This window comes from Streptomyces sp. NPDC005955 (assembly GCF_042871255.1).
Taxonomy (GTDB): Bacteria; Actinomycetota; Actinomycetes; order Streptomycetales; family Streptomycetaceae; genus Streptomyces.
Window position 1 is genome coordinate 142,338 of sequence record NZ_JBIAIF010000010.1, and the last position, 115,343, is coordinate 257,680.

98 protein-coding genes, 3 tRNA genes and 1 pseudogene (1 of these 102 only partly in view) are annotated in these 115,343 nt (G+C 72.2%); 45 read left to right on the plus strand and 57 right to left on the minus strand.

The features are described from left to right. Positions 1–54 precede the first annotated feature (54 nt). A complete protein-coding gene (locus tag ACFYOU_RS23450; RefSeq protein WP_391308185.1) occupies positions 55–813 on the plus strand; it encodes a tellurium resistance protein in 759 nt (252 codons plus the stop codon). 24 nt (positions 814–837) lie between these two features. Here the strand turns inward: ACFYOU_RS23450 and ACFYOU_RS23455 are convergent, their stop codons facing one another. The 5 genes from ACFYOU_RS23455 to ACFYOU_RS23475 form a co-directional block, all read right to left on the minus strand. After that, positions 838–1,866 (minus strand): serine hydrolase, encoded by a 1,029-nt coding sequence (locus ACFYOU_RS23455; RefSeq protein WP_391308186.1) that lies wholly within the window; start codon positions 1,864–1,866, stop codon positions 838–840. Then, the gene (locus ACFYOU_RS23460) at positions 1,863–2,807 is read right to left on the minus strand and encodes a DUF6895 family protein (protein ID WP_391308188.1); all 945 of its coding nucleotides are present in this window, start codon (positions 2,805–2,807) and stop codon (positions 1,863–1,865) included. Before ACFYOU_RS23460 ends, ACFYOU_RS23455 begins: the two co-directional genes overlap by 4 nt. After that, positions 2,804–3,556, minus strand: a complete 753-nt coding sequence (locus tag ACFYOU_RS23465) for a hypothetical protein (RefSeq protein ID WP_391308190.1) — start codon at positions 3,554–3,556, stop codon at positions 2,804–2,806. Before ACFYOU_RS23465 ends, ACFYOU_RS23460 begins: the two co-directional genes overlap by 4 nt. A gap of 597 nt (positions 3,557–4,153) precedes the next feature. Then, a complete protein-coding gene (locus ACFYOU_RS23470) occupies positions 4,154–5,110 on the minus strand; it encodes a pirin family protein (protein WP_389763929.1) in 957 nt (318 codons plus the stop codon). Between the two features lie 679 nt (positions 5,111–5,789). Next, the gene (locus tag ACFYOU_RS23475; protein ID WP_391308192.1) at positions 5,790–6,923 is read right to left on the minus strand and encodes a glycosyltransferase; all 1,134 of its coding nucleotides are present in this window, start codon (positions 6,921–6,923) and stop codon (positions 5,790–5,792) included. Positions 6,924–7,088: 165 nt separating this feature from the next. Here ACFYOU_RS23475 and ACFYOU_RS23480 point away from each other — a divergent pair, with 165 nt between their 5' ends. Together ACFYOU_RS23480 and ACFYOU_RS23485 are read left to right on the plus strand one after the other, a co-directional pair. Continuing rightward, a complete protein-coding gene (locus ACFYOU_RS23480; RefSeq protein WP_391308193.1) occupies positions 7,089–8,354 on the plus strand; it encodes a histidine kinase in 1,266 nt (421 codons plus the stop codon). A 105-nt stretch (positions 8,355–8,459) separates the two neighbouring features. After that, positions 8,460–9,230: a response regulator gene (locus ACFYOU_RS23485; RefSeq protein ID WP_391308194.1), complete on the plus strand. Its 771-nt coding sequence runs from the start codon at positions 8,460–8,462 to the stop codon at positions 9,228–9,230. Here the strand turns inward: ACFYOU_RS23485 and ACFYOU_RS23490 are convergent. Further along, positions 9,227–9,592 (minus strand): PH domain-containing protein, encoded by a 366-nt coding sequence (locus ACFYOU_RS23490; RefSeq protein WP_385489069.1) that lies wholly within the window; start codon positions 9,590–9,592, stop codon positions 9,227–9,229. The genes ACFYOU_RS23485 and ACFYOU_RS23490 overlap by 4 nt on opposite strands. 231 nt (positions 9,593–9,823) lie before the next feature. On the opposite strand from ACFYOU_RS23490, the gene ACFYOU_RS23495 reads away from it, so the two are divergent. The 3 genes from ACFYOU_RS23495 to ACFYOU_RS23505 all read left to right on the plus strand — a co-directional run bounded on the left by ACFYOU_RS23495 (position 9,824) and on the right by ACFYOU_RS23505 (position 13,528). Further along, positions 9,824–10,663, plus strand: a complete 840-nt coding sequence (locus ACFYOU_RS23495; protein ID WP_391308196.1) for a CAP domain-containing protein — start codon at positions 9,824–9,826, stop codon at positions 10,661–10,663. 133 nt (positions 10,664–10,796) lie between these two features. Beyond that, positions 10,797–13,070, plus strand: coding sequence for an MMPL family transporter (locus ACFYOU_RS23500; protein WP_391308197.1), 2,274 nt, complete (start codon positions 10,797–10,799; stop codon positions 13,068–13,070). A gap of 47 nt (positions 13,071–13,117) precedes the next feature. Next, positions 13,118–13,528 carry a hypothetical protein gene (locus ACFYOU_RS23505; RefSeq protein WP_391308198.1) on the plus strand — a complete coding sequence of 137 codons (411 nt, stop codon included), beginning with the start codon at positions 13,118–13,120 and terminating at the stop codon, positions 13,526–13,528. Between the two features lie 11 nt (positions 13,529–13,539). Here ACFYOU_RS23505 and ACFYOU_RS23510 read toward each other — a convergent pair whose 3' ends face one another. After that, positions 13,540–14,298, minus strand: coding sequence for an ABC transporter permease (locus ACFYOU_RS23510; RefSeq protein ID WP_391308200.1), 759 nt, complete (start codon positions 14,296–14,298; stop codon positions 13,540–13,542). Continuing rightward, positions 14,295–15,218 carry an ATP-binding cassette domain-containing protein gene (locus tag ACFYOU_RS23515; protein ID WP_391308202.1) on the minus strand — a complete coding sequence of 308 codons (924 nt, stop codon included), beginning with the start codon at positions 15,216–15,218 and terminating at the stop codon, positions 14,295–14,297. The genes ACFYOU_RS23510 and ACFYOU_RS23515 overlap by 4 nt, the downstream gene beginning before the upstream one ends. A gap of 159 nt (positions 15,219–15,377) precedes the next feature. Between ACFYOU_RS23515 and ACFYOU_RS23520 the strand changes: the two genes are divergently transcribed. Then, entirely contained in the window at positions 15,378–16,142 is a 765-nt protein-coding gene (locus ACFYOU_RS23520) for a TetR/AcrR family transcriptional regulator C-terminal domain-containing protein (RefSeq protein ID WP_391308204.1), read from the plus strand. A 35-nt stretch (positions 16,143–16,177) separates the two neighbouring features. On the opposite strand, the gene ACFYOU_RS23525 is transcribed toward ACFYOU_RS23520, so the two are convergent. Next, positions 16,178–16,993 (minus strand): nitrilase-related carbon-nitrogen hydrolase, encoded by an 816-nt coding sequence (locus tag ACFYOU_RS23525; RefSeq protein ID WP_391308206.1) that lies wholly within the window; start codon positions 16,991–16,993, stop codon positions 16,178–16,180. A gap of 237 nt (positions 16,994–17,230) precedes the next feature. On the opposite strand from ACFYOU_RS23525, the gene ACFYOU_RS23530 reads away from it, so the two are divergent. Continuing rightward, a complete protein-coding gene (locus ACFYOU_RS23530; RefSeq protein ID WP_391308207.1) occupies positions 17,231–18,055 on the plus strand; it encodes a maleylpyruvate isomerase family mycothiol-dependent enzyme in 825 nt (274 codons plus the stop codon). A 108-nt stretch (positions 18,056–18,163) separates the two neighbouring features. Continuing rightward, entirely contained in the window at positions 18,164–18,661 is a 498-nt protein-coding gene (locus tag ACFYOU_RS23535) for an N-acetyltransferase (RefSeq protein WP_391308209.1), read from the plus strand. An 18-nt stretch (positions 18,662–18,679) separates the two neighbouring features. Here the strand turns inward: ACFYOU_RS23535 and ACFYOU_RS23540 are convergent, their stop codons facing one another. Together ACFYOU_RS23540 and ACFYOU_RS23545 are read right to left on the minus strand one after the other, a co-directional pair. Then, positions 18,680–20,005 carry an MFS transporter gene (locus ACFYOU_RS23540; protein ID WP_391308215.1) on the minus strand — a complete coding sequence of 442 codons (1,326 nt, stop codon included), beginning with the start codon at positions 20,003–20,005 and terminating at the stop codon, positions 18,680–18,682. Beyond that, positions 20,002–20,694, minus strand: a complete 693-nt coding sequence (locus tag ACFYOU_RS23545) for a GntR family transcriptional regulator (RefSeq protein WP_389763959.1) — start codon at positions 20,692–20,694, stop codon at positions 20,002–20,004. Before ACFYOU_RS23545 ends, ACFYOU_RS23540 begins: the two co-directional genes overlap by 4 nt. Before the next feature lie 281 nt (positions 20,695–20,975). Here ACFYOU_RS23545 and ACFYOU_RS23550 point away from each other — a divergent pair, with 281 nt between their 5' ends. Then, positions 20,976–21,866, plus strand: coding sequence for a D-alanyl-D-alanine carboxypeptidase family protein (locus tag ACFYOU_RS23550; RefSeq protein ID WP_389763961.1), 891 nt, complete (start codon positions 20,976–20,978; stop codon positions 21,864–21,866). A 111-nt stretch (positions 21,867–21,977) separates the two neighbouring features. Here the strand turns inward: ACFYOU_RS23550 and ACFYOU_RS23555 are convergent, their stop codons facing one another. From ACFYOU_RS23555 to pdhA (ACFYOU_RS23565), 3 genes are read right to left on the minus strand one after another with little or no spacing between them, the layout of a single operon-like run. Then, on the minus strand, positions 21,978–23,513 hold the full coding sequence (locus ACFYOU_RS23555) for a 2-oxo acid dehydrogenase subunit E2 (RefSeq protein ID WP_391308216.1): 1,536 nt from the start codon (positions 23,511–23,513) through the stop codon (positions 21,978–21,980). Positions 23,514–23,524: 11 nt separating this feature from the next. Then, complete coding sequence (locus ACFYOU_RS23560) at positions 23,525–24,505, minus strand: transketolase C-terminal domain-containing protein (RefSeq protein WP_391308218.1); 981 nt, start codon at positions 24,503–24,505, stop codon at positions 23,525–23,527. Positions 24,506–24,507: 2 nt separating this feature from the next. Beyond that, complete coding sequence (pdhA, locus tag ACFYOU_RS23565) at positions 24,508–25,677, minus strand: pyruvate dehydrogenase (acetyl-transferring) E1 component subunit alpha (RefSeq protein ID WP_385489115.1); 1,170 nt, start codon at positions 25,675–25,677, stop codon at positions 24,508–24,510. Between the two features lie 337 nt (positions 25,678–26,014). Between pdhA (ACFYOU_RS23565) and ACFYOU_RS23570 the strand changes: the two genes are divergently transcribed. Together ACFYOU_RS23570 and ACFYOU_RS23575 are read left to right on the plus strand one after the other, a co-directional pair. After that, on the plus strand, positions 26,015–26,686 hold the full coding sequence (locus tag ACFYOU_RS23570; RefSeq protein WP_391308220.1) for a response regulator: 672 nt from the start codon (positions 26,015–26,017) through the stop codon (positions 26,684–26,686). A gap of 153 nt (positions 26,687–26,839) precedes the next feature. Then, positions 26,840–27,277 (plus strand): pyridoxamine 5'-phosphate oxidase family protein, encoded by a 438-nt coding sequence (locus ACFYOU_RS23575; protein WP_389764150.1) that lies wholly within the window; start codon positions 26,840–26,842, stop codon positions 27,275–27,277. Positions 27,278–27,444: 167 nt separating this feature from the next. Here ACFYOU_RS23575 and ACFYOU_RS23580 read toward each other — a convergent pair whose 3' ends face one another. After that, positions 27,445–29,199, minus strand: a complete 1,755-nt coding sequence (locus ACFYOU_RS23580; protein WP_391308222.1) for a protein kinase — start codon at positions 29,197–29,199, stop codon at positions 27,445–27,447. 324 nt (positions 29,200–29,523) lie between these two features. On the opposite strand from ACFYOU_RS23580, the gene ACFYOU_RS23585 reads away from it, so the two are divergent. Beyond that, positions 29,524–31,173 (plus strand): protein kinase, encoded by a 1,650-nt coding sequence (locus ACFYOU_RS23585; protein WP_391308224.1) that lies wholly within the window; start codon positions 29,524–29,526, stop codon positions 31,171–31,173. Positions 31,174–31,190: 17 nt separating this feature from the next. Here the strand turns inward: ACFYOU_RS23585 and ACFYOU_RS23590 are convergent, their stop codons facing one another. From ACFYOU_RS23590 to pdhA (ACFYOU_RS23640), 11 genes are all read right to left on the minus strand, one after another. Beyond that, a complete protein-coding gene (locus tag ACFYOU_RS23590; RefSeq protein ID WP_391308225.1) occupies positions 31,191–33,287 on the minus strand; it encodes an MMPL family transporter in 2,097 nt (698 codons plus the stop codon). Positions 33,288–33,526: 239 nt separating this feature from the next. Further along, on the minus strand, positions 33,527–34,780 hold the full coding sequence (locus ACFYOU_RS23595) for an FAD-dependent oxidoreductase (RefSeq protein WP_391308227.1): 1,254 nt from the start codon (positions 34,778–34,780) through the stop codon (positions 33,527–33,529). Positions 34,781–35,141: 361 nt separating this feature from the next. After that, on the minus strand, positions 35,142–35,675 hold the full coding sequence (locus ACFYOU_RS23600; RefSeq protein ID WP_385489130.1) for a bacterial proteasome activator family protein: 534 nt from the start codon (positions 35,673–35,675) through the stop codon (positions 35,142–35,144). Positions 35,676–35,820: 145 nt separating this feature from the next. Beyond that, positions 35,821–36,639, minus strand: a complete 819-nt coding sequence (locus ACFYOU_RS23605) for a hypothetical protein (protein WP_391308229.1) — start codon at positions 36,637–36,639, stop codon at positions 35,821–35,823. 109 nt (positions 36,640–36,748) lie between these two features. Next, positions 36,749–37,726, minus strand: coding sequence for a zinc-binding dehydrogenase (locus ACFYOU_RS23610; protein ID WP_391308231.1), 978 nt, complete (start codon positions 37,724–37,726; stop codon positions 36,749–36,751). A gap of 9 nt (positions 37,727–37,735) precedes the next feature. Next, complete coding sequence (locus ACFYOU_RS23615; protein WP_389763979.1) at positions 37,736–38,818, minus strand: potassium channel family protein; 1,083 nt, start codon at positions 38,816–38,818, stop codon at positions 37,736–37,738. After that, entirely contained in the window at positions 38,806–40,287 is a 1,482-nt protein-coding gene (locus tag ACFYOU_RS23620) for a molybdopterin-binding protein (RefSeq protein ID WP_391308233.1), read from the minus strand. Before ACFYOU_RS23620 ends, ACFYOU_RS23615 begins: the two co-directional genes overlap by 13 nt. Then, positions 40,284–41,228, minus strand: coding sequence for an NTP transferase domain-containing protein (locus ACFYOU_RS23625; protein ID WP_391308234.1), 945 nt, complete (start codon positions 41,226–41,228; stop codon positions 40,284–40,286). Before ACFYOU_RS23625 ends, ACFYOU_RS23620 begins: the two co-directional genes overlap by 4 nt. A gap of 58 nt (positions 41,229–41,286) precedes the next feature. Then, on the minus strand, positions 41,287–42,837 hold the full coding sequence (locus ACFYOU_RS23630; RefSeq protein ID WP_391308235.1) for a 2-oxo acid dehydrogenase subunit E2: 1,551 nt from the start codon (positions 42,835–42,837) through the stop codon (positions 41,287–41,289). After that, positions 42,837–43,844: a transketolase C-terminal domain-containing protein gene (locus tag ACFYOU_RS23635; protein WP_391308236.1), complete on the minus strand. Its 1,008-nt coding sequence runs from the start codon at positions 43,842–43,844 to the stop codon at positions 42,837–42,839. Before ACFYOU_RS23635 ends, ACFYOU_RS23630 begins: the two co-directional genes overlap by 1 nt. Then, positions 43,841–45,049 (minus strand): pyruvate dehydrogenase (acetyl-transferring) E1 component subunit alpha, encoded by a 1,209-nt coding sequence (gene pdhA, locus ACFYOU_RS23640; protein ID WP_391308360.1) that lies wholly within the window; start codon positions 45,047–45,049, stop codon positions 43,841–43,843. The genes ACFYOU_RS23635 and pdhA (ACFYOU_RS23640) overlap by 4 nt, the downstream gene beginning before the upstream one ends. A 210-nt stretch (positions 45,050–45,259) precedes the next feature. Between pdhA (ACFYOU_RS23640) and ACFYOU_RS23645 the strand changes: the two genes are divergently transcribed. After that, positions 45,260–45,805, plus strand: coding sequence for an Lrp/AsnC family transcriptional regulator (locus tag ACFYOU_RS23645; RefSeq protein WP_389763991.1), 546 nt, complete (start codon positions 45,260–45,262; stop codon positions 45,803–45,805). 14 nt (positions 45,806–45,819) lie between these two features. Here ACFYOU_RS23645 and ACFYOU_RS23650 read toward each other — a convergent pair whose 3' ends face one another. Together ACFYOU_RS23650 and ACFYOU_RS23655 are read right to left on the minus strand one after the other, a co-directional pair. Beyond that, positions 45,820–46,410 carry a TetR/AcrR family transcriptional regulator gene (locus ACFYOU_RS23650; protein ID WP_389763993.1) on the minus strand — a complete coding sequence of 197 codons (591 nt, stop codon included), beginning with the start codon at positions 46,408–46,410 and terminating at the stop codon, positions 45,820–45,822. Beyond that, positions 46,407–47,921 carry a 3-hydroxyacyl-CoA dehydrogenase gene (locus tag ACFYOU_RS23655; RefSeq protein WP_389763996.1) on the minus strand — a complete coding sequence of 505 codons (1,515 nt, stop codon included), beginning with the start codon at positions 47,919–47,921 and terminating at the stop codon, positions 46,407–46,409. Before ACFYOU_RS23655 ends, ACFYOU_RS23650 begins: the two co-directional genes overlap by 4 nt. Before the next feature lie 146 nt (positions 47,922–48,067). On the opposite strand from ACFYOU_RS23655, the gene paaN reads away from it, so the two are divergent. Further along, positions 48,068–49,759 carry a phenylacetic acid degradation protein PaaN gene (gene paaN / locus ACFYOU_RS23660; protein WP_391308239.1) on the plus strand — a complete coding sequence of 564 codons (1,692 nt, stop codon included), beginning with the start codon at positions 48,068–48,070 and terminating at the stop codon, positions 49,757–49,759. Between the two features lie 31 nt (positions 49,760–49,790). On the opposite strand, the gene ACFYOU_RS23665 is transcribed toward paaN, so the two are convergent. From ACFYOU_RS23665 to ACFYOU_RS23675, 3 genes are all read right to left on the minus strand, one after another. Beyond that, positions 49,791–50,582: a TrmH family RNA methyltransferase gene (locus ACFYOU_RS23665; protein ID WP_391308241.1), complete on the minus strand. Its 792-nt coding sequence runs from the start codon at positions 50,580–50,582 to the stop codon at positions 49,791–49,793. A 105-nt stretch (positions 50,583–50,687) separates the two neighbouring features. Then, positions 50,688–52,076, minus strand: a complete 1,389-nt coding sequence (locus ACFYOU_RS23670; RefSeq protein ID WP_391308243.1) for an HTTM domain-containing protein — start codon at positions 52,074–52,076, stop codon at positions 50,688–50,690. Next, positions 52,073–53,065: a DUF5819 family protein gene (locus tag ACFYOU_RS23675; RefSeq protein WP_391308245.1), complete on the minus strand. Its 993-nt coding sequence runs from the start codon at positions 53,063–53,065 to the stop codon at positions 52,073–52,075. Before ACFYOU_RS23675 ends, ACFYOU_RS23670 begins: the two co-directional genes overlap by 4 nt. 877 nt (positions 53,066–53,942) lie before the next feature. Here ACFYOU_RS23675 and paaA point away from each other — a divergent pair. Genes paaA through ACFYOU_RS23700 form a run of 5 tightly spaced genes read left to right on the plus strand, consistent with a single transcriptional unit; the run spans position 53,943 to position 57,703 of the window. Next, positions 53,943–54,956 (plus strand): 1,2-phenylacetyl-CoA epoxidase subunit PaaA, encoded by a 1,014-nt coding sequence (gene paaA, locus ACFYOU_RS23680; RefSeq protein WP_391308246.1) that lies wholly within the window; start codon positions 53,943–53,945, stop codon positions 54,954–54,956. Continuing rightward, on the plus strand, positions 54,953–55,267 hold the full coding sequence (gene paaB / locus ACFYOU_RS23685) for a 1,2-phenylacetyl-CoA epoxidase subunit PaaB (protein ID WP_391308248.1): 315 nt from the start codon (positions 54,953–54,955) through the stop codon (positions 55,265–55,267). Before paaA ends, paaB begins: the two co-directional genes overlap by 4 nt. Next, positions 55,264–56,070, plus strand: coding sequence for a 1,2-phenylacetyl-CoA epoxidase subunit PaaC (gene paaC, locus ACFYOU_RS23690; RefSeq protein WP_391308250.1), 807 nt, complete (start codon positions 55,264–55,266; stop codon positions 56,068–56,070). Before paaB ends, paaC begins: the two co-directional genes overlap by 4 nt. After that, a complete protein-coding gene (gene paaD / locus ACFYOU_RS23695; RefSeq protein WP_391308252.1) occupies positions 56,064–56,648 on the plus strand; it encodes a 1,2-phenylacetyl-CoA epoxidase subunit PaaD in 585 nt (194 codons plus the stop codon). The genes paaC and paaD overlap by 7 nt, the downstream gene beginning before the upstream one ends. After that, entirely contained in the window at positions 56,648–57,703 is a 1,056-nt protein-coding gene (locus ACFYOU_RS23700) for a 2Fe-2S iron-sulfur cluster-binding protein (protein WP_391308254.1), read from the plus strand. Before paaD ends, ACFYOU_RS23700 begins: the two co-directional genes overlap by 1 nt. A gap of 71 nt (positions 57,704–57,774) precedes the next feature. Here the strand turns inward: ACFYOU_RS23700 and ACFYOU_RS23705 are convergent, their stop codons facing one another. The 4 genes and pseudogenes from ACFYOU_RS23705 to ACFYOU_RS23720 all read right to left on the minus strand — a co-directional run bounded on the left by ACFYOU_RS23705 (position 57,775) and on the right by ACFYOU_RS23720 (position 61,309). Further along, positions 57,775–58,104 carry a rhodanese-like domain-containing protein gene (locus ACFYOU_RS23705; protein ID WP_391308362.1) on the minus strand — a complete coding sequence of 110 codons (330 nt, stop codon included), beginning with the start codon at positions 58,102–58,104 and terminating at the stop codon, positions 57,775–57,777. Between the two features lie 253 nt (positions 58,105–58,357). Beyond that, positions 58,358–59,224 (minus strand): annotated as a pseudogene (locus tag ACFYOU_RS23710) (hypothetical protein); the annotation flags it as partial. 103 nt (positions 59,225–59,327) lie between these two features. Then, positions 59,328–60,791 (minus strand): DUF2252 family protein, encoded by a 1,464-nt coding sequence (locus ACFYOU_RS23715; RefSeq protein ID WP_391308364.1) that lies wholly within the window; start codon positions 60,789–60,791, stop codon positions 59,328–59,330. Between the two features lie 185 nt (positions 60,792–60,976). Then, entirely contained in the window at positions 60,977–61,309 is a 333-nt protein-coding gene (locus ACFYOU_RS23720; RefSeq protein ID WP_389764155.1) for a winged helix-turn-helix transcriptional regulator, read from the minus strand. A 324-nt stretch (positions 61,310–61,633) separates the two neighbouring features. On the opposite strand from ACFYOU_RS23720, the gene ACFYOU_RS23725 reads away from it, so the two are divergent. Further along, positions 61,634–62,293, plus strand: coding sequence for an NAD(P)H-dependent oxidoreductase (locus tag ACFYOU_RS23725; protein WP_391308256.1), 660 nt, complete (start codon positions 61,634–61,636; stop codon positions 62,291–62,293). A gap of 117 nt (positions 62,294–62,410) precedes the next feature. Here the strand turns inward: ACFYOU_RS23725 and ACFYOU_RS23730 are convergent, their stop codons facing one another. Continuing rightward, positions 62,411–63,409, minus strand: coding sequence for a hypothetical protein (locus tag ACFYOU_RS23730; RefSeq protein ID WP_391308258.1), 999 nt, complete (start codon positions 63,407–63,409; stop codon positions 62,411–62,413). 216 nt (positions 63,410–63,625) lie between these two features. On the opposite strand from ACFYOU_RS23730, the gene ACFYOU_RS23735 reads away from it, so the two are divergent. Further along, positions 63,626–65,884, plus strand: a complete 2,259-nt coding sequence (locus ACFYOU_RS23735; RefSeq protein ID WP_391308260.1) for a heavy metal translocating P-type ATPase — start codon at positions 63,626–63,628, stop codon at positions 65,882–65,884. Between the two features lie 282 nt (positions 65,885–66,166). Beyond that, positions 66,167–67,609: an MFS transporter gene (locus ACFYOU_RS23740; protein ID WP_391308262.1), complete on the plus strand. Its 1,443-nt coding sequence runs from the start codon at positions 66,167–66,169 to the stop codon at positions 67,607–67,609. A gap of 100 nt (positions 67,610–67,709) precedes the next feature. Here ACFYOU_RS23740 and ACFYOU_RS23745 read toward each other — a convergent pair whose 3' ends face one another. Further along, entirely contained in the window at positions 67,710–68,420 is a 711-nt protein-coding gene (locus tag ACFYOU_RS23745; RefSeq protein WP_391308263.1) for a WHG domain-containing protein, read from the minus strand. Positions 68,421–68,723: 303 nt separating this feature from the next. Here ACFYOU_RS23745 and ACFYOU_RS23750 point away from each other — a divergent pair, with 303 nt between their 5' ends. Next, on the plus strand, positions 68,724–69,056 hold the full coding sequence (locus tag ACFYOU_RS23750) for a nuclear transport factor 2 family protein (protein ID WP_391308265.1): 333 nt from the start codon (positions 68,724–68,726) through the stop codon (positions 69,054–69,056). A 94-nt stretch (positions 69,057–69,150) separates the two neighbouring features. After that, the gene (locus ACFYOU_RS23755) at positions 69,151–70,050 is read left to right on the plus strand and encodes an NAD(P)-binding domain-containing protein (protein WP_391308267.1); all 900 of its coding nucleotides are present in this window, start codon (positions 69,151–69,153) and stop codon (positions 70,048–70,050) included. Positions 70,051–70,269: 219 nt separating this feature from the next. Here the strand turns inward: ACFYOU_RS23755 and ACFYOU_RS23760 are convergent. Next, positions 70,270–70,353, minus strand: a tRNA-Leu gene (locus ACFYOU_RS23760). 755 nt (positions 70,354–71,108) lie between these two features. Between ACFYOU_RS23760 and ACFYOU_RS23765 the strand changes: the two genes are divergently transcribed. From ACFYOU_RS23765 to pknB, 6 genes are all read left to right on the plus strand, one after another. Then, positions 71,109–71,960, plus strand: coding sequence for an FhaA domain-containing protein (locus ACFYOU_RS23765; protein ID WP_391308269.1), 852 nt, complete (start codon positions 71,109–71,111; stop codon positions 71,958–71,960). A 10-nt stretch (positions 71,961–71,970) separates the two neighbouring features. Then, entirely contained in the window at positions 71,971–72,483 is a 513-nt protein-coding gene (locus tag ACFYOU_RS23770) for an FHA domain-containing protein (protein ID WP_385489205.1), read from the plus strand. 128 nt (positions 72,484–72,611) lie between these two features. Then, a complete protein-coding gene (locus tag ACFYOU_RS23775) occupies positions 72,612–74,210 on the plus strand; it encodes a Stp1/IreP family PP2C-type Ser/Thr phosphatase (protein WP_391308271.1) in 1,599 nt (532 codons plus the stop codon). 26 nt (positions 74,211–74,236) lie between these two features. After that, positions 74,237–75,664: an FtsW/RodA/SpoVE family cell cycle protein gene (locus ACFYOU_RS23780; RefSeq protein WP_385489210.1), complete on the plus strand. Its 1,428-nt coding sequence runs from the start codon at positions 74,237–74,239 to the stop codon at positions 75,662–75,664. Continuing rightward, a complete protein-coding gene (locus ACFYOU_RS23785) occupies positions 75,661–77,130 on the plus strand; it encodes a penicillin-binding transpeptidase domain-containing protein (RefSeq protein ID WP_391308273.1) in 1,470 nt (489 codons plus the stop codon). Before ACFYOU_RS23780 ends, ACFYOU_RS23785 begins: the two co-directional genes overlap by 4 nt. Before the next feature lie 169 nt (positions 77,131–77,299). After that, positions 77,300–79,387, plus strand: coding sequence for a Stk1 family PASTA domain-containing Ser/Thr kinase (gene pknB / locus ACFYOU_RS23790; protein ID WP_391308274.1), 2,088 nt, complete (start codon positions 77,300–77,302; stop codon positions 79,385–79,387). An 88-nt stretch (positions 79,388–79,475) separates the two neighbouring features. Here the strand turns inward: pknB and ACFYOU_RS23795 are convergent, their stop codons facing one another. The 5 genes from ACFYOU_RS23795 to ACFYOU_RS23815 form a co-directional block, all read right to left on the minus strand. Next, positions 79,476–80,246, minus strand: coding sequence for a class E sortase (locus ACFYOU_RS23795; protein ID WP_389764040.1), 771 nt, complete (start codon positions 80,244–80,246; stop codon positions 79,476–79,478). Positions 80,247–80,275: 29 nt separating this feature from the next. Further along, positions 80,276–81,916, minus strand: a complete 1,641-nt coding sequence (locus ACFYOU_RS23800) for a class E sortase (RefSeq protein ID WP_391308275.1) — start codon at positions 81,914–81,916, stop codon at positions 80,276–80,278. Continuing rightward, on the minus strand, positions 81,913–82,551 hold the full coding sequence (locus ACFYOU_RS23805; protein ID WP_385489221.1) for an aminodeoxychorismate/anthranilate synthase component II: 639 nt from the start codon (positions 82,549–82,551) through the stop codon (positions 81,913–81,915). The genes ACFYOU_RS23800 and ACFYOU_RS23805 overlap by 4 nt, the downstream gene beginning before the upstream one ends. Further along, positions 82,548–82,724, minus strand: coding sequence for a hypothetical protein (locus ACFYOU_RS23810; protein WP_387001902.1), 177 nt, complete (start codon positions 82,722–82,724; stop codon positions 82,548–82,550). The genes ACFYOU_RS23805 and ACFYOU_RS23810 overlap by 4 nt, the downstream gene beginning before the upstream one ends. Positions 82,725–82,979: 255 nt before the next feature. Next, entirely contained in the window at positions 82,980–83,762 is a 783-nt protein-coding gene (locus ACFYOU_RS23815) for a DUF881 domain-containing protein (protein WP_389764044.1), read from the minus strand. 154 nt (positions 83,763–83,916) lie between these two features. Between ACFYOU_RS23815 and crgA the strand changes: the two genes are divergently transcribed. Further along, positions 83,917–84,171 (plus strand): cell division protein CrgA, encoded by a 255-nt coding sequence (gene crgA / locus ACFYOU_RS23820; protein WP_385489228.1) that lies wholly within the window; start codon positions 83,917–83,919, stop codon positions 84,169–84,171. Between the two features lie 356 nt (positions 84,172–84,527). Here the strand turns inward: crgA and ACFYOU_RS23825 are convergent, their stop codons facing one another. Further along, a complete protein-coding gene (locus tag ACFYOU_RS23825; protein WP_389764046.1) occupies positions 84,528–85,427 on the minus strand; it encodes a rhomboid family intramembrane serine protease in 900 nt (299 codons plus the stop codon). A 210-nt stretch (positions 85,428–85,637) separates the two neighbouring features. After that, positions 85,638–86,165, minus strand: a complete 528-nt coding sequence (locus ACFYOU_RS23830; protein ID WP_387001906.1) for a peptidylprolyl isomerase — start codon at positions 86,163–86,165, stop codon at positions 85,638–85,640. Positions 86,166–86,427: 262 nt separating this feature from the next. Here ACFYOU_RS23830 and ACFYOU_RS23835 point away from each other — a divergent pair, with 262 nt between their 5' ends. Both ACFYOU_RS23835 and ACFYOU_RS23840 read left to right on the plus strand, forming a co-directional pair. Next, complete coding sequence (locus ACFYOU_RS23835) at positions 86,428–87,144, plus strand: DUF5324 family protein (protein WP_391308367.1); 717 nt, start codon at positions 86,428–86,430, stop codon at positions 87,142–87,144. Between the two features lie 254 nt (positions 87,145–87,398). Next, a complete protein-coding gene (locus ACFYOU_RS23840; protein WP_391308279.1) occupies positions 87,399–88,808 on the plus strand; it encodes an aminotransferase class I/II-fold pyridoxal phosphate-dependent enzyme in 1,410 nt (469 codons plus the stop codon). Between the two features lie 58 nt (positions 88,809–88,866). Here the strand turns inward: ACFYOU_RS23840 and ACFYOU_RS23845 are convergent. Next, positions 88,867–88,939, minus strand: a tRNA-Ala gene (locus ACFYOU_RS23845). Between the two features lie 176 nt (positions 88,940–89,115). On the opposite strand from ACFYOU_RS23845, the gene ACFYOU_RS23850 reads away from it, so the two are divergent. After that, complete coding sequence (locus tag ACFYOU_RS23850) at positions 89,116–89,664, plus strand: helix-turn-helix domain-containing protein (protein WP_385489296.1); 549 nt, start codon at positions 89,116–89,118, stop codon at positions 89,662–89,664. Positions 89,665–89,709: 45 nt separating this feature from the next. Beyond that, positions 89,710–91,446 (plus strand): protein kinase, encoded by a 1,737-nt coding sequence (locus ACFYOU_RS23855; RefSeq protein ID WP_391308281.1) that lies wholly within the window; start codon positions 89,710–89,712, stop codon positions 91,444–91,446. Positions 91,447–91,528: 82 nt separating this feature from the next. Here ACFYOU_RS23855 and ACFYOU_RS23860 read toward each other — a convergent pair whose 3' ends face one another. Then, positions 91,529–92,893: a hypothetical protein gene (locus tag ACFYOU_RS23860; RefSeq protein ID WP_391308282.1), complete on the minus strand. Its 1,365-nt coding sequence runs from the start codon at positions 92,891–92,893 to the stop codon at positions 91,529–91,531. Between the two features lie 222 nt (positions 92,894–93,115). After that, on the minus strand, positions 93,116–93,244 hold the full coding sequence (locus ACFYOU_RS23865; RefSeq protein WP_003999697.1) for a DLW-39 family protein: 129 nt from the start codon (positions 93,242–93,244) through the stop codon (positions 93,116–93,118). A 329-nt stretch (positions 93,245–93,573) separates the two neighbouring features. Between ACFYOU_RS23865 and ACFYOU_RS23870 the strand changes: the two genes are divergently transcribed. Further along, on the plus strand, positions 93,574–94,137 hold the full coding sequence (locus ACFYOU_RS23870; protein WP_391308283.1) for a DUF6344 domain-containing protein: 564 nt from the start codon (positions 93,574–93,576) through the stop codon (positions 94,135–94,137). 764 nt (positions 94,138–94,901) lie between these two features. On the opposite strand, the gene ACFYOU_RS23875 is transcribed toward ACFYOU_RS23870, so the two are convergent. The 9 genes from ACFYOU_RS23875 to dnaA form a co-directional block, all read right to left on the minus strand. Continuing rightward, positions 94,902–94,975: transfer RNA gene (locus tag ACFYOU_RS23875), tRNA-Ile, on the minus strand. A 116-nt stretch (positions 94,976–95,091) separates the two neighbouring features. Then, positions 95,092–95,817 (minus strand): DUF3566 domain-containing protein, encoded by a 726-nt coding sequence (locus ACFYOU_RS23880; RefSeq protein ID WP_389764088.1) that lies wholly within the window; start codon positions 95,815–95,817, stop codon positions 95,092–95,094. A 17-nt stretch (positions 95,818–95,834) separates the two neighbouring features. Continuing rightward, entirely contained in the window at positions 95,835–98,453 is a 2,619-nt protein-coding gene (gene gyrA, locus ACFYOU_RS23885; RefSeq protein WP_391308286.1) for a DNA gyrase subunit A, read from the minus strand. Between the two features lie 42 nt (positions 98,454–98,495). Further along, positions 98,496–100,616, minus strand: coding sequence for a DNA topoisomerase (ATP-hydrolyzing) subunit B (gene gyrB, locus ACFYOU_RS23890; RefSeq protein ID WP_391308288.1), 2,121 nt, complete (start codon positions 100,614–100,616; stop codon positions 98,496–98,498). Positions 100,617–101,307: 691 nt separating this feature from the next. After that, positions 101,308–101,946 carry a DUF721 domain-containing protein gene (locus ACFYOU_RS23895; RefSeq protein WP_389764163.1) on the minus strand — a complete coding sequence of 213 codons (639 nt, stop codon included), beginning with the start codon at positions 101,944–101,946 and terminating at the stop codon, positions 101,308–101,310. Between the two features lie 5 nt (positions 101,947–101,951). Continuing rightward, positions 101,952–103,073, minus strand: a complete 1,122-nt coding sequence (gene recF / locus ACFYOU_RS23900; RefSeq protein WP_391308290.1) for a DNA replication/repair protein RecF — start codon at positions 103,071–103,073, stop codon at positions 101,952–101,954. Between the two features lie 107 nt (positions 103,074–103,180). Then, positions 103,181–104,056, minus strand: coding sequence for a phosphogluconate dehydrogenase (NAD(+)-dependent, decarboxylating) (gene gnd, locus ACFYOU_RS23905; protein ID WP_387010288.1), 876 nt, complete (start codon positions 104,054–104,056; stop codon positions 103,181–103,183). 248 nt (positions 104,057–104,304) lie between these two features. Next, positions 104,305–105,435, minus strand: a complete 1,131-nt coding sequence (dnaN, locus tag ACFYOU_RS23910; protein ID WP_389764098.1) for a DNA polymerase III subunit beta — start codon at positions 105,433–105,435, stop codon at positions 104,305–104,307. 1,478 nt (positions 105,436–106,913) lie between these two features. Beyond that, positions 106,914–108,974: a chromosomal replication initiator protein DnaA gene (gene dnaA, locus ACFYOU_RS23915; RefSeq protein WP_391308293.1), complete on the minus strand. Its 2,061-nt coding sequence runs from the start codon at positions 108,972–108,974 to the stop codon at positions 106,914–106,916. Positions 108,975–109,421: 447 nt separating this feature from the next. Between dnaA and rpmH the strand changes: the two genes are divergently transcribed. From rpmH to ACFYOU_RS23955, 8 genes are all read left to right on the plus strand, one after another. Continuing rightward, entirely contained in the window at positions 109,422–109,559 is a 138-nt protein-coding gene (gene rpmH, locus ACFYOU_RS23920; protein ID WP_003949374.1) for a 50S ribosomal protein L34, read from the plus strand. A 21-nt stretch (positions 109,560–109,580) separates the two neighbouring features. Then, the gene (gene rnpA / locus ACFYOU_RS23925; protein ID WP_389764101.1) at positions 109,581–109,952 is read left to right on the plus strand and encodes a ribonuclease P protein component; all 372 of its coding nucleotides are present in this window, start codon (positions 109,581–109,583) and stop codon (positions 109,950–109,952) included. Beyond that, positions 109,949–110,305: a membrane protein insertion efficiency factor YidD gene (yidD, locus tag ACFYOU_RS23930; RefSeq protein ID WP_385489330.1), complete on the plus strand. Its 357-nt coding sequence runs from the start codon at positions 109,949–109,951 to the stop codon at positions 110,303–110,305. Before rnpA ends, yidD begins: the two co-directional genes overlap by 4 nt. A gap of 3 nt (positions 110,306–110,308) precedes the next feature. Then, the gene (gene yidC / locus ACFYOU_RS23935; RefSeq protein WP_391308296.1) at positions 110,309–111,583 is read left to right on the plus strand and encodes a membrane protein insertase YidC; all 1,275 of its coding nucleotides are present in this window, start codon (positions 110,309–110,311) and stop codon (positions 111,581–111,583) included. A 15-nt stretch (positions 111,584–111,598) separates the two neighbouring features. Then, positions 111,599–112,105, plus strand: a complete 507-nt coding sequence (locus ACFYOU_RS23940) for a protein jag (RefSeq protein ID WP_387010296.1) — start codon at positions 111,599–111,601, stop codon at positions 112,103–112,105. A gap of 105 nt (positions 112,106–112,210) precedes the next feature. After that, positions 112,211–112,927: a 16S rRNA (guanine(527)-N(7))-methyltransferase RsmG gene (rsmG, locus tag ACFYOU_RS23945; protein WP_387010298.1), complete on the plus strand. Its 717-nt coding sequence runs from the start codon at positions 112,211–112,213 to the stop codon at positions 112,925–112,927. 407 nt (positions 112,928–113,334) lie between these two features. Then, positions 113,335–114,411, plus strand: coding sequence for a ParA family protein (locus ACFYOU_RS23950; protein WP_389764165.1), 1,077 nt, complete (start codon positions 113,335–113,337; stop codon positions 114,409–114,411). Further along, positions 114,408–115,343 carry the 5' portion of a ParB/RepB/Spo0J family partition protein gene (locus ACFYOU_RS23955; protein ID WP_391308298.1) on the plus strand. Its footprint extends 150 nt past the window's final position, so 936 of the gene's 1,086 nt are visible here — the first part of the coding sequence; the start codon lies at positions 114,408–114,410; the stop codon falls past the right edge of the window. Before ACFYOU_RS23950 ends, ACFYOU_RS23955 begins: the two co-directional genes overlap by 4 nt.

The window sequence follows — 115,343 nt, forward strand, 5'->3', positions numbered from 1 at the left end:
GGGCATATGATCCGGCTTGTTTCCAAGGGAGTTGGGGACCGCAGAGGGGGCCCGATGCACACCAGTGAACACCGTCCCGGGGACGACCGAAGACGTCAGGTGATCGATCTGCGCGGGCCCACCGCGCCCACTGCGCCCACCGCGCCCGCCCCGGCTCCGTCCCGGCAGGAGGAGCGTCCCCGCCCCCCGACCCGGTTGCGCGCACCGGAACCGGGTGCGCGGGAGCCCGGTGCGCCGGAGCCGCTGGTGCTGTCCGCCGCGCGACCGCAGACCCGGATCGGCGGGCGGGGCGTCCTCCAGGCCAACCTCAACTGGCGGCCCGGGGTGGACGCCGACCTGGACCTCGGTTGTCTGGTCGCCTGCCGGGAGGGCGACGGCACGGCGGTCCAGGCGCTCGGCGACGCGTACGGGTCCCTCACCGCATGGCCGTACGTCAGCCTCGACCAGGACGACCGCACCGGTGCCAGTTCCGACGGCGAGACCCTGCGCGTCAGCCTGGACCACGCCCACCTCTTCGAACGGCTGCTGCTCTACGTGTACGTGTACGAGGGCGCCGTCGACTTCCGCAGTCTGGGTGCCGCGGTGACGGTGTCCGCTCCGGGTCAGCAGGACGTCCGGATCGACCTCGACGATTCACCGACCGGGGCGACCGCGTGTGCGATCGCCCTGGTCCGTCCGGCCGTCGACGGTTTGTCCCTGCGCCGGGAGGTGCGGTGGTTCCGTCCGGCGCCGGAGCTGTGGATCCACCAACAGATCGACGCGGCCTACGGGTTCGGCTTCGAATGGGTGTACGCGACGAAGGGCGAACGCTGAGGCGGACGTCCCGCGCGGGGCGGTTCAGGACGTTGCGGGATCCCGGGCCTCCCATGCGCACAGGGTCCCGTACGCGGACTGCACGAAGGGGGCGAGGGGCGTGGGCGCGGTGTTCGCGAGGGCGGCGAGCGCGGTGCCGGAGCGGGGGAGGAAACCCACGAAGGCGGTGAACCCCCGGGTGCCACCGGAGTGGTGCAGGAGCGGGCGACCCTGCCGGGGTCGGAGGTTCCAGACCAGACAGAGGCGGTTGTCGGTGCGGGGGAGCACCAGCCGCGGGCGCTGCACGTCGGCGAGGGCGGCGCGCAGGCTCGGGGGCGCCGCGCTGGCCGCGGGGTCGAGCAGGGCCGTCAGCGTGGTGAGCAGGTCCCGGGCGCTGGAGCGCAGGGCGCCGGCGGCGGGCAGGCCGGGGATGCGCCAGGCCGGCCGGGGCTTCCCGTGCCAGTGCCCCCGCGCCTGGGGACGGTGGGGGTCGCAGTCGGAGTCCGCGAGGCCCAGCGGGGTCAGGACCCGTTCGGCCAGCAGTGCGGGGTAGCCGGCCGCGTCCCCGTCGTCGCGACCACCGGCGGCCCGGACCAGTGCGTGCCCGAGGAGCCCGGCCCCGAAGTTGGAGTAGCGCACCCGGGCGCCGGGCCGGTGGTGCAGCCGGGTGCGGGCGAGCGAATCCATCAGGTCGGTGGTGGTGAAGTCGGCGTACGGGTTGCTGAACCAGGCGCGCCGGGCCGAGCCGGTGAGCAGGCCCGGGGGCAGCCGGGGCAGCCCGGAGGTGTGGGTGGCCAGGTGCAGCAAGGTGATCGGGGGGCATGGCACCCGACGGGGCAGATAGCGGCTGACGGGGTCGTCGTAGCGGACCTCGCGTCGGGCGGCGAGCTCCGCGAGCAGCAGCGCGGTGAACGTCTTGGTGACCGAGCCGGTCTCGAAGCGGGTCTCCGGCGTGCTCCCCCGGGTCAGCAACAGGCGCTCGTCGCCGTGTCCGGCCGCCACGGCCACCGCTGTCGCGCCCTTGGCGGCGTGGAGCAGTGGCCGTAGCCGGGCGTCGAGGAGCGGGTCGGTCACCGGGCGCCCGCCCGGTCCCCGACGGCCCGGTCCCCCGCGGCCCGGGCGAGGGCGACGGAGCCGGCCACCGCGGTGACGACGACGGTGTGTTGGTGGTCCGCGAAGCGCAGCGCCGGATCCTCGTCGACGGGGTCGCCGTCGCGGGGCACGAAGCCGTCCTCCTGTTGGAGGTCGGCGAGCATCTGCCAGTCCTCGGGGTTGCAGTAGGGATCGTCCAGGCTGGCGCCGACGATGAGGAGTTCGCCCACCAGGTCCCACTGGGCGACCTCGCGCCAGATGTCGATCCACACCGGTAGCCAGGTGCGCAGGTACTCGGTGATCTGCGGGGACAGGCCCTGGGGGCGGCTGCCCCAGTCGGTGAGGTGGAAGACGGTGTGGGTGACCGCGTAACCGGTGATCCAGTTGATGGCCCACGGTTCGGGCAGGGCGCCGAGCCAGGTGTCGCGGGTGAGCGCGGCCCAGTCGTCCCGGCGGTCCAGGCCCACGACCCGGGCGGCGTTCGCGACCGCGAGCTTGCGGTTGGGCACGTGTTCGATGCCCTCGACCGAACGCAATCCGGTGAGGTGGGTGAGCAGCCGGTGCAGGTCCGCGTGACGGTATCCGCAGCGGGCGAAGGTCGCGTAGGTCTCCAGCGGGTCGGTCATCAGGACGTGTTGGAGCTGGCGTTCGTACAACATGTCGCCCTGCCGGAACTGGTCCCAACAGAAGTCCAACAGGCTCTGGGCCGCCACCAGTTGACCCGGCCCGGCGACCCCGTCGCGGAGGATGACGGAGGCGGCGAGCGCGGTCTCGCTGAGGGGTTTGTAGACGCTGTCGGGTTCGGCGAGCGTCTCCGTGCCGCCCTGGGGGAACGCGCCGTGGGCACGGTTCGCGTGCAGCCAGGACAGGCCCCGGTCGGCCATGCTCCGGGCCGCCACGGCCACGGACTCGGGAACCGTCATCTGCGTACCGCCTCCGGGTCCTGCGGGTGCTGGGGGAGCTGGCCTTCGAGCAGGTGCCGGGCGACCGCGAGGTCGACCGCGGCGCGGGGGCCCGTTCCGCCCAGGATCCGTACGTGCTCCGTCGTCGTCACCGGGTCGAGCGGCAGTGCGACGCCCTCGTGGTGGAGCCAGGCGAGCCAACGGATGAGCCGGACGGCGGTGGAGTAGTCGCGGCGCAGCAACGAACGGGTGACGCCGCGGGACAGGGACAGCGCCGCACCGCGGGCCGCCTCGTGCACCGGGCCGTCGAGACCGGGGGTGGCGAGCGAGGCGAGCTGCGCCATCCGTACGGACCACTGCTGCCAGTCGCCGGTGTCGGTGAGGGCGTCGGCCGCGGTGGGGGGCGGGGCGTCCGTGCCGGGGGCGCGCTCCCCGCCGAAGCGGGTCAGGAGCTGCCCGGTCGCCCAGTCGCGCCAGGCGACGACGCCACCGTCGCCGGGGGCCGGGGAGCCGACGACCGACGCCGGGAAGGCGTCGAACGACTGGGCCACGGCGGCGGCGTCCTCCGTGTGGAAGGGAACGCCGGTGAGCACGTGCGGGGTGAAGGCGTCCGCGCCGATGACCCGGATGGCGGCGAGAGCGGCCAACGCATCGGGAGCGGTGTGGAAATGGCGGGCGATGAACGCCGTGTCCTCGGCGCCGCGAAGGGCGCTGAGGACACGGGTGGCGAGTTCGTCTGCCGCCGCAGCGAAGTTCGCCCGAGAGCTCACTTACTCTTCGGCTCCCTCGGCTCCTTGGGGGACAGGAGCAGGGCGAGCAGCAGAAGACCGAGGGACTCCGGCGCGTAGATGGGAGCGCCGCTGACCGTGGTCTCCGGCTCCAGCATCAGTGTTCCTACGGCCGTTGCCTCAGTAGAGGTAGCGACGATGCGAATGTCCTTCTGAGCGAGCATCAGTGCCTCCTTTGGTAGAGACGTATCACCACTTATGTGGCGATGCTGCTAATGAGGCTAGCCGTTCATACAAGACTTAGAGCGGCGAAGTTCTGATATTCACCCGAAAGGCGGCGTGTCCTGGATGTCCGGCATCGGGGCGGCCGGGGCGGTGAAATCGGTGCGGAACTCGGCGGTGAACTCGGCGGTGAACTCGGCGGTGAACTCGGCAGGAACTCGGTGTCGGCTACCGCGTCTTGCCCCCGGGTGACCCCGCGCCGGAGGAGTGCGGAGGGCCGCCGGGACGAGGCGCTCGTGCAGGGTCCGGCTGCACGCGGTGCGGGCGCCCGCGCGGGTGGACGTCGAACGGCCCCGTCCGGCTGGGGGGCCGGACGGGGCCGTGGACTTGCGGGCGGACGGGGCGGACGCCCCGGGGTCACATGCCGTGGACCGCCGGGATCGTGCCGAGCCGACCCTTCTGGAAGTCCTCGAACGCCTGCTGGAGCTCTTCGCGGGTGTTCATGACGAAGGGACCGTAGTGGGCCATCGGCTCGCGCAGCGGCCGTCCGCCGAGGAGGACGACCTCCAGGTCCGGAGTGTGGGCGTCCTGCGACTCGTCCGCGCGGACGGTGATCGACGAGCCGTTGCCGAAGACCGCGGTCTGGCCGAGGTGGATCGGGCGACGGTCCGTGCCCACGGTGCCGCGCCCGGCGAGGACGTACGCCAGGGCGTTGAAGTCCTGCCGCCAGGGCAGGGTGACCTCCGCGCCGGGGCGTACGGTCGCGTGGACCATCGTGATCGGCGTGTGGGTGATGCCGGGACCCTCGTGTCCGTCCAGCTCACCGGCGATCACCCGGAGCAGCGCACCGCCGTCGGGCGTGGTGAGCAACTGGATCTCTCCACCGCGGATGTCCTGGTAGCGGGGGTCCTTCATCTTGTCGGCGGCGGGCAGGTTGACCCACAGCTGGAGACCGTGGAACAGGCCGCCGGACATCACCAGCTGCTCCGGCGGGGCCTCGATGTGCAGCAGGCCGGAACCCGCCGTCATCCACTGGGTGTCACCGTTGGTGATGGTCCCGCCACCGCCGTTGGAGTCCTGGTGGATGAAGGTGCCGTCGATGATGTAGGTGACGGTTTCAAAGCCGCGGTGGGGGTGCCAGGGCGTTCCCTTCGGCTCACCCGGCGCATAGTCGACCTCGCCCATCTGGTCCATCATGATGAACGGGTCCAGGTACTTGTAGTTGATCCCGGCGAAGGCCCGGCGGACCGGGAATCCCTCGCCCTCGAAGCCGGTCGGAGCGGTGCTCACGGCCAGCACCGGACGCGCGTCGGCGTCCTTCGGTGCAGCCACGCGGGGCAGGGTCAGCGGGTTCTCAACGGTCACAGCGGGCATGGTGGGGACCTCCTCGTGATCCGAGTTTAGTTGAATGTAGAACTTTCTGCCACTGGAAAGCATTCCCCTGCACCACCGGGCCGACCCACCCGACCCCGAAAGACGGAAACGTCCCCGCCACGCGCTTGGATTCTCCAAGTACTGCTGCTGGGCGAGGCCGGTCCCATCGAGGCGGGACCGGCCGGCGCGGGACCGGTCCGCCGCGGCGAGGGGCGGTCCCGCCGTGGCTGGTTTCGGTCCCGCCGTGGCGCGGCCGGGCCCACCGCCAAGCAGGTCGGCCCCGCCCTGGCACGGGACCAACCCCACCGGTGCACGGGTCGGGCACGTCGCAGCGCGGGATCAGCCCCGACCGGCGAACGGGTCAACCACACCGCAACGCGGAATCAGCCCCCGCCGCCGAACGGGGTCGGTCCCGCCGTGGCGCGGGTCGGTGCCGCCGCGGCTGGCTTCGGTCCCGCCGTGGCGCGGCCGGGCCCACCGCCAAGGGGGGTAAGGGGGTCAGCCCCCATGCCGGGCCCACCGCCAGGGGGGCACCCCCTCCCCCCTTCCCCCCTCCCCTCCCCACCCCCACGCGGGACCAGCCGCACCGCTGAACAGGTCACCCCCACCCGGCGAGGCCGGCACACCGCCGAGCAGAGTCGGCCGCGCTCCGGCACGGGGCCACCCCATCGCCGTACGGTCAGCCCCGGCGCGACGGCTCCAGCAAGCCGCGCAGCACCTCGTACGAGTGGTCCCAGTTCCACTCGGCCCGGACCCACGCGCGCCCCTTCGCCCCCATGTCGGACGCGAGCCGGCCGTCCCGCAGCAGCCGGATCAGACGGTCGCCCACCGCCGCCACCGACCGGCCGTCGACCACGTAGCCCGTCTCCCCGTCGCGCACGGTGTCCGGGGCGCCACCGGAGTCACCCGCGACGACCGGCAACCCGGACGCGGCGGCCTCCAGGTAGACGATGCCCAGCCCCTCCACCTCCAGCCCCCGTCTGCGGGTACGGCACGGCATGGCGAAGACGTCGGCGGCCGCGTAGTACCCGGGCAGTTCGCCGTGCGGGTGGCCGCCCGCGAAGACCACGCCGTCCGCCACCCCTTCCGTCTCCGCGAGTCTTCGCAGCTCCGCTTCGTGGGGGCCGTCCCCGACCAGCAGCAGCACCGCGTCCGGGATCACCCGGCGTACCCACGGCAACGCCCGGACCAAGGTGTCCTGCCCCTTGCGGGGCACCAACCGGGAGGCGCACAGGATCACCGGGCGACGACCGAGGCCGTACCGCGCCCGAGCCGGGGTGCCGTCCAGCCCGGGCCGGAAGACCGCCGTATCGACACCGGGGACCAGCCGCTCCACCCGGGCGCCGGGCGGCAGCGCCGCCGCTATCGGGCGGCCGGTTGCGGGGCCCAGCACGGTGACCACGTCGGTATGCGTGCCTATGCGGTGCAGCAGGCCGCGAGTACCGGGCGTCCGTGCCCACCAGACCTCGTGGCCGTGGGTGGTCGCGACCGCCGTCCGCACCCCTGCCTCCCGCCGCAGCCGCCGCGCCATGAGGCCGAGCGGGGCCGCCGCACCGAACCAGACCCGGTCGCAGCCGTGGCGGCGCGCCAACCGCACCGCCTTCGTCGTCGCCGCCGGGGTGGGCAGGAGGGTGCGGGCCCGGGTCCGCACGACCGGGTACGGGAGCGCGGCGTCGTGCGCGGCGGCACCGGGTTCCGCCGAGGTCAGGACGACGACCCCGTCGGCGGGGAAGCGGTCCGCGAGGGCGCCGACGAAGGTCTCGATGCCGCCCTGCCGGGGCGGGAAGTCGTTGGTGACGATCAGCGTGCGCATGCAGGTCTCCTGAGGTGGGGGGACTCGGGCACGCAGTCCGTTCGGCGCCCGTCGACGACGAGAGTAGGAACGGGAAGGCCGGCGGGGCGTCATACGACGGTGCCAACCCGCACCTCACACCACGGGTTGATGTGGTCTCGCTCCTGCCGTCCGTACGGTGAGCGCATGGGCGTTGCACCGATCCTCCGCACCGCCCGGCTGCGCTCGTGGGCTGGTTGGACTGGCACGTCCGCCTACTACAGCGCCACCGGGTGGGTCCTCACCTGCCTCGCGGTACTGGAGCTGATCTGGATACCGGCCGCCTCGCTCTGGGCGGACGTGGGGGTGTTGGTGTCCGCGGTGTCCCTGGTGTGGAGGCGCGTGTGCCCGCCCATCGGGTTCCTCACGGTCGCCGCGGGGCTCGTCGCCTTCGCCGCCGACTACAGCTTCTACCTGGTCACGATCGTCAGCGGGCTGTGCGGCGTCTACACCCTCGCCCGGAACCGGGTGCAGCACCCGGCGGTCCTGGTGCTGGGCGGACTGCTCGGTGCCGTGGCCGTGAACCTGGTGCACATAGCGACCTGGCCGCCCATCGACGGTGTGGTGGTCCCCGCCATCGGAGAGCGCGCCTCGCTCGGGCTGTTCGCGGAGGCGTTCATCCTGACGGTCGTGGTCATCGGCGCGGTCGCGATGGGGGACGCGGTCCGGGCCCGGGACGAGACCCGGCGGGAGCGCGCCCGGTCGCAGGCCCGGCTGATAGCGATGGAGAGACGGGAGGCGGCGGCGGAGGAACGGGCGGCCATCGCCCGCGAACTGCACGACATCGTCGCCCACTCGGTGTCGATGATCGCCGTCCAGGCGGAGAGTGCCACGTACACGACGCCGGGCCTGACGGCCGAGGCCCGCGAGGGCTTCCAACAGATAGCCGGGAACGCCCGTGCCTCGATGGACGAACTACGGCGACTGCTCGGGGTGTTGCGCACCCCTGGCGAGCCGGGCGAGGTGCTGACCGCTCCGCAGCCCACCTTGGAGCACCTGCCCGCGCTGCTGGAACAGCACCGTGCGGTGGGTGGGCGGGCGGAGTTGACGGTCATCGGGGAGCGAGTCGCCCTGCCCGCCGTCTGGGAACTGTCCGCTTACCGCATCGCCCAGGAGGCCCTGACCAATGCCCGCAAGCACGCGCCGGGCGCCCGTACGCTGGTGGAGGTCGACTACGGCACGGACCGACTGCTGGTGGTGCGGGTCCGGGACGACGGGCCCGGCGCGGCGCGGGCCTCACCCGACCCGCCCGATCAGCCCGACCCGCCCGGCTCCCCCGTCCCGCCCGGCCCGTGCGGTGACGGACACGGACTCAACGGCATGAGGGAGCGCGCCGCCCTGGTCGGAGGACGCCTCACCGCCGGAGCAGGACCGGCCGGGGGCTTCACCGTGGTCGCGGAACTCCCGTGGTGAACGGCACCCCCTCGGCGACCTGCGGCCAGCAAGAGGAGACGGGTGGCGGGTGACGGTGATGGGCGGCGACCGGAGGCGACCAGTGGCGGAAAGGAGATGCGGAGCATGAGGGGCAGTGGCGGTACGGACGGGGTGATCCGGACGGTCGTCGCGGACGACCAGTCGGTGGTGCGGACCGGATTCGTCAATCTGCTGTCGACGCAGGACGACATCGAGGTCGTCGGCGAGGCGGAGGACGGGGTGCAGGCGGTGCGGGTCACCGCACGGACGCGCCCCGACCTGGTCCTGCTGGACATCAGGATGCCGCACATGAACGGCATAGAGGCGGCCCGCGAGATCCTCGCCGACCCGGTCGACGCCCCCAAGGTGCTGATGCTGACGACGTTCGGCCTCGACGAGTACGTGTACGACGCGTTGGCCGCCGGTGCGGGCGGGTTCCTGCTCAAGGACGCGACGTTCCCCGAACTCCTGCACGCCGTACGGGTCGTGGCGGCCGGGGACGCCCTGCTGTCACCGGAGATCACCAAACGGCTGATCGGCGACTTCGTGAGCAGCCGGGCGGGTGTGCGGCCGGTGCGCCGCGTCGAAGGGCTCACCACGCGCGAGGCGGAGGTGCTGATGCTGATCGCCCGGGGCCTGTCGAACGCCGAGATCGCCGTCCGGCTCACCATCACCGACCACACCGTGAAGACCCATATCAACCGGCTGTTCGCCAAGTTGGGGCTGCGGGACCGGGCTCAGGCCGTGATCACGGCCTATGAGTGGGGGATGGTGCGCCCGGGTGATCCGGACGAGGCGGGAGGGGGTGACGTCCGCCTCCCGGACGGTCCGGTGTCCGTCCGGGAGGTGGGCAGTCGCGTCGGGCGGATCGCTTAGCGCGCCACGAACTGCGTGAGGATCGCCTGGACCTCGTAGATGTCGACGCCCTTGGTGAACGTCTTCTGGATCGGCACGGAGTTGCCGGAGACCCAGAGCTTCAGCTCGGCGTCGAGATCGAAGGTGCCGGCGGTCTCGACCGCGAAGTGCGTGATGCTCCGGTACGGAATGCTGTGGTACTCGGTCTTCTTGCCGGTGATGCCCTGCTTGTCGACCAGGATGAGCCGGCGGTCGGTGAAGAGGATCGAGTCCCGGACCAACTGGTAGGCCGCGTGGACCTGCTCGCCGTGTCCCAACAGCTTGGCGTAGTCCTGCGCCGCCTGGTTCGGGTCGATCGTGTGCGCGTTTCCGAACAGTGCCATGACCTGCCCCCCATGTGAGTTTCGTACGAATTTACGACTGTACACGTGAGGTCATGTCGCCGACGAGCAAGGTCGCACGTGCGGGGAGCAGTCCACACGAACGGGGTCTTCCCCGGGGCGAAGGCGGGCGTCCCCTGTCCCACTTCTGTTATACGGAAGGGGAGTTCGGGCCTCTCGGGGCGCCGGACCGGTTCACCCGGAGCAGCCGGGCCGCCCACCCTGAGGACCACCGTGTACGACGAGCCACCCACACCGACCGGAGCCATCACGCGAACCGGGAAGCGGCGCCCGGTCCGCGGCAGACGGGCGTGGGGCGCGCTCGCCGTGGTCGTCACGCTGAGCACGGCGACGGTGGGCGCGGGCAGCCCCGCCCCGTCCCCGTCCGCAGCAACCGCCCCGACCCCGGCAACCGCCGCAGCCCCGTCGCCAGCAACCGCCCCCGCCCCACCGACCGCCGGGGCGCCCGCCGTCTCCGGAGCCCCCGCGCCCGGGGGAACACCGGACGCCCCGACGGCCACCGAGCCCCCCACCACCGAGCCGGCCCCCGACCCGGCCCGGCCCCCCGCACCGGAACCCACCGCGAAGCCCGCACCGGAACCCGCACCGCGCGAACGCCCCGCACCCCAGCAGCCCGCACCCCAGCAGCCCGCGCCGGCCCCGGTCGCCGCCGGATCGGGTGGCCTGATCGCCCAGGTCACCGCACTGGTCAACGCCCAGCGGGTCCGGGTGGGTTGCCGTCCCGTCACCGTCGACCCCCGGCTGAACCGGGCGGCGGCCCGACACAGCCAGGACATGGGCCTGCGGGGGTACTTCGGTCACGCCTCGCCGGAGGGACGCAGCGTGGGGGACCGGGTCACCGCCGCGGGGTACGCCTGGTCCGTCGTCGGGGAGAACGTGGCCGCCGGACCGCGGACCGCACGCGCGGCGATGGACGGATGGATGGCCAGCCCCGGGCACCGCGCCAACATCCTCCACTGCCCCTTCACCCACATGGGTCTCGGCGTCGACCGGGCCGCCGAAGCCGCCGACGGGCCGCACTGGACGCAGGTGTTCGCCAGACCCGAGAAGTGACGCGAGGAGTGACCCGAGAAGTGACGCGAGAGGTGACGCGAGGAGTGACGCGAGGAGCTGGCCGCGGCGCGCGGCGTCACCCGTATCGACGGGCCGGCGTGCGGGGAGCAGCCCCAGGTGTTCGACTCGGGGCATGGCAGCCACGGGCGTTCCGCACGCGGACCGGCCCGGACTCCTGAGGCGGGTCGGGGAGTTCTGCGCCCGGCACGCGATCGCGGTACTGGTCCTCTGGCTGGCGGCGCTCGCCGGACTCCAGGTGCTGCACCACGCGTACGGCGGCACGTACTCGGACGACTTCTCGCTGCCGGGCACCCAGTCGCAGCACGGTCTCGACGTGCTGAAGGAGCACGATCCGGCCGCCGGGGGCTACAGCGCCCAGGTCGTCCTGAACGACACCGCGCGCCCCCTCTCCTCGGTCAGCGACGAGGTGGGCCGGGCCGTGGCCTCGCTCCAGGGGCTCCCGGACGTCCTGTCCGCACAGAACCCGCTCACCGCTCCCCCGACCCCGTCCGGGCAGCCGGACGTCGGTCCGCTCTCCGCCGACGGGCGCACGGCCTACATCACCGTCCGGTTCAGCGTCCAGCCGTCCACCCTGGGCGAGGACTACCTGCACGGGGTGGACGACGCGGTGCAGCCGCTCCGCTCCGCGGGCGTCGACGTCGAGTACGGCGGGCCGCTGGGCGAACTGGCCCGCCCGGAGCCCAACGACCGGCTCAGCGAGGTCATCGGCTTCGCCGTGGCGATCGTCGTGCTGCTGATCGGCTTCGGCAGCGTCGTCGCGGCCCTCCTCCCCCTGGTCACCGCGCTGATCAGCGTGATCTGCGGGCTGGCGCTGCTCGCCCTGCTGGCCGCCGCGTCCACGTTCGCCACGGTCTCGCCGACCCTCGCCACGATGATCGGGCTGGGCGTCGGCATCGACTACGCCCTGTTCCTGGTCACCCGGCACCGCCAGGGGTTGATGGACGGGCGGGACCCGGTGGCCGCCGCCGGCGGGGCCGCCGCCACCAGCGGGCACGCGGTCCTGCTCTCCGGCTGCACGGTGATCATCGCGCTGTCCGGGCTGTGGGTGTCGGGCATCGCGTTCATCGGCAAGCTGGGGCTCGCCGCGGCGGTCACCGTGGTCACCGCGGTGCTGGGCGCGCTCACCCTCGTACCGGCGCTGCTCGGGCTGGTCGGACGGCACATCGACCGGTTGCGGGTGCGTACCCCCGTGGCCGAGACGGACGCCGAGCCGGGGGCGGAGGTCGCCGGGGCCTGGCACCGTTACGCCCTGCGCGTGGAGCGGCGCCCCTGGTGGTACACGGGTGCGGGCGTCGCGGTCCTCGCGGTGCTGTCCGTACCGGTGTTCTCCCTGCAACTGGGGCACATCGGTGACGGTGCCGACCCGAAGTCGTTCACCGACCGGCGGGCCTTCGACCTGATGTCGTCGGCGTTCGGTCCCGGCTCCAACGGCCCGTTGACCCTCGTCATCGACCAGTCCTCCGTACCGCAGGCGGACCGGGCGGCGCTCGCCACCGAGGCGCAACGGGCGCTCACCGGGGTGCCCGACACCGCGTTCGTCACCCCGTTGAAGGCCACCTCCGACGGGGACGTCCTGGTCGGCACCGCGTACTCGGTGGCCGCCCCGCAGGACGAGCGGACCACCCACCTGGTCAACCGGCTCCGCGACGACGTGCTGCCCGAGGCCGTGTCCGGCACCGAGGCGCACGGGTACGTCACGGGGACGACCGCCGCGCAGGTCGACTTCCTGGACATCGTCTCCGCCCGGCTGCCGTGGATCATCGCCGCCGTGGTCGGGCTGGCGTTCCTCGTCATCCTGGTGGTCTTCCGGGGCGTCCTCGTCGCGTTGAAGGCGGCCGTGCTCAACGTGCTGTCCATCGCCGCCTCGTACGGGGTGGTCGTCGCCGTGTTCCAGTGGGGGTGGGGCGGTCCGGCGCTCGGGGTGTCGGGGACGGTGCCCATCGAGAGTTACGTGCCGATGATGATGTTCGCCATCGTCTTCGGTCTGAGCATGGACTACGAGATCTTCCTGCTGTCCCGCATCCACGAGGCGTGGCTACGGACCGGTGACCCCGGGGCGAGCGTCGCGCACGCGCTGGAGATCACCGCACGGGTCATCACCTGCGCCGCGTTGATCATGGTCAGTGTCTTCGCCGCGTTCGTGATCTCCGACAACATCGTGGTGAAGATGCTGGGGCTCGGCCTCGCGGTGAGCGTGCTCATCGACGCGACCGTGGTGCGGCTGCTGCTGGTGCCCGCGGTGATGACGTTGCTGGGGCGCTCCGCGTGGTGGACGCCCCGGTGGCTCGACCGGATCATGCCCAGGCTCCATGCGGAGGGCGAGGCGCCCGTCGCCGCGCACCCGCCCGTTCCCCCGCCCCCGGGTGGTTCCGCGGACGGGAAGTGAGTACGACCGCTCAGGCGCACGACCCGCGCACCCGGTTCGCTTGACCCATGCCCGCTCACCACCCTGCGCACCACCCCGCCCCGGCCGCGGCCCCCGCCACCGTCCGCCGTGTCACCGGCCCCCACGACGGGCCGGACCCGCACGCCTGGGTCGCCCCGCTGATCGGGACGGTGCTCCTCCTCCCGGTGGCCGCCGTGATCGCCGGGATGGCGCTGCTGACCCAACTCGGCTGCATCTCCTGCGACACCGCGGAGTTCGCCCGCTTCGAGGAGTCCTACACCTTCGCGGTCGTGCTCTGCGGGGCGGTGCTCGCGGGCGCCGGGGCGCTGCTGGTGTGGTCCTGGGTCCTGCCGGGCCGCCGCCTCCTGCGCCGGCGCCGCGTCGTCCTGGCGATCGGCGCCCCGGTACTGGCCGCGACCTGCTACCCCCTGTTCACGGCGCTGGTCGCGTGGCCGTGAGGGCGCGCGGGTCAACGGGTGCGGTGGCGGAACAGCGGCAGGGACAGGGCCAGCGACAGCAGGGTGACCGCGGCGCACCAGGCCAGGGCGATCCACGGGGTGTCACCCGCGGCCCGGCCCAGGAGCAGGTCGCGCACCGACTCGATCAGCGGGGTCAGCGGCTGGTGCTCCGCGAAGCCGTGCAGCCAGGCGGGCATCGTCTCGATCCGGACGAACGCGCTCGACGGGTACGGGAGGAACATCATCAGGAACGTGAGGCCGCTCGCCGCCTCGGGAGTGCGGGCGAGCAGCCCGAGCGCCGCGGCGAGCCAGGAGATCGCGACGATCCAGGCGGCGACCAGGCCGAGCGCGGCGAGGTGGCCGGCCGGCCCGGCCGAGGGTCGGAAGCCGATGGCCAGCGCCACGCCCAGCACCAGGACGGTGGAGACGAGGTTGCGGGCCACCGAGGCGGTGACGTGCCCGGCGAGCACCGGGACGGCGCCGATGTCCGCGGCCCGGAACCGGTCGATGATCCCGTTCTTCATGTCCTCGGCCACCGACACGGCGGTGGAGCCGGCGCCGAAGCCCGCGCACAGCAGGATCGTTCCCGGCACCACGTAGGTCACGTAGTCGGTGCCCGTGTCGATCGACCCGCCGAAGAAGTAGACGAAGATCAGCATCATCAGTACCGGCAGCGCCAGGCCGGTCACCAGCGCGTCCGGGCTGCGCCGGCTGATCCGCAGGCTGCGGCCCGCCATGGTGCGGGCCGTGGTGAACGGTGCGGCGGTCATCGTGGGACTCCCGTCAGGGCGAGGAAGACGTCGTCGAGGGTGGCGGTGCGCAGGGCGAACCGGGCGACCGCCGTGCCGTCCGGGTCGACCGCGTCGAGCAACCCGCGCACGTGCCCCGCGGTGCCGTCGGTGGCCAGTCCGATGACGAGCCGGTCCGGGTCGCGGTGGTGGCCGTCACCGGGGAGCCGGGCGAGCAGCCGCTCGTAGGCGGCGCGCGAGACGAGGGTGAGGTCCAGCCGGTGGTCGGCCACCTGTTCCTTCAGCGCGGCGACGGTTCCCCCGGCGACGATGCGGCCCCCGTCCAACACGCTGACGCGGTCGGCCAGGACGTCCGCCTCCTCCAAGTACTGCGTGGTCAGCAGGACGGTGGTGCCGTCGGCGCGCAGTTCGCGGACGACCTCCCACAGGTCCCGTCGGCTGCGGGGGTCCAGGCCGGTGGTCGGTTCGTCGAGGAAGAGGACGGTGGGCCGGGAGACCAGGCCGGCGGCGAGGTCGAGGCGGCGGCGCATCCCGCCGGAGTACTCGCCGGCGGTGCGCCCGGCGGCGTGCGCGAGGTCGAAGCGGTCGAGGAGTTCGTCGGCGCGGGTGCGGGCGGCGCGGGCGCCGAGTCCGGCGAGTCGTCCCATCATCCGCAGGGTCTCGGCGCCGGTCTGGAGGTCGTCGACGGCCGCGAACTGTCCGGTGAGGCTGATCCGGGCGCGGACGGCGGACCGTTCGGCGGCAATGTCGTGTCCGGCGACGCGGGCGGTGCCGGAGTCGGCGGCGGTGAGGGTGGCGAGGATCCGCACCGCGGTGGTCTTGCCGGCGCCGTTGGGGCCGAGCAGCGCGTGCACGGTGCCCGGCGGAACGTCGAGGTGGAGACCGTCCAGGACCCGTAGTTCGCCGTAGGACTTGATGAGGGCGGTGGCGTGAACGCCCATGGCTTCCCCTTCCCCGTGATCGGCGCACCCCACGTGCGAAACGTGCGGCTCTTCTGCGCATGCCGCTCTTCTGCGTATGCCATACGCTCTATTGCGTAAGTAATACACAGAACTAGGATGGGGGTCAACCGCCCACCGGCAGCAGGGAGAGCAACAGCGATGTCGGAGCCGGAAACGGGGCTCCCCGCCAGCCTGGAAATGGCCTGGGGCCTACGGGAACGTCCCGCCAAGGGGCCGCGGCCCGGACTGGGACTCGATCGCATCGTCAACGCCGCCATCGCCCTCGCCGCCCGCGAGGGGATCGAAGCCGTCTCGATGGGGCGGGTCGCCAAGGAGCTCGGCGCCTCCACGATGTCCCTGTACCGGTACGTCGCCGCCAAGGACGAGCTGTACCTCCTGATGGCCGACGCGGGCGTGGGCACTCCGCCGCCCGTCCCCGAGGGCACGACCGGTTGGCGCGCGCTCCTGACCGCCTGGACGTACGCCCAGCGCGAGGTGCTGCACCGCAACACCTGGCTCCTGCGCCTCCCGATCGCCAGCCCGCCCGCCGCCCCGCACCAAGTCGCCTGGATGGAACGCGGCCTCGCCGCACTGGAGTCCACCGGCCTGGACGGCGCGGAGCAACTGGGCATCATGACCCTGATCTACGGGTACGTCCGCACCGACGCCACGATCGTCGCCGACCACCGCGACGCGATCGCCCGTAGCGGGGCCACCCCCGAACAGGTCCTCGCCCGGTACGCGCACACCCTGCGGCGCTTCACCGACCCCGAACGACAGCCCGCGATCACCCGGTTGCTCGACGCGGGCGTCTTCACCGGGGTGGACGAGGACCCGGACGCCGATTTCCGGTTCGGCCTCGACCGCATCCTCGACGGCCTCGACCTCCTGATCGCCCGGCGCACGAACGCACCCGACGCCTGACCCGCACGGGCCCGCCGCGGTGCTAAGGCGCCGCCCTACTGGGGGAGGACGCCGAGGCGACGGTCCTTCAGGGCCGGGAACTCCGCACGGACCGTCGCGACCTGACCCGGGTCGAAGTCGACGGTGAGCACCGCCTCCTGAGCGTCCGGCAGCTCACCGAGCACCTCGCCCCAGGGGTCGAAGACCGCGGAGTGACCGGCCTGCGCCACCCCTGCGTGCTCCCCGGCGGAACCGCAGGCCAGGACGAAGCTCTGGTTCTCCACCGCACGCGCCCGCGCCAGCAGCGACCAGTGGGCGCGCCGGCGTTCGGGCCAGCCGGCGGGGATGACCAGCGCGTCGGCGCCCCGGTCGACCAGGCCCCGGAACAACTCGGGGAACCGCAGGTCGTAGCAGGTGGCGAGGCCCAGGGTCAGCCCGGGCAGGGCCACCGTGACGAGTTCTTCGCCGGCGCCCATGAGCACCGCCTCGCCCCGGTCGAAGCCGAACCGGTGGATCTTGCGGTAGCTCGCGGCGAGGGAACCGTCGGGCGCGAAGACGAGCGAGGTGTTGTACAGCGTGCCGTCCGGGTCGCGTTCGGGGATCGAGCCGGCGTGCAGCCAGACCCCGGCGTCGCTCGCCGCCTTGGCCATCGCCTCGTGCGTGGGGCCCTGAAGCGGCTCGGCAGCCGCGTCGAAGGACGGGAAGGAGAACGCACCGACCGTCCACAGTTCGGGGAGGACCACCAGGTCCACGGGGTCCGCCCGCTCCCCGCGGCGCCCGCCCTGTTCGCGCACGAGCGCGGCGACCCGCTCGCGACGTTCGTCGATCGACTCTGCGTCGTCCGGACCGGTCTGGATGAGTGAGGCGCGCACACTACCACCGCCTTGGCGTCGGAGCCGTTGACACGGCCTACGATCGTCACACGAAAGCACTGCCGGGGTGCCCGCAACCAGCGTACTGTGCCTTTCCGGGGAGCCCCCGGACCCCCGACCGTGCCCGAGCCCGTACCACCCCGTACAGCCTGTACATGCCGTACAGCCGCACCACCGGAAGCACCGCCCGTCCCGCCACAGCAGCCCGCCGCACGCACCAACCGCCCGAGGGGTCTCGTGAGTCTCCATCCCAGCCTTCAGAACTACGCCGACGCCTGGACGCACTCCGTGGAAGCGATCGCGGAGTTGGTGCAGCCGCTCGTGGAAGGGGAGTGGAACAGAGCGACCCCCTGCCCCGGCTGGTCGGTGCGGGACATCGTCTCCCATGTCATCGGGCTGGACTGCGAGATGCTCGGCGACCCCCGTCCCATCCACACCCTGCCCCGCGACCTGTACCACGTACAGACCGAGCACCAGCGGTACATGGAGATGCAGGTCGACGTCCGACGCCACCACACGGGCCCGGAGATGACGTCGGAGCTGGAGTACACCGTCATCCGGCGCAACCGGCAGATCCGCAACGAGAACCGGCAGCCGGACGCGAAGATCCGGGGCCTGCTGGGCGCCGAGGAGACCCTGGAGTTCGCGATGCGCAGGCGCGCGTTCGACATCTGGGTCCACGAGCAGGACCTCCGGGTCGCCCTCAACCAGCCGGGCAACCTGGACTCGCCGGGCGCACAGCTCGCCCGGGACGTGATGCTGGAGGCGCTGCCGAAGGTCGTCGCCCGGGACGCCGGCGCCCCGCCCGGTACCGCGGTCGTCGTCGACGTGCACGGCCCGGTCGAGTTCCTGCGGACGGTCCGGGTCGACGCGGAGGGCCGGGGTTCCGTGGACGGCGCGCCCTCGCTGGGCCCGCTGGTGACGTTGAGCACCGACTGGGAGACGTACGGCCGGCTCGCCTGCGGTCGGATCACCCCGGAGTCCGCCCGCGACCGGATCAAGACCGAGGGCGACCAGGAGTTCGCGGCGGCCATCCTGCGCAACTTCGCGATCACTCCCTGACGGACGCACGGGCCCGGGTGCGGTACGGGCCCGGGTGCGCCCCCGACCGACCGGATTCCCGCCCGTGACCTGGGCGTTCCCGCGTCGAGCGGTTGTACCCTCGGCCCCGTGAGCTGGCTCCCCGAAGACTTCGTCCACCCCGTCCACGTGCCCGTGCCCGACACCTCGCTGCACCTGCGGCCGATCCGGGAGGCGGACACGCCCCTCGACTACCCCGCCGTGATGGGCTCCCGGGCGCGCCTGTGGGAGGTCTTCGGCCCGGCCTGGTCCTGGCCGAAGGAGTCGATGACCTACGAGGAGGACCGCATCGACCTGCTGCGGCACGAGCAGGAGATCGCCGCGCACCAGTCGTTCAACTACGCGCTGTGGGACGCCGCGGAGACCGCGCTCCTCGGCTGCGTCTACATCGATCCGCCCGAGCGCACCGGCTCCGACGTGGACGTCGCCTGGTGGGTGGTGGACGAGCTCGTCGGCAGCGGGGCGGAGCGGGCGCTCGACGCGCTGGTGCCGCAGTGGATCGACGCCGACTGGCCCTTCCGACAGCCCCGCTACCCGGGCCGTGACCTCAGCTGGCAGGACTGGCTGGCGCTGCCGCGCGTGCCCTGAACCGACCGCGGGGTGCGGCTACGCCGGGACGTGCACGGTGGTGATCCGGCTGGCGACCAGCCGTTCGCGTTCCCGGCGGGCCGTCCGACGGCGCAACCGGGCGATCTGCGCGACCCCCAGGGCCTGCACCACGAACACCGCCGAGAACGCGATCCGGTACTCCCCGCCGGTCAGGTCCAGCAGCACGCCCACCGCGAACAGCGTGGCCATCGACGACACGAAGCCGCCCATGTTGACGATCCCGGAGGCCGTGCCCTGTCGTTCGGGCGGATTCGCGGGGCGGGCGAAGTCGAAGCCGATCAGCGAGGCCGGGCCGCAGGCCCCGAGCACCACGCACAGGGTGACCAGCAGCGCGAAGGGTGCCCGACCGCCGGGCCAGGCCAGGGTCAGCGCCCACATCGCGCAGGTGAGGCCGACCGTGCCGAGCACCAGGGGCAGCCGGGCCGCGTGGTGCCGGGCGATGACCTGCCCGTAGACGAGGCCCACCGCCATGTTGGACACCACCACCAGGGTGAGCAGGTCGCCGGCCGTGTCCGGGGCGAGTCCCTGCGCCCGCACCAGGAACGGCAGCCCCCACAGCAGCAGGAACACCATCGCCGGGAACTGTCCGGTGAAGTGCACCCACAGACCGAGCCGGGTACCGGGCTCGCGCCAGGCCGCGCCCAGTTGGCGCCGGACGGACACCGGTGTGCGGTCGGGCGGCGTGGCTCCGTCCCCGGGGCCCGCGGCGGAGACGGTACGGGGTCGGGCCGGCTGGTCCTTCAGGAACAGCAACAGGACGAGGACGACCACCCCGGCCAGCGAGCTGCCCGCGAACGCAGCGGTCCAGCCGACGCCGTGCAGCAGCCGTGCGACCAGCAGCGTGGACACCAGGTTGCCCGCCATCCCGGCGAACCCGGCGAGCTGGGCCATGAGCGGTGCGCGCCGGGCCGGGAACCAGTGGGCGCCGAGCCGCAGCACGCTGATGAACGTCATCGCGTCGCCGCAGCCGAGCAGCGCGCGGGCGGCGAGGGCCGTCCCGTAGGAGGGGGCGAGCGCGAAGCCCAGTTGCCCCGCCGTGAACAGGACGGCCCCGAGTATCAGCACCCGCTGGGTGCCGAACCGGTCGACGAGCAGCCCGACGGGTATCTGCATGCCCGCGTAGACGAGGAGTTGGAGGATCGAGAACGCGGACAGCGCGGAGGCACTGATCCCGAAGCGTTCGGTGGCGTCGAGGCCCGCGACCCCCAGCGACGTGCGGAAGATGACGGCGACGAAGTAGACGGACACGCCGATCGACCAGATGGAGACGGCCCGACAACCACCGGGCGGGTCCCCGGCCGCAGCGGCCGAACCGCCGCTCACCGGACCTCTCCCCGGGCGAGGTCGGCGACCCGGCCGATGTGCCGGTGCACGACGTCCGCGGCCCGCTCGGCGTCCCCGGCGGCGAGCGCGTCGAGGATCTCCTCGTGCTCGGCGAGGGCCCTGGCGATCCGGTCGGGGTGGGCGTGCATCATGGCGACGCCCATGCGCAGCTGACGGTCACGGAGCTGTTCGTAGAGGCGGGACAGGATCTCGTTGCCCGCGCTGCGGACGATCTCGACGTGGAAGTGGCGGTCGGTGACGGCCGCTTCGGCGTAGCGGCCGGCCGCCGCGTGCACCTGCTGCTCCGCCAGGAGTTCGGCGAGCCGGGCGAGCAGGGCGGGCGGCGCGGGGACGGCCTTGCGGACGGCGTGCTCCTCCACGAGGAGCCGGGTTTCGACGACATCGGCGATCTCCTGCGCGGAGACGGGCCGCACCAGGGCTCCCTTCTTCGGGTAGAGCCTGATCAGTCCTTCGACCTCCAGCCGCAGCAGGGCCTCCCGCACGGGCGTGCGCGAGACGCCGACCGCCTCGGCCAACTCGCCCTCGGTGAGCAGGGTCCCGCCCTCGTAGCGGCGGTCCAGGACGCCCTGCTTGACGTGTTGGTAGACGCGGTCGGCGGCGGGCGGCCTTTTGACGGGGGCGCCGCCCGTCGTCGTGGTGGTCACGGGCGGCGCGGCGGAGGCAGGCATGTGCACAGGTTAGATACAACACGTACACAGGGGGAGGGGCGTCCGGGATGCGGACGAGGGCGGGTGTCGGTCGACCGACCCCCTCACCCCTCTCCGACCACAGGGAGAAACATTCGGTCATTTGACGACAAAGAGACTTCCAGAAGATTTTTCGTGGGACACGGGGGATTATTTGCCTTTTTCCTGCATCCTTGCGCGCCACACAAGAGTCTTGACCCAGTGTGGCGTTTTTGCGCCGCTACTCACGCAGGGGATTTCCAGGGGTATTTGGAGCATTCGACTTGAATACATGCATCAAGGGCATTCGTCGTGCCTCGGCCGTCACCGCGACGCTCACCGCGGGGGCACTGCTGACGGGCGGGGTGACCGCCACGCAGGCCCAGGCCGCACCGGTCCCGTCCGTCACGGCGAAGGGCGGCTTCGTGATGGACGACCGCACGGGCCGCACCCTTTTCAACAAGACCGCGGACACCAGGCGCAACACCGGGTCCACCACCAAGATCATGACCGCCAAGGTGGTGCTGTCGCAGCGCAATCTGAACCTGAACTCCAAGGTGACGATCCAGAAGGCGTACAGCGACTACATCGTGTCCCGCACCGCGTCCTCCGCACGGTTGATCGTCGGCGACAAGGTGACGGTCCGTCAGTTGCTCTACGGGCTGATGCTGCCGTCCGGTTGTGACGCCGCGTACGCGCTGGCGGACAAGTTCGGCAAGGGCTCCACCCGGGCCGCGCGCGTGAAGTCGTTCATCGGCAAGATGAACTCCACCGCGCGCAGCCTCGGGATGCGGAACACCAAGTTCGACTCGTTCGACGGCATCGGCAACGGCAACAACTACTCGACGCCGCGCGACCTGACGAAGCTCGCGAGCAACGTGATGAAGAACTCGACCTTCCGCACGATCGTGAAGACCAAGTCCACGAAGCAGCGGGTCACCACCCGCAACGGCGGTTACCGGAACATGCCGTGGACCAACAGCAACAAGCTGCTCGGCACCTACTCCGGAGCCATCGGGGTCAAGACCGGTTCCGGCCCGGAGGCCAAGTACTGCCTGGTCTTCGCCGCGACCCGGAACGGCAAGACCGTGATCGGGACGATCCTGACGTCCTCCTCGGACGTCAACCGGCTCAAGGACGCGAAGAAGTTGATGGACTACGGCTTCCGACGCTGACGTGGTCTTACGGGCATCCCACGACGGACCTAGACGGGCCCGTCCACCACCGGTTCGTTCCGGTGGCGGACGGGCCTTCGTCGTGTGCGCTCGTGCCGCGCCGACCCGCGGTCAGGACCAGACGATGAGGCGCTTGGGGTCCTCCAGGACCGCGGCCACGTCGGCCAGGACCTTGGAGCCGAGCTCCCCGTCGACCAGGCGGTGGTCGAAGGAGAGGGCGAGCGTGGTGACCTGACGCGGCTTCACCTTGCCCTTGTGGACCCACGGCCGGAGCTTGATCGCCCCCATGGCGAGGATCGCGGACTCCCCCGGATTCAGGATCGGGGTACCCGTGTCCACGCCGAAGACCCCGACGTTGGTGAGGGTCACGGTGCCGTCCTGCATCGCCGCGGGCGAGGTCTTGCCCTCCCGGGCGGTGGACACCAGGTCCGCCAGGGCCGCGGCGAGTTCGGGCAGCGTCTTGGCGTGCGCGTCCCTGATGTTGGGGACGAGCAGGCCGCGCGGGGTCGCGGCGGCGATGCCCAGGTTCACGTAGTGCTTGCGCACGATCTCCTGGTTGGCCTCGTCCCAGGCCGCGTTGACCTCGGGGTTGCGCTTGATCGCGACGAGCAGCGCCCGGGCGACCAGCAGCAGCGGGTTGATCCGCAGCCCCGTGAGTCCGTAGCGGTCGGCGTCCCGCTTCAGCTCGTCCACGAGCTTCATGGTGCGCGTCACGTCCACCGTCACGAACTCGGTGACGTGCGGGGCGGTGAACGCCGAGGCGACCATGGCCTGCGCGGTCGCCTTGCGGACGCCCTTGACCGGGATGCGCGTCTCGCGCCCGGTGACCGGGGCGGCGGTCTCCGGGGCGGTGGTCTCCGGGGCGGTGGTCTCCGGGGCGGCCGTCTCCGGGGCGGTGGTGGTGGCTGCCGGGACCGCCGGGGTCGCCGCGGGACGGGGCTCGGGGGTGGCCGCCGCGTGGACGTCCTCCCGGGTGACGATCCCGCCCGGGCCGGTGGGCGTGACGCCCGCCAGGTCCACCCCGAGGTCCTTGGCCAGCTTGCGGACCGGCGGCTTGGCGAGCGGCCTGGCCCCGTTCGCCGCGGGCGCGGCCGGTTCGGCGGGCGGCGCGGCGGGCGCGGTGGCGCTCGCGGCGGGTGCGGGTGCGGGCGCGGCCGGCGGTTCGGCCACCGGGGCGGGCTCGCCCTTGCGGGGCCGGCGCCGGGTGGAGCTCTCCGCCACCCCGTACCCCACGAGCACCGGCTGACGGCCCCGGGGCTCCTCGGCCCCAGCGCCCCCAGTTGTCTCGGCGGTCTCGGACGCCCCAGCGGTCGCCGGAGCAGGTGCGTCCGCTTCGACCGGGGCCGAAGCGGGGGCGGGGGTGGGAGCAGGGGCGGGAGCGGTGCCGCCGCCCACGTCCACGGTGATGATCACCTCGCCCACGTCCACGGTGGTCCCCGCCGGATGGCGCAGCTCCGCCACCACCCCGTCGTAGGGGATCGGCAGCTCGACCGCCGCCTTGGCGGTCTCCACCTCGCACACCACCTGGCCGTCGGTGACGGTGTCACCGACCTTCACGTACCAGGTGAGGATCTCCGCCTCGGTGAGGCCCTCGCCCACATCGGGCATCCTGAATTCGCGTACGGACACCTGCGTCATGGTCGTCACGTCCTCCTCCCTCAGTACGCCAGCGAACGGTCAACGGCGTCGAGCACCCGGTCGAGACCCGGTAGGTACTCCTCCTCCAACCGCGCCGGGGGGTACGGCACGTAGTAGCCGCCGACCCGCAGGACGGGTGCCTCCAGGTAGTAGAAGGACCGCTCGGTGATCCGCGCGGCGATCTCCGCTCCCGTGCCGAGGAACACCGGTGCCTCGTGCACCACGACCAGTCGTCGGGTCTTCTCCACCGACTGCTGCACCGTGTCGAAGTCGATCGGTGAGAGGGAGCGCAGGTCGAGGACCTCCAGGGAGCGCCCCTCCTCCTCGGCGGCGGCCGCGGCCTCCAGACAGACCTTCACCATCGGGCCGTACGCGGCGAGCGTGAGGTCGGTGCCCGGCCGGGCGACGGTCGCGCGGTGCAGGGGGCCGGGAATGGCCTCGGGGTCGACCTCGCCCTTGTCCCAGTAGCGCCGCTTGGGCTCGAAGAAGATCACCGGGTCATCGCTCTGGATGGCCTGCTGGAGCATCCAGTACGCATCGGAGGAGTTCGAGGGGGAGACCACCTTCAGCCCCGCCACGTGCGCGAACAGGGCCTCCGGGGACTCCGAGTGGTGCTCGACCGCGCCGATCCCGCCGCCGTAGGGGATGCGGATCACGACGGGAAGTTTGATCTTGCCGAGGGCCCGGGCGTGCATCTTGGCGAGCTGGGTGACGATCTGGTCGTAGGCGGGGAAGACGAACCCGTCGAACTGGATCTCCACCACCGGGCGGTACCCGCGCAGGGCCAGGCCGATCGCGGTGCCGACGATGCCGGACTCGGCCAGCGGGGTGTCGATCACCCGTTCCTCGCCGAAGTCCTTCTGGAGACCGTCGGTGACCCGGAAGACCCCGCCGAGCTTGCCGACGTCCTCGCCCATGACCAGGACCTTCGGGTCCTCGTCGAGCGCCCGGCGCAGGGACTCGTTGATCGCCTTGGCGATCGGCAGCTTCTGTACGGCCATGGCTACTTGTCCTCCCCGTCCGCGAACGACGCCTGGTAGGCGGCGAACTGCGCCCGCTCCTCGTCGACGAGCGCGTGCCCGTCCGCGTACGCGTTCTCGAAGATGGTCAGCGGGTCCGGGTCGGGCATCGCCCGCACCACCTCGCGCACCCGCTTGCCCAACGCCTCGCTCTCCGCTTCCAGTTCCGCGAAGAACGACTCGTTCGTGTGGGTTTGCGCCTCCAGATGGGTGCGCAGGCGGGCGATCGGGTCCTTCGCTTCCCAGGCCACCCGCTCGTCGTCGTGGCGGTAGCGGGTGGGGTCGTCGGAGGTGGTGTGCGCGCCCATCCGGTAGGTGAACGCCTCGACCAGGGTCGGCCCCTCGCCGCGGCGGGCCCGGTCCAACGCCCAGCGGGTGACGGCGAGGCAGGCGAGGACGTCGTTCCCGTCGACCCGCACGCCGGGGAAGCCGTAGCCCTGGGCCCGCTGGTACAGCGGCACCCGGGTCTGGCGCTCGGTGGGCTCGGAGATCGCCCACTGGTTGTTCTGGCAGAAGAACACGACGGGCGCGTTGGACACCGCGGCGAACGTGAACGCCTCGGCCACGTCGCCCTGGCTGGAGGCGCCGTCACCGAAGTACGCGATCACCGCCGAGTCCGCACCGTCCTTGGCGATGCCCATGGCGTAGCCGGTGGCGTGCAGCGTCTGCGAGCCGATGACGATCGTGTACAGGTGGAAGTTGTTGGTGGTGGGGTCCCAGCCGCCGTTGTTGACGCCCCGGAACATGCCCAGCAGCAGCGTCGGGTCCACCCCGCGGGTCCAGGCGACGCCGTGTTCGCGGTACGTGGGGAAGACGTAGTCGTCGGGTCGGGTGGCCCGGCCGGAGCCGATCTGTGCGGCCTCCTGACCGAGCAGCGAGGCCCACAGGCCCAGCTCGCCCTGCCGCTGGAGGGAGGTGGCCTCGGCGTCGAAACGGCGGGTCAGGACCATGTCGCGGTACAGCCCGCGCAGGTCCTCGGGGGTGACGTCCTCGACGTACGCGGCGTACTCGGCGACCGCCTTGGTGGGCTTGACCCGCTTGCCCTCGGGGGTCAGAAGCTGAACCAGGTCGGGCTGCGCGCCCGACGTCCTCTTGGCGGCGGCGCGCTTGCGCGGCCCCCGTGCGACAGTGCTGACAGTGCTGTCCGCGGTCACGTACTGCTCCTCCGTCGGTCCGGCCACCCGGGTTCGCCGGGAGGGCCAGTGCGGTCGCCCGTCCCCGAGCAACCGCGCACGGGGTGGGTGCGCTCCGCCGGGAAAAGGCGTGACAGGTGCCCCGGCGGGTGCCCTGCACCTAGCACGTTACCCAGTGTCGCGCCTCGCCGCGAAACCCTTCTGACCTGCAATTTTCCTTGGATTTCCAAGTAAATCGCGCCGGTCGGGAACTCTCGCTGGTCAGGGCGCCGCGTCGGGTGGACAGGGGGGCCGGAACAGGCGAACCGTAACCCGGGGGCCCACGGCGGGGGAAGAGATCGTGTGTGAGACTGGCAGCGTGCGAGAAGAGGGAAAGATAACGGTGTTCCTTCTTGACGATCACGAGGTGGTCCGGCGGGGCGTCCACGAGATGCTGACCGTCGAGGACGACATCGAGGTCGTCGGGGAGGCGGGTACGGCGGCCGAGGCCCTGGCGCGCATCCCCGCGGTCCGCCCGGACGTGGCGGTGCTCGACGTCCGGTTGCCCGACGGCAGCGGCGTCGAGGTCTGTCGGGAGATCCGCTCCCGGGACGAGTCGGTCAAGTGCCTGATGCTGACGTCCTTCGCGGACGACGAGGCCCTCTTCGACGCGATCATGGCCGGCGCCTCCGGGTACGTCCTGAAGGCGATCCGGGGCAACGAGCTGCTGGCGGCGGTGCGGGACGTGGCCGCCGGGAAGTCCCTGCTGGACCCCGTCGCCACCGCCCGGGTGCTGGAGCGGCTACGGGACGGGGGCCGCAAGGGCTCGGGCCGGGACGGGGACGAGAAGCTCGCCTCGCTGACCGACCAGGAGCGCCGCATCCTCGACCTGATCGGCGAGGGGCTCACCAACCGGGTCATCGGCGAGCGCCTGCACCTCGCCGAGAAGACCATCAAGAACTACGTCTCCAGCCTGCTGTCCAAGCTGGGCATGGAGCGCCGGTCCCAGGCAGCCGCCTACGTGGCCCGGCTGGACGCCCGCAAGGGCTGATCCACCCCATCGAGTGAACGCCCACGCGACCGTTCGGAGCACCTCGTCCCCGTACGGCCTCCTTCGACGGCATTCGGGACCTTGGTCCCGAGCAGCAGGGGCGGGTTTCCCTGGCGTCCGCGGCACGGATGGTCGACATTGAGCCCTATGCCCATGTCCCCGTCGCCGTCCGCGCCCCCGGGCCGCACCTGCGCCGAGCAGCGCGCCTTCGCCCTGCTCGCCGGTACCGATCACGGTCGGGTGGCCACGAGCATGCGGGCGCTCCCGTTCCTCGCGGCGGCCCGGCACATCCTGGTCGACGGCCGGCTGCTGCTGCGCATGCACCGCGGGTACGGCTACCACCGGGCGTGCATCGGCAGCGTGGTCGCCTACGGGGCGGACAACCTCGGCACGTGTGAGCCGGGGGCGGCCGAGTGGTCGGTCCAGTTGGTCGGGCTGTGCGAGGCGGTGCTGCCCGGTCCCGCGGAGCTGCTGCTGTTCGGGCCCGCCCCGCGCGGGGTGGACGGCGAGCCCTACGATCCGGTGTACCTCCGGATCGAGCCGCAGTTCGTCACGCTGCACGAGTCCGACCCTGCGGGCCCGGCCGTCTGACGCTCGTCCGTCTGCTGCGGGTCCGTCGTGGCCGCCCGCGCAGTTCCCCGCGCCCCCAAGGGGGCACCCCGGTCGGGCCCCGTCAGGGGCGCGGGGAACTGCGCGAGCAACCCCCGCGGACCCGCAGCCGACCGACGACAGCAGCCGCCCCCGCCAGGGGGGAGAAGCTACTGCTGCGGGGGGTCACCCCCGCCACCATCCGCCGCGCCGCCCCCGGCCCCCGCCCCGCCACCCGCGGCGTCACCGGAGCCGCCCGCCGCGTCGCCGCCACCGTTCGCGGCGTCGCCGCCCCCATTGGCAGCGCCCCCGTTGTCGGCACCGCCCTCGTTGCCACCGGTCACCGGAGCGGTGTTGCCGCCCGTGGGCTGGCCGCCGTTGCCCTGCGACTGCCCGCCGGTGGGCTGCTGGCTGGTGGTGGCCGGCGGCTGGGTGGCCGGCTGCGAAGCCTGGCCGGTGGGCCGCTGCGAGAACGACTGCTTGCCGCCGGTGCCGCCCGGCTGCTGCTGCCGCGGCGGGTTGTAGGTGCCGTTGCCGCTGCTGCTGCCACTGCCGCTGCTGGTGCCGTTGCCCCAGTTGTTGGACTGGGTGGGCGAGCTCTCCGTCTCCGGCTTCTTGCTCGGCTTGTCCGTCTTCTGCGACTGGGACGTCGAGGGCTTGTTCTCCGTCTTCTGTCCGTCGCCAGTGTCGTTGCCCATGCCCCGCACGGCCAGGGCGACGCCCACGACCACGGCGACCACGGCGAGCACGGCCAGCAGCCACAGCTTGTTCTTGCGCCCGCCCCCGTTGCCGTCGTGGTCGTAGCCCTGGTCGTAGCTGCCGTAACCGCCGTAGCCCCCGTCGTCACCGGGCGGGCGCAGCATGGGCTGCGGGATCTGCGTGGTGCCGGATTCGGGGTGCGGCAGGGCGGTGGTCCCGGCCATGCCCATCGCGGGCGTGTGGGCGGCGTCGTGACCGGTGACCGGCCCGGTGTTCCAGGTGCCGGTGTGGCTGCCCTGCTCGTACAGCATCTGGATGCCGTACTGGATCAGGCCACGCATCTCCTCGGCGGTCTGGAAGCGGTCGTCGGGGTCCTTGGCGAGGGCCCGCATGACCAGGCCGTCCAGCTCCGGGGGGACTCCGTCGGAGACCTCCGACGGGGGCACCGGGATGTCCTGGACGTGCTGGTAGACCACGGACAGCGGGGTCTCGCCGGTGAACGGCGGGCGCAGCGCGAGGAGTTCGTAGAGCAGACAGCCCGTCGCGTACAGGTCGGAGCGGTGGTCGACGGCCTTGCCGAGGGCCTGCTCGGGGGACAGGTACTGCGGGGTGCCCATGACCATGCCGGTCTGGGTCATGGTCGACTGCGCGCCGTGCAGGGCGCGCGCGATGCCGAAGTCCATCACCTTGACGGCACCGTTGTGGGTGATGATGACGTTGGCGGGCTTGATGTCACGGTGCACGATGCCGTGCTGGTGCGAGTAGGCGAGGGCTTCCAGCACGCCCGAGACGATGATCAGTGCCTGCTCGGGCCCGGGGGCCTCGGCGTTGATCAACAGGTCGCGGATCGTGCGGCCTTCGACGATCTCCATGACGATGTACGGCACCGTCTGGTGGCCGACCTGGTCCTCGCCCGAGTCGTACACGGCGACGACCGAGTGGTGGTTGAGCCCGGCGACCGACTGTGCCTCGCGGGTGAACCGGGCCTTGGACACCGGGTCCTCGGCGAGGTCCGCGCGCAGCAGCTTCACGGCGACGGTCCTGCCCAGTCGGACGTCCTCGGCCGCGAACACCTCGGCCATACCGCCCCGGCCCAGCCGGTGGGTGAGCCGGTACCGGCCGTCCCCGACCAGTCCGCCGTTGCCCCAGTTCTCCGGCGCGTCACCCATGCCGCCGCCAGATGCCTCGGGGTCGGACGGGCCCTGGGCGCGCTGCGTCTGTGCCATCAGTCCTCGCCGTCGTTTCTGCCCGCGTACGTGCGGTGGTTGTTACGGTCTCCGCCTGCCAACGCTACAGCCTTCGACGACCCCCACGGTCCGAGATGGACCGGCCATCAAACCCGTACCGTCGCGTTCGGGGCAAATCCTGTGTCCGGGTGCCCACAGGGGCGGTAACGCTTCCGCGACGCTTCATTCGCGTACGGTCACGGAACGGGCACCGAACTTGACGTGTCAGTGACCTCCGGCAGACTTGGCCGGAATAGCACGATCGATCACCGAACGCGGGAGCCGGGCGACAGTCAGCGACCGCGCCGATGGGGGACGCAGACCATGAGCCAGGACCGCGCGCAGGGTCACTACGCAGGGCGTTCGGTCGGCGGTGGACGCTACCAGCTGCGGGACCTGCTCGGCGAGGGCGGCATGGCCTCCGTCCACCTGGCCTACGACTCGGTGCTCGACCGTCAGGTCGCGGTCAAGACCCTGCACACCGAGCTCGGGCGCGAGCCCGCGTTCCGGGAGCGGTTCCGGCGCGAGGCGCAGTCCGTGGCCAAGCTCACCCACACCAACATCGTGTCGGTCTACGACACCGGTGAGGACGAGCTGAACGGCAGCACCACCCCGTACATCGTCATGGAGTACGTCGAGGGCCGGCCGCTCGGTTCGTTGTTGGAGGCGGACGTCAAGCAGTTCGGCGCGATGTCCACGGACGACGCGCTGAAGATCACCGCCGATGTGCTGGCGGCGCTGGAGATCAGCCACGAAATGGGGCTGGTCCACCGGGACATCAAGCCCGGCAACGTCATGATGACCAAGCGCGGCGTCACCAAGGTCATGGACTTCGGCATCGCCCGGGCCATGCAGTCCGGGGTCACGTCGATGACGCAGACCGGCATGGTCGTGGGCACCCCGCAGTACCTCTCGCCGGAACAGGCCCTCGGCCGCGGCGTCGACGCGCGCTCCGACCTGTACTCCGTCGGCATCATGCTGTTCCAGTTGGTCACCGGGCGGCTGCCGTTCGAGGCAGATTCGGCGCTGGCCATCGCGTACGCGCACGTCCAGGAGAACGCGGTCGCCCCGTCGAGCATCAACCGGTCGGTGCCCCCGGCGGTGGACGCGCTGGTGGCGCGGGCCCTGCGGAAGAACCCGAACGAGCGCTTCCCCAGCGCCGAGGCGATGCGCGACGAGTGCCTGCGGGTCGCCCAGTCGCTCCAGCAGGTCGCGCCCAGCATCGTGCCGGGGGCGCCGACCGCGAGCGGGGCGGGCGTCGGCTCGGCCGTCTTCCCGCCGGTGGACCGGTCCGCGGCGCCCGCGCCGGGGCCCGTGCAGTCGCCGTACCAGCCGGGTCCCTACGGTCCGCCCACGCCGTCCCCCGCGCAGCCGGCGCAGCCGCATCGCGCCGGACCGGGGTACGGCTATCCGCAGCAGGGGTACGGGACCCCGGCGCCGGGCCCGGCCGTCGGGTACGGGGTGACGCAGCAGGCGCCGGCCCCGTACGCCGTGGGGCCGCAGCAGGGTTCCCGGGGGCCGGGCGGCAAGCGCAAGCGCAACACCGTGGCGGTCGTGGTGGGGGTCTTCCTCGCCCTCGGCGTCCTCGGCGGCATCATCAACTCCTTCGGCGGCAACGGCGAGGACGAGCCGGACGCCGGGTCCAGCCCGGCCGCGTCCGCGCCGAAGGTCGCCGAGGGGTACCGCGGTCCGGACACCACGAAGGCCATCGAGGCCACGGAGTGCAGCGAGCCCGAGACGTCGTACACCGACGAGGGCAAGGTCGAGATGCCGAACTTCGTGATGAAGCACATCGACTCGGTGAAGAAGTGCCTCCAGGCCGGCGGGTGGCGCTTCGACACCACCGACGTCAACGAGAACACGTACGGTGACGGGGCCGTGATGAAGCAGTTCCCGCAGGCGGGCACCGACTTCGACCCCGACAACCCGCCGACCGTCCAGCTCGACGTCTCCACCGGCAACCCCGCGCAGTAGGGTCCCGGACCCGTACGTCAGGAGTCCCGTCCGGCCGGGCGCCGGCTCAACACCCCCGGCCACCAGGACGCGGGGCCGATGTCCCGCACCAGTGCGGGGACGAGCAACGAGCGCACCACCAAGGTGTCGAGCAGCACCCCGAAGGCCACGATGAAGGCGATCTGGACGAGGAAGGCGAGCGGGATCACCCCGAGCGCGGCGAACGTCGCCGCCAGCACCACCCCCGCGGAGGTGATCACTCCGCCGGTCGCGACGAGCCCCCGCAGAACTCCCGCGCGCACCCCGTGGCGCAGGGACTCCTCCCGTACCCGGGACATCAGGAAGATGTTGTAGTCCACGCCGAGCGCCACCAGGAACACGAAACCGTAGAGCGGTACGGACGAGTCGGTCCCGGCGAATCCCCAGACGTGCTCGAAGACCAGGGCCGAGACACCGAGGGTGGCCAGGAAGTTCAGTGCCACGGTGGACACCAACAGGAGCGGCATCACCAACGAGCGCAACAGCCCCATCAGGATGATCAAGATGATGACCAGGACGACGGGAACGATGACCGTGCGGTCCCGTTCCGCGGTGACCTGGGTGTCGTACTGCTGAGCCGTGTAGCCGCCCACGAGCGCCGCCGCGTCGGGCACGGCGTGCAGCGACGTGCGCAGCCGGGCCACCGTGTCCTTCGCCGCATCGCTGTCCGCCGCGTCCTGGAGGGTGACGTCGATGCGCACCCGACCGTCGACGACGAGCGGCGGACCACCGCCGGGGCGCCCCGACTCCGTCACCGCCGCGACGGAGGCCACCCCTCGGGTACGGCCCGCCGCCGCCACCACCTGCTCGGCCCGGTCCGCGGCGGCGATGACGACCGCCGGATTGCCCGACCCGCCCGGGAAGTGCCGGGCGAGCGTGCGCTGCGCGGAGACGGACGGCGCGTCCTTGACGAAGATCTCGTCCAGCGGCACCCCCTTCGACGTGAGCGCGGGCGCGAAGGCCGCGCAGGCCAACAGGCCCACCAGCGAGAGGGACCACACCCGGCGGGGCGCCCGGTCGACCAAGGCGGCCACCCGGGGCCATATCCCCGACGGGCTCGCGGCCGACTCCGCCGAAGGGGGCGCGGCCGGCCAGTACGCGGCCCGACCGAGCAGCACCAGCACCGCCGGGAGGAAGGTCAGGGCGCTCAGCACCGCACAGACGATCCCGATGGCGCCGACGGGTCCGAGCGCGCGGTTGTTGGTGAGGTCGCTCAGCAGCAACGCCAACAGCCCCAGCGCGACCGTGGCCGCACTCGCGACGATCGCCCCCGTGGACTGCCGCAGCGCGGCCCGCACGGCAAGGAACCGGTCCGTCGTGCGGGCGAGTTCCTCGCGGTAGCGCGCGGTCAACAACAGGGCGTAGTCCGTCGCCGCACCGATCACCAGGATCGACAGGATGCCCTGGACCTGACCGTCCACCCGCACCACCCCGCGATCGGCGAGGAAGTACACCACGGCGCACGCCAGACCCAGCGCGAACACCGACCCGATGATGATGACCAGCGGCAGCAGCACGCTCCGGTACACCAACAACAAGATCACCAGCACCGCCGCGAGGGCCACCCCCAGCAACAGCCCGTCGATCCCGGCGAAGGCGTCCGACAGGTCCGCCTGCGCAGCGGCCGGCCCCGCCAACTCCACCGTGGCACCGGGCACGCCCCCGGCGGCCTTCCGCACCCGGTCGAGGGTGCTCTCCAGCCCGTCTCCGAGGTCGGGGCCGAGTTGCACGATCCCCTGGAGCGCCCGACCGTCGCGCGAGGGCAGTGCGGGGGAGGGCCGCCCCTGCACACCGGGCACGCCGGCGACGGAGGCCAACGCCCGGGTGGCCGCGGCGCGCTGCGCCCCGTCGAAGCGACCACCGTCGTCGGCGGTCCACACCACGATGGCGGGCACCGTCTCCCGCTGCTGGAAGTCCCGCTGCTCCGTGATGACCCGCGTCGACTCCGCACTCCGCGGCAGGAAGGCGGCCTGGTCGTTGGTGGCGACCTCACCCAGCTTCCCCGCGAAGGGGCCCAGCCCGCCGCCGATCGCGAGCCAGGCGAGGAGCAGGGCCACGGGGACCAGCCAACGGGCCCTGCGCGGTGTGGTGGACATGCGTGCTCCGAGTGATCACGTTCACTTGCCTCGAAGACCGCCCGGGTCCTGGAGAGAGAACCGAATCCGTCCGGGCCGAGGGGTCCCCGGCCGGTCTGCATCACCGCATGGCGTCGAACCATCCGATGATCGGGATTCCCGCGGTGCCGTCTTTCCGGATGCACCGGGCGTCACCCTAGTTCAGGAGGAACAGGCACTCCCGGGCGGGTGAGGTCAGGCGGTCCTGGGCGGGTGAGGCGTCAGGTCGAGGACGCGAGGTCCCGGAGCACGGTCCGCGCCGCCCTGGCGCCCGAGGCCAGCGCACCCTGCACCGAGCCGGTGGCCCGGTGGTCGCCGCAGACGTAACGCCCCGGACCCGCCCTCGCCGTACGGCCGAGCGGCTGCGGAGGCGGCATGGCGGGCAGCGCATCGGGGACCGTGCGTACGGTCAAGAGCTCCCAGCCGTCGGTTGCGGTGCCGTAGACCTCGGCCAGTGCCGCCCTCAGGAGGGCTTCGCGCCCCGGCTCGTCGGTGCCGAGCGCGGAGGTCGCGATCAGATGACGGCCGGCGGGCGCGTACCCCGGCTGGACCTCGCTCAGGACGCAGGTGTTGAGGAACCGGCGCCCGGAGTCGATCAACAGGGTCGGCTCGCGCAACGGAGAGCGGCCGTCCGTGGCGTGGTAGTAGGTCGTGACCACGCGCGAGGCCGGTACCGCGAGCCCGGGGAGCAGCGTGGCGGCCGCTCCGGGACCGGTCGCCACCACCACGGCGGGCGCGGTGATCTCCTGCCCCAACGCGAGCAGCACTCCGTCGTCGGTGAGCCGCTCCACCGGACGGTCCCACGACAGCACCTCGGCCGGGAGCCCCGCCGCGAGCTGGGCGGGCACGGCACCGATGCCCCGGGCGGGAAGACAGAGCGTGCCCCGCACCATGCTGCGCCACACCAGATGGAAGAAGCGGCTGGAGGTCTCCAACTCGTCCTCCAGGAACACGCCCGACAGGAAGGGCCGGAAGAACCGCTCGACGAACTCCTCGGAGAAGCCCGCCGCCGAGAGCGCGGTCCTGGTGGTGCGGTCCTCGGCGCGCTTGACCGGCTGGACCGGTCCGAGGGCGTCCCGTGTCGTGAGCATCCCCAGCGCCAGGAGGTCCCGCGCGGAACCGAGGCGCCCGGGGCGGAGGTCCCCGAGCCGGTGGGGTGCACGGGTGGGATCGGTGAAGCGGAGGCGGCCCCGCTCGGTGTGCACCAACACCCCCGCGGTGAAGGGCCGCAGTTGCAGGGCGCGCAGGGTCAGCCGCCGTTTCACCTGGGGGTAGGACGTGTTGAACACCTGGAAGCCGCGGTCGATGACGAATCCCCGGTGCCGGTCGGACCGCATCCGACCGCCCACGCCGTCCGACGCCTCCACCACCCGGACCCTCAGCCCGGCCCGCAGCAGGTCCCCCGCGCACGCCAGCCCGGCGAGCCCCGCGCCGACCACCACCGCGTCGGGGGGCGCTTCGTTCGTCGCAGCCATGGATCGCCGCTCTTCCTCCGAGCCGCTGCGCGGTCACGTCCGGGCTCGGCCCTCGTCATGGATTCGTCCTCTCCGCTCCTTCCCGCGGGCGGCGGTCCATGGATGCGGAAGGGCGAGGTTCCTCCGAAGGCGCTCGGTGCCGGTGGCAGGTGGCGCAGGGGCGGTGCCAGGTGGCTCAGGGCCGGGGGCACGTGGCTCAGGGCCGGGGGGAAGGTGGCGGGCCCGCCCCGCACGCGCACCCGCCGCTTCGCAGCACGATGCCCCACCGAGCCGACGCTCGGCGGGGCATCACGGGGGCGGGGCGGGCCGACAGCCCCCACACGGGGCGTGCCGGCCCCGTCGTCGCACGTCGCGACCGGGCCTACAGGTACGGGCCGCCCGTCCGGCCGCCCGGGTGGCCGTGGTCCTCGTCGCCGCCGACGCCCGGCGGCAGGGCCCGCCGCATCTGTTCGAGCTGGGCGCGGGCCGCCATCTGCTGGGCGAACAGCGTGGTCTGGATGCCGTGGAACAGGCCCTCCAGCCAACCGACCAACTGGGCCTGGGCGATCCGCAGCTCCGCGTCGCTCGGCGTCGCCTCGTCCGTGAAGGGCAGCGAAAGCCGCTCCAGCTCGTCCACCAGCTCCGGGGCGAGCCCGTCCTCCAGCTCCTTCACGGAGCTGGCGTGGATCTCCTTGAGGCGCTGCCGGCTCGCGTCGTCGAGGGGGGCGGCCCGCACCTCTTCGAGGAGCTGCTTGATCATGCTGCCGATGCGCATGACCTTGGCCGGCTGCTCCACCATCTCCGTCACCGGCACCTCGCGGGAGTCCTCGTCCCCGCCGCCGAGAGCCATTCCGTCCTGGCCCACGACCAGGACCTGGGGGCTCTCCGGCGACCGTTCGTTCCTCGGCATCTCCATGGGCTCATTGTCGCGCACCGGAGCACCCGTCGGAGTGGTACCCCGTGGATCGTGATCGTTCCGTCCGTCGGGGCCGGGCGGGCCACCGCCGGACGGGGGGCGCCGCGCACCGTGCCGGCCCCCCGTCCGGCGGTCACGGTCGCCGTCAGGACCGCCGCAGCCGCCAGCCCAGGTATCCGAGGCCCAGCCCCATCAGCAGCAGCCCGCTGCCCAGGGAGAGGACCTCGGAGGCCGGCCCGTGCGCAGGGGTGGGCGGGACCTGCGGCGCGTCGTCCATGGCCCGGCCGGCGGCCTCGCCGACCTCGGAGTCCGCCTCGGAGTCCGCTCCGGGGTCGGCCGCCCCGGGGTCCGCCCCGAAGTCGGGGTCCCCACGGCCGTCCACCGGTCCGTCGTGGAGTCCGTCCGGCCGCCACGACGGACCGGTGGACGGGGTGGGCACCGCGCGCGGGGCCCGCCGGGGCGGCTCGTCCTCGGGCCGACCGGGGCGGGGGCGCCCCTCCCCGTGGCGGCTACCGGCGCGGGACTCCTCCGGGGCGGGGGCCCGGGTGCGGGAGGGGGCCGCGGCGGGGCTCCCGGCCGCGGGTGGGGAAGCGTGCGCCGGGCCGGGGTGGCCGCCGGGGCCGGTGCGCGTGCCGGCCGGTGCACCGTCGGAGCGCCCGCCCGGCGTCGGCACGGCGGGTGTCCCGGCGGGATCGCGCGGGGCCGGGTCGCGGGGTGCCGGATCGCGCGGGGGCGGCTGGTCCGGGGGCCGCACCGGACGCGGACGGTCCTCGCCACCGCCGGCGCCCTCCGGGGCGGGGCTCTGGGCCCGGGAGGGGCCGGCGGCACCACCGGTCGGCGCCGCGGATCCGAAGGAGGGGGCGGGGGGTGCCAGTGCGCGCGCCGGACCGGAGCCCACCGGCCCCAGGAACAGCGCCGTCAGGACCGCGACGGTCCCGCCGAACGCACCCAGCCACGCAGCCACAGCGACCGCCCTCCGGACAGAGCCATCCCCGCGGCCCACCCTCACACGGGCCCGCGGCGCCGGCACCCCGGAAGGGTCCGTCCGGGGCGCGCCCGGCCGCAGCGCGCGGTCAGACGGTGAGCAGCACCTTGCCGATGTTGTCGCCGTCCTCCAGCACCCGGTGCGCCGCCGCGGCGTCCCGCATCGGCAGGCTCCGGTCCACGACGGGCCGCACCCGTCCGGACGCGACCAGCGGCCAGACGTGTTCCCGCACCGCGGCGACGATCGTGGCCTTCTCCGCCGGGGGGCGCCCCCGCAACGAGGTCGCCGCGACCGCTCCCCGCTTGGCCAGCAGCGCCCCGAGGTTCAGTTCGGCCTTCGCCCCGCCCTGCAAGCCGATGATCACGAGCCGGCCGTTCACCGCCAGCACCTGCACGTTCCGCTCCAGGTACGCGGCGCCGACGATGTCGAGCACCACATCGGCCCCCGCGCCCCCGGTGGCCCGCCGGACCTCCTCGACGAAGTCCTGCTCGCGGTAGTCGATCAGCACGTCCGCGCCCAGCTCGGCGCAGCGGCGCAGCTTCTCGGCGCTGCCCGCGGTGACGGCGACCCGTGCGCCCACCGCCTTGGCGAGTTGGATCGCGAGCGTCCCGATCCCGCTGCCCCCGCCGTGGACCAGCACCGTTTCGGCGGGCCGCAGGTGCGCGACCATGAACAGGTTCGACCAGACCGTGCAGGCGACCTCGGGCAGTGCGGCGGCCTCCACCAGGGAGAGGTCCCCGGGGCGCGGCAGCAGTTGGCCGACCGGCACCACGACCTGCTCCGCGTAACCGCCGCCGGACAGCAGGGCGCACACCTCGTCGCCGACGGACCATCCCGCGACCCCGGGCCCCAGGGCGGCGATCCGCCCGGAACACTCCAGCCCGGGGTGGGGCGAGGCACCGGGCGGCGGGTCGTACAGACCGCGTCGCTGCAACAGGTCGGCCCGGTTGACGGCACTGGCCACCACCTCGATCAGGACCTCGCCCTCCGCGGGGACAGGGTCCGGCACCTCCCCCCAGGTGAGCACTTCGGGACCACCGGCCTGGGCAACACTGATCGCATGCATGGCGCGAGGCTACTGCGGCCCCCCGGTCCGGGCCGACGCCCGGGCGATGGTGATGAGCCGGTCGGTCAACTGGAGCTTGCCGATGGCGGGATCGTCGTAGCCGAGCACCCGGTGTCCCCGGACGACGCTCACCACCAGGTCCTCGGTCTCCCGGGCGGTGAGTCCCACCTCCGCCTTTATGACCGGGCGTTCCACGATGTCGAGGCCGCTGCCCTGGTGGATCAGGTCCTCCATGACCCGTCCCGCGCTGGGGCTGAGCACCGAGAGGCCGAGCAGCCGTCCGGCCGCGCTGGCGCTGGTGATGACCGCATCGGCGCCGGACTGGCGCAGCAGGGGTGCGTTCTCCTCCTCGCGGACCGCCGCCACGATCTTCGCCGCACGGTTCAGCTGGCGGGCGGTGAGCGTCACCAGCACCGCCGTGTCGTCGCGTTGGGTGGCGATGATGATCTGACGTGCCTTCTGCAACTCGGCCCGCAACAGGACGTCGCTGCGGGTGGCGTCACCGATCACCCCGACGAACCCTTCCGCGGTGGCCGCCTCGATGACCTTGCTGCTCGGGTCGACGATCACCACCTGGTCCTTGCCCAGCCCCGTCGCGCAAACGGTCTGGACCGCCGAGCGCCCCTTGGTGCCGAAGCCCACGACGACGGTGTGGTCACGCAAGTTGGACCTCCAGCGGCTGAGCCGCCATTCCTCCCTGGTGCGCTCGGTGAGCACCTCCAGGGTCGTACCGACCAGGATGATCAGGAACACCACCCGCAGGGGGGTGATGACCAGGATGTTGATGAGCCGCGCCCCGTCGCTGACCGGAGTGATGTCGCCGTACCCGGTGGTGGAGAGGGTGACGGTGGCGTAGTAGAACGCGTCGAGCAGGTCGACCGAGTCATCGGAGTTGTCTCCGTAGCCCTCACGGTCGAAGTAGACGATGAGGGCCGTGCTGACGAGCACCAGCAGCGCCATCAGCACGCGCTTGGCCACCTGGAGCAGCGGGCGTTCGACCACCCGCTTGGGCAACTTGATGCGCCCGGTGACCAGATGTTCATCGGCCTGACGCGCGATCGCGTCTTGGCCTGGAAGTTTCACGTGAAACACACCCCAAGTGCGGACATGGACCAGGGAAGGTCGAGGATCTCCAACTCCTGCCCCGCACGGGCCCCCCCGGGCGGTACCACTGCCAGGCCGTCGGCCGCGGCGATCCCCCGCAGCATCGCCGGTCCGGTGTAGTGCAGCGGCACGGCGGTGTCGGCACGCAGGGCCACGGGAACGAGCCGGGTGTCGTCCCGGTGTCCCGCCACCTCGTCCCCCACCGGTGCCGGGTAGGGCTCCGGAGGGGTGCGTCCCGCCAGGGTGCGGATCAGGGGTTCGGCGAGGGTCAGCAGACCGGACACCGCGGCGAGCGGATTGCCGGGCAGACCGACCAGGAACCGGGTACGGAGGGTGGGGGTGCCGAGCCGGGCGAGCAGCATCGGGTGGCCGGGGCGCACGCGCACGCCGTCCACCAGGAGCACCGCACCGAGTCGTTCCAGAACGGCGTGCACATGGTCGACCGGACCCGCGGCGGTTCCTCCGGTGGTGACCACCAGGTCGGCGGTGGAGCCGGCCACGGCCCCGTACAGACCGGTCGCGTCGTCGCCGAGGTGGCGGACGGTGGTGACCTCGGCGCCGAGCGCCCTGAGCCACGGGGGCAGCAGCGGGCCGAGCGCATCGCGGATCAGGCCGTCGTGGGGGAGTCCCCGGTGCAGCAGTTCGTCGCCGAGGACGAGGACGTCCACGGTGGGCCGGGGGACCACGGTGAGCACGTCGTACCCGGCGGCGGCGGCCAGGCCGACGACGACCGGGGTCACCAGGGTCCCGGGCGGGAGCAGCGGGTCGTCCCGGCGGCACTCCTGGGCGCGGGGGCGGATGTCCTGGCCCTGGGGGACCGCCCGGTCGGGGTGGAGCCGTCCGTGGTGGTCGGTGCGGGCGTGTTCGGTGCGGACGACGGCGGTGGTGTCCGGGGGGACGCGGGCGCCGGTGGCGATCCGTACGGCTTCGCCGTCGCTGAGGTGCGGGGACGGTGCCGTTCCGGCGAGGAGTCCGTCGTCCCGGACGGTCCAGGGCGGGGGGCCGGACACCGCCCAGCCGTCCATGGCGGAGGTGTCGAACGGCGGAAGGTCGGTCAGGGCGGTCAGCGGGGTGGCGAGGACCATGCCGGCGGCCGAGTGCAGCGGAACGCTGACCGGGGAGTGCGCCCGGCGGGCCGTGGTGCCCGCCGACTCGGCGGTGCGTCGTGCGTCGGGCCAGGCGGTGGTGTGGAGGTCGATCGGGTGCGGGGGTCCGCCGTGGGTAGGGGAGTCGGTACGGGAGCGGGTACGGACGGGGGTGCTCGGGTCGGCGGCGTCACCGGCTGTGACGTCGGGGGCGGTGGCGTCGGGGGCGGTGGCTCGCGGATGTCGTTCCCCCCGTACGCGGCCGGGTTCCTCGGGGTGTACGGGTTCCGGCGGCGCTGGATCGGGGAGCAGCGGCTGCCGGGTCAGGGCCTCGTACAGGGCGAGATGGTCGTCCGGTGGCGGTGTGGTCATGGCGCGTCCGGACGGACGGTCTCGGCGGCCGGCGCCCCGGTGGCGGACCGGTCGGTAGCGGACCGGTCGGCGGCGGGCTGTTCGGGGACGGCGGGCGGTTCAGGGGGCTCCGCCGCCCAACGGGCGGCCAGTTCCGCGGCTCGGCGGGCCGCCGCGGCGACCGCCTCGGGCCCTCCGCCGGCCCGTGCCGCCGCATAGCCGACGAGGAACGTCGTCAGGGGCGCCGCGGGTCGCGCCACCCCGTGGGCGGCGTCCCGGGCGAGGTCCAGCAACAGCGCGGTGTCGACGTCGAGGTCGAGGCGCAGCTCGTCCTTGACCGCAGTCATCCATTCGTCCAGCACGCGCCCATGCTCCCTGATCCGGGCCCGTGCCGAGGCGATGTCCTCCCAGGTGTCGCAGTCGAAGGAGGCGACGGGGTCGGCGAGGGTGGTCACCGTCAGCAGTGGAACGAGGGCGCGCAGGGGCAGCCCGGCCAGGCTCCCGTGGCGGTCGACGAGCGCGTCGAGCGCCCGGCGCAGGGATTCCGTCCGGTAGGCGGCGACCAGCGGCTGCACGCGGCCGTCGGCGTCGGTGAGCAGGACGGCCCCGGCGGCTCCCGCCTCCAGCGCGGCGACCAGGTCCCGGACGGTGCCCGGGGTGAGGAACGGCAGGTCCGCCGAGAGCACGACGGTCACCGGGGCGGTGACCTGGCGCAGCCCGACGTCGAGCGCCGCGACGGGGCCCTGTCCGGGGGGCTCCTCCCGGGTCCACCGCACCGGGCGCTCGGTGCGGCGCCGGTCCGCGACGACCACGGTGGTCCGGGCGCCCGCGCAGGCCGCGAGGACCCGGTCGAGCAGCGTGCGGCCACCCACCCGTACCCCTGGTTTGTCGGCCCCGTCGAGGCGGCGGGCGGCGCCGCCGGCGAGGACCACGGCGTCGTGCGCGCCGTCGTGCGCGGTCATCCCCCGAGTATGGGCGTTGGCCACGACCGCGCCGCCCCGGGGGGTTCGGTCCGCGCGCTCAGAGGGTGCGCAGCAGCACCGCGGGCTGCTCCACGCAGTCGGCGACGTACCGCAGGAAACCGCCGGCCGTACCGCCGTCGCAGACCCGGTGGTCGAAGGTCAGGGTCAGCTCGACGACCTGGCGGACCGCCAGTTCCCCTTCGTGGACCCAGGGCCGCGGAATGATCCGGCCGACACCGAGCATGGCCGCTTCCGGATGGTTGATGATCGGTGTGGAGCCGTCGACGCCGAAGACGCCGTAGTTGTTGAGGGTGAACGTGCCGCCGGTGAGTTCCGCCGGGCCGAGGGCGCCCTCGCGGGCCCGGTCGGTGAGTCGGGCGACCTCGGCGCTCAGGGACTCCGCACCGCGGGTGTGGGCGTCCTTGACGACGGGGACGACCAGCCCGCGCGGGGTCTGCGCGGCGAAGCCCAGGTGGACGGCGTCGAACTGGACGATCTCGCGGGCGTCCGGGTCGACGGTGGCGTTCAGTTCCGGGTGCCGGGCGAGTCCCGCCACGCAGATCCGGGCCAACAGGGCGACCAGGGAGATCCGCGGCCCGCCCGCCGCGTTCATCGCGGTGCGCGCCCGCAGGAGCTCCGTGGCGTCGGCGTCGACCCAGACGGTCGCCTCGGGTATCTCGCGACGGCTGCGCGCCAGTTTGTCGGCGACCGCGCCGCGCACGCCCCGCAGGGGGATACGCGTGCCACCAGACGCACCGACGGCGGGCGCACGGCGTTCGGCGGATGCCGGGGCGGGCGCCGCCGTGGGCGCCGCCGGGGCGCTCGCCCGGGTCGGGGCCGGCGCGGCGGGGGACCGCGGCGGAGTGGGGATGCCCGCGGCGGGAGCCGGTTCCTGGCCCGGTACGGCGCGCAGGTGCGTGCGCGCGGCGAGGGCGTACTCCACGTCCGCGCGGAGGACGAGCCCGTCGGGTCCCGAACCGGCCAGTTCGGCGAGGTCGATGCCGTGCTCCCGGGCGAGCTTGCGCACCAGCGGCGAGATCACGGGTACCGGTCCCTCGCCGCGCGCCGCCGGAAGGGGCACCGGGGCGGACCCGGCGGGGGCGAGGGCGCCGGGGCGGACCCGGCGACGGCGCGCGGGCGCCGCGCCCGTGCCGTACCCGACGAGCACGTTGCCCGAGGTCGTGTCGGCCGCCGGCGCGGCGGGAGCACCGCCGAGGGAGCCGGCGGAGCCGAGGGAACCCGCGGAGCCTGCGGTGGTCCGTGCGGTGCCGCTCGGGTCGGTGTCGTGCGGGCCGTGCGGGCCGTCCGTGCCCTGGGGGCCGGTGCCGTCCGGGGCGTCCGCGGGGACGGCCCCGGTGGCCCCGGCGCCCACCGCGACGGTGATCAGCGGAGCACCGACGGGCAGTTCCGTGCCCTCCTCGCCGAAGCGGGCGGTGACCACGCCCCCGTACGGGCAGGGCACCTCGACCATCGCCTTGGCGGTCTCCACCTCGACGACCGGTTGGTCCACGGCGACGACGTCACCGACCTCGACGAGCCAGCGGACTATCTCCGCCTCCGTCAGCCCTTCTCCTAGGTCCGGCAACGTGAATTCCAGCACCTGTGCCATCAGCCCTCCGCCTCCCACTGAAGCCGGGCCACGGCATCCAGGATCCGGTCGACGCCCGGCAGGTGGTGCCGTTCGAGCATCGGCGGCGGATACGGGATGTCGAACCCGGCCACACGCAGTACTGGGGCCTCAAGGTAATGGAAGCAGCGCTCGGTGACCCGCGCCGCGATCTCGCCGCCCGGTCCGCCGAAGCCGTTCGCCTCGTGCACCACGAGGGCGCGACCCGTCCGGCGCACGGATGCGCAGACCGTCGCGTCGTCGAACGGCACCAGCGAACGCAGGTCCACCACCTCCAGGTCCCAGCCCTCCGCCGTCGCCGCCTCGGCCGCCTCCAGGCAGACGGGGACGGACGGCCCGTACGTCAGGAGCGTGGCGTCGCGACCCGTGCGCCGCACCACCGCGCGTCCCAGGGGGTCAACGGCTGCGGGGCGGTCCGGGTTCCAATCGGCCTTGGACCAGTAGAGCCGCTTGGGCTCCAGGAAGAGCACCGGGTCGTCGGAGGCGATGGAGGCGCGCAGCAGCCCGTACGCGTCGGCGACGGTCGCGGGGGTCACGACGTGCAGTCCGGGCGTGGCCATGTAGTACGCCTCGGAGGAGTCGCTGTGGTGCTCCACGCCGCCGATGCCGCCGCCGTAGGGCACCCGGACGGTCAGCGGCAGCGGCATGGCGCCGCGGGTGCGGTTGCGCATCCGGGCGACGTGCGAGACGAGCTGTTCGAACGCGGGGTAGGCGAACGCGTCGAACTGCATCTCCACCACGGGGCGCAGCCCGTACATGGCCATCCCGACGGCGGTGCCCAGGATGCCGGCCTCGGCGAGCGGGGTGTCCGCGCAGCGTTCCTCGCCGAACTCGGCGGCGAGGCCGTCGGTGATCCGGAAGACCCCGCCGAGGGCGCCGACGTCCTCACCCATGACGTGCACGGCCGGGTCCTCGGCCAGGGCGTCCCGCAGGGCCCGCCCGAGGGCCTGGGCCATGGTCGCGGGTTTCGCGGTGACGGCGGCACTCATCGTGCGGTCCCCTCGTGCCCGTACCCGTGCCGACCGCCGGTACCAGCAGTACCGGCAGTACCGGCAGTACCGGCGGTGTCGGCGGCGGGTCCGTCGTTGCCGGCGGCGAGCTCGGCGCGCAGTTGGGCCGCCTGTTCGCGCAGCTGGGGGGTCGGCTCCCCGTAGACGTGCGCGAACAGGTCCATCGGGTCGAGTGCGGGCTCCCGGTTCATCCGGGCCCGCAGCTCGGCCGCCATCTCCTCGGCGTCCTCGCGGACGGCCCGCAGGGCGTCCTCGTCGAGCAGTCCGCGCGCGGTCAGCTCCGCCTCGACCAGGTCGACGGGGTCGTGGGCGCGCCAGACGTCGACGTCGGAGGCCGCGCGGTAGCGGCCCGCGTCATCGGCGTTGGTGTGCGGCTCGACGCGGTACGTGATGGCCTCCACCAGGGTCGGCCCCTCCCCGTTCCGCGCCCGGGCGACCGCCTCGGTGAGGACCTCGTGCACGGCGAGCACGTCGTTGCCGTCCACCAGTCGGCCGCGCATCCCGTACCCGACGGCCTTGTGCGCCAGGGAGGGGGCGGCGGTCTGCTTGGCCAGCGGCACGGAGATCGCGAAGCCGTTGTTCTGGACCAGGAAGACGACCGGGACGCCCCAGACCGCGGCGAAGTTCAGGGCCTCGTGGAAGTCGCCCTCGCTGGTGCCGCCGTCGCCGACCATCGCCAGCGCCACCACGTCGTCGCCCTTGAGCCGGGCCGCGTGCGCCAGGCCCACGGCGTGCGGCAGTTGGGTCGCGAGGGGCGTGCTGAGCGGTGCGACCCGGTGCGCGTGGGGGTCGTAGCCGGTGTGCCAGTCGCCGCGCAGCAGGGTCAGCGTCTCCACCGGGTCGACGCCCCGGGCGATCACGGCGAGCGTGTCGCGGTAGCTGGGGAACAGCCAGTCGCGCTCTTCGAGGGCGAGGGCCGCGGCGATCTCGCACGCCTCCTGACCGGTGCTCGACGGATAGACGGCGAGCCGGCCCTGCTTGGTCAGCGCGGTCGCCTGGGTGTTGTAGCGGCGGCCCCTGACCAGCTGGGCGTGGAGCGTGCGCAGCAGCGCCGCGTCCGTGCGACGGGCCGCCGGGGTGCCGAGCACCCGGTACGGCTCGGCGTCGGGCAGCAGCGGGGCGGGGTCGGTGCGCGGGGTCCAAGCGGGGGGCGGGGTGGGGACGTACGTCCCGTGCTGGTCCATGACCGGTGTGCTGTGCCTCTTCACACGTGCACCTCCTCGTCGACGGGGCTCCTCGGGGGAGCGGCTGAGGCGCCGACGGGGTGCGCGCCTCACCTACCGATTGTTCGGTCTGCGGCACATTCTGGCTACAGGCCGTCCCGGGCTGTGGACAAACGGTTCTCCACAGCCTGGGATGGACGCAGTACGTCCATGGTAGGGAGGCGGGGGGACATGGCACCTGAACGAATGGTCGACGGGCCCGAGGGCGAGGGCGGGACCGAAGATCCGGGGAACCTCGGCGGCACCCCGTTCGCGCTCCCCGAGTTGCCGGCCCGCCCCCTGGACGCGATCGACCGGGACATCCTCCAGATCCTCCAGGCCGACGGACGCGCCTCGATACGGTCGGTCGCCGAGCGGGTCCACGTCTCCCGGGCCAACGCCTACGCGCGCATCAACCGGCTCATCGACGACGGGGTCATCCGGGGCTTCGGCGCCCGCGTCGACCACGAACGGGCGGGGCAGGGGGCGTCCGCGTACATCACGCTGAAGATCGTCCAGAACTCCTGGCGCACGGTCCGCGAGCAGTTGCGCGCGCTGCCGGGGGCCGCACACATCGCCCTGGTCAGCGGTGACTTCGACGTGCTGCTGCTGGTCCACTCGGCCGACAACCGGGCGCTGCGCGAACTGGTCCTCACCCGGCTCCAGGCCATCCCCGAGGTGCTGAGCACCCGGACCCTGCTGGTGTTCGAGGAGGACCACCTCGACCCCGAGCCGTGACCGCTGCGGGTCCGTCAGGGTTCGTGGCGCAGGCCCTCGAAGACCAGGCGGACGACGGCCTCGCAGACCTCCTGGTCGCCGTGGCCGCGGCCGTCCGGCCGGTACCACTCCACGATCGAGTTGATCATCCCGAAGACCAGCCGGGTGGCCAGCCTGACGTCGACGTCCCCGCGCACGTCCCCGTCGGCCGCGGCGGCCCGCAGCAGCTCGGACACCCGGTGGTCGAACTCCCGGCGGCGCTCCAGGGCCCACCGTTCGGTGTCCGTGTTGCCGCGCACCCGCAGCAGCAGCGTCACGTACGGCAGTTCGTCCATCAGCACCTGGACCATGCGCCGGGTGACGTGCTCCAGGCGCTCCACCGCGCGCCCCCCGCGCGCGCGTTCCTCGTCGAGGATGCCGAACAGGCGGTCCAGGGCCCGGCTGACGGCCCGCTTCAGCAGCTCTTCCTTGCCGGTCACGTGGTGGTAGATGGACGATTTGGAGATCCCCGCCGCCTTGGACAGGTGCTCCATGGAGGTGCCGTCGTAGCCCCGCTCGTTGAAGACGGTCACCGCCACGGCCAGCAGGGACTCGGGGGTGTACGTGTCGCGCTTCACGGCGGTCATGAGGCGGGCTCCCGCTTCTCGGAGGCGTAGGCGTGGCGGTAGAGCGCCAGCGAAGGGGCGTAGCGTCCCGAAGGGTCGCGCAGGTGCAGGTCGTCCAGGAGCGAGTGGGCCCAGCTCCGGCCGAGCCGACGGCTCCACTCGAAGGGCCCCAGCGGGTAGTTGACGCCGAGTCGCATGGCGGTGTCGACGTCCTCCTCGGTGGCGACGCCCCGGGCCACGGCGTCCATCGCGAGGTCGATCAAGCGGGCCACCGTGCGGGCGACGATCATCCCGGGCACGTCCCCGATGACGCTCACGTCCTTGCCCAGCGCCTGGAACAGCCCGGTGGCCTCCCGCAGGGTGCGCGGCGCGGTGTCCTGGGAGGCGGCCAGCGCGATCCGGGTCGCCGCGCGGTAGTCGAGGGCGAGGTCGAAGTAGACGACGTCCCGGAACTCCACGGAGGTCTGTCCGTCGGCCAGGGCGAGTTGACCGCCGCCGGGCAGGATCAACCGGGTGCCGTGGTCCTCGTCCTCCTCGCGTACGGGGATGCCCGCCCCGCGTATCAGGTCCAGGAGCGCGCCGGCGGGCCCGAGGTCGCCCTCGACGACCACGTGCGCGGGCGCGGGGGCCGGGTCCGCCGTGTGGGGCTCGGGCTGTTCGGCCCCGTCCCCGTACGCGTACCAGCCGCGGCCCGACTTGCGGCCGAGGGCGCCCGATTCGACCAGGCGCCGCTGGGCGAGCGACGGGGCGAACTTCACGTCCCGGAAGAACGCCTCCCACACCGCGTGGGTGACGGCCTCGTTGACGTCCTGCCCGATCAGGTCGGTGAGTTCGAAGGCGCCCATCCGGAAGCCGCCGCTCTCGCGCAGCACCGCGTCGATGGTGGCCGGGTCGGCGCCCTGGTACTCGTGGACGGCGAACGCCTCGGCGTAGAAGGGCCGGGCGATCCGGTTGACGATGAACCCGGGGGTGTCCGCGCAGGCCACCGGGGTCTTGCCCCAGCCGCGGGCCAGTTCGTACGCCCGGGTGGCGGACGAGAAGTCGGTGGCGGACCCGGAGACCACCTCCACCAGCGGGAGCAACGGCGCCGGGTTGAAGAAGTGCAGGCCCACGCAGCGCCCCGGCACCCGCAGCGCCCCGGCGACGGCGGTCACGGAGAGGGACGAGGTGTTGGTGGCGAGCAGGCAGTCGTCGTCGACGACGTCTTCGAGCTCGGCCAGCAGCCGCTGTTTGACGTCCAGCCGTTCCAGCACGGCTTCGACCACCAGTTCCGAGCCGGCGAGCTCGGCGAGCGCGTCGACGGGCTCCAGCCGGGCCAGTGCCGCGTCCCGCTCGGCGGCGCCGAGCCGGCCCTTGGCCACCAGCCGGTCCAACCGGCCGCCGATCGCCGCCGCGGCGGACGCGGCCCGGCCCGGTGCGGCGTCGTGGAGGCGCACGGGGTGCCCGGCGGTCAACGCGACCTGGGCGATGCCCTGCCCCATGGTGCCGGCACCCACCACGGCCACGGGGCTGCTGAGGTCGATTGCTGTCATGCTGGCAGATCCTCCCTCACGAGGTTGTCCACAGCTTCGCCGGACCCCCTTGTACCGACCGATCGTTCGGTTACTCTAGCTCTGTCCGCCCGTTCCTGCCCAGCTCGCCGGCCCCACCGGGACCCGGCCCGAGGAGGAGTTGGTCCATGTCCGCCGCACCCACCGCGCACCCGCTGATCGCCGCCCACCGGCCCGTGCTGGACCGGGCCCTGGAAGCGATCGCCACCCGCGCGTACTGGTCCCCGCACCCCGAGCACCCCAAGGCGTACGGCGAGAACGGCAGCCTGGGCCCGCCGGAGGGCCGGGCGGCCTTCGACGCCGTCCTCGGCACCCGGCTCGACCTCGACCAGCCCGGCACCGACGACTGGGTGGGCGGCGAGACCTCGCCCTACGGCCCGGCGCTGGACGTCAGCTACCCCCACCCGGACCCGGACGTCCTGGTCCCCGCGATGCGCAGCGCCCTGCCGGCCTGGCGGGCGGCCGGCCCCGAGCTGCGCGCCGCGGTCTGTCTGGAGGTCCTCGCCCGGATCAACGCCCGCACCCACGAGTTCGCGCACGCCGTCATGCACACCAGCGGGCAGGCGTTCCTGATGGCCTTCCAGGCGGGCGGCCCGCACGCCCAGGACCGCGGTCTCGAAGCGGTCGCCTACGCCTACGCCGAGCAGGTCCGCACCCCGGGGTCCGCCGAGTGGACCAAACCCCAGGGCAAGCGGGAGCCGCTGACCCTCGCCAAGCGGTTCACCCCGGTGGGCCGCGGGGTCGCCCTGGTGATCGGCTGCAACACCTTCCCCACCTGGAACGGCTATCCGGGCCTGTTCGCCTCGCTCGCCACGGGCAACGCCGTCCTCGTCAAACCCCATCCGCGCGCGGTGCTGCCGCTGGCGCTCACCGTGCAGGTGGCCCGCGAGGTCCTCGCCGACGCGGGCTTCGACCCGAACCTCGTCGCGCTCGCCGCCGAACGCCCCGGCGAGGGCCTGGCGAAGACCCTGGCCCTGCGCCCCGAGGTCAGGATCATCGACTACACGGGGTCCACGGAGTTCGGCGACTGGCTGGAGGCGCACGCCCGGCAGGCCCAGGTGTACACGGAGAAGGCGGGCGTCAACACCGTCGTCATCGACTCCACCGACGACTACCGGGGCATGCTGTCCAACCTGGCCTTCTCGCTGTCCCTGTACAGCGGCCAGATGTGCACCACCCCGCAGAACCTGCTGATCCCCCGCGAGGGCATCAGCACCGACGCGGGCCCCAAGACCTACGCGGAGGTGGTGGCCGACCTGTCGGCCGCCGTCGACGGCCTCCTCGGCGACGACGCCCGGGCCAACGCCCTGCTGGGGGCCCTGGTCAACCCGGCGGTACGGGCCCGTCTCGAAGCCGCCCCGGAGCTGGGCGAGGTGGCCCTCGCCTCCCGGGCGCTCACCCATCCCGAGTACCCGGACGCCGTGGTCCGCACCCCGAGCATCGTCACGCTGGACGGCGGCGAGCCGGACGACGGGGCCGCGTACCTCAGCGAGTGCTTCGGCCCGGTGTCCTTCGTCGTGGCCACCGATTCGACGGCCGCCTCCCTGGAACTGCTGCGCCGCACCGTGCGCGAGAAGGGCGCGATGACGGTCGGGGCGTACACCACCTCGCCGGAGGTGGCCCGCGACGTCGAGGAGGTCTGTCTGGAGGAGTCCGCGCAGCTCTCCCTCAACCTCACCGGCGGGGTGTACGTCAACCAGACGGCCGCCTTCTCCGACTTCCACGGTTCGGGCGGCAACCCCGCGGCGAACGCGGCCCTGTGCGACGGGGCGTTCGTGGCCAACCGCTTCCGGGTGGTGGAGGTGCGGGGCACGGTCTGACGCCTCCCCCGCCGCCCCTTGCGGCGGGTGCTCAGGGGCCGGCCGGGGCTCCCTGCCGGGCCGACCAGTGGAACAACGCCATGGCCACGCTGGTCGCGAGGTTGTAGCTGGAGACCCGCGGGTTCATCGGAAGCGACAGCAAGCGGTCGGCCCGGGCCCGCAACGGGGCGGACAGCCCGCTGCGTTCGGAGCCGAAGGCGAGGACGGCGTCGTCCGGCAGGACGACGCCCCGGATGTCCTCGCCCTCGGCGTCCAGGGCGAACAGGGGCCCCTCGGGCAGGTCGGCGACCTCCTCCACGCGCTCCACTGCGGTGGCGAAGTGGAGCCCGGCGCCACCGCGCACCACCGTGGGGTGCCAGGGGTCCAGGGTGCCCGTGGTGACCACCCCGGTCGCCCCGAAACCCGCGGCGAGCCGGATCACGGCTCCGGCGTTGCCGAGGTTGCGCGGCTGGTCGAGCACGATGACGGGGGTGGTGCGGGGCCGCCGGGCCAGGGCGGCGAGGTTGCGGTCCCGGGCCGGGCGCACCGCCAGCGCGGCCACGCCGGTGGGGTGGAGCCGGGGCACCAGGGCGCGCAGGTCCGCCTCGGGCACCTCCACCAGGAGCGCGTCGAGCGGCGCCACCACGTCGGGCGCCAGTTCGTCCGCGAGGGCGAGCACCGCGGCCCGGTCGGCGGCCAGGGCCAGCGGCACCCGCGCCGCGAAGCGCAGGGCGTGCTTGACGGCGTGGAACCCGTCGAGCAGCACGGCACCGTCGGCGAGCCCCCGCCAGGCGCTCACCGCCCGGTCGGCGTCGCCGGTGTGCTGGGCTCCCGTCGGGTTCATGCCGGTCAGCCTACGTGCGCCCGGGGCACCGCCCGGCGGCCCGGCCCCGGGCGGACGACGACGACCACCGCGGGCCCGCCACGACCACGGCGCCGGCTCCCCCGGCTACCGCGGGCTCCCCACCGGCGGCGCACCGTCCCCGGGCAGGTCCGGGGCCGGGTCCTTGCCGAGGCGCACGGGCCCGTCCCCGCCGACCCCCACGGGCTCCGCCGGTACGGGACGCCCCGACTCCCCGGCCCGCTGCCCCGGCACGGCAACCGGTACGGGGTCGGCTCCGGTTTCGGCTTCGGGCTCGGGCTCGGCACCCGGTGCGTCGTCCCGGCCCCGCGCCCCGGGCGCCTTGCCCCGGCGGAACACCCCGAGCACCCGCTCCCACAGCCGGGTCACCGCGCGGCCGAGCCGCCGCAGGAACGAGGTCGGCAGGAAGACGGCGTCCGCGGCGATCATGGCGAGGGAGAAGAACGGCAGCCCCAGGGTCACCGCGATCACCGAGTGCTCCATGATCATGACCGCGAGCAGGACGTTCTTGACCTTGCGGTTGAACAGCGTGAAGGGGAAGGCGACCTGCACGATGACCGTGCCGTAGGTGACCAGCATGACGAACGTGCCGGACTGCGTCATCAGGTCGGAGAGCGCCGGCCAGGGCGAGAAGTAGTCGAGGTGCAAGGGGTAGTAGACCGCCGTGCCGTCCTGCCAGCGCGAGCCCTGCACCTTGTACCAGCCGGCGGTGGCGTAGATCAGACACGCCTCCGCCATGATCACGAACAGTCCGGCGTTGTGGACGACGTTGGCGAGGACGTCCAGCAGCCGGCGGTTCGGGTTCAGCCGGTCGGGCCCCTTCCGGTCGAAGGCCCACCACAGGGCCAGCCCGAGCCACAGGCCCCAGAAGAAGACCAGCCAGACCCACCCGAGCTCGCCGCTGAACGTGAGGGCGGACAGCGCGACGCCCAGCACCCACCACAGGACCGGACCCACCCGGTCCTCACGGACCCGTTCGCCCCGGGCGAGCGCCGCGGACGACCGCCGCTCGCGACGGGCGTCCAGGGACCACACCTGCCCGCAGCGGGTGAGCACCAGGTAGAGCGCCATCAGATGGATGACGTTGTCCCCGCCGTCCCCTATGAAGACGCTGCGGTTCTGGAGCGACAACACGCCGATCATGAACAGCACGGACATGGTGCGGGTGCGCCAGCCCAGCAGCAGCAACGCACTGGACAGCACGGCGAGCCCGTAGACGAGCTCGAACCAGAGGTCGCCGTCGAACCACATCAGGGCCGTGAACGCACCGTTGTCGGCGGTCCAGTCCCGGGCCATGCTCCAGCTCCACGGCCCGTCGGGTCCGTACAGCTGGTGGCGGTGCGGGAGTTCCCACAGCAGGAACAGCAGCCAGGTGAGCGAGAACCCGATCCGGACGATCGCCGTCTGATGGGGGCCGAGGGCGCTGCCCGTGACCCGGTCGATGCCGCGCGCGAGCGCGCTACCGGTCCCACTCACGGGGTCTCCTCCGTACGGTCGGACCGCGCCCGGGTGTCGCCCGCGGCGTCCAACGGCCTGTCGTCCTCGGTCACCGACCACCACGGCAACTGCCGGTAGCTCGGGTTCAGATCGACGGTCTCACCGCTCCACGACGGTGGTGCGACGTTGGTGGTGGCGGCGCGCACCTGGATCCTTTCGACGGTGCCGCCCCGGCCGTCGCGCTCCTCGTCCTGGAGCCGTTCGAGCCGCATCACGACGATGCGGCGCACGTACTCCCCGGAGAGGGTGCCGCGCAGTCCGTTGGGCTGGTTCTGGGCGTCGTGCGAACCGACGAAGAAGTCCCAGGCGCGGCGCAGTTCGTTCTGCTCGGTGTGGCTGGGCAGCAGGTTGCCCTCGATGGCCTCGCCGTCGAGCGCGGAGAGGTCGATCCAGTCGGTGGTGCGACGCTGACCGTCCTCGCCGCGCACCTGTGCGCGCGCGTGCACGGCCACGTTCTGCTGCAAGGGGTTCGGGGCGAACAGCTTCCAGTTCTGTTCGAACTCGGGGTAGATCCACGCGTCGATGGCGTCGGCGTACTGCTTGCTCATCGTGTTCGACGGCGCGACGTGCAGGAACGACAGCCCGAGGTGCGCGGCGACGGCGAGGGCGGCCAGCGCGAGGGCGAGCGCGGCGGTGAGTTGCTGCCCCAGGGGCAGCCCCGCTATCCCCGCCCGCGACGTCGCGGGCGGGTTCCCGGCAGGTGGTCCGCCGCCCGTCGGCTCCCCGGTGTCCGCCCCGCCCGTGGCCGACGCACCCTCGGCCCGTACGGGCCCGGGCTGCGGGCCGGCCGCCGACGTTCCCGCAGCCGGCAGGCCCCGGACAAGCGGCCACCCGGACGTACCACCTGCGGCCGACGGTTTCCCCCCCGCCCCGTCGCCGACCGACGGCCCGCTGACCGGCTCGCCCGCGGCCTGCCCACGCACGGACGAGGCACTGGCGGGCGACGGGCCCGCAGCCGGCTCGTCCACGGAAGACGGTCCCCGAGCCGACCCGTCCCCGACCGACGGGTTCACCGATAGCGCGTCCACAGCCGACGGACCACCGACCACCGCACCCACAACGGACAGGTCCCCGACCGGCGGACCGGCGGGCGACGGGCCCGCGGCCGGACCGTCCGCGGAAGGCAACTCCCGTGCCGACGGGTCCGCGGCCGACGGGTCCGCGGCCGACGAGCCAACGCCCGCCGCACCCACGACGGACAGATCCCCAGCCAGCGGGCCCTCGGCTGGCGCGTCCCCGACCGACGCATCCCCAGCCGGCGGACCGGCGGGCGAACCGTCCACGGAAGACGGTTCCCGAGCCGGCCCGTCCCCGACCGACGGGTTCACCAGTGGCGCGTCCACAGCCGACGGACCACCGACCACCGCACCCACAACGGACAGGTCCCCGACCGGCGGACCGGCGGGCGACGGGCCCGCGGCCGGACCGTCCGCGGAAGGCAGCTCCCGTGCCGACGGGTCCGCGGCCGGTGCAGCAGCCGCGGGCGGCCCGGCGGACGCATCCGCCCCCCGCGGCTCCGCAGAACCCGGTGGGCCGGCGCCCGGCGACCCCCCAGCGCCCGGTGGGCCCTCAGCCGCCGACGGCCCGGAAGCCGGCGGCGCACCAGCACCGTCACCCCCCGCCGCCCCGGCGCCCCGCACCCCGTTGTCGTACGCGTCCATACCGCCCCGCTCCCCACTCCCTGTCCGACTGCCGCGCCGCCCCGCGCCTCCGCACCGGAACGGTACTCAGGGCCGCCCGCCCGGCACAGCGTCATGGAGTTATCCACAGGGTTGACACCCTACGGGCTGGGTCTCACCATGGATGCAACGGACCGAACGATCGGTCGGCCCAGGAGGGGTAGGCATGACGACAGCAGCGGCACGGCGGACGTCCGGCGGGGAGCCCACGGGCGCCCGGGCCGACGCGGAGCGCACCGCCCTGTTCGAAGCGGCCTTCGACGCCACGGTCGCCGCGGACGAGCGGATCGAGCCGCGGGACTGGATGCCGGACGCCTATCGCGCCACCCTGGTCCGCCAGATCGCCCAGCACGCCCACTCCGAGATCATCGGCATGCAACCGGAGGCGAACTGGATCACGCGCGCCCCCTCCCTGCGCCGCAAGGCGATCCTGATGGCCAAGGTGCAGGACGAGGCCGGCCACGGCCTGTACCTCTACGGCGCGGCGGAAACCCTCGGCGTCCGCCGCGAGGAACTGCTGGACAAGCTCCACTCGGGCCGTCAGAAGTACTCCTCGATCTTCAACTACCCCACCCTGACCTGGGCCGACGTCGGTGCCATCGGCTGGCTCGTGGACGGCGCCGCGATCACCAACCAGGTCCCGCTGTGCCGCTGCTCCTACGGCCCCTACGCCCGGGCGATGGTCCGGGTCTGCAAGGAGGAGTCCTTCCACCAGCGCCAGGGGTACGAATTGCTGCTCGCCCTCAGCCGGGGCACCGGGGCGCAGCACGCGATGGCCCAGGACGCGGTGGACCGCTGGTGGTGGCCGTCGCTGATGATGTTCGGCCCGCCGGACGACGAGTCGACGCACTCGGCGCAGTCCATGGCGTGGAAGATCAAGCGCCACTCCAACGACGAGCTGCGCCAGCGCTTCGTGGACATCTGCGTGCCCCAGGCCGAGTCGCTGGGCCTGACGCTCCCCGACCCCGACCTGCGGTGGAACGAGGAGCGGGGCCGGCACGACTACGGCGCGATCGACTGGCAGGAGTTCCGCGAGGTCCTGAAGGGCAACGGCCCCTGCAACGAGGAGCGGATCACCCGGCGCCGCCGGGCCCACGAGGAGGGCGCCTGGGTCAGGGAAGCGGCGGCGGCCCACGCCCACAAGCGGCGCACCGGCGCGGACGGAAGGGCGACGGCATGAACGACCCGACGGACGACCCGACGGACGACCCGACGGACTGGCCCCTGTGGGAGGTCTTCGTACGGTCCCGGCGCGGGCTGTCCCACACCCACGCCGGCAGCCTGCACGCCCCGGACGCGGAGCTGGCCCTGCGCAACGCGCGCGACCTCTACACCCGGCGCGGCGAAGGGGTCTCCCTCTGGGTGGTGCCCTCCACCGCGATCACCGCGTCCTCCCCGGACGAGAAGGACCCGTTCTTCGAACCCTCGGCCGACAAGCCCTACCGGCACCCGACCTTCTACGAGATCCCGGAAGGGGTGCAGCACCTGTGACGCCCCCCGCCCCGAACGCCCCGGCCACGCCGGCCACCCCCGGCAGCGCCACGGCACCGACCGCCACGGACGCGGCACCGGACGCCACGGACACCGCACCGGACGCCACCGCGCTGGCCCTGGGTGACGACGCCCTGGTCCTCTCCCACCGTCTCGGCGAATGGGCCGGCAACGCCCCCGTGCTGGAGGAGGAGGTGGCCCTCGCGAACATCGCCCTGGACCTCCTCGGTCAGGCCCGGGTCCTGCTGTCGACGGTCGGCGACGAGGACGAGTTGGCGTACCTGCGCGAGGAACGGGCGTTCCGCAACCTCCAGTTGGTCGAGCAGCCGAACGGCGACTTCGCCCACACCGTCGTGCGGCAGCTGTACTTCTCGACGTACCAACGGCTGCTCTACGCCGGGCTGGCCGACGGGTCGACGCAGTTCGCACCGCTGGCGGCGAAAGCCGTGAAGGAGGTGGCCTACCACCAGGACCACGCCGAGCAGTGGACCCTGCGCCTGGGCGACGGCACCGAGGAGAGCCACCACCGCATGCGGCGGGCGACCACCGCACTGTGGCGGTACACCGGGGAGATGTTCGAGCCGCTGGCCGGTCTCGACCTCGACCGGGCCGCGCTGCGCACCGCCTGGCGGGAATCGGTGGGCGCCACCCTGCGCGCGGCCACGCTCGACCTGCCCGAAGGCCCGTCCTCGGGCGCCTGGAGCGCGGGCGGCGGACGGCAGGGAGTGCACACCGAACCCTTCGGACGGATGCTGGCCGAGATGCAGCACCTGCACCGCAGCCACCCGGGGGCGTCGTGGTGAGGGCGGCCGGCGGCGCCCGGAGCCCCGCGGCCGGTGCGGACACCGCACTGGAGGAACGGCTGCGGCTCGTCGCCGGCGCGGTGCCCGACCCCGAACTGCCCGTGCTCACCCTCACCGAGCTGGGCGTCCTGCGCGCGGTGCGGCTGCTCGGCCCGGGGCGCGTCGAGGTCGACCTCACCCCCACGTACACCGGCTGCCCCGCCGTGGAAGCGATGGCCGCCGACATCGAACGGGCCCTGCACGCACACGGCGTCCCCGAGGTCACCGTCCGGTCCGTGCTGGCCCCCGCCTGGAGCACCGACGACATCACCGACGAGGGCCGCCGCAAGCTCGCCGCGTTCGGCATCGCCCCACCGCGCACCGGCCCCGCCGCGGGCCCCGTGGCGGTACCGCTGGGCCCCACCCGCACGACGTCCGCGCACCCGCGCACCGACCCGACCGACCTCGCGCCCGTGGCCTGCCCCCGCTGCGGCTCCACCGACACCGAACTGCTCAGCCGGTTCTCGTCCACCGCGTGCAAGGCGTTGCGCCGCTGCCGTGCCTGCGCGGAACCCTTCGACCACTTCAAGGAACTGTGATGGCCCGCTTCCACCCGCTCCGGGTCGCCGCGGTCGACCGGCTCACCGACGACTCGGTGGCCCTCACCCTCGCCGTTCCCCGGGAGCTGCGCACCGCCTACCGGCACGCCCCCGGTCAACACCTGGCACTGCGCCGCGTCGTCAACGGCACCGAGGTGCGCCGTACGTACTCCATCTGCTCGCCGGCCCCCGGTCCGACGGGCCCGCGGACGCTACGGGTGGGCGTGCGCCTGGTCGACGGCGGCGCCTTCTCGACGTACGCGCTGGAGGAGGTCGCGGTCGGCGACGAGGTGGAGGCGATGACCCCGGCGGGCCGCTTCACCCTGGAGCCCGCCCCCGGGCAGTACGCGGCGGTCGTCGCCGGCAGCGGCATCACCCCGGTGCTGTCCATCGCCCACACGCTGCTCGCCCGGGAACCCGAGGCCCGGTTCTGTCTGCTGCGGGGCGACCGCACGACCGCGTCGACGATGTTCCTGGACGAGGTGGCGGACCTCAAGGACCGCTACCCGGACCGGTTCCAGCTGGTGACGGCGCTGTCCCGGGAGGAACGGCGCAGCGGGCTCCCCGTCGGCCGGCTCGACCGCGAGCGGCTGACCGCGCTGCTGCCCGCGCTGCTCCCGGTGGAACGGGTGGCGGGCTGGTTCCTGTGCGGGCCGCTGGGGCTGGTGGAGGGCGCCGAGCGGGCGCTGCGCGACCTCGGGGTGGAACGGTCGCGCATCCACGAGGAGGTGTTCCACGTGGACGCCGCCCCGCCACCGCCCGCCACCGCACCGCCCGCGCACAGCAAGGTCACCGCGCACCTGGACGGGCGGGCCGGGAGCTGGCCGGCCCGCGGGGGCGAGACGCTGCTCGACACGGTCCTGCGCAACCGCCCCGACGCCCCCTACGCCTGCAAGGGCGGGGTGTGCGGCACCTGCCGGGCGTTCCTGGTCTCCGGCGAGGTCACTATGGACCGCAACTTCGCGCTGGAGCCGGAGGAGACGGGCGCCGGGTTCGTCCTGGCCTGCCAGTCCCGTCCGGTGACGGAGGAAGTGGAGCTGGACTTCGACCGCTGAGCCGTCTGAGCCGCCCGAGCCGTCCGAGCGCTCCGAGCGCTCCGAGCCCGACGGACGGGAGGCCGGCGGAGTCAGACCACGGTGCCCGGCTGGCCCTGCGGGGTGACCACGGGGCGCCCCACGGCCTCCCAGAACTGCATGCCGCCCTCGACGTTCACCGCGTCCAGTCCCTGGTTCACCAGGTACGCCGTGACCTGGGCCGAGCGTCCGCCCGACCGACAGATGACGTGCACCCGGCCGTCCTGCGGGGCGGCATCGGTCAGCTCCCCGTAGCGGGCGACGAACTCGCTCATCGGGATGTGTAGGGCTCCGTGCGCGTGCCCCGCCTCCCACTCGTCGGCCTCGCGGACGTCCAGCAGGAAGTCACCGTCCGCGAGGTCGGGGACACCGACCGTGGGCACACCAGATCCGAAATGCATGCCTCCGACGCTACCCGACCCGCCCTCCCCGGCCGACCGTCGGCTCGGTCCGGACACCCGGACCGGCACTCGACCCGGTTCAGTCCCGAGGCTCGGCCGGCGGCTCCGGCACGGCGTGGGAACCCTGGTGGGGCTGGGTCCGGGACCGGTGCTTGGGCAGGTCCGCGGGGTCCACGCCGGGGACCGGGATCGTCCGTTCCGAGATGGCCGCCGCATCGAGTCCGCGCTCGGCGAGCTGGGCCACCAGCTCCGCCAGTTCGGCCTCCCGCTGGCTGACCTGGGCGAGCAGTTGCTCGGCGATCTCGTCCAACAGGCCGTCCGGGTCGTCGGGGGCCATCCGCAGCATCGAGCCGATCGCGCCGTCCTCCAGCTCGCCGGCGACGACGGTCAGCAGTTCCTTGCGCTGGGACAGCCACTCCAGCCGGGCGTACAGCTCCTCGCTCCGGGTCGGCTGCCACTCGGCCGGCACGGGGCCCGCCGCCCACTCCTCGGCCAGCTCCCGCAGCAGGGCCTCGTCGCCCCGGGAGTAGGCCGTGTTGACCCGGGTGATGAACTCCTCGCGCCGCTCGCGTTCGGGCTCGTCCTGGGCGAGGTCGGGGTGCGCCTTGCGGGCCAGTTCCCGGAACAGCTTCCGGGCCCCCTCACTGGGCCGGACCCGGTCCGGCGGCCGCACCGGCTGCTCGGTGAGCATCGCCTCCGCCTCCGGGGACAGTCCGTCCCCGGACAGCCAACCCTGGAACAGTTCCTCCACGGCGGGCATCGGCATCACCCGGGCCCACGCCTCGTCCGCGAGGCGACGGTCCTCGGCCGCACCGCTGAGGGTGGCCCGCGCCTCGGCGATCCGCGCGTCCAGTTCGTCGAGCCGCGTGTACATCGGGCCCAGCTTCTGGTGGTGCAGCCGGGAGAAGTTGTCGACCTCGATGCGGAACGTCTCGACCGCGATCTCGTACTCGATCAACGCCTGCTCGGCGACCCGCACGGCACGTTCCAGCCGCGCCTCGGGACGCGCGGCGACGGGCTCGGCAGGACCACCGGGCCCGGTAGGCTCGGTGGGCTCAGGGGCCTCGACAGGCTCAGCGCCCTCGGCTTCGGGACTCGTCACCCGACCACCCTAGGCCACCGGCCGCACCGCACGACCGCCCTCGTCGCATCTCCCCGCCGGGCCCCCGCCCGGGCCCGGCGGGGGGCCGGCGAGGACCGTCGGGTCACACGCCCGTCTCGGCGGCGATCCTGCCGCCGCGCACCGCCTTCACCAGCACCGCGTGGTCCGCCTCCGTACGGTCCGCGTAGGCGACCGCGAAGGCGGCCACCGCCGCGTCGAACTCGTCGTTCTTGCCGCAGTAGCCGGCCAGCACCCGGGGGTCGGCGCTGTGCGCATGGGCCCGGGCCAGCAGGGCGCCCGTCATGCGGCCGTAGTCGTCCAACTGGTCCGGGGCGAGGGCCGCCGGGTCGACGCTGCCCTTGCGGTTGCGGAACTGGCGCACCTGGTAGGGGCGTTCGTCCACGGTGGTCCAGCCGAGGAGCATGTCGCTGACCACCTGCATGCGCTTCTGCCCCAGCACCACCCGGCGGCCCTCGTGCCCGGCGGGCGGCGCGGCGAACCCGGCGGTCACCAGGTGCGGGAGGAGCGCGGAGGGCCGGGCCTCCTTGACCTGGAGGACCAGCGGCTCCCCCCGGTGGTCCAGCAGCAGCACCACGTACGAGCGGGTGCCGACGCTGCCGGTGCCGACGACCCGGAACGCCACGTCCTGGATGCTGTACCGGGCGAGCAGCGGCACCCGGTCCTCGGCGACGGTGTCCACGTACTGCGCGAGGGAGGCCGCGACGGCCGCGGCCTCCGCGTCCGGGACCCGGCGCAGCACCGGCGGGGCGTCGACGAACTGCCGGCCGCCGCCGAGCACGGCTTCCGTCGCCTTCGCGGCGAACCGGCCGCTGGTGTTGTTGCGGGCCTTCTCGCCGACCTTGCGCAGGGTGCCGGCGAGGTCCTGGGCGTCGGCGTGGGAGACGAGTTCCTCGTCGGCGATGGCGTTCCAGGCGTCCAGTGCCGGGAGCCTCGCCAGCAGCCGCATCGTCCGCCGGTAGGCGCCGACCGCGTCGAAGGCGGCCCGCCGGCAGGTGTCGTCCTTGGCGCCCGTCTCCCGGCCGGCCAGGACGAGGGAGGTGGCGAGCCGCTTGAGGTCCCACTCCCAGGGGCCGTGCACCGTCTCGTCGAAGTCGTTGAGGTCGATGACGAGTTCACCGCGGGCGTCCCCGTACAGACCGAAGTTCGCCGCGTGCGCGTCGCCGCAGAGTTGGGCGCCGACCCCGGTCGTGGGGGTGCGCGCGAGGTCGTACGCCATCAGCCCGGCGGCTCCGCGCAGGAACGCGAACGGGCTCGCGGCCATCCTGCCGACCCGGATCGGGGTCAGCTCCGCCAGTCGGCCCCGGCTGGACTCCTCGACCGCGGCGACCGCGTCGGGACGCCCGGCGGCGAGCTCCAGACGGGCGTGCGCACTGCGGGGGACCCGGGTGCGCAGCGCCTTGCCGGCGTCCTTCACACAGGGGTGCGGCGCGTCCTGCCCGGCGGGACCGTCCGCGCCGGGGAACCCGTCGGCGAACCCCCGCACCCTCGGCAGCCGCACGGACCGCGGCACGCCCGGCGCGGCCCGGGCGACGAGCGCGCCGTCCACCGCGAACCGCGGACCCGCACCCACCCCCGTACCCGTCCCGTCGACGTCGACCCCGGGCACCGCGCCCGCCCCGGACCGCACTCCCACCAGATCCTCGGCCACTGCGTCCCCCTCCTGAACCGCTTCGCACCGGCGTGCGCCGGTGCACGCCGGTGGGCCGAAACGGTACCCCTCCCGCGCGCGGCTCAGCGCTGGTCTTCGGGCACGATCTGCTCCCGACACGCCTTGGCCTTCTCGGGCAGGTAGGTCTCGGCCCAGAGCCCGAGCGCGGAGAGCGCGGGTTTGAGGGCGGCTCCCGACTCCGTCAGCCGGTATGCCACGCGCAGCGGGGGGCCCTCCACGACCTCCCGCAGGACGAGGCCCTCGCCGGCCAGTTCGCTGAGCCGGTCCGACAGCATCCGTTCGCTGATCCCGGGGATCGCGCGGCGCAGTTCGGAGAAGTGGACGGGGCCGTCCAGGAGCACGGCGATGATCAGGCCGGTCCAGCGCTTCCCGAGCAGGCCGAACACCCGGGTCATCCCGCCGTCCACCGTGGCGCACGTTCCGGGGTCGTGGCGCACGGCCGGTCCGGCGCCCCCGTCCGTGTCGCGGGGTGTCGCCGCGGGACGGACGGAGACGTCCGTCCCGCCCGTCACGTCCGTCGCCACGTCCATTGCGTTGCTCTCCGGGGCCGCCATGCGCTCCAGGGTACTGCCCGCCACCCCAGGGGATGAAAAAAAGTAAGTAGCTGTGTTACTAATAGCTGCGAAAGGAAGAGCAGTCCTCAGCACCCCCGTGCGGCATCCGGCGCCGTGTGCCCACGGGCACCCGCGGGCTGCCCGTCACCCGATTTGGAGACCTGAATGGCCACCCTCCTGCACCTGGATTCGTCCCTCTTCCCGTCCGCGGGATCGACCTCGCGCACCGTGACCGGCGCCTTCCGCGAGGCCTGGGAGGCGCAGCACCCGAACAGCTCGGTCGTCTACCGCGACCTGGCCGCGACCCCCGTGCCGCACCTCGACGGGATCGCCGCCTCCGCCGGGTTCGCCGACCCGTCGACGCACTCCGCCGAGCAGGTCACCGCGTTCGCCAGCCGGATCGCCCTGGTGGAGGAGCTGGAGGCCGCGGACGCCGTGCTGATCGGCGCCCCCATGTACAACTTCTCGATCCCCTCGACCCTCAAGGCGTGGCTCGACCAGGTGATCCTCCCGGGACGCACCGCGGGCCCCGAGTCGACGCTGAAGGGCAAGCACGTCACGGTCGTCGCCAGCCGCGGCGGCTCGTACGCCCCGGGCACCCCCCGGGAGCCCTTCGAGTACGTGCAGAACTACCTGGGCGCCGTGCTGACCGAGATGCTCTCGCTGGAGGTCGACTTCATCGTCCCGGAGCTGACGCTGGCCCGTTCCAACCCGGCCATGTCCGAGCTGATCCCGCTCGCCGACGCCTCCCGCGAGCGGGCGCTGGAGGAGGCGGACCTCAAGGCGAAGTCCCTCGCCGACCGGCTCGTCACGTCCGCCGCGTGACGCGCTGACGGTCCGGGGGCTCCGGTGCGCTGACGCCCGGGAAGCAGAACGCCGGTGGGGTACGGAGCGGTCGCTCCGTACCCCACCGGCGTTTCCTTGGTCGGTGACCGTGCCGGGTCAGTGGCGGTGTCCGTCGCCTTCGGGCTCCGCGGGCCGCTCCGTACCGGCCGGGTCGCCCGACCCCTCGGTGCCGCCGCCGGCCTGCGCACCGCCGGCCCGCACCGTGAACGCGGCCGTGCGCACCTCGCCCTCGTGCTGGAAGTCGAGGAACAGCCGGTACGTCCCCGCGCTGGGCGCCGTGGCGGTGAACGACACCTCCGGGCCCGGCTTCGTCACCCCGTCGCCGGGCTCGCCGTTCGGGTGGACGTGGAGGTAGGCGAGGTCACCGGCGCGCAGCGCCACCAGGTGGCCGTACGACCCCAGGTAGGGCTGGAGGTCGGTGACGTCCCGGCCGCCCTTGCTGACCTTCAGCCGCAGCTCCTCGGCGGACCCCGGCCGCAACCCGCCCGCCAGGGTGACCGTGTAGCCGTCCACGGCGGTCGTCCGGGAGGGCGCGGGCGCCTCGCCGGGCCGGTACGCGCCCGAGACCGCGAGGTCACGGCCGAGGGTCAGGTTCCCGGTCTTGCCGTCGCCGGGCGTGAAGTCCGCGAAGAGCCGGTAGTCGCCGGCCGCGGGCAGCTTCACCGGCGTGCTCCAGGTGCCGTCGGCGGCCCGTTCGGGGTGCAGGTGCCGGTACGTGTTCAGATCGCGCGAGGCGAGGATGAGGTGGAGCTCCTTGCCGTGCTCCCGCGCGAAGGAGGTGAGCGCCCCGCCCTTCCCGTCCCGGATCACGAACGCCAGGTCGGTCTCGCGCCCGGCGGCGATCCGCGGGGTCTTCAGCTCGAAGGCGTACCCCTTCTCGGAGACCTGGAGTCCCCCGGGCCGCTCCCCGGCGTCCCCCACCCCACCGGTACCGGACCCGCCGGACCCGCCGACCTCCGCGGTGGTCGACCCGTGCTTGCTGTGGGACGCGGGCTCGGGATTCACCGGGTCGATGCCGGTGCCCACCCCGAAGGCCGTGCCGAAGGCCGCCGCCAGCACTGCGGCGTATGCGGTGATCCTCACTGCGGTGTTCATGGCTACTGCTCCTCGTGGCGTCGACGGGCGTGGGCGCCTGGCCGCTGCCCCACCCCTGCAATCTATACCCCTAGGGGGTATATTTCCACTCCCGGGAAAACCTTGCCTTCGATAGGGGGTGGGGGTATACATGGACTCGACGCAGATACCCCCACAGGGTATCTTGGGAAGCATCAGACAGCCCTCCGCCCAAGGGCCGACTACCGAGGAGCAGTGATGAGCAGCACGCTCGCCCCGACCGAACAGGTCGAGCTGGCCATCGGCGGCATGACCTGCGCCTCGTGCGCCGCCCGCATCGAGAAGAAGCTCAACCGGATGGAGGGCGTCGAGGCGACCGTCAACTACGCCACCGAGAAGGCCAAGGTCACCTACTCCGGCGCGGTCGACGTCGAGGCCCTGATCGCCACGGTCGAAGCGACCGGCTACACGGCCGCACCGCCCCCGCCGCCCGCCGCAGCGGGCAGCGCGCCGGCCCAGGGCACGACGGACGCGGAGGACGACGAACTGCGCCCGCTGCGCCAGCGCCTGGTGACCGCGGTCGTCCTGTCCGTCCCGGTCATCGCGATGGCGATGGTCCCGGCCTTCCAGTTCGAGTACTGGCAGTGGCTGTCGCTGACGCTGGCCGCCCCGGTCGTCGTCTACGCCGCCTGGCCCTTCCACCGGGCGGCCTGGACCAACGCCAAGCACGGCGCCGCCACCATGGACACGCTGATCTCGGTGGGCACCGTCGCCGCCCTGCTGTGGTCCCTGTGGGCCCTGTTCTTCGGCACCGCCGGCCAACCGGGCATGACGCACCCCTTCGAGCTGACGATCGCCCGCGGCGACGGCTCGGCCAACATCTACCTGGAGACCGCGGCCGGAGTGACCGCGTTCATCCTGGCCGGACGCTTCTTCGAGGCCCGCTCCAAGCGCAAGGCGGGCGCGGCCCTGCGGTCCCTGATGGAACTGGGCGCCAAGGAGGTCACCGTCCTGCGCGACGGCCGCGAGGAGCTGATCCCCACCGACCAGCTCGCGGTCGGCGACCGGTTCCTGGTCCGTCCCGGCGAGAAGATCGCCACCGACGGCACCGTGGTGGAGGGCTCCTCCGCGGTGGACGCGTCCATGCTGACCGGCGAGTCCGTCCCGGTCGAGGTCAAGGTCGGCGACGCGGTCGCCGGCGCCACGCTCAACGCCGGCGGACGGCTGGTCGTCGAGGCCACCCGGGTCGGCTCCGACACCCAGCTCGCCCGGATCGCCCAGCTCGTCGAGGACGCGCAGAACGGCAAGGCCGCGGCCCAGCGCCTCGCGGACCGCATCTCGGCCGTGTTCGTCCCCGTGGTCATCGCCCTCGCCCTGGGCACGCTCGGCTTCTGGCTCGGCAACGGCGCCGGCATGACGGCCGCGTTCACCGCGGCGGTCGCCGTACTGATCATCGCCTGCCCGTGCGCCCTGGGCCTGGCCACCCCGACCGCACTGATGGTCGGCACCGGCCGGGGAGCCCAGCTCGGCATCCTCATCAAGGGCCCCGAGGTCCTGGAGACCACCCGCAAGGTCGACACGATCGTCCTGGACAAGACCGGAACGGTCACCACCGGCCGGATGACCCTGCTGCGCACGCACACCGCTGAGGGCCAGGACGAGACCGAGGTGCTGCGCCTGGCGGGCGCCCTGGAGCACTCCTCCGAGCACCCCATCGCCCGGGCCGTCGTCACCGGCGCCGAGGAGAAGGCCGGACCGCTGCCGGTCCCCGAGGACTTCGCGAACGTGCCCGGTCTGGGCGTGCAGGGCATCGTCGAGGGCCACGCGGTCCTGGTCGGTCGCGAGCGGCTGCTCGCCGAGTGGGCGATGGAGCTCCCCGCGGACCTGAAGCGCGCCAAGGAGGAGGCCGAGGCCGCCGGACGGACCGCCATCGCGGTCGCCTGGGACGGTCAGGCCCGCGCGGTGCTGGAGGTCGCGGACGCGATCAAGGACACCAGCGCCGAGGCGGTGCGCCGGCTGCGCGCCCTGGGGCTGACGCCGATCCTGCTGACCGGCGACAACAAGGCGGTCGCCGAGTCGGTGGCCCGTGAGGTGGGCATCGACGAGGTCATCTCGGAGGTCATGCCCGAGGACAAGGTCGCCGTGGTCAAGCGCCTCCAGGGCGAGGGCCGTTCGGTGGCGATGGTCGGGGACGGCGTCAACGACGCCGCCGCGCTCGCCCAGGCCGATCTGGGACTGGCGATGGGCACGGGCACCGACGCCGCCATCGAGGCCGGTGACCTGACCCTGGTCCGCGGGGACCTGCGGTCGGCGGCCGACGCGATCCGGCTGTCCCGCAAGACCCTCGGCACCATCAAGTCCAACCTGTTCTGGGCGTTCGCCTACAACGTGGGCGCTCTGCCACTGGCCGCCGCGGGCCTGCTCAACCCGATGATCGCGGGCGCCGCGATGGCGTTCTCCTCGGTCTTCGTGGTCGGCAACAGCCTGCGTCTGCGGAGCTTCCGCGCCGCGAGCTGACCCAGCCGTCCCGCCCCCCACCACGGGCCCCCGTTCCGGTCGACCGACCGGAACGGGGGCCCTTCGCATGCCCGCCGCCCCCGCACGCCCGGCCCGCACGGCCCGCGCAGCGCCCCGGGCCACAGCCCCGGGCCACAGCCCCGCCGACCGGCCCCGCGAAGTACCCGCGCACCGTGCGGAATCGACTCTTCACCCACCCTTCCGGAATACCTCGGGGGGGTATATTGTCAAAGCCTCAGAGATACCCCCCTGGGGTACCTAACCGAGTGAAGGGGCAGACCCATGTCAACTGTCAACCCACGGCGCTGGTGGGCGCTTCTCGTGCTGGCCACCGCCCAGTTCATGGTGATCATGGACACCTCCATCATCGGAGTGGCGCTCCCCGAGATGCAGCGTGACCTGGGCTTCTCCCAGGGGGACCTCCAGTGGGTCTTCAACTCCTACGTCATCGCCTTCGGCGGTCTGCTCCTGCTGGGCGGACGCCTGTCCGACCTGCTGGGGGCCCGCCGGGTCTTCGTCTCCGGCTGGGTCGTCCTCATCGCCGGATCGGTGGTGGCCGCCGCGGCGAGCACCGCCTGGGTCGAGATCGTGGGCCGCGCGGTACAGGGCGTCGGCGGTGCGCTGATCGCACCGGCGTCGATGACCCTGCTGATGATGCTCTTCGGCCACAACACCAAGGAGTTGGGCAAGGCGCTCGCCCTCTACGGCGCGGCGGCCCCGGCCGGCGGTACCGCCGGAGTGTTCCTCGGCGGCGTCTTCACCGAGTGGGCCAGCTGGCCCTGGATCTTCATCATCTACGTCCCGATCGGCATCGCGACCCTGCTCGCCACCGGCATCCTGCCCTCCGTCGCCGGCCGCCGCGGCTCGGTGGACGTCCTCGGCGCGGTGTTCGTCACCGCGGGCCTGGCGCTCGCCGTCTTCGCGATCGTCCGCGCCCCCGAGGTGGGTTGGGGCTCGACGGAGACCGTCCTGGAGCTGATCGGCGCCGCCGCGCTCCTGGCCCTCTTCCTCCTGGTGCAGCGGTCCGTCCGGACCCCCCTGATGCCGCTGGGCGTCTGGCGCACCCCCGGCCTCGGCATCTCCAACCTGTCGATGGCACTGCTGGGCGCCGCCTGGATCCCCATGTGGTACTTCCTCAACCTCTACCTCCAGCAGGTCCTGGGCTACGGGGCGTTCGCCAGCGGGGCCGCGCTACTGCCCATGACGGGTCTGCTGATGGTCTTCATGACGCTGATCACCGCACGGCTGCTGGGACGCTTCGGGGCCAAGCCGCTGATCGTGGGCGGTCTGCTGGTCCTGGCCGTCGGCCTGCTGTGGCTGTCCGCCGTCGAGCCGACCGGCACCTTCCTGGTGGACGTGCTGCCCGCCTCGCTGGTCGCGGCGACGGGCATGTCCCTGGCCTACATCCCGGCGATGATGTCGGCGATCTCCGGAGTACCGCAGGAGCAGGCCGGACTCGCCTCGGGCATCGTGAACACCACCTACCAGGTCGGCTCCGCACTCGGGTTGGCCGCGCTCACCGCGCTCGCCACCTCCCAGGGCGCGGGCGAACTGGGCGACCTGCCCGCGCTGACCGACGGGTTCAGCTCCGCGTTCGTGGGAGCCGCCGCCGTCGCCGCGGCGGGAGCCGCCCTCACCGCGCTGCTGATGCGCGGCCGCAACGCCGGATCAGCGGCGTCCACCGGGGACGCCGCGGTCAGCCCGGAGGTGCGCACGGGCGCCTGAACCGCCCGGCACGACCGCGGACCCCGGGGAGCCCCGGCGGTGACTCACCTCACCGCCGGGGCTCCCGCGTGCGCGCACGACCCCGAACGGCGGACCGCCGTCACGAACGGAGGCCGAGGGAAACGGTGAAGTCGTACATCTCGTCGCGGTAGACGGTGCCCGGGTCGTGCATGAAGGTGCGCAGGTGGCCGTAGATCTCCAGGGTCAAGAGTCCGTGCATGCGGCCCCACACGCTGAGCGTCATCGCGACGCCGGCCGGCGGCAGGTCCGGAAAGTCCTCGCGGGCGTGGGCCACCAGATCCGGGTGGAAGTCGGCCCAGTCGTAGGAACGCCCCTCGGGCCGTTGCACCCGGGCCGTCGGCCAGGCCGCGTCGACGAGGCCGAGCAGGGCGCTACAGGCGCGCAGTTCGGCCTGTTGGCCGGGGCCGTCGTCGGGCGCACGGTACCCGGGCACCGGGTCGCCGTAGATCAGCCGGAAGCCTTCGGGGTTGGCCAACGCCCACGTACGCATGGCCTGGGCCCAGGCCATGATCCGGGCGCCCGGATCGGATTCCGGCACCGCGTCGCGGGCGGCTTCGGCGGCATCGACCGCCGAGGTGTAGACGTCGCCGATGAGCGCCGTGATCAGGTCGTCGCGCGTGGCGAAGTAGCTGTAGATCGCACTGGCCGTCATGCCCATCTCACGGGCGATCGCACGTAGCGAAATGGCGCTCGGGCCGCCGTCCGCCATGAGCTGCAGGGCGATCGCCTTGATCTCGGCGCTGGTCTGGGCTCGCAGCCGGTCGCGACGGCTCGTCGTGGGGTCGCTCACGCTTGACAGTCTACAGAGTTGGTCTAATCTACGTCGTGCAACAACTAAACGCCGTTTAACAATGAGACGGCATATAGACTCGAAGGAACCGGGGGGCCCTGGACCGGAGAAGGCTTCCCGTCCGGCACGGCCGCCGGCCGCGGGAACACCCGGGAGTCCCCCGTCGGCACGGCGAGGCACAGCGCACCGCACCGCACCGCACCGGACGTGCTCCCCACGGGTCGGACGCCGCCACCCGGTCACCCACGCCGCGGAGCCGTTCCCCGACCCCAACGAACCTCCCTCTCCGGAAGGAACCAGCCCATGAGCACCACCGATGCGATCAACGCCTACCTCGACGTCTGGAACGAGCAGGACGCCGAGGCCCGGATGAAGCTGATGGAGTCGGTCCTCGTCGAGGACTCGCTCTACACCGACCCCCACCAGGCGGGCCTGCGCGGACACGCCGAACTGTCCGCCTGGATCGACCGGGTCCGAGCGGATTTCGGCGATCTGAGGTTCACCCTCGACGCCGTGATCGGCGCCCACCACGACCGTGCGCTGTTCCGCTGGAGACTCGACGCCACCAACACCGGTCACGACGTCGTCGAGTTCTCCGGCGACCGCATCCGCAGCATCGTCGGGTTCTTCGCCTGAGACACCCGCACCACCCCTGGACCGCCGCCCGGAACGGCGGCCCCACCCCACCCGTCGCGGCCCACGCCGCACACGAGCATGCGCAGGAGCACACGTGTCCCCCCTTTCCGCTTCCGCCCCGCGACCGCCGGTCACCGTCATCGGCCTCGGACTGATGGGCCGTGCGCTGGCCACGGCCTTCCTGGCGAACGGTCACCCGACCACCGTCTGGAACCGCTCGGCGGCCAAGGCCGACGACCTCGTCGCCAGCGGCGCCACCCTGGCCGACTCGGTCCGCAGCGCGGTCGAGGCGAGCCCGCTCGTCGTCGTCTGCGTCTCGGACTACGACGCCGTGCACGCGTTGCTGGACCCGGTCGGGCCCTCGCTGGCCGGCCGCACCCTCGTCAACCTGACCACGTCCAGTTCCGCCCGAGCACGCGAAGCAGCCGCGTGGGCGGCCGGCACCGGCAGCACCTATCTCGACGGGGTGGTCCTCGCCCTGCCCCAGGCCATCGGTACCGCCGACGCCGTGCTGTTGTACTCCGGCCCGCAGACCGCCTTCGACGAGCACCGCTCCACCCTGGCGGCACTCAGCGAGACCGGCACCGTCTACCTCGACGAGGACCACGGCCTGTCCGCCCTGTACGACATGTCGGTGCTGAGCATCATGTGGAGCGTCCTGAACGGCTTCCTCCAGGGCGCCGCACTGCTCGGCGCGGCGAACGTCAAGGCGACGACCTTCGCGCCGCTGGCCAGCACAGCGATCAACGTGACGAGCGCCTACGTCACCGCGTACGCGCAGCAGATCGACGAGGGCGGGTACCCGGCCGACGACGCCACCCTCGCCGTCCACCTGGGCGGGATGGAGCACCTGCTCCAGGAGACCGAGGCGCTCGGCGTCAGCACCGAGCTGCCGAACTTCTTCCTGAAGCTGGCCGCACGGGCGGCGGCCGACGGCCGTGCCGACGACAGTTACGCGGCGATGATCGAACAGTTCCGCAAGCCCACCGGCTGACCCTCCCCACGACGGACCGGTCGGGTCGTGGATCCGGATGCGCGGGAATGCGCGCTCCGGACCCGCGGCCCGGCTCCGTACCCTGCCGCGCCACGGAGGCGGCGCCGCGGATGCCCTGCCGCCGCAGGTGTCCGGACAACGAAGAACGGCCGTCATCGTGATCACGATGACGGCCGTTCCGTCGTTCTGCGGAGGCACCGTTGGACGGTGCTCCTGCTGTGCGCGAGGGGGGAGTTGAACCCCCACGCCCTTTCGGGCACTGGAACCTGAATCCAGCGCGTCTGCCTATTCCGCCACCCGCGCGTGGGTGTTGTCTCCGGCGCCTCACTGGTGGTGCGGCGCCTTCCGACATGCAGAAGATTAGCACGCTGGGGAGGGTGCGTTCACATCCATATATACGGCGCACCCCGACACCCCGCGCCCCCACCGCGCAACACCCCCCACCTGCGAGGTCACCCCCACGGACCGTGCTGCGGAGCGTGCCCGCGCGGTCACCGGACGGGCACCGCGACGGCACGGAACGTCCCCCGCGCGAACACGGCCCCCGCACCCGACGCGCCGGCCGCCCGCATGCACCGGCGCGGCCGCGGGGAACGTACAGGGCAGATCACCGAGGAACGCCCATCACCGAGGAACCCCCGAGGAACACCGAACGACATGGAACGCACCCCCGCATCCGAGCGTTCTTGGGGAAGGAAGGACGTCACACTGCACCGCCGCGGTCCCCGCCCTGTCTCAACCCGGCACCAGGCGTGCTCCGTCCCACCGGTATGGACCGGAGTGCTCGCCGTGTGCGGGACACTGGCTCGGGGGCCCCTCTACGATCCCCCTGGGAACACGTTGTCGAGGGGCCGTGGCACGGACACGGCGGGGAAGGGGTTCGGAAGGGGACCGGCGCGGGGCGATCGTTCACGGACGGATCACCGGCCCACCACGGGGCGGTGCTGTGAAGGTCGACACTCGTGGGCCTGCGAGAGCAGGGGGAACCAGCCGATCGACCGACGCGTGGATACGATCAGTAAGCAGTACCAGGACGACAGCGAAGGAGGAGGTGCCCCATGGGAGTCCTGAAGAAGTTCGAGCAGCGCCTCGAAGGTCTGGTCAACGGCACCTTCGCCAAGGTCTTCAAGTCCGAGGTCCAGCCCGTGGAGATCGCCGGCGCGCTCCAGCGCGAGTGCGACAACAACGCGACGATCTGGAACCGCGACCGGACCGTCGTCCCCAATGACTTCATCGTGGAGCTGAGCACCCCGGACTACGAGCGCCTGAGTCCGTACTCGGGCCAGCTCGGCGACGAACTCTCCGGGATGGTCCGCGACTACGCCAAGCAGCAGCGGTACACCTTCATGGGACCGATCAAGGTCCATCTGGAGAAGGCCGAGGACCTCGACACCGGCCTGTACCGGGTGCGCAGCCGCACCCTCGCCTCCAGCACCTCCCAGGCCGGCGGCGGACCGGCCCCGGCGGCTCCGGCCCCGTCCGGCCGCCCCGGCGGCGGTCCCGGCGGTCCCGGCGGCGGGTACGGCTACCCGAACCAGCCCACCGGCGCCCCTCCCATGCCTTCCGCTCCTCCCGGCCGCCCCGGCGGCGGCGGACCCGAGCACCGCCCCGGCCCGCCGCCGGGAGCCCAGACGCGGCACTGGATCGAGGTCAACGGCACCCGCCACCAGATCTCCCGCTCGACGCTGGTGCTCGGCCGCAGCACCGAAGCCGACGTGCGGATCGACGACCCCGGCGTGTCCCGCCGGCACTGTGAGATCCGGACCGGAACGCCCTCGACGATCCAGGATCTCGGGTCCACCAACGGCATCGTGGTGGACGGGCAGCACACCACCCGCGCTACGCTCCGCGACGGCTCGCGGATCGTCGTGGGCAGCACCACCATCATTTATCGGCAAGCCGAAGGGTGAAGCGGGGGCAATGTCAGAGCTGACCCTGACGGTCATGCGGCTGGGTTTCCTGGCCGTACTGTGGCTGTTCGTGATCGTGGCCGTCCAGGTCATCCGCAGCGACCTGTTCGGCACGCGCGTGACCCAGCGCGGTGCGCGCCGCGACAGCGGACGGGCCCAGCAGACCGCCCGCCAGGCCGCGCCTCCGCAACAGCGCGGGCAGCAGGGCGGCGGACGCCAACGGCGCGGCGCCCCCACCAAGCTCGTCGTCTCCGAGGGCACCCTCACGGGCACCACGGTCGCCCTCCAGGGGCAGACGATCACGCTGGGCCGGGCCCACGACTCCACGATCGTGCTGGACGACGACTACGCCTCCAGCCGGCATGCCAGGATCTATCCCGACCGTGACGGCCAGTGGATCGTGGAGGACCTCGGGTCCACCAACGGCACCTATCTCGACCGGGCGCGGCTGACGACCCCGACCCCGGTTCCGCTGGGCTCGCCGATCCGCATCGGCAAGACCGTCATCGAGCTGCGGAAGTAGTACTACGTCATGAATGAGCGCCAGCGGAGCGAGCGGGTCGGAGCGGTACCGACGACGGACACCGGTGGGCTCCCGACCGGAGGGTGGGCACGGTGCGGAGGTACCCGGAGCCGACGGGCGAGGTGCGCATGAGTCTGTCACTGCGCTTCGCCGCCGGATCGCACAAGGGGATGATCCGAGAGGGCAACGAGGACTCCGGTTACGCGGGTCCCCGGCTGCTCGCGATCGCCGACGGCATGGGCGGCCAGGCCGCCGGCGAGGTCGCCTCGTCCGAGGTGATCTCGACGCTGGTCACGCTCGACGACGACGTGCCCGGATCGGACATCCTCACCTCGCTCGGCACGGCGGTGCAGCGCGCCAACGACCAGCTCAGGATGATGGTCGAGGAGGACCCGCAGCTCGAAGGCATGGGCACCACGCTCACCGCCCTGCTGTGGACGGGCCAGCGCCTCGGTCTGGTGCACGTCGGCGACTCCCGGGCGTACCTGCTGCGGGACGGCGTCCTCACCCAGATCACCCAGGACCACACCTGGGTGCAACGGCTCGTGGACGAGGGCCGGATCACCGAGGAGGAAGCCACCACGCATCCGCAGCGTTCGCTGCTGATGCGCGCGCTCGGCAGCGGTGACCACGTGGAACCGGACCTGTCGATCCGTGAGGTCCGGGCCGGTGACCGGTACCTGATCTGCTCCGACGGGCTCTCCGGCGTCGTCTCCCACCAGACGATGGAGGAGACCCTCGCCAGCTACCAGGGGCCCCAGGAGACCGTGCAGGAGCTGATCCAGCTCGCCCTGCGCGGCGGCGGCCCCGACAACATCACCGTGATCGTCGCCGACGTCCTCGACATCGACAGCAACGACACCCTGGCCGTCAGCCTGTCCGACACCCCCGTCGTGGTCGGTGCGGTCGCCGAGAACCAGCACCAGCTCCACGAGGGCAGTGCGATGCAGACCCCGGCCGGCCGCGCCTCCGGCCTCGGGCGCCCGGTGCCCGGCCAGGGAGGCGGCCGGGACGGCGAGTTCGGGCCGCCCGGCAGCGGCGACGGCTACGCACCGGACGGGGCGTTCGGCGCGTACGCCGACGACGACCTCACCAAGAAGCGCGGCGGCCGCCGCTGGCTGAAGACCTCGCTCTTCCTGGTCCTCGCGCTCGCCGTGACGGGCGGAGCGCTGTACGGCGGGTACCGCTGGACGCAGACGCAGTACTACGTCGGCACCAAGGGCCAGCACGTCGCGCTGTACCGGGGCATCAGCCAGGACCTCGCGTGGGTGAGCCTGTCGAAGGTCCAGAAGGACCACCCCGAGATCGAACTCAAGTACCTCCCGCCCTACCAGCGCAAGCAGGTGGAGGCGACGATCGCCGAGGGCGGTCTCGCCCAGGCGACCGACAAGATCAACGAACTCGCCACCCAGGCGTCCGCCTGCGAGAAGGACGCCGAGCGCCGCAGTGCCGAGCGCGCGAACGCGAAGCCCGGCGAGGGCGAGGCGGGCGGCACCACCGGTACTCCGAAGGAGTCGGCACCGCCGGCCGCTCCCCGGCAGACCACCGCCCCGGAGGGGACCGGCGGGGGCGGGGCGCGGCCCGCGAGCATGAAGCAGGCCCCCACGCCGACACCCGGTGCGAGCGAGAGCCGCAAGCCCAGTTCCACGCCCACGCCCACACCCACACCCGGCCCCAGCTTCTCCGACGAGGAGCGGAAGCTGGTCTCGCTGTGCGGTAAGCAGTAAGCAGCCGTGAGGGGCCCTGTCACACCATGAGCAGTAACTCGACGACGAACACCTCGACCATCGGGGCCATCGGCGCGCCCAGCCGCCGCAACACCGAACTGGGCATGCTGGTCTTCGCGGTGGTCATCCCGGTGTTCGCCTACATCAACGTGGGTCTGGCCATCGACGGCGAGATCCCGACCGGCGTGCTCGGCTACGGCATCGGCCTCGGCCTGCTCGCCGCGGTGGGCCACCTGGTGGTGCGGAAGTTCGCCGCCTACGCCGACCCGCTGCTCCTGCCGCTCGCGACGCTGCTCAACGGACTCGGGCTCGTGGTGATCTGGCGGCTCGACCAGTCACCGCGGCTGCACGCGCTGGCGGAGGGCCGCGGGCAGGAGTTCGTCGCGGCGGCCCCGCGGCAGCTGCTGTACTCCGCGATCGGCATCGCGCTGTTCGTCGGCGTGCTGCTGCTGCTGAAGGACCACCGCATCCTCCAGCGGTACACGTACATCTCGATGGCCGCGGCGCTGGTGCTGCTGCTGCTGCCGCTGGTGCCGGGGCTCGGCCGGGACGTGTTCGGCGCGAAGATCTGGATCAGCGTCGCCGGATTCTCCATCCAGCCGGGCGAGTTCGCGAAGATCGTGATCGCGGTGTTCTTCTCCGGCTACCTCATGGTGAAACGCGATGCACTGGCCCTCGCCAGCCGTCGGTTCATGGGGCTCTACCTGCCGCGCGGCCGGGACCTGGGCCCCATCCTCACCATCTGGGCCGTCAGCCTGCTCGTCCTGATCTTCGAGAACGACCTCGGTACCTCGCTGCTGTTCTTCGGCATGTTCGTGATCATGCTGTACGTGGCCACCGAGCGGACCAGCTGGATCGTGATCGGCCTCGGCATGTCGGCCGCGGGCGCGGTCGGCGTCGCCTCCTTCGCGGGCCACGTCCAGTCCCGGGTGGACGCCTGGCTGGACCCCTTCGGCTGTTACGACGACTCCGGCGCCTGTACCCAGATCGCCCAGTCGGTCATGTCGTTCGGCTCCGGCGGGGTGCTCGGCACCGGACTCGGCCAGGGCAACTCGGACCTGATCGGCTTCGCGGCCAACTCCGACTTCATCTTCGCCACCTTCGGCGAGGAGCTCGGGCTCGCGGGCGCCATGGCCATCCTGCTGCTCTACGGGCTGATCATCGAGCGGGGGCTGCGCACCGCGCTCGCCGCGCGCGACCCGTTCGGCAAGCTGCTCGCCGTCGGCCTGTCCGGCGCCTTCGCCCTCCAGGTCTTCGTCGTCGCGGGCGGCGTGATGGGGCTGATCCCGCTGACCGGCATGACGATGCCGTTCGTCGCCAACGGCGGATCGTCCGTGATCGCCAACTGGGCGCTGATCGGCATCCTCATCCGGATCAGCGACACCGCCCGCCGACCCGCACCGATGCCCGCCTCGAACCCCGACGCCGAGATGACCCAGGTGGTCCGCCCGTGAACAAGCCCGTGCGCCGAATCGCGATCTTCTGCGGCCTGCTGATCCTCACCCTGCTCATCCGCGACAACTGGCTCCAGTACGTCGAGGCGGGCGACCTCCAGGAGAACTCCAAGAACCGCCGGATCACCATCGAGCGGTACGCCCAGCCGCGGGGCGACATCATCGTGGACGGCAAGTCGATCACCGGGTCGGCGAAGACCAACGGCAGCGACTACGCCTACAAGCGCACCTACAAGAACGGCCCCATGTGGGCCCCGGTGACCGGGTACGCCTCGCAGGCGTTCGGGGCGAACCTGCTGGAGTCCGTCGAGGACGGCATCCTCACCGGCAACGACGACCGGCTGTTCTTCCGCCGCACCCTGGACATGATCACGGGTGAGAAGAAGGAGGGCGGCAACGTCGTGACCACCCTCAACGGCGCCGCCCAGAAGGCCGCGTTCGAGGGGCTCGGCAGCAAGAAGGGCGCGGTCGCCGCCATCGACCCGAGCACCGGGGCGATCCTGGCGCTGGCCTCGACGCCCTCGTACGACCCGTCGTCCTTCGCAGGGAACTCCACCAAGACGGACACCCCCGCCTGGCAGAAGCTCCAGAAGGCCAAGAACCCCGACGACCCGATGCTGAACCGGGCGCTGCGCGAGACCTACCCGCCCGGTTCGACCTTCAAGGTCGTCACCGCGGCGGCGGCGCTGGAGCACGGGTTGGTCGGCGACCCTGACGACAAGACCGAGACGCCGCTGCCCTGGGTCATGCCGAACACCCGGACCGAGCTGAAGAACGACGGCCCGCTGCCCTGCAAGAACGCCACGCTGCGCGAGGCGCTGCGGGTGTCCTGCAACACCGTCTTCGGCAAGGCCGGCGCCGACCTCGGCAAGGACAAGATGAAGGAGACGGCGGAGAAGTTCGGCTTCAACTCCGAGCAGTTCGTCCCCGTCCGCTCCAGCGCCTCGGTGTGGCCGACGGAGATGGACGCCCCGCAGACCGCGCTCAGCTCGATCGGGCAGTTCGAGACCGCCACGACGCCGCTCCAGATGGCCATGGTCGCCGCCGCCGTCGCCAACGACGGCAAGCTGATGGAGCCGTACATGGTGGACGAGCTCCAGGCGCCGGACCTCAACGTCATCGAGAAGCACGAGCCGAACGAGATGAGCCGTCCGCTCTCCGAGGACAACGCCCAGAAGCTCCAGTCCATGATGGAGACGGTCGTCGACAAGGGCACCGGCCGCAACGCGCAGATCAACGGCGTCAAGGTCGGCGGCAAGACGGGCACCGCCCAGCACGGCGTGGACAACAGCGAGAAGCCGTACGCCTGGTTCATCTCGTACGCCAAGACGGACTCCGGTTCCCCGGTCGCCGTCGCGGTGGTCGTGGAGGACAGCGACGCCAGCCGCGGCGACATCTCGGGCGGCGGCCTCGCCGCCCCGATCGCGAAGGCAGTGATGCAGGCGGTCGTCGACAGCAAGAAGTGACCCCGGACACGTTGCCGTCACATCGGTGCACGTTGCGGTACCGGTCCTGCATCGGGTGGGGTACGCGGCCGAGGCAGATAGGACGATCCGGGTACGGTAAGCCTCGGACAGCACACCGCCGGACCGTACGCCGGTACGGTCGGGACCGACGGAGAGGGCTGGAATAGCTATGGAAGAGCCGCGTCGCCTCGGCGGCCGGTACGAGCTGGGCCAGGTGCTCGGCCGCGGTGGCATGGCCGAGGTGCACCTCGCGCACGACACCCGGCTCGGCCGCACCGTAGCCGTGAAGACGCTGCGGGCCGACCTGGCCCGCGATCCGTCGTTCCAGGCCCGGTTCCGCCGTGAGGCCCAGTCGGCCGCCTCGCTCAACCATCCGGCGATCGTCGCGGTCTACGACACCGGCGAGGACTACATCGACAACATCTCCATCCCGTACATCGTGATGGAGTACGTCGACGGCTCCACCCTGCGGGAGTTGCTGCACTCGGGGCGCAAGCTGCTGCCCGAGCGGTCCATGGAGATGACCATCGGCATCCTCCAGGCCCTGGAGTACTCGCACCGCAACCAGATCGTCCACCGCGACATCAAGCCCGCGAACGTCATGCTGACGCGCACCGGGCAGGTCAAGGTGATGGACTTCGGCATCGCCCGTGCGATGGGTGACGCCGGCATGACGATGACGCAGACCTCGGCCGTCATCGGCACCGCGCAGTACCTCTCCCCGGAGCAGGCCAAGGGCGAGACCGTCGACGCCCGCTCCGACCTGTACTCCACGGGCTGCCTGCTGTACGAACTGCTGACCGTCCGCCCGCCGTTCATCGGGGACTCCCCGGTGGCGGTGGCGTACCAGCACGTGCGCGAGGAGGCCCAGCCGCCGAGCGTCTTCGACCCGGAGATCACGCCCGAGATGGACGCGATCGTCCTGAAGGCGCTGGTCAAGGACCCCGACTACCGCTACCAGTCGGCCGACGAGATGCGCGCCGACATCGAGGCGTGTCTGGACGGCCAGCCGGTCGCGGCGACCGCCGCCCTGGGCGCCGTCGGGTACGGCGGCGGGTACGGACCCGGGTACGGCGACGACCAGGCGACCACGGCCCTGCGCCCCCAGGACGGCGGCGCGGCGACCACGATGCTGCCCCCCGTGCACGCGGACGACCCCGGTTACGGCTACGACGAGCGCCCGGACCGCCGCCGGCAGAAGAAGGGCAACGGCTCCACGGTGCTGTTGGCCGTGGCGGGCGCCCTGGTGCTGGTCGGCGCGATCCTGATCGGCAAGTGGTTCACCAGCGGATCGGGCGACGACGGCCCGGTCAAGGTGCCGAACTTCGTCGGACAGGAGCTGACGGACGCCGAGAAGATGGCGGAGATCGGCCACGTCAAGCTGGCGGTGACCCGCAAGGCGTGCGAGGACCAGCCGCGCGACAGCGTCTGCGCCCAGGACCCGGCCACCGGGACCGAGGTCGACCGTGCGTCCACCGTCACGCTGACCGTCTCCACGGGCGCCCCCAAGGTCGCCGTGCCGAACGTCATCGGCGACGACCTGGACGCGGCGACCGACAAGCTCCAGGGCGACGACTACGAGTTCGATGTCGAATCGAAGTTCAAGCAGTCCGAGGAGCCCGTCGGCACCGTCCTGGAGCAGGACCCGACCTCCGGCAAGGAGGTCGAGAAGGGCACCAAGATCACCCTGACCGTGGCCAAGGCCAAGGAGCGGGTGGCCGTGCCGGACCTCACCGGCCAGACCTGTGACGCGGCCAAGCAGCAGCTCCAGGACAGCGATCTGGTGGGCACCTGCACGGAGGTCGAGACGACGAGCGGCGAGCCCGGTCAGGTCTTCAGCCAGTCCCCGACGGCCAACACGCCGGCCGCCCCGGGCTCCACGGTCACCCTCCAGATCGCCAAGGCTCCCCCGGAGGAAGAAGAGGAAGAGGAGGAGCCGCAGCAGGTGCAGGTGCCGAACCTGACCGGCAAGACCCTCGGCGAGGCGAAGCAGGAGCTGGCCAACGCCAAGCTCCAGGTCGGTCAGATCGGCGGCGCGCAGGACGACAGCGCGATCGTGGTCTTCACCAACCCGCCCGCGGGCAGTCCGGTCGACGAGGGCACCCAGGTCCAGATCCAGACCGCCGCCGGCAACGCCAACGGCAACCCCGGCAACGGGGGCAACGGCAACGGCGGCAACGGAGGTGACGGCGGCGACCAGGGCGACGCCGACGAGGCCGGCTTCTACGGCGGCATCATCGGCGGACGCCGGAACTGACGCCCCACCGGACGACGACCGTGGTCCCGGTCCCCGCTGCACGAGCGGGGACCGGGACCACGGTCGTACGGGGCCGGCCTGCGGGACGTCAGCGCAGCTCGGCGGGGGGAGTGCGGTCGGCGTCGACCTTCTCGGTGCGCTCCAGCTCGCCCCACACCACGTACCGGTACGTGGACGTGTACTTCGGGGTGCAGGTGGTGAGCGTGATGTACCGCCCGGCCTTCTTCGCGCCGGACTCCTCGGGGATCGGGTCGAGGACCTGCACGTTGTACTTCGAGGTCTGCGGCAGCGTCGCGTACACCCGGTAGACGTACCAGGTGTCCTTGGACTCGAAGACGATCGGGTCGCCCTTCTCGATCTTGTGGATGTCGTGGAACTTCGCCCCGTGGCCGTCGCGGTGCGCGGCGAGCGAGAAGTTGCCCTTCGGGTCCTGCGGCAGGGCCGACTTGACCGGCTTGGTGTAGTAACCCGCGACCCCGTCGTTGAGGAGGTCGGTCGCGGTGCCCTTCCTGATCAGTATTTCTTCCCGGCCGTTCATCGACGGCACGTGCAGGAAGCCGATGCCGTCCTTGGTGTCCAGGGCGCCGGGGCCGCCCGGACGGTCGTCGGCCCAGGTGTCCCGGACCCGGTCGCCCTGCTTGTTCGCCTCCCGGTCGGCGACGACGTTGGTCCACCACAGCGAGTACGCGACGAAGAGGCCGAGCACCACGCCGGCGGTGATCAGGAGTTCGCCGAAGACGCTGACGGCGAGGGCGAGCCTGCCCCGTCCGCGGCTTTGCGGCGCCGCGGCCACCGGTTGCGCCCCGTCCTGCGCGGCGTCCCCCTCGGCGGGCCCGTGCGGTTCTGTCGTCGCTACCACTGCATCGTGCCCCGTCTGTTCCGTTCGCCTCAGCTGACGAGCGCGTCCGGCTTCCCCTCCGAGCGCGGTCGTTCTTCAGCCATCTTGCCCCACACGATCATCCGGTACTTGCTGGTGAACTCGGGGGTGCACGTCGTCAGGGTGAGGTACCGGCCGGGAGCGGTGAAGCCCGACCCGGGCGGGATCGGTTCGAGGACGGCGACATTGCTCGGCGGGGTCTGCTGGAGGATGCTCGCCATCTCGTAGACGAAGTACGTGTCCTGCGTCTCGACCACGATCGGGTCACCGGGCTTCAACCGGTTGATGTAGCGGAAGGGCTCGCCGTGGGTGTTGCGGTGACCGGCGACGGCGAAGTTGCCCGTCTTGTCCTCGGGCATCCCGGTCTTCAGGCTGCCCTCGGCGTAGTGGCCGACCATGCCGCGGTCGAGGACCTTCTTCTTGTCGATGCCCTCGGCGACGGGCACGACCACGTCGAGGGTGGGGATGTGCATGATGGCGAAGCCCTGCCCGGGTTCGAAGGACCCCGGGGCCCGCTTGCCCTTGGCCCAGTCCTCCTGGATCTGGTTCGCCGCTCCGTCCGCCTGCGCCTGCGCCCGGATGTTGGTCCACCAGAGCTGGTAGGTGACGAACAGCAGCATGAGGAGGCCCACGGTGATGAAGATTTCGCCGAGGCCCCGGCTGACCAACACCCCGACGGTCGGTTTCCGCGCACGGGCCGCACGGCGCGCCTCCACCCGCGACAGCGGCGCCTCGTCCGCGGGGTCTTCGGGGTACGGGGAGTCTTCGGGGTACGCACGGGAATCGGCGTACGCGTCGAAGTCCCGGGAGCTCCTGGGGTCGTTGGCGCCGGCGTAGTGGTCGTACGCGTCGTCCGTGCCGCGGGGTCGGCGGCCGGGGCGTGGGCCCTGGAGGACGTCGGACGGGCCGGTGAAGACCGCGGAGCCGTGCGGTGGCGTCCCCGTGGGTCCGGCGCCTGCCGCGGCCCCAGGGCGGGCCGTGGGGGCTGCGGAGCCCGGTCCGGGCCCGGGGGGCCCGTAGGTGCCGGCGGGCGGCGGGTACGGACGGGACGGGCCGCCGTGCGGGCCGGGGCGCTCCGGGGGCAGCGGACCGGGCCCCGCGCCCGGCCGTCCGGTCGGGTACGCGTTCGCGGCGGGGGCGCGGTACGGGAGGCCCTGAGCGGCCGGAGCGGGGGGCGGGTACGGCGTCTGCCGGGGCCGTCCGTCGGGCGGCGGGGTCGCGTACGAAGGGCCCGCGTACCCGGCCCCGCCCGTGCCGGAACCGTCCCCGTACCCGTGCGGACCGGGCGGTCCGTACGGTCCGGTCGGCCCGACCGGTGCGGGGGGCTGCGGCTGGGGAGCGGCTCCGGCCGACCCGTGCCAGTTGCGGGCGTAGCCCTGCGGGTCGTACCACTCGCCGGGCAGGCCCGGGGCGTGGTGGGCGGCTCCGCCCGGGCCCGGGGCCCCGGGTTGCCGGCCGGCGGACGGGTCCTGGCCGGGCAGGGGATCGTTCAGCGGGTCGGCGAGCCCTTGCACGGCCCGCTCGAACCCGCCGGGGACCTCGTACGGCAGGTGCCCGTACGCGGGGTCCCGGTACGGAGCGGTGGGCCCGGGAGGCGGCGGGCTCCCCGGGTCCCCCGGTCCCGAGTCCCGCTCGGGCCGCACCGCTGTCACGCGGAGGCCCTGCCCACCACCGGGGCGAGCCCCACCGATCTGGCCACGGCATCGCCGTACCCGCACTCGACGAGCCAGTTGGCGAGCATCCGGTGCCCGTGTTCGGTGAGCACCGACTCGGGATGGAACTGCACGCCTTCGACGGGCAGTTCACGGTGGCGCAGCCCCATGATGATGCCGTCGTGGGTACGGGCCGTGACCTCCAGCTCGTCCGGCACGGTCGCGGGCTCGGCCGCGAGCGAGTGGTAGCGGGTCGCGGTGAACGGGGAGGGCAGTCCGGCGAAGACGCCCTGCCCCGCGTGCTCGACCAGCGAGGTCTTGCCGTGCAGCAGTTCGGGGGCGCGGTCCACGACGCCGCCGTAGGCCACCGCCATCGACTGCATGCCGAGGCAGACCCCGAAGACGGGCACGCCCGTGGCGGCGCAGTGCCGGACCATGTCGATGCAGACGCCGGCCTGCTCGGGGGCGCCGGGGCCCGGTGACAGCAGGACGCCGTCGAAGCCGTCCTGGGCGTGCGAGGTGGAGACCTCGTCGTTGCGGAGCACCTCGCACTCGGCACCGAGCTGGTAGAGGTACTGCACGAGGTTGAAGACGAAGCTGTCGTAGTTGTCGACTACAAGAATCCGCGCGCTCACTGGGTGGGGGCCCTTCCCTCGTCGACGGTCACGTCGTTGAAGGGGAGCAGGGGCTCGGCCCACGGAAACACGTACTGGAAGAGCGCGTACACGACCGCGAGCACGAGGATGAGCGACAGGACCGCCTTCACCCACGCATTGCCCGGCAGATGCCGCCAGATCCAGCCGTACATGCCGTCCCTACTCGCCGTTGGTGTTGCCGTGCGTCCACCAGACTACGGGGGCGGGGCGCGAGATAGCGGGGGTTGGCGTGCAAAGCCGCTCACGGGCCGGGCGTCCCCGCGGCCCCGGACGCGCCCGGCGTCACAAAGCGACCGGCTTGCCCTGTTCGGCCGGCCGGGAGTGCCGGGAATGTTCCACGTGAAACCGTGCGGTGGGACGTAGATCACGGTGGGCCGCCGGCCCGGGCGGGCCACCGGACTCCCGGGCTACTCGATGGGGCGCGCCTGGTGCAGGTCCACGGGCCCGGTGTAGCCGGGGAGGGTCACCGTTCCCTCCTCGTCGACGTTCCAGCCCAGTCCGTAGGCGTTGACGTAGAGCATGTAGTTCTGGATCGCGGGTGCGGCCGTGAGGGTCTTCTTCAGCCGGGCCGTGTCGCCGATCGCGGTGATCTTGTAGGGGGGCGAGTACACCCGGCCCTGGAGGATCAAGGTGTTGCCGACGCAGCGGACGGCGCTGGTGGAGATCAGGCGCTGGTCCATCACCCGGATGCCCTCGGCGCCGCCCTGCCACAGGGCGTTGACCACGGCTTGGAGGTCCTGCTGGTGGATCACCAGGTCGTCGGGCTGCGGTTCGGGGTAGCCGGGGAGCTTGGGCGTCGCGTCGGGCGGGGCGTCGTTGAGCGTGACGGTCAGGGCCTCGCCGCGCAGTTCCCGGGTACCGGCCCGGTTCTCCAGCGCCTTCAGTCGGGCTTCCTCGGTGTCGGTGGCGCCGGGGTGGCCCTCTTCGGCGCGCGCCTTCACGTCCTCGCGGAGGACCCCGTTGTCCTCCTCCAGCTCCCCGTTCTTGTGGCTGCGCTCCTTGATCAGGTCGGAGAGCTTGAGCAGGGAGGCGTCCGTGCGGAGGTTGGTGCCCTTGGCGGTGTTGAAGCTGGTCACGAAGAGCAGTCCGGCGAGGGCGAAGACGCCGGCGGTGAGGGCGCGCACCGGCCGCCAACGCTTCTTGCCAGCGGGGGTGGTGCGCACACCGGGGGAGTCGGCAGAATTGCTCAACGTACCCTTGCTCCTTACCGCGCCGAGGAAGCACTACGCTAACGGACGCCCGGGGGAACGATCCGTTTCCCCCAGCAGTTCGCTTGTACGCTGCCCCGGAGCCCGCCCCCACCGTCTCGCGCGGCCACGCAGCGCATCGACAGGAGAGCCCCTCGTGCCGAAGTCACGTATCCGCAAGAAGGCCGATTACACGCCGCCCACGGCGAAGCAGTCGACCGCGATCAAGCTGACCAACCGCAGCTGGGTCGCCCCGCTGATGCTGGCGATGTTCTTCGTCGGTCTCGCCTGGATCGTCGTCTTCTACCTCACGGACGGCAAGCTTCCGATCGACGCCCTGGACAACTGGAACATCGTGGTCGGCTTCGGCTTCATCGCCGCGGGCTTCGGCGTCTCCACCCAGTGGAAGTGACCCGCTCCTAGTCGGCTCCACGGGCTGAGCCCCCGGCCGGGCGCTGCACTCCCCTCCGGCCCAGGGGGCCCTTCGTGCTGTTCGCAGGGCGGGTGACCACTGCTGCGCCCCGCACGGGGGCAGAGTTATCCACAGAGTTTTTCCACAGTGGGGAAAAGGTCAGACGATCTGTGGATAACCCCTTACGTGTTGACGCCGATGTGACTGACCTACCGGTATCCGAAAACACGTTCGCCCCTTGTGCTGACTGGGGAAACCCAGGTCAGCGCAAGGGGCACAGACGTTCGCCCACAGCATGCACAAGATCCGCCACCCACTGTGGACAACCATTGCGGGCCGTCGTTCGTCGGGCCGCCTCAGACGAGTGAAGCGGTCCGCACCACCACGGCGACCACCACGACGAGGAAGACCGCCGCACAGGTCCCCCACTGCACGAGGGCGCGCCGCTTCCCGCCGGTGTGCATCATCCCGTAGGCGATGGCCACACCCGCGATCAGACCACCGACATGGGCCTGCCAGGCGATGCCGGACATGGTGAAGGTGAAGATCAAGTTGATCGCCAGCAGGGCGATCACCGGGCGCATGTCGTAGTTGAGGCGCTTGACCAGCACGGCCGTGGCGCCGAACAGACCGTAGATCGCACCCGAGGCGCCGAGGGACGCGGAGGTCGGATCGACCAGCACATAGGTGAGCGCACTGCCCGCGAGCCCCGAGACCAGGTACAGCGCGAGGTACCGCGCCCGACCGAAGGCCTCCTCCAGCGGACCGCCGAGCCACCACAGGCTGAACATGTTGAACGCGATGTGCCACACCTCCTGGTGCGCGAACATCGACGTCACCAACCGGTACCACTGGCCGTCCGCCACGCCCTCCACGGCGAAGTGCGGAGCGGGCCAGGCACCGATCAGGAAGAGATCGCTGACCAGGCGGTCGTTGGTCTGGATGGCGATGAAGACGAGGACGTTGATCGCCAGGAGGATCTTCGTGACCAACCGGGGGTCCCGCGCCAGGGGAGCGCCCGTGAGGGTGCGGGGCTGGTTGGCGGTGGGAGCGTGCCCGGTACCGGAGCCGTCCCGCACGCACTCGGGGCACTGGAAACCCACCGAGGCGCTGATCATGCAGTCCGGACATATCGGCCGCTCACAGCGGGTGCAGCGGATACCGGTCTCCCGGTCCGGGTGCCGGTAGCACGTGGGCGGGCTCTGGGCGTCCCGCGAGCCCTGCGTTCCGTGCGGTCCGCCTGGCGCCTGGTCCATGGGGTCCCCTCACTCCAACTCGTCCGAAGGCGTACGCGGCCGCCACGGCCCGTGGACCACGGAAGGTCGTCCCTCGGGAGATCACTCGGTCAACGCACGGCCCCGCCCTCCATGACGGATGGGCGGGGCAGTTTGTTCCCCGGTGCGGGCCGCGCCCCACCGACGAGCAGGGCCCTGCGGCACCGGGTCACCGGCAGTGGGCGTACCGGGTCAGCGCGTCTCGATGACGACCGACTCGATGACCACGTCCTTCACCGGACGGTCCGTGCGCGGGTTGGTCTGGGTGCCCGCGATGGCGTCCACGACCTTCTGGCTGGGAGCGTCCACGACCTCACCGAAGATCGTGTGCTTGCGGTTCAGCCACGCGGTGGGCTCGACCGTCACGAAGAACTGCGAGCCGTTGGTGCCCGGGCCCGCGTTCGCCATGGCCAGCAGGTACGGACGGTCGAACTGGAGCTCCGGGTGGAACTCGTCCTTGAACTGATAACCCGGGCCACCGGTGCCGTTGCCCAGCGGGTCGCCGCCCTGGATCATGAATCCGGGGATGACCCGGTGGAAGACCGTGCCATCGTAGAGGCGGTCGGTGGACCGCTTGCCGGTCTCGGGGTGAACCCATTCGCGCTTGCCCTCGGCGAGCTCGACGAAGTTCTTGACCGTCTCGGGCGCGTGGTTGGGCAGGAGCCGCACCACGATGTCGCCTTGGTTGGTCTTCAAAGTGGCGTAAAGCTGCTCGGCCACGATCTGCCTTCCGTTGTCTTCCATGACGTATCGATCCTCGCACGAGCCGGAGCCTGCGTCGCCCGACCGCGGGCGAGCGGACCGTGCTTCCTCCTTACCCCCTTCCACTCGGGATGCACGGCCACCGGTGTGACCCGGATGCGCTTCCTCACATGCCGTGGCGTGGGACGGCAGGCATGATCCTCAAAAGGGTGGAAAGGTGAACGATGACTTGCCGGGGACGCCCCCGGCACTGACGTACGCCACCGAGGAGGAGGTTCCCGTGACCCGCATCGACAGCGTGCGCGCCGCGACCGGTTCGGCGAAGGACAGCGTGCTGCACGCCGCGGAAGTGGTGGCGCCCTACGCCGACACAGCCAAGGACCGGGCTGTGCACTACGCCCAGGAGGCTCGGGTTCGACTGGCACCCAAGGTGTCCCACGCTGCGCAGCAGGCCACCGAACAGGCGCGTGTCCAGTACGGGGCACATGTGGCGCCCCGGATCGAGCAGGCCCGCACCCATGTACCGCCCAAGGTCGACCACGCCGCCCATGAAGCGGCCGTCCGCACCCGCCTCGCCGCCCGCCAGGCAGCCGATTACTCCCGGCCCCGGATCGAGCAGGCCGTGGCAGCCGCAGGTCCGGTACGGGACGAGGCCGCTTCCCGGGGGCTGGCCGCCCTCGCAGCACTGCGCGGACAGGTGTCGGCAGAAGAAGTACGGGCGCTCCTGCGCAAGCAGGAACGCCGCGCCCGCGCAGGACGCGTCGGCAAGGGGCTCCTCGTCCTGGGAGTGACCGCCGGTGCCGCGTTCGCCCTCTGGCGCTGGTGGGACAGGCAGGCCAACCCGGACTGGCTGGTGGAGCCGCCCGCGGCCACGGAGGTGCCCGAGTCGGGCGGCTCCCTGAACGCGGTCGACGGTTCCCCGTCCGCCCTCGACCCGGAGGTGGAGGCCAAGCAGGCCCAGGCGGACGCCTCGTCCGACACTCCGGAACGCGATTAGCCGGCCCCCCGCGAGACCGCAGGCCCGGGCAGCACGCAGCACACCCACCGAGAACGTCCGACGGGCGGCCTGGTTCCTCTCGACCCGGGCCGCCCGCGGGGCGTTTCACGTGAAACAGTCCGCGGCCCCGCGAAACGTCACCAGACGGGTGTTTCACGCAACGACAGCGGGTCACACCGCAACGCGACGGGCTACGGACCCGCGGGCACCCGCATCGCATCGGGTGCGGACCCGTAGCACTACCATGCTCCACCATGTCCAGCGGTAGCACTTCACATGAGTTGGCGGCCGAGCTCCGCGAGCTGGTCACCGGGCTGTCCACCGGCGACCGGCTGCCCAGCAGCCGCCAGTTGATCGAGCGGTACCACGTGGGACCCGCCACCGTCGCCCGCGCCATCGCCCTGCTCGCCGCGGAGGGCGCCGTGGTGACGCGGCCGGGCAGCGGCACCTACGTCGCACCGCGCGCCCCGGCCCGCACGGAGGCCGCCGACACGGGGTGGCAGACGGTCGCGCTCACCGACCGCACCGTCGACACCCGCACGATCCACGACTCCCCGCCCCCGCCGGCCGGCAGCATCACGATGGACGGCGGTTACATCCACCGCTCCCTCCAGCCGACCCGCGCCCTGAGCGCCGCACTGGCGCGGGCCGCCCGCCGGCCGGACGCCTGGGACCGTGCTCCGGCCACCGGTCTGCCCGCACTGCGCGCCGCGTTCGCCGACCTGACCGAAGCGGGAGCCCGGCCGGACGACGTCCTGATCACCGCCGGCGGCCAGAGCGCCCTGTCGGTCGTGTTCCGGGCCGTCGCCGGCCCGGGCAGCCCCGTGCTCGTGGAGTCGCCCACTTATCCGGGCGCGCTCGCCGCGGCGAGCGCGGCGGGGCTGCGGCCGGTGCCCGTACCCGTCGACCAGGACGGCATCCGCCCCGATCTGCTGGCCGACGCCTTCGCGATGACCGGCGCCCGCCTGCTGTACTGCCAGCCCACCTTCCACAACCCGACCGGCAGCGTGCTGCCGCCCGAGCGGCGCCGGCAGGTGCTGGACGTGGCACGGGCGGCGGGCGCCTTCGTCGTGGAGGACGACTTCGCACGGCACCTGGGACACGGCGGCCGGCCGCCCGCCCCGCTGATCAGTGAGGACCGCGACGGCACCGTCATCCAGGTCACCTCACTGACCAAACCGGTGGCTCCGAGCCTGCGGATCGGTGCGTTGATCGCACGGGGTCCGGTGATGGAGCGGCTGCGGGCCGTCCGGCTCGTCGACGACTTCTTCGTGACGAGGCCCCTCCAGGAAGCCGCGCTGGAACTGGTCAGTTCGCCGTCCTGGGACCGGCATCTGCGCAGCCTGTCGGAAGAGTTGCGCGAGCGGTGCGCCCTGCTGGCCGCGACGGTCGCCCGGGAGGCGCCGGACTGCGTGCTGACCGGCGTGCCCGCGGGCGGCCTGCACCTGTGGATCCGGCTGCCCGACCACACGGACGACACCGCGGTCGCCACCGCCGCCCGCCGGCACCGGGTCGCCGTGAGCGCGGGCGGGCGCTACTTCGCCGCCGAGCCGCCCGCGCCCCACCTGCGGGTGGGCTTCGCCGCCACCGCCGACCACGCCGAACTCATGGAGGGGGCGAAGAGGCTGGGCGAGGTCCTGCGCGAGGGCCTGCCCACCCGGTGAGCCCCATGGGAAAACCCCCTCCCGCTGCGTTTCCGCAGGTGGAGGGGGTTTCTCAAAGTGGAGCCTAGGGGAGTCGAACCCCTGACATCTGCCATGCAAAGACAGCGCTCTACCAACTGAGCTAAGGCCCCGAAAGGGATGCGGATCGCCTGGTGGGGCGAGTCCGCGTCGTTGAACAGGGTACCGGGTTACCCCCCGGATCCCGCAAAAGGATTGGGGTCCCCGTGTACGACCACTCTCCGTAGGATGCTCGCACGCGCTTCGCGACAGCGAACCGCGGTTCTTGGGGAAGCGATGGGGAGACGCAATGGACGCCGCACAGCAGGAAGCCACTGCCAGAGCGAGGGAGCTTCAGCGGAACTGGTACGGGGAGCCGTTGGGGGCGCTCTTCCGTAGGCTCATCGAGGATCTCGGGCTGAACCAGGCCCGACTGGCCGGGGTCCTCGGACTCTCGGCGCCGATGCTGTCCCAGCTGATGAGCGGGCAGCGCGCCAAGATCGGCAACCCCGCGGTCGTCCAGCGCGTGCAACTGCTCCAGGACCTCGCCGCCCAGGTGGCCGACGGCAGCGTCAGCGCCGCCGAAGCCACCGAGCGGATGGACGAGATCAAGAAGTCCCAGGGCGGTTCCGTGCTGAGCAACACCTCGCAGACGACGAGCAGTTCGGGAGCGCCCACCGTCAAGCGGGTCGTCCGCGAGATCCAGTCCCTGCTGCGCTCGGTGGCGGCGGCGGGCGACATCATCAACGCCGCGGACTCCCTCGCCTCCACCCACCCCGAACTGGCGGAGTTCCTGCGCGTGTACGGAGCCGGACGCACCGCGGACGCGGTCGCCCACTATCAGGCACACCAGAGCTGAGCCGAGGCTCAGTCGGAGGCACATCACGGGGAGCGGCACACGACGATGGGCGAGGTCTTCGCCGGCCGGTACGAACTGGTCGATCCGATCGGACGCGGGGGAGTGGGCGCGGTCTGGCGCGCCTGGGACCACCGGCGGCGCCGGTACGTCGCCGCCAAGGTCCTGCAACAGAGCGATGCGCACACGCTGTTGCGCTTCGTGCGTGAGCAGGCGCTCCGCATCGACCATCCGCACGTGCTCGCTCCCGCCAGTTGGGCCGCCGACGACGACAAGGTCCTGTTCACCATGGACCTCGTCGCCGGCGGCTCGCTGGCCCATCTCATCGGGGACTACGGCCCGTTGCCGCCCCGTTTCGTCTGCACCCTCCTCGACCAGTTGCTCTCCGGGCTCGCCGCCGTCCACGCCGAGGGCGTCGTGCACCGGGACATCAAGCCGGCCAACGTACTGCTGGAGGCGACCGGGTCCGGCCGGCCGCACCTGCGGCTGTCCGACTTCGGCATCGCCATGCGCAAGGGAGAGCCCCGGCTCACCGAGACCGACTACGTGGTGGGCACCCCCGGCTACTTCGCACCCGAGCAAATGCTGGGTGCCGAGCCGGACTTCCCGGCGGACCTCTTCGCCGTGGGGCTGGTCGCCCTCTATCTGCTCCAGGGCGCCAAGCCCGACGCCAAGGCACTGATCGAACACTTCGCCGCGCACGGCACCCCCACCGCGCCGCGCGATGTCGACGAACCCCTGTGGCAGGTCGTCGCCGGGCTCCTCCAGCCCGATCCGCAGGCCCGGTTCCGTACCGCGACCGGTGCCCGCAAGGCCCTGGTGTCGGCCGCCGAGATGCTGCCGGAGCCCGGTCCGGACGACGAACTCGTGGAGGTGTTCGACCAGATCGGTCCACTGCCGACGGGCTTCGGCCCCGAGGGTCCCGAGGTCCGTGCGAAGGGCGCCCCCCACGCCCTGGACCGCCCCGGTGACCCGCACACCGCCAGCCGTTCGCGCACCGGACCCACCCCCGACCCCCGTCCGACCCCCGCTTCCCCTCCCACCACCGACTCGGCAGCGGTACCGGGCGCCGGCCCCACCCCCACCGGCTCCGGAACGGCTCCGCCCGCTCCTTGGACGTCCGCCCCCTACACACCCCCACCGACCCCGGCGCCCACTCCCCCGGTACCCCCCGCGGCACCGGGCGCGCCCCCCGGGCCGGGCGTCCCGCACGGCGCTCCGAGCGGGCCGCCGCCCGCCGTGTCCACAACGGGCAGCTTCCACCTCCCGCCCCCGCCCCCCACCGCACCGGCCCCGTCGGAACCGTCCACCGGGCAGGCGTCCGGGGGCTCCGCGCCCGCCCCGCCCGTACCGGCCCACACGCCCTACTACCCGCCGTCCCCGTCCTCCCCGGACCTCCCTCCACCGCGCCCGCAGGAACCCCCGCAGTCCGCGGCCCACCACGAGTTCCCGGCCGTGCCCGGACCCGGCGCCCCGTACCGGGCCCCGGCCGGCTACCCCCCTTACTCGCAGCCCGCCCCGTACCCCGTACCCCCCGGGTACGCCGGGCGCCCCACCGATCCGGTCGCGTTCGCCGGAGCGGAGACCGCGCAGGGGCACGGGGAGCCGGCGGCCACCGCCCCGTACACCGCCGGCGCCGTCCGGGCCGCGCGCCCGGTGACCGCTCCGCCCCCGGGACACCGCCGCCGCCGTCGACCGGGACCGCCCCCGAAGGTGACGTTCCCGGTGCTCGCCCTGGCCCTGCTCTGTTTCGCGGTGGGCATCTGGGCCCTGGGCCGCATCTGACGCCCCGCCCGTCCACGCCCACGCCCACCGCCGACCCGGCCCGCCCACGCCCACCACCCCCGACAACCCGGTGGGTCGGCCGTCAGCGGCGCGAACCCACCCGGGACCCCGTACCGGCTTCCGCCCCGGCGTCCGGATCACCGTCGGTGCCGGCCCGGCCGGCGCCCTTGCCCCCGGCGGCCCGGCGCCGCGCCACCACCGTCCACACCACGAGCAGCAGCACCAGGGCCGTTCCCGCGGTGAAGGCCCCGGCGGCCACCGTCTTCATCACCGGTCCCCGCGCGAACCCGGTCCCGGTGTCCCCGCCGCCCTCCCGGCGAGCCGGCTCCGCCGCGGCGACGACCTCGAACTCGTCGACGGGCAGCGGCTGCCCGTCGTACGTGGACTCCGAGCCGCCCGCGCCGGGGTTGCCCTGGACGCGCACCCGGAGCGTCAGCCCGAGCGGGCCGTCCCCGAAGCGCTCGGCGACGGCCCGGCTCAGATGCACCGCCAGGTAGTACCGCCCGCTGAACCGCATCCCGCTGACCTCGTCGGACACCGCGTACCGGTTCTCGTACCGCACCGGTGGGAGCGGCCCGATGACCGCCTTCTTCTGGCGGCCGTCATAGGTGCTCTGGGCCTGGTCGACGGGGCCGCGGGCCGGGTTGAACAGGGAGACGCCCAGCGCGGAGGGCACGTACCTGCCCAGTCCGCGCCCCCCGCCGCCGCCGGAGCCGCCGTCGGCGGCCGAGCCCAGTTCGACCTCCGCGGTCAGCTGCTGTCCCCAGTCGACGGGCACCCAGTAGTAGAGCGTCTGTCCGGGCCGGACGCGGTCGCGCCACACCCCCTGGTCGAGACGGGGCGCGGCGCTGAACCCGGTGCCGCCCTCACGCTCCTTCGGGGTTCCGGTCAGGGGCGCGGGCGGGTCGGACGGCCAGGCCGTCGGGGTGGCGCTGGGGGCGGGGCCGCGCAGGGCGGGTTCCATGGAGAAGCGGAGTTCGAGGTCCCACGGGTCCCGGGGCGACGCCTCCTCGCTCTGCCGTTCGACCACCACGTAGTACGTGCCCGCCCGTTTGCAGCTGAGGGTGCTCGCCCCGACCCGTCGGGCCGCCCAGGCGGTCAGCGGACGGGGGCTCGTCGAGGAGCCGAAACGCGCCCGGTCGGCGGAGCAGTTGATGCCGTTGTCGTCCTGCACGGCGATGGAGTAGCCGTCCTTGAAGGAGACCTTCGCCGCGGTGGTGGGCACGACCGTCGCCGACACGTAGGCGCTCTCCCGCGCCCCCAGCTCCAACCGGTAGTACAGCTTGCCCGCCCGCGGCACCGTGCTCCGGTACGTCTTCCCGGGGGTGAGGCGCAGGGCCCGGGTGGTGTCGAGCGCTCCCTCGACCCGCTGGGCGTCCTCGTCGAAGGCGTACGAGGGTGGTCGCCCGTCCGCCGCGGCGGTGCCGGGGGCCGAAACCGCCGCCACCGCGCACAGCGCCGCCCCCGCGGCCAGCGCCCCACGGACCCCACGGGCCCCTCGACCCAGCTGCCCCACCGGCCGCGCCATCACGCGCCCACCCCTCGTCCGTCCTGGTCGTCCCGACTGCCGTGCCGTCCCGTACGCGAACCGGGGGGCGGACCCGCCGGAACGCACGAAGGCCCCGGCCGCTCGGGCGGCCGGGGCCTTCGGAGTGAAGGGTGTTGTTGATCACGAACCCGTGGGCACGGAGTCGGTCGCCTCCGTCCACAGGTCCTGCTCGGCGCGATCCGCCTGGATCTGGCGGTACACGAGGAGCCCGCCGATGGCGGCCAGTGCGACCAGGAGAAGCTTCTTCACCGCGCGACCTCGTCTTTCCTTGACGTGAGGGGACCTCTGGCGCCCGACTATACACACCGACCGATATCGATCAGTGACCTGCCGGGAGGGGGCCAACTCCCGCCCCGGACACCGCTCAAGCAACGACGGAGAGCGGACGAAGGCACTCCGGCCGGCCGGACCACATGGTGACTTTCGCCTCCTCAGCCCACTTTTCGGGACAGATACCCCCATCCGTGTGGTGTTCATCTGAAGATCAACGCGCCACCCCCGTCGGTCCTTCACTCCCGGACCCACATACACATGATGAGGAAAGTACGCAAATCGCCCAACCCGAAAGTGAGGGAATCATGGCCAAGAACAAGGTCATGGCGCTGTGGACGGCACTCATCACCGCCGTTGTCGCCGTGCTCGCCGCCCTGGGGTTCGCATCCCCCGCCGCTGCCGCCCCGGTACACCAGACCAGCGGGTCCAGCAACAGCACCCCGGCCGTCCGGGAAGCCCGGGTCCCCGTCGCCGCGCCGCCGCGGTACGCGAGGTCCCTACCACCGACGATGAAGCAGCGCATCCGCGCCGAAGCACACGGGTCCTCGCCCAGTTGCCGGCACTGCGCACCGTCGCCGGACTCCGACGCGGCACTGACGGAGATGGTGAACGCCACCCTGGAGTCGCACGGCGGCCATGCGTCCCCGCCGGTGGCGGCCGGCGCACACACCACGACACAGGAACACGCCCACGGCGCCGCCGGACCCACCACGCACTCCGGCCCCCACACCCGCCCGCACGGCCACGCCTCCGGCCACGCCGACCACGGCGCCGGCAGCCACCACGGCCGCCCGGACACCGGCCCCGCCGCGTTCGCCCCGGGCAACGCACCCGTCGCCCCGGCACCGAACCTGCCGTCCCTCCGCTGAACGGCACCCACCCGCTCGTCCGCACACGGCGTCCCGTCCGACGACGGACCCGACCGCCCGCGGCGAGGAACGGAACCGACCGCGACGGTACGAGGACCCCACCGGGTCCCGTGAACGCGTTGCACCGCGCCCGGTCCCCCGGCGTACGGAGACCACGGCCCCGCCCCGCGGAGCCCCACACCGTCGCCACGACCGCGCCGACCGGACCGCACCACCCGTCTGGAACGCACCACCCGTCTGGACTGCACCACCTGGGCTTAGGTCCTGAGGCCGCGTCACCTCCGATACGGGAGAGCACCGACCGGCCCGTACGGTCCCGACGCCCGGCCCCCTCACCCGCACCCACCCGTACGGCACGCACTCCCCACTCGCAGCCGGACGGTTCCCGCACCGCACCATCCGGTCCGCCCGGAGCAACCGGAACAACCGGTACGCCCCGACGCGCACCCGTCCCCGTAGACGATCCCGCGGGGTCACCGACCGACCCGCCGAACGACCACACACGAACACGCACACGCACACGGCACCCGTGGCAGCGCCCTCGCCGATCCGGCGACGAGCCACCGCGCCCCGCCGTGCGGCCCTCCGGGCCCCCGCCACGCGTCCTTGACCGGGACGCGCTTTCCGCATGCCCGCGGACACCCGCCACCGGCCACGACGCCCCGGTGCACGGGACACCCGGGTCGCACGGGACACCCGGGCAAGCAGAAACGCCCGGCGGATCTTACGATCCACCAGGCGTTCGATCGGCCTTCCGGCCACTGTGGGGCTAACAGGATTTGAACCTGTGGCCTCATCCTTATCAGGGATGCGCTCTAACCAACTGAGCTATAGCCCCTCCGCGCTGCGCGCTGACCTCTGAAGATTAGCGCACGTCGCGCCCAGTCCCAAAATCGATGGTCGGGCCCCCTGCGGGGCCCGTGCACACCGGCTCGCGGGACCGTACGGCCCGACCTACTCGTCCTCGGCCAGCGTCAGCTCGATACCGCCGACGAAACCCGCGGACAGGTTGTAGATGAACGCCCCGAGCGTCGCCAACGCGGTCGCGAGGACCACGTCGATGATGGCGATGATGCTGGTGAACATCAGGACCCGCGGCAGCGACAGGAACGACTGGAGGTCGAAGCCGTTGGACTCGTTGGAGCCCGTGGCCTCCGAGATCGTCCCGCCGACGGTCGAGAAGACGCCCATCGCGTCCATGACCATCCACAGCACCGCCGCGGCGATGACCGTGCAGATGCCGAGGGCGATGGACAGCAGGAAGCTGACCTTCATCACCGACCACGGGTCGGCCTTGGAGACCCGCAGCCGCGCCTTGCGCGTACGGGGCTCCGTACGCGCCCCCGTGCGCGGCTTGCGCACGCCGCCCGCAGGGGGCGTCTGGTACGCCTGGGGCGGGTGGTAGGGCTGGCCGGCGGGCTGCTGGAGCCGTTCGCCCGGGAGCGCGCCTTCAGCGCCCTCCTGGGCCCCGGCGGGCCCGTCGTACGACTGGGTCCGCGGACCTCGGGTGTCCGTCACTGTTCCCCCCTGGGAGACATGGGATTCGTCAGAGGCGGGAGAACCCGCGGCGGAGCCCCGGGCGCCGCCCTTCGAGGCGGCGCGTGCGCCGGTGGATCCGGCGCCCGCGGCCCCGGTCGGTCCCACCTGGCCCGCGCCCCCGGCGCCCGTGGCTCCGCTCACGTGTCACACTCCTCGCGCTACTCGGCCGCGGGCGCCGTGCCCTCGTCCGTGCCCTGGTCCGCGCCGGTGGTCCCCGGAGCCTCGGCGGTCGTCTCGACGCCCACGCCGTCCTCGGCGTCCGCGCCGTCGACCTCCTCGGCCTCACGACCGGCCTCGGCGTTGCGCGCGATGCCCACGACGGCGTCGCGCTTGCCCAGGTTGATCAGTTGAACGCCCATGGTGTCACGGCCCGTCTCCCTGACCTCGTTGACTCGCGTGCGAATCACACCGCCGCCGAGCGTGATGGCGAGGATCTCGTCCGTCTCCTCGACCACCAGCGCACCGACCAGCGAACCGCGGTCCTCCACGATCTTGGCGGCCTTGATGCCCAGGCCGCCGCGCCCCTGGACGCGGTACTCGTCGACGGGGGTGCGCTTCGCGTACCCGCCGTCGGTTGCGGTGAAGACGAACGTACCGGGCCGAACGACATTCATCGAGAGCAGCTGGTCGCCCTCGCGGAAACTCATGCCCTTCACACCCGAGGTGGCACGGCCCATCGGGCGCAGCGCCTCGTCCGTCGCGGTGAACCTGATCGACTGCGCCTTCCGGCTGATGAGCAGCAGGTCGTCCTCGGCCGAGACCAGTTCGGCGCCGATCAGCTCGTCGTCGCCGCTGCCCTCCGTCTCGCGCAGGTTGATCGCGATCACACCGCCGGAGCGGGGCGAGTCGTAGTCCTTCAGCGGCGTCTTCTTGACCAGGCCGGCCTTGGTCGCGAGGACCAGGTAGGGCGCGGCCTCGTAGTCGCGGATGGCGAGGATCTCCGCGATCGCCTCGTCCGGCTGGAAGGCCAGCAGGTTGGCCACGTGCTGACCGCGCGCGTCCCGGCCCACGTCGGGCAGCTCGTACGCCTTGGCCCGGTAGACGCGGCCCTTGTTGGTGAAGAACAGCAGCCAGTGGTGGGTGGTCGACACGAAGAAGTGGTCGACGATGTCGTCTTCCTTGAGCTTCGTGCCGCGCACGCCCTTGCCGCCGCGCTTCTGGGAGCGGTAGTCGTCGGTCTTGGTGCGCTTGACGTAACCGCCGCGCGTGATGGTGACGACGATGTCCTCTTCGGCGATCAGGTCCTCGATGGACATGTCACCGTCGAAGGGCACCAGCTGGGTGCGGCGGTCGTCGCCGAACTTCTCGACGATCGCGGCCAGTTCCTCGCTGATGATGCCGCGCTGACGGACCGGCGAGGCGAGGATCGCGTTGTACTCGGCGATCTTCGCCTGGAGCTCGTCGTGCTCCTGGACGATCTTCTGGCGCTCCAGGGCGGCGAGGCGCCGCAGCTGCATCTCCAGGATGGCGTTCGCCTGGATCTCGTCGATCTCCAGGAGGCCCATCAGGCCCGAACGCGCCACGTCGACGGTGTCGCTGCGCCGGATGAGGGCGATGACCTCGTCGATGGCGTCCAGGGCCTTCAGCAGACCGCGCAGGATGTGCGCGCGCTCCTCGGCCTTGCGCAGCCGGAACTTGGTCCGGCGGACGATGACCTCGATCTGGTGGTTCACCCAGTGGCGGATGAACGCGTCCAGCGAGAGCGTGCGCGGCACCCCGTCGACCAGGGCCAGCATGTTGGCGCCGAAGTTGGTCTGGAGGTCGGTGTGCTTGTAGAGGTTGTTGAGGACGACCTTGGCGACGGCGTCCCGCTTGAGCACGATCACCAGGCGCTGCCCGGTGCGGGAGCTGGTCTCGTCGCGGACGTCCGCGATGCCGCCGATCTTGCCGTCCTTCACCAGGTCGGCGATCTTCTGGGCGAGGTTGTCCGGGTTGACCTGGTAGGGCAGCTCGGTGACCACCAGACACTGGCGGTTCTGGATCTCCTCGACCTCGACCACGGCGCGCATCGTGATGGAGCCGCGACCGGTGCGGTACGCCTCCTCGATGCCCTTGCGGCCGACCACCAGGGCGCCGGTCGGGAAGTCGGGGCCCTTGATGCGCTCGATCAGCGCGTCCAGCAGTTCCTCGTGGCTCGCCTCGGGGTGCTCCAGGTACCACTGGGCGCCCGACGCGACCTCGCGCAGGTTGTGCGGCGGGATGTTGGTGGCCATGCCGACCGCGATGCCCGCGGAGCCGTTGATCAGCAGGTTGGGGAACCGGGCCGGCAGGACGGTCGGTTCCTGGGAGCGGCCGTCGTAGTTGTCCGTGAAGTCGACGGTGTCCTCGTCGATGTCCCGGACCATCTCCATGGACAGCGGCGCCATCTTGCACTCGGTGTAGCGCATGGCGGCGGCCGGGTCGTTGCCCGGGGAGCCGAAGTTCCCGTTGGAGTCCACCAGCGGCATCCGCATCGACCACGTCTGCGCGAGGCGGACCAGCGCGTCGTAGATCGAGGAGTCGCCGTGCGGGTGGTAGTTGCCCATGACGTCGCCGACGACGCGGGCGCACTTGTAGAAGCCCTTCTCGGGCCGGTACCCGCCGTCGTACATCGCGTACAGCACCCGGCGGTGCACGGGCTTGAGGCCGTCGCGGACGTCGGGCAGCGCGCGCGACACGATGACGGACATCGCGTAGTCGAGGTACGAGCGCTGCATCTCCGTTTCGAGCCCGACGGGCTCGATGCGCATGACGATGCCCTCGGCTTGGGGCGTGCCTTCGGGGTTCTGGTCGGTCATTGCTGGTGCGGGTCCTTTCTGTGCGGTCAGACGGAGACCGACTCAGATGTCGAGGAAGCGGACGTCCTTGGCGTTGCGCTGGATGAACTGGCGGCGGGCCTCGACGTCCTCGCCCATGAGGACGGAGAAGAGGTCGTCGGCCTGGGCGGCGTCGTCCAGGGTGACCTGGCCGAGGACGCGGTGCTCGACGTCCATGGTGGTGACGCGCAGTTCCTCGGCGTTCATCTCGCCGAGGCCCTTGAAGCGCTGGATCGAGTCCTCCCGGATGCGCTTGCCGTTCTGGCGGCCCAGCGCGATCAGGGCGTCCCGCTCACGGTCCGAGTAGGCGTACTCGAAGTCGTCCCGACCCCACTTGATCTTGTAGAGGGGCGGGCGGGACAGGAAGACGTGCCCGGCCTCGACCAGCGGACGCATGAAGCGGAACAGGAACGTCAGCAGCAGGGTGTTGATGTGCTGGCCGTCGACGTCGGCGTCCGCCATCAGGATGATCTTGTGATAGCGCAGCTTCTCGATGGCGAAGTCCTCGTGGACCCCGGTGCCGAAGGCCGAGATGAGCGCCTGGATCTCCTGGTTGTGCAGGATCTTGTCGATGCGCGCCTTCTCGACGTTCAGGATCTTGCCGCGGATCGGCAGGATGGCCTGGTACATCGGGTCGCGGCCGGACTTGGCCGAGCCGCCGGCGGAGTCGCCCTCGACGATGAAGATCTCGCACTTGGTGGGGTCGTTCGACTGGCAGTCGGACAGCTTGCCGGGCAGCGACGCCGTCTCCAGCAGCCCCTTGCGGCGGGTGAGGTCGCGCGCCTTGCGGGCCGCCACCCGGGCGGTCGCCGCCTGGATCGACTTGCGGATGATGTCCGCGGCCTCGTTGGGGTTGCGGTCCAGCCAGTCGGCGAGGTGCTGGTTGACGACCTTCTGCACGAAGGTCTTGGCCTCGGTGTTGCCCAGCTTGGTCTTGGTCTGGCCCTCGAACTGCGGCTCGCCGAGCTTCACCGAGATGATCGCCGTCAGACCCTCGCGGATGTCGTCGCCCGTGAGGTTGTCGTCCTTCTCGCGCAGCAGCTTCTTGTCGCGCGCGTACCGGTTGATGAGCGCGGTCAGCGCGGCCCGGAAGCCCTCCTCGTGGGTGCCGCCCTCATGGGTGTGGATGGTGTTGGCGAAGGAGTACACGCCCTCGCTGTAGCCGCTGTTCCACTGCATCGCGACCTCAAGGGACAGCAGCCTGTCCTTGTCCTCGGCCTCGATGTCGATGACGGTCTCGTGCACCACCTCGCCCTTGCGGGAGTTGAGGTACTTCACGAAGTCGACGATGCCGCCCTCGTAGTGGTACGTCACCGTGCGCGCCTGCGCCTCGGTGTCGTCACTGGGCTGGTCCGTGTCGGCGCCGCTGGTCGCCTTCGCGGAGTCGCGCTCGTCGGTGAGCTTGATCGTCAAGCCCTTGTTGAGGAACGCCATCTCCTGGAAACGCCGCGCCAGCGTCTCGAAGGAGTACTCCGTGGTCTCGAAGATGTCCCCGTCGGCCCAGAAGGTGACGGAGGTCCCCGTCTCCTCGGTGGCCGCGCCCCGGGCGAGGGCGGCCGTCGGGACGCCCAGCTTGTACTCCTGCGTCCAGTGGTGTCCGTCGCGCTTGACCTCGACGGCGACCCGGGTGGACAGGGCGTTCACCACGGAGACACCCACACCGTGCAGACCGCCGGAGACCGCGTAACCGCCGCCGCCGAACTTGCCGCCCGCGTGCAGCACGGTCAGCACGACCTCGACGGCCGGCTTGTTCTCGGACGGGACGATGTCGACGGGGATGCCGCGACCGTTGTCGATGACCCGGACCCCGCCGTCGGGCAGGATCGTGACGTCGATGGTGTCCGCGTGACCGGCCAGGGCCTCGTCCACGGAGTTGTCCACGACCTCCTGCACGAGGTGGTGGAGGCCACGCTCGCCGGTGGAGCCGATGTACATGCCGGGGCGCTTGCGCACGGCGTCCAGACCTTCGAGCACGGTGATCGCGCTCGCGTCGTACTCGGGCGTCGCCGGCCCGGGGGCCGTGGACGCTTCCGGTACGGACTGGTCGGCCTGAACGGCATCGGCGGGGTCGCCGATGCCGGTGGACGGGATGTTCTCGTTGGGGTTGCCGGAATCGGCCACGAAGCGCCCTTTCTGGCACAGCACGAGCCGGGCACCCGGCAGTGGCCGGAGCGGCTGCGGCGTGTTGCGTTGGTAAGCCTGTATCAGCGTTGCTCGGTGTGTGTCCCACGAGTGGGGCGGGATTGTCCTCCAGTCTACCGGTAGCGCTGACAGTGATGGGGCTTTGCCGGTACCTGAGTCCGCATGTGCCGCCCTGAACCGGTCTCTTCTGACTCCCCATATGCGCCCCAGGGGCTCAAGTGGTCCTGAGCGGCACTCAGCGCTTCGGGGCGTCAACCACGAGCGACCGTCCGTCGAGCCGGCGGAGCAACGGGTTCCGCACGGGGCCGCACGGGCGGGGCCGCACTGCGGCGAGGGGCCGTCGGGCCGCCCTCCGCACGGCCCCCACCAGCGGGAACGATCACCGCCCCGGGGGGCGGGAGCAGCAGCGCCGCCGGTCGCTGCCCCGGCCGGTGCGACGATCACCGCGCCGGGAGCGCGCACGACCGGGCCGGGGACCGCCCGTGGCCCGGGCGCGCCGGGCGGGACGCGCGCCGTGCGGCGGCCACCGGGCCCGCGGTCGGGCGGGTCGACGGGCGCGCACGGGTCCGGTGCCACACGGGTCGACGGGCGCCGGAACCGTGCGGTGCCGGGCCCGGCGGTGCCGTGCGGTGCTGCCGTGACGTGCGGTGCTGTGCCGTGACGTGCTGTGCCGTGCGGGCGCGGGTGTGGTGCGTCAGCCGTAGGTGTCGCCGGGGCCCGTGCTGCCCGGCGCGCGCAGCGGACCGAACCGGCGGGCCGGTCCGCCGGGGCCCACGACCTTGATCAGTCTCACGGTGCCGTGTCCCAGGTCCTCGTTGAGCCGGGCCACCAGTTGCGGGGCCAGCAGCCGCAGCTGGGTCGCCCAGGCGGTCGAGTCGCACTGCACCGTCAGCACCCGCTCGTCCTCGTCGTACCGCTGGGGCACGCAGTGCTTGGCCAGGTCGTCACCGACGATCTGCGGCCAGCGGCCCATGACCCCGCCGACCGCCGCCGGGGTCTCCCAGCCGCGTTCGGTGATCAGCCGGTTGATGGCCGCGCCCAGCGCCATGGGGTCGCGCCCGTCCGCCCGCGCGCCGGAGCGCAGACCCCCGCGCCGGGCCTGCTTGCGCTGGGCCGCCGCGTCCCCCCGCGCCCGCGCCTGTTCCTTCGCCGCCCGCAGCGCCACCCGGGCGAGGTCGACCCCGCTCGGCGCGGCCGGAGCCGGCGGGACCGGCGCTCCCGCGGACCCCAGGGGCCCCACGGGACCCGTGCCGGGCACCCCGGGGATTCCGGGGAGTGCGGCGTCCCCCGGCCCCGTACCGCTGTTCCTGGCGCTCGGGCCACGGCCGATCATGGGGTTCACAGCCGCTCCACCACGCCCTCGGCCACCGAGAACCGCGCGCCCGTGAGGACGTCCGGCACGTCGTCGTCCACCGCTGCCGTCACGAGGACCTGCTCCCCGGGCGCCACCAGCTCCGCGAGGCGTTCCCGGCGCCGGGTGTCGAGTTCCGCGAAGACGTCGTCCAGGACGAGCACCGGCTCGTTGCCCTCCGCGCGCAGCAGGTCGTACGAGGCGAGGCGCAGGGCCAGGGCGTACGACCAGGACTCGCCGTGGCTGGCGTACCCCTTCGCGGGGAGCTGGCCCAGCTTCAGCACCAGGTCGTCGCGGTGCGGTCCGGCGAGGGTGATCCCCCGCTCGATCTCCTGTTTGCGGGCCTCGGCGAGCGCGTCGAGCAGCTGTTCGTACAGTTCCTCGCGGGTGTGGCCGTCGCCCGGTGCGGACGGCTTGTACTCCAGGGCGAGCGGGCCGCCGCCGGGGGCGAGCTGTTCGTACGCCTTGTCGGCGAGGGGCTGGAGGGAGGCGATCAGGTCGAGCCGGTGGGCGAGCAGTTCGGCGCCGGTGCGCGCGAGGTGCTGGTCCCAGACGTCCAGGGTCGACAGGTCGGTGCCGCGGCCGCCGTGCCGGCGGGCCAGCGCCGCGGACTTCAGCAGGGTGTTGCGCTGCTTGAGGACGCGGTCGTAGTCGGAGCGGACGCCGGCCAGGCGCGGCGAACGGGCGGTGATCAGCTCGTCCAGGAAGCGCCGTCGCTCCCCGGGGTCGCCCTTGACCAGCGCGAGGTCCTCCGGCGCGAACAGCACCGTCCGGACTATCCCCAGCACGTCCCGCGGCCTGACCTGCGAGGACCTGTTGATCCGGGCGCGGTTGGCGCGGCCCAGATTGATCTCCAGCTCGACCAGCTGCTGTCGTTCGCCCTGCCGGACGGCGGCCCGCACCACCGCGCGTTCGGCCCCCATGCGCACCAGCGGGGCGTCGGAGGAGACGCGGTGGCTACCGAGGGTCGCCAGATAGCCGACGGCCTCGACCAGGTTGGTCTTGCCCTGCCCGTTGGGACCCACGAACGCGGTGACGCCGGGGTCGAGCGGCACGTCGACCCCGGCGTACGAGCGGAAGTCGGCCAGCGACAGATGCGTGACGTGCATGGTCGTGGCCGACCTCCCTCGGTGTGGTGCCCCCGCGGGTGCGCGGGGCGGTTCTCAGGGCCCGATGACCGTCCCGGCGCGGCGGCCGGGACGGCTCGGGGCCCTCGTCAGGCCTTCTCTACGGCGTGGCCACCGAACTGGTTGCGCAGCGCCGCGATCATCTTCATCTGCGGCGAGTCCTCCTGCCGGGAGGCGAAGCGGGCGAACAGCGAGGCGGTGATCGCGGGCAGCGGCACCGAGTTGTCGATCGCGGCCTCCACCGTCCAGCGACCCTCGCCGGAGTCCTGGGCGTAGCCCCGGAGGCCCTCCAGGTGCTCGTCGTCGTCGAGGGCGTTGACGGCGAGGTCGAGCAGCCACGAGCGGATCACGGTGCCCTCCTGCCAGGAGCGGAAGACCTCGCGCACGTCGGTGACCGACTGCACGGCCTCCAGCAGCTCCCAGCCCTCGGCGTAGGCCTGCATCATGGCGTACTCGATGCCGTTGTGGACCATCTTGGCGAAGTGGCCGGCGCCGACCTTGCCCGCGTGCACCGAGCCGAACTCGCCCTCGGGCTTGAGCGCGTCGAAGACCGGCTGCACCTTGGCGACGTTCTCCTTGTCGCCGCCGTACATCAGCGCGTAGCCGTTCTCCAGGCCCCAGACGCCGCCGGAGACACCGCAGTCCACGAAGCCGATGCCCTTGAGGCCCAGCTCCACCGCGTGCTTCTCGTCGTCCGTCCACCGGGAGTTGCCGCCGTCGACCACGACGTCGCCGGGCTCCAGCAGCGCGGCCAGCTCGTCGATGGTGGACTGGGTGGCGGCACCTGCCGGGACCATCACCCACACCACGCGCGGGCCCTTGAGCTTGCCCACCAGCTCTTCGAGGCTGTCGACATCGGCGAGGTCCGGGTTGCGGTCGTATCCGATGACGGTGTGGCCGGCGCGGCGGATGCGCTCGCGCATGTTCCCGCCCATTTTGCCGAGGCCGACGAGACCGAGCTCCATCAGTGGTTCCTTAAAGTCGCGAAGTGGCGTGCGGACACTTGGTGTATCTGCGTCCGAGCCTACGCCCGCGGCCCCGCGCACAGCTGTCGGTCGGGCCGCTCATACGTACTCCCACCTGCGGGTCTCCCCGCGACAGGCGGGCCACGGACGCCGGTGCCCGGTCGGGGCCGTCCGGACCGGGCCGACGCACGCACGGCGTCGGCCCGGAGCCGGTACGAGGTCCGGGCCGACGTCCGATACGAGCCCGGTCAGCCCGAGAGGCGGACCGGCATGATCAGGTACTTGTACGCCTCGTCGGCCTCGGCGTCCACGGCCGGCCGGCCGCTCAGCAGCGCGGGCTTGGTCGACGTGGTGAAGGACAGCTGCGCGACCGGCGAGTCGATGGCGCTGAGGCCGTCGAGCAGGAACGTCGGGTTGAAGGCGATCGAGATGTCGTCGCCCTCCAGCACCGCGTCGACCCTTTCCACAGCCTGTGCGTCGTCGCTGGAGCCGGCCTCCAGGATCAGCACGCCCTGCTCGAAGCTGAGCCGCACCGGGGTGTTCCGCTCGGCGACCAGGGCCACGCGCTTGACGGCCTCCACGAAGGGGGCGGTCTCGATGACGGCGATCGAGTTGAACTCGGTGGGGAACAGCGTGCGGTACTTCGGCAGGTCGCCTTCGAGCAGCCGGGTGGTGGTGCGGCGGCCCGCGCCCTCGAAGCCGATCAGGCCCTCGCCGGAGCCGGAGCCCGACAGGGCGATGGTGACGCTGTCGCCGCTGGTGAGCGCCTTCGCGGTGTCCAGCAGGGTCTTCGCGGGCACCAGGGCGACCGCGGAGGAGTCCGGGACCTCGGGCTTCCACAGGAACTCGCGGACCGCGAAGCGGTAGCGGTCGGTGGAGGCCAGGGTGACCGTGTCGCCCTCGATCTCGATGCGCACGCCGGTCAGCACCGGGAGCGTGTCGTCGCGGCCCGCGGCGATGGCGACCTGGGCGGCGGCGGCGGCGAAGACCTCACCGGGGACCGTGCCCGTCGCGGACGGCATCTGCGGCAGGGAGGGGTACTCCTCCACCGGCAGGGTGTGGAGGGTGAAGCGGGAGGAGCCGCACAGGACCGTCGCCCGCACGCCGTCGGTGGAGATCTCCACCGGTCGGTTCGGCAGGGCACGGCAGATGTCGGCGAGCAGCCGGCCGGAGACGAGGACCGTGCCGTCCTCCTCGACCTCGGCCTCCACCGAGACCCGTGCCGAGACCTCGTAGTCGAAGCTGGACAGGCTCAGGGCACCGTCCTCGGCCCTCAACAGGAGGCCGGCGAGGACCGGCGCGGGGGGACGGGCCGGGAGGCTGCGTGCCGCCCACGCCACTGCCTCCGCGAGTACGTCGCGTTCCACCCGGATCTTCACCTAAGCCCGCCTCCTGCTGTTGCTGGCCGCTCTCGCCCCGTCTGGGGTCGCCCTGCTGTCCGTGCGGCGGTTCCGTCGGGTCCGCCGTGGTGTCGCCGTGCCCCGGGACGGGGAGGCCACCGGGACCAGTCTGACGCACCGCACTGACAGTAGGTGCCTCTCGGGGTCAAGTCGCGCGAACCGGCTCGGACGGCGACGGGGCCGAGTTGTCCACACCCCCAGCTTCGAAGCGGATTCCCCGGTAACTCTAGTCGGTAGTAGTAGTAGGGCCTGTGGATACCGTGGATAACCTCGTTTTCGCAGCTCAGCAGCGGTTTTTTGTCCACCGTGCCTGTGGGTGGAGGCGGTGGAAAACCCGGGCTTTCTGTGGACGGGCGAAAGTTGTGCACACCTGATGCACAGGAGGGGGTGGGTTCTCCCCAAGGCTGTCCCCAGCTTTGCCCGAGTTCCCCACAGCCCCATCCGGCACCTTGATGTGACGCCTTTCACTCCACCCGGTGATGAGGCGCGTTGGGTTGCCGAACAGTGGACAGAACTGTGGAGAAGCCCCGTCATGCTGGGGACAGCAGGCGCAGACCTGTGGGCGGCCGGTGGACAACTGCGGAGGGCGTCTGTGGACGGATCGCTTGTCCACACCCTGTGGAGAGTCGTTGTCCACGAATCCACACCCCTCTGAGCTGGCCGGATGATCACCCGGGAGCGCGGCCTGTGGACACGGTCTGGATAACTTCGCAGTCCCCAGGGTGTGGAAACGAAAAAGTCCCCGGATCTGTGGAGAACACCCGTAACCCCCGACGGATTCGAACAACGGCGGCGGCGCTGCACCGGGAACGGGCGCGCGGAGGCGGCGCGCCCGGAGCCCGAACGGGGGTCGCGGGGGCGCCTCGGAGCTCCGAGGCGCCCGTCCCCGAAGGTCGCGGGTGCCCGGGACGGCCGGCGGCGCGGTCCCGGGGGCGGGGCAGCGCGGCTCGCGGGGCGCCCGGGCGGCTGCCTCTCGGGTTCGAGGGACAGGCTTTGGCGGACGTAGCGGGGGTGGGCGGGAGGCGCCGTGGCCGGGGTATCTGGCGCATCCGGGTCGGTGGGGCGCGGCGAACCGCGGTCTCGCCGGGTGGCCGGCCGTCTCGGGCCCGCGGGACGGGCCGGAGGACGTCGCCGGGGCGGGTGGGAGGCGCCGCGGCCGGGGCGGCCGGGGCGGCGAACCGCGCAGCGCTGTCTCGGCGGGTGGCCGGATCGGGGACGGCGATGTGCTCGCCGGGGTTCGGGGCGCGGGCGGGAGGCGCCGCGGCCGGGATGGCGGGGGCTCCCGCGCCGGGTGCCAGGGGTGGCGTCGGCCGGGGGCGCAAGGAGCACCCGGCACCAGGCCGCGGGCTGACCGCGGAAGGGCTGCGGGCCGGAGGACGGCGGAGCCGGTGCGCGGGAGGGCGACCGGTTCGGGGAACGGACGGAGCCGGCCGCGCAAGGGCGGCCCGCGCGGTGCGTCAGCCGTTCTTGATGCGGTTGGTCAGCTCGGTGACCTGGTTGTAGATGGACCGCCGCTCGGCCATCAGCGCCCTGATCTTCCGGTCCGCGTGCATCACCGTCGTGTGGTCACGGCCGCCGAACTGCGCACCGATCTTCGGCAGCGACAGGTCCGTCAGCTCCCGGCACAGGTACATGGCGATCTGCCGGGCGGTCACCAGGACCCGACTGCGGGATGAGCCGCACAGGTCGTCCACGGTCAACCCGAAGTAGTCGGCGGTCGCCGCCATGATCGCCGTGGCGGTGATCTCGGGCGCCGAGTCCTCGCCCCCCGGGATCAGGTCCTTCAGCACGATCTCCGTCAGCCCCAGGTCCACGGGCTGCCGGTTCAGCGAGGCGAAGGCGGTCACCCGGATGAGGGCGCCCTCCAGCTCCCGGATGTTGCGGGAGATGCGCGAAGCGATGAACTCCAGCACCTCCGGCGGTGCGTTGAGCTGCTCCTGCACCGCCTTCTTGCGGAGAATCGCGATGCGCGTCTCCAACTCGGGCGGCTGCACATCCGTGATGAGCCCCCACTCGAACCGGTTGCGCAGCCGGTCCTCCAGGGTCACCAACTGCTTCGGCGGCCGGTCGGAGGACAGGACGATCTGCTTGTTCGCGTTGTGGAGCGTGTTGAAGGTGTGGAAGAACTCCTCCTGCGTCGACTCCTTGTCCGCGAGGAACTGGATGTCGTCGACGAGCAGGATGTCCATCTCGCGGTAGCGCTTGCGGAAACTGTCGCCCTTGCCGTCGCGGATGGAGTTGATGAACTCGTTGGTGAACTCCTCGGAGCTGACGTACCGCACCCGCGTGCCCGGATACAGGCTGCGCGCGTAATGGCCGATCGCGTGCAGCAGATGGGTCTTGCCGAGGCCCGACTCCCCGTAGATGAAGAGCGGGTTGTACGCCTTCGCCGGGGCCTCCGCGACCGCGACCGCGGCGGCGTGCGCGAACCGGTTGGACGCCCCGATGACGAACGTGTCGAACAGGTACTTGGGGTTCAGCCGCGCGGTGGGTTCGCCGGGCCCGGAAGGCTGGGCGGACTGCCCGCCGCCGGGAGCGCCCCCGCCGGGCCCGGAGGACGCCGAGGGGCCGCCCGGTCGCGTGCCGTGCGGGCCCCGCGGACCGTGTCCCGGACCGCCGTGGCCGCCGTCGAGGTGACCCGTGCCGCCGTGCGGTCCCCGCGGCCCCGTGCCCTGCTGCCCGTCGGACGGCTCGCCGTGGTCGGGCCGCCCCGGACGCCCGTCGCTGCCGTCGTACGCCACGCGCCGCTGCTCGTAGGGCGGGCGCTCCCCGTCGTAGCCGGAGCGCTCGGCGTCGTACGGCGCGCGGTCCGGGTCGTAGGGGCCGCGCTCGGAGTCGTAGGGGGAACGGTCCGTCTCGTACCCGCGCCGCTCCGGCGGCTGGGTGCGGTAGTCGTGCCGCTGCTGACCGGGGTTCGCGTACGGGTCGCGCTCCGGGTAGCCCAGCTGCTGCTGCCAGCCGTAGTCGTCGTGCGGGCGCGGCCAGGAGCCCGGCTCGGGGCGCTGGTAGTCCGGGTAGGCGGGGCGAACGGTCGGCAGCTGGTCCGCGCGGCCCGCCGGCGGCTGGTCCCCGTGCGGGCCCGACTGCTGGTCCGGGCGGCCGCCCGCAAGCTCGTCGGAGGGCCGTCGGTAGCCGTCGTACGCGTCCCTGGGCTGCCCGGGGGACGGCGGGAGGTCCGGCTCCTCGTACCGCTGCGGGGGCACCGGCGCCACCGGGGGGGCTGAGGCGCCCGGCTCGGCGCCGGCGGTCTCGTCGACCGTGATGGCGATCCGGATGGGGCGACCGCACTCGCGGCTCAGGGTCTCGCTGACGACCGGGGCGAGCCTGCCTTCCAGGACGCCCTTGGCGAACTCGTTGGGCACGGCCAGCAGCGCGGTGTCCAGCACCAGCGCCAGCGGCTGGCACCGCTTGATCCAGTGCTCGTCCTTCGCCTCGACCCCCTGCCCGCGACCCTCCCCGAGAAGCTGCTCCAGTACTCGTGGCCACACTGCGGCAAGATCGGCAGGTACGTCAGCCACAGAGCACGCTCTCTCACGGGTCCCGCGAAGGTGCACTTCTCGGGACGGGGTACGGAAGGAAGATCAAGGACCCGGGGGCCGGGTGGGGCAACGATCGGGCGGGGCGACGGGCCGGAGGACGAATCGGAGTCAAGCCACGGTAGTCAGGGCGACCGGTGCTGTTCAAGTTGTTGTCCACAGCCTGTGCATAGTGTCTCGCACTGCTCCCCGCTGTCGCGCCGGACCCGCTTCCGAATCGCTGGTTTGACCGGACGGCGGGGCCGCGCGTACCGTAACCAGGTCGAGTTGTCGATGGCTGCTGCCGCCTGCCTCCGATGGGCACAGATCACCTCCTAGTGATCGTGAAAGCGGTGCACTCGGGCGTAATACGAGCTTCTCGTGGGCGCACGGTGACAGCCAGGCGGCAACAGCCACCGACAACCACCGAGTCATTTCTGGAGCCCCCGAGTGAGCAAGCGCACTTTCCAGCCGAACAACCGTCGTCGCGCCAAGACCCACGGCTTCCGGCTGCGGATGCGCACCCGTGCCGGCCGCGCGATTCTCGCGTCCCGCCGTGGCAAGGGTCGCGCCCGCCTGTCCGCCTGATCGCAGTCAGGTCATGACGTCGTGCTGCCTTCCGAGCATCGGCTGAGGCGGCGCGAGGACTTCGCGACCGCGGTACGACGAGGACGCCGGGCCGGCCGCCCGCTCCTCGTCGTCCACCTACGCAGCGGTGTCACCGACCCGCACGCGCCTGGGGAGAGCGTTCCCCCGCCGCGTGCGGGTTTCGTCGTGAGCAAAGCCGTCGGCGGGGCGGTCGTCCGCAACTCCGTGAAGCGAAGGCTTCGCCATCTGATGCGCGAACGGATCGATGGGCTTCCCCCCGGTAGCCTGGTGGTCGTGCGCGCGTTGCCCGGTGCGGGCGACGCCGATCACGCGCACCTGGCCCGAGACCTCGACGCCGCCTTCCAGCGGCTCCTGGGAGGGGGCACGCGATGAAGTATCCGCTGCTGGTTCTGATCAAGCTGTACCAGTGGACCATCAGCCCGTTGCTCGGGCCGGTCTGCAAGTACTACCCGTCGTGTTCCCACTACGGCTACCAGGCCATCGACCGGCACGGAGCGATCAAGGGCACGGCACTCACCGCCTGGCGGATTCTGCGGTGCAATCCGTGGTCGCTCGGCGGAGTCGACCATGTTCCGCCGCGCAAGCGTCCGCGGTGGCACGAAATGCTGCGCGACGCCTGGCGCGGACGCAAGGGCGGGAAAGCCGCCCTCGGCGCGTCCTCCGGGGACGGCACTGCCCCGGTGAGCCCGGCCGCCGAGACCCCGTCCCATGCTCAAGGAGCCTGATTAGTGGATGACATCGTAAGTTCGATCGCCGGTTTGTTCAGCTTTATCACCACGCCTGTCTCCTGGGTGATCGTCCAGTTCCACAAGCTGTTCGGTGCCGTCTTCGGTCCGGACACGGGCTGGGCCTGGGGCCTGTCGATCATGTCCCTGGTGATCCTGATCCGGATCTGTCTGATCCCGCTCTTCGTGAAGCAGATCAAGGCGACCCGGGCCATGCAGACGCTCCAGCCCGAGATGAAGAAGATCCAGGAGCGCTACAAGAACGACAAGCAGCGTCAGTCCGAAGAGATGATGAAGCTGTACAAGGAGACGGGCACCAACCCGCTCTCCTCGTGCCTTCCCATCCTGGCGCAGTCGCCGTTCTTCTTCGCCCTGTACCACGTGCTCAGCAGCATCGCCTCGAACAAGACGGTCGGCGTCATCGACCAGCCGCTGCTGGAGAGCGCCCAGAAGGCGCACATCTTCGGCGCCCCCCTGGCCGCGAAGTTCATGGACAGCGCGGACAAGGTCGAGGCCCTCGGCTCCACGCTGCTGGACGTCCGGGTCGTCACGGCGATCATGATCGTTCTGATGTCGCTGTCGCAGTTCTACACGCAGCGCCAGCTGATGACCAAGAACATCGACACCACGGTGAAGACGCCGTTCATGCAGCAGCAGAAGATGCTGATGTACGTCTTCCCCGTGATCTTCGCCGTCTTCGGCATCAACTTCCCGGTCGGTGTCCTCGTCTACTGGCTGACCACCAACGTGTGGACCATGGGCCAGCAGATGTACGTCATCCGCCAGAACCCCACTCCGGGCAGCAAGGCACAGGGTGACTACCTGGAGCGGCTCCTCAAGCAGGCGACGAACAAGAAGAAGATCGGTAGCCGTCGCGACCGTGCGGCGGTGAAGATGATCGTCGCCAAGGGACGGGACCGCAACGAGAACGAGCGGCGCTTCATCAACGGGCTCTCCAAGGCCGGACTGGCCGCTCAGACCGACGGTGCGGTGGCCGTCAGCGATGTGGTGACCACCGAATCCGAGGACGGCGAGACGGCTGCCGGCGCCGGCCGGCGTCAGCAGCCCAAGCGTCAGTCGAAGTCCCAGCGCCAGACCCGGCAGCCCGCGACGCCCGACACCCCGAAGACCTCGCTGACGAAGTCCGAGGACGAACCCCGGGCCGCCAAGCGAGAGCCCAAGCCCGCCGGTGGCCAACCCGGCTCCGGTACCCGCAGCAAGGCCAAGTCCGGGCCGCGCAAGGGCCCGCAGCGTCCTCAACACCCCTCCAAGAAGTAAGAAGGAGTCCATCCCGTGACGGAAGGCACCACCTCCGCCGCCGCTGAGGGCGACACCATGACCCGCCTTGAGCAGGAGGGCGAGATCGCGGCGGACTACCTTGAGGGTCTGCTCGACATCGCCGATCTCGACGGCGACATCGACATGGACGTCGAGGCCGACCGCGCCGCGGTGTCGATCATCAGCGACAGCGCGCGTGACCTCCAGAAGCTCGTCGGCCGTGAGGGCGAGGTCCTGGAAGCCCTTCAGGAGCTGACCCGGCTCGCGGTGCACCGCGAGACCGGTGACCGCAGCCGCCTGATGCTCGACATCGCCGGCTACCGCGCGAAGAAGCGCGAGGAGCTGTCGGAGATCGGCGCCAAGGCCGCTGCCGATGTGAAGAACACCGGCGAAGCGATCAAGCTCGATCCGATGACGCCCTTCGAGCGCAAGGTCGTCCACGACGCGGTCAAGGCCGCCGGACTGCGGAGCGAGTCCGAGGGCGAGGAGCCGCAGCGCTTCGTCGTCGTCCTCCCCGTCTGATCGGCACGTGAGTTCCCGGCCCCGTCTGTTCGCAGACGGGGCCGGTCTTTGTCAGCCTGATAGTCATCACCCAGTGCGGTTACGCGGTACGGAAGGACGGTCCCCGTGACGGAGGCAGCGGAACTCCCCCCGGCGCCCGAGCAGGCCCGGGAGGCATTCGGTGATCGTTTCGACGACGCCGTTCGGTACGCCGAGCTGCTGGCCGAAGCAGGGGTCCGGCGTGGGCTCATCGGTCCCCGTGAGGTGCCACGCCTCTGGGAACGGCATCTCTTGAACTGCGCGGTCCTCTCGGAGGTCGTGCCGACCGGCGTGACGGTCTGCGACGTGGGTTCCGGCGCCGGGCTGCCCGGCATCCCGCTGGCCCTGGTCCGCCCGGATCTGAAGATCACCCTGTTGGAGCCGCTCCTCCGCCGCACCAACTTCCTCAACGAGGTCGTGGAGCTGCTGGGCCTCGACCATGTGACCGTGGTGCGCGGCCGGGCCGAGGAGGTACTCGGCAAGCTGACCCCGGTGCATGTGGTGACCGCACGTGCGGTGGCTCCACTGGACCGACTCGCCGCCTGGGGCGTTCCCCTGCTCCGTCCCTACGGAGAGATGTTGCTCCTCAAGGGCGATACGGCGGAGGAAGAGGTCAAGAGTGCGGGGGCTGCCTTGAGCAAGCTCGGCGCCGTGGACACCTCGGTCCTGCACGTCGGTGAGGGCATCGTCGACCCGTTGTCCACCGTGGTGCGGGTGGAGGTCGGTGAGAGCCCCGGAGGCGTGCGCTTCGCGGCCAAGCGGGCCAAGGCGGCCCGGGTGAGTCGGGCGCGCCGTCGTCGTTGATCGACTGCTTGAAGATCGGCCCCGGCAGTGGTGAAGGTGGTTCTCACCCGCCGGGGCCTTTCTGTGCCGTCAGCCGCTGCACGACCCGGGCAGGCCAGGGCGCCTCACCACGACTGCGACCGGGCCTGAGCCCTTCCCTCCACCACCGGTGCCGTACTCCACCCAAGCTGCCCCGCCGCATGCTGCGGAGTGTCGCACCGGTGCGGTCGGGATGGCTCGGCATCGTGTTTCACGTGAAACGTCGCTCACTGCTGCACGGCATCATCGGTCGCGGCCGGGCCGGGGCCGAACCTCGTGACCGCAAGCCCCTTGGCTCACTCAAGTCACCCTCAGGAGGAACGGAGTTTTCCACAGAAGCGGAATTCTCCACAGAAGCACGGGCCTCGCTGGTTCGCGACCCCACCGCCATGGGAGGCTCTGTTCATTGCGAGCCTGAAGTCGAGGAGAGTGAATCCGTGCGGTCCGACGCCCACATCGCGGGACCGATGACCGATCCGGTCCCCGGTCCCCGTACCGAGTCGGCGGGGGAGGATGTTTCACGTGAAACACCGCCGCCGATGGATGACACCCCTATCGGTCGTGCTGCCCAACTGGCGATGGAAGCGCTGGGCCGCACCGAGGGCGGTCTGCCCCGACCGGAGCAGACCCGCATCATGGTGGTCGCCAATCAGAAGGGCGGGGTGGGCAAGACCACCAGCACGGTGAACCTTGCGGCTTCACTCGCGATGCACGGCAACCGCGTTCTGGTGATCGACCTCGACCCCCAGGGCAATGCCTCCACCGCGCTGGGGATCGACCATCACGCCGAAGTCCCGTCCATCTATGACGTGTTGATCGAGAGCAAGCCGCTCTCCGAGGTGGTGCAACCGGTACCGGACGTCGAAGGTCTCTTCTGCGCTCCCGCCACGATCGACCTTGCCGGTGCGGAGATCGAGTTGGTCTCCCTGGTGGCCCGGGAGAGTCGCCTTCAGCGTGCCATCCAGGCGTATGAACAGCCCCTCGACTATGTGCTGATCGACTGCCCGCCCTCGCTGGGGCTTCTCACCGTCAATGCGCTCGTGGCCGGTGCCGAGGTACTGATCCCGATCCAGTGTGAGTACTACGCGCTGGAGGGACTGGGGCAGCTGCTGCGCAATGTCGATCTGGTCCGCGGTCACCTCAATCCGACGCTGCATGTGTCGACGATCCTGCTGACCATGTACGACGGTCGGACACGGTTGGCCTCACAGGTCGCCGAGGAGGTTCGCACGCACTTCGGTGAAGAGGTGCTGCGGACCAGCATTCCCCGCTCGGTGCGCATCTCTGAAGCACCGAGTTACGGGCAGACAGTCCTGACCTACGACCCGGGGTCAAGCGGTGCCCTCTCCTACCTCGAAGCCGCGCGAGAGATCGCCCTACGAGGGACCGAGATGGTGTACGAAGGGCAGCACGCCCGTGCGGGTCATCACAACAAGCACCAGAGCATGGCGGAGGGGACTCAGTGAGTGAACGACGTAGGGGGCTGGGCCGTGGACTAGGCGCCCTCATCCCGGCCGCCCCGACGCCCGAGAAGACGAGCCAGGCCGCCGGCCCGAGCCCCACGGTGCCGGCCGCTGCGGGACCGGTGCTGACGACGGAACGTGGAGTGGCCGCGGCGAAGGTGACCTCGCTGCCCGCGAGTACGGTGTCCCCCGAGTCCCTCATCGGAGGAACCCCGGAGAACACCACGGGGGCCTACTTCGCCGAACTGCCCCTCGACTCCATCGCGCCCAACCCCCGTCAGCCGCGCGAGAACTTCGACGAGGACGCCCTGGCGGAGTTGGTGACCTCCGTCAAGGAGGTCGGCCTGCTCCAGCCCGTGGTCGTTCGGCAGGTGAGTCCGGGACGCTTCGAGCTGATCATGGGCGAGCGTCGCTGGAGGGCCTGCGGCAAGGCCGGTCTGGAGCGCATCCCGGCGATCGTCCGGGCCACCGAAGACGAGAAGCTGCTGCTCGATGCCCTGCTGGAGAACCTCCACCGGGCTCAGCTCAACCCGCTCGAAGAAGCCGCGGCCTACGACCAGCTACTCCGGGACTTCAACTGCACGCATGACCAGTTGGCCGACCGGATCGGCCGGTCCCGCCCCCAGGTCTCCAACACCCTACGGCTGTTGAAGCTCTCCCCGCCGGTGCAGCGTCGGGTGGCCGCGGGTGTGCTGTCGGCAGGGCATGCACGTGCTCTGCTGTCGGTGGACGACTCCGAGGAGCAGGACCGGCTCGCCCACCGGATCGTGGCCGAAGGGCTTTCCGTCCGGGCGGTCGAGGACATCGTCACTCTGATGGCGTCCGGCCCGCAGACCGCTCCGCGGTCCAGGGGGCCACGGGCCGGGGGGCGGGTTTCGCCCGCGCTGACTGATCTCGCCACCCGGTTGTCGGACCGGTTCGAGACCCGGGTGAAG

Excerpts from the sequence above, each read along its gene's own strand:
- ACFYOU_RS23450 (WP_391308185.1), top strand. The coding sequence starts at position 55 with ATGCACACCAGTGAACACCGTCCCGGGGACGACCGAAGACGTCAGGTG.
- ACFYOU_RS23460 (WP_391308188.1), bottom strand. The coding sequence starts at position 2,807 with ATGACGGTTCCCGAGTCCGTGGCCGTGGCGGCCCGGAGCATGGCCGAC.
- ACFYOU_RS23470 (WP_389763929.1), bottom strand. The coding sequence starts at position 5,110 with ATGCCCGCTGTGACCGTTGAGAACCCGCTGACCCTGCCCCGCGTGGCT.
- ACFYOU_RS23475 (WP_391308192.1), bottom strand. The coding sequence starts at position 6,923 with ATGCGCACGCTGATCGTCACCAACGACTTCCCGCCCCGGCAGGGCGGC.
- ACFYOU_RS23480 (WP_391308193.1), top strand. The coding sequence starts at position 7,089 with ATGGGCGTTGCACCGATCCTCCGCACCGCCCGGCTGCGCTCGTGGGCT.
- ACFYOU_RS23485 (WP_391308194.1), top strand. The coding sequence starts at position 8,460 with ATGAGGGGCAGTGGCGGTACGGACGGGGTGATCCGGACGGTCGTCGCG.
- ACFYOU_RS23490 (WP_385489069.1), bottom strand. The coding sequence starts at position 9,592 with ATGGCACTGTTCGGAAACGCGCACACGATCGACCCGAACCAGGCGGCG.
- ACFYOU_RS23500 (WP_391308197.1), top strand. The coding sequence starts at position 10,797 with ATGGCAGCCACGGGCGTTCCGCACGCGGACCGGCCCGGACTCCTGAGG.
- ACFYOU_RS23505 (WP_391308198.1), top strand. The coding sequence starts at position 13,118 with ATGCCCGCTCACCACCCTGCGCACCACCCCGCCCCGGCCGCGGCCCCC.
- ACFYOU_RS23510 (WP_391308200.1), bottom strand. The coding sequence starts at position 14,298 with ATGACCGCCGCACCGTTCACCACGGCCCGCACCATGGCGGGCCGCAGC.
- ACFYOU_RS23515 (WP_391308202.1), bottom strand. The coding sequence starts at position 15,218 with ATGGGCGTTCACGCCACCGCCCTCATCAAGTCCTACGGCGAACTACGG.
- ACFYOU_RS23520 (WP_391308204.1), top strand. The coding sequence starts at position 15,378 with ATGTCGGAGCCGGAAACGGGGCTCCCCGCCAGCCTGGAAATGGCCTGG.
- ACFYOU_RS23545 (WP_389763959.1), bottom strand. The coding sequence starts at position 20,694 with ATGCCTGCCTCCGCCGCGCCGCCCGTGACCACCACGACGACGGGCGGC.
- ACFYOU_RS23560 (WP_391308218.1), bottom strand. The coding sequence starts at position 24,505 with ATGGCCGTACAGAAGCTGCCGATCGCCAAGGCGATCAACGAGTCCCTG.
- ACFYOU_RS23575 (WP_389764150.1), top strand. The coding sequence starts at position 26,840 with ATGTCCCCGTCGCCGTCCGCGCCCCCGGGCCGCACCTGCGCCGAGCAG.
- ACFYOU_RS23580 (WP_391308222.1), bottom strand. The coding sequence starts at position 29,199 with ATGGCACAGACGCAGCGCGCCCAGGGCCCGTCCGACCCCGAGGCATCT.
- ACFYOU_RS23585 (WP_391308224.1), top strand. The coding sequence starts at position 29,524 with ATGAGCCAGGACCGCGCGCAGGGTCACTACGCAGGGCGTTCGGTCGGC.
- ACFYOU_RS23590 (WP_391308225.1), bottom strand. The coding sequence starts at position 33,287 with ATGTCCACCACACCGCGCAGGGCCCGTTGGCTGGTCCCCGTGGCCCTG.
- ACFYOU_RS23595 (WP_391308227.1), bottom strand. The coding sequence starts at position 34,780 with ATGGCTGCGACGAACGAAGCGCCCCCCGACGCGGTGGTGGTCGGCGCG.
- ACFYOU_RS23600 (WP_385489130.1), bottom strand. The coding sequence starts at position 35,675 with ATGGAGATGCCGAGGAACGAACGGTCGCCGGAGAGCCCCCAGGTCCTG.
- ACFYOU_RS23610 (WP_391308231.1), bottom strand. The coding sequence starts at position 37,726 with ATGCATGCGATCAGTGTTGCCCAGGCCGGTGGTCCCGAAGTGCTCACC.
- ACFYOU_RS23620 (WP_391308233.1), bottom strand. The coding sequence starts at position 40,287 with ATGACCACACCGCCACCGGACGACCATCTCGCCCTGTACGAGGCCCTG.
- ACFYOU_RS23625 (WP_391308234.1), bottom strand. The coding sequence starts at position 41,228 with ATGACCGCGCACGACGGCGCGCACGACGCCGTGGTCCTCGCCGGCGGC.
- ACFYOU_RS23630 (WP_391308235.1), bottom strand. The coding sequence starts at position 42,837 with ATGGCACAGGTGCTGGAATTCACGTTGCCGGACCTAGGAGAAGGGCTG.
- ACFYOU_RS23635 (WP_391308236.1), bottom strand. The coding sequence starts at position 43,844 with ATGAGTGCCGCCGTCACCGCGAAACCCGCGACCATGGCCCAGGCCCTC.
- pdhA (WP_391308360.1), bottom strand. The coding sequence starts at position 45,049 with ATGGACCAGCACGGGACGTACGTCCCCACCCCGCCCCCCGCTTGGACC.
- ACFYOU_RS23645 (WP_389763991.1), top strand. The coding sequence starts at position 45,260 with ATGGCACCTGAACGAATGGTCGACGGGCCCGAGGGCGAGGGCGGGACC.
- ACFYOU_RS23650 (WP_389763993.1), bottom strand. The coding sequence starts at position 46,410 with ATGACCGCCGTGAAGCGCGACACGTACACCCCCGAGTCCCTGCTGGCC.
- ACFYOU_RS23655 (WP_389763996.1), bottom strand. The coding sequence starts at position 47,921 with ATGACAGCAATCGACCTCAGCAGCCCCGTGGCCGTGGTGGGTGCCGGC.
- paaN (WP_391308239.1), top strand. The coding sequence starts at position 48,068 with ATGTCCGCCGCACCCACCGCGCACCCGCTGATCGCCGCCCACCGGCCC.
- ACFYOU_RS23665 (WP_391308241.1), bottom strand. The coding sequence starts at position 50,582 with ATGAACCCGACGGGAGCCCAGCACACCGGCGACGCCGACCGGGCGGTG.
- paaA (WP_391308246.1), top strand. The coding sequence starts at position 53,943 with ATGACGACAGCAGCGGCACGGCGGACGTCCGGCGGGGAGCCCACGGGC.
- paaB (WP_391308248.1), top strand. The coding sequence starts at position 54,953 with ATGAACGACCCGACGGACGACCCGACGGACGACCCGACGGACTGGCCC.
- ACFYOU_RS23700 (WP_391308254.1), top strand. The coding sequence starts at position 56,648 with ATGGCCCGCTTCCACCCGCTCCGGGTCGCCGCGGTCGACCGGCTCACC.
- ACFYOU_RS23720 (WP_389764155.1), bottom strand. The coding sequence starts at position 61,309 with ATGACCCGGGTGTTCGGCCTGCTCGGGAAGCGCTGGACCGGCCTGATC.
- ACFYOU_RS23725 (WP_391308256.1), top strand. The coding sequence starts at position 61,634 with ATGGCCACCCTCCTGCACCTGGATTCGTCCCTCTTCCCGTCCGCGGGA.
- ACFYOU_RS23730 (WP_391308258.1), bottom strand. The coding sequence starts at position 63,409 with ATGAACACCGCAGTGAGGATCACCGCATACGCCGCAGTGCTGGCGGCG.
- ACFYOU_RS23735 (WP_391308260.1), top strand. The coding sequence starts at position 63,626 with ATGAGCAGCACGCTCGCCCCGACCGAACAGGTCGAGCTGGCCATCGGC.
- ACFYOU_RS23740 (WP_391308262.1), top strand. The coding sequence starts at position 66,167 with ATGTCAACTGTCAACCCACGGCGCTGGTGGGCGCTTCTCGTGCTGGCC.
- ACFYOU_RS23750 (WP_391308265.1), top strand. The coding sequence starts at position 68,724 with ATGAGCACCACCGATGCGATCAACGCCTACCTCGACGTCTGGAACGAG.
- ACFYOU_RS23765 (WP_391308269.1), top strand. The coding sequence starts at position 71,109 with ATGGGAGTCCTGAAGAAGTTCGAGCAGCGCCTCGAAGGTCTGGTCAAC.
- ACFYOU_RS23770 (WP_385489205.1), top strand. The coding sequence starts at position 71,971 with ATGTCAGAGCTGACCCTGACGGTCATGCGGCTGGGTTTCCTGGCCGTA.
- ACFYOU_RS23775 (WP_391308271.1), top strand. The coding sequence starts at position 72,612 with ATGAGTCTGTCACTGCGCTTCGCCGCCGGATCGCACAAGGGGATGATC.
- ACFYOU_RS23780 (WP_385489210.1), top strand. The coding sequence starts at position 74,237 with ATGAGCAGTAACTCGACGACGAACACCTCGACCATCGGGGCCATCGGC.
- pknB (WP_391308274.1), top strand. The coding sequence starts at position 77,300 with ATGGAAGAGCCGCGTCGCCTCGGCGGCCGGTACGAGCTGGGCCAGGTG.
- ACFYOU_RS23810 (WP_387001902.1), bottom strand. The coding sequence starts at position 82,724 with ATGTACGGCTGGATCTGGCGGCATCTGCCGGGCAATGCGTGGGTGAAG.
- ACFYOU_RS23825 (WP_389764046.1), bottom strand. The coding sequence starts at position 85,427 with ATGGACCAGGCGCCAGGCGGACCGCACGGAACGCAGGGCTCGCGGGAC.
- ACFYOU_RS23840 (WP_391308279.1), top strand. The coding sequence starts at position 87,399 with ATGTCCAGCGGTAGCACTTCACATGAGTTGGCGGCCGAGCTCCGCGAG.
- ACFYOU_RS23850 (WP_385489296.1), top strand. The coding sequence starts at position 89,116 with ATGGACGCCGCACAGCAGGAAGCCACTGCCAGAGCGAGGGAGCTTCAG.
- ACFYOU_RS23855 (WP_391308281.1), top strand. The coding sequence starts at position 89,710 with ATGGGCGAGGTCTTCGCCGGCCGGTACGAACTGGTCGATCCGATCGGA.
- ACFYOU_RS23870 (WP_391308283.1), top strand. The coding sequence starts at position 93,574 with ATGGCCAAGAACAAGGTCATGGCGCTGTGGACGGCACTCATCACCGCC.
- gyrA (WP_391308286.1), bottom strand. The coding sequence starts at position 98,453 with ATGACCGACCAGAACCCCGAAGGCACGCCCCAAGCCGAGGGCATCGTC.
- ACFYOU_RS23895 (WP_389764163.1), bottom strand. The coding sequence starts at position 101,946 with ATGATCGGCCGTGGCCCGAGCGCCAGGAACAGCGGTACGGGGCCGGGG.
- recF (WP_391308290.1), bottom strand. The coding sequence starts at position 103,073 with ATGCACGTCACGCATCTGTCGCTGGCCGACTTCCGCTCGTACGCCGGG.
- gnd (WP_387010288.1), bottom strand. The coding sequence starts at position 104,056 with ATGGAGCTCGGTCTCGTCGGCCTCGGCAAAATGGGCGGGAACATGCGC.
- yidD (WP_385489330.1), top strand. The coding sequence starts at position 109,949 with ATGAAGTATCCGCTGCTGGTTCTGATCAAGCTGTACCAGTGGACCATC.
- ACFYOU_RS23950 (WP_389764165.1), top strand. The coding sequence starts at position 113,335 with ATGGGAGGCTCTGTTCATTGCGAGCCTGAAGTCGAGGAGAGTGAATCC.